The 84194-nt window shown below is 68.9% G+C and carries 70 protein-coding genes and 1 rRNA gene (1 of these 71 cut by a window edge); 44 read left to right on the forward strand and 27 right to left on the reverse strand.

The genetic code is table 11. The features are described 5' to 3' along the window. Nucleotides 1-619 carry the 3' portion of an ABC transporter permease gene (locus BEP68_RS16995; RefSeq protein ID WP_171821947.1) on the forward strand. The gene continues 416 nt to the left of window position 1, outside the view, so 619 of the gene's 1035 nt are visible here — the last part of the coding sequence; its start codon lies beyond the left edge, outside the window; the stop codon is at nt 617-619. A gap of 49 nt (nt 620-668) precedes the next feature. Then, a complete protein-coding gene (locus BEP68_RS17000; RefSeq protein ID WP_056280540.1) occupies nt 669-1667 on the forward strand; it encodes an ABC transporter substrate-binding protein in 999 nt (332 codons plus the stop codon). Between the two features lie 82 nt (nt 1668-1749). Here BEP68_RS17000 and BEP68_RS17005 read toward each other — a convergent pair whose 3' ends face one another. The 8 genes from BEP68_RS17005 to BEP68_RS17040 all read right to left on the reverse strand — a co-directional run bounded on the left by BEP68_RS17005 (nt 1750) and on the right by BEP68_RS17040 (nt 8846). After that, a complete protein-coding gene (locus BEP68_RS17005; protein WP_053097943.1) occupies nt 1750-2046 on the reverse strand; it encodes a putative quinol monooxygenase in 297 nt (98 codons plus the stop codon). Nucleotides 2047-2118: 72 nt separating this feature from the next. Next, a complete protein-coding gene (locus BEP68_RS17010; RefSeq protein ID WP_053097941.1) occupies nt 2119-3087 on the reverse strand; it encodes a phosphotriesterase in 969 nt (322 codons plus the stop codon). Further along, complete coding sequence (locus tag BEP68_RS17015; protein WP_187250662.1) at nt 3087-4040, reverse strand: shikimate dehydrogenase family protein; 954 nt, start codon at nt 4038-4040, stop codon at nt 3087-3089. Before BEP68_RS17015 ends, BEP68_RS17010 begins: the two co-directional genes overlap by 1 nt. 11 nt (nt 4041-4051) lie before the next feature. After that, a complete protein-coding gene (locus tag BEP68_RS17020; protein WP_187250663.1) occupies nt 4052-5008 on the reverse strand; it encodes a phosphoglycerate dehydrogenase in 957 nt (318 codons plus the stop codon). Next, complete coding sequence (xylB, locus tag BEP68_RS17025; protein ID WP_187250664.1) at nt 5008-6510, reverse strand: xylulokinase; 1503 nt, start codon at nt 6508-6510, stop codon at nt 5008-5010. Before xylB ends, BEP68_RS17020 begins: the two co-directional genes overlap by 1 nt. A 9-nt stretch (nt 6511-6519) precedes the next feature. Beyond that, complete coding sequence (locus BEP68_RS17030; RefSeq protein WP_187250665.1) at nt 6520-7110, reverse strand: glucose-6-phosphate isomerase family protein; 591 nt, start codon at nt 7108-7110, stop codon at nt 6520-6522. 172 nt (nt 7111-7282) lie between these two features. Continuing rightward, entirely contained in the window at nt 7283-8269 is a 987-nt protein-coding gene (locus BEP68_RS17035; protein WP_187250666.1) for an acetylxylan esterase, read from the reverse strand. Nucleotides 8270-8309: 40 nt separating this feature from the next. Continuing rightward, entirely contained in the window at nt 8310-8846 is a 537-nt protein-coding gene (locus BEP68_RS17040; RefSeq protein WP_053097930.1) for a CGNR zinc finger domain-containing protein, read from the reverse strand. 39 nt (nt 8847-8885) lie between these two features. On the opposite strand from BEP68_RS17040, the gene BEP68_RS17045 reads away from it, so the two are divergent. From BEP68_RS17045 to BEP68_RS17065, 5 genes are all read left to right on the forward strand, one after another. Next, on the forward strand, nt 8886-9866 hold the full coding sequence (locus tag BEP68_RS17045) for an EamA family transporter (RefSeq protein ID WP_072591977.1): 981 nt from the start codon (nt 8886-8888) through the stop codon (nt 9864-9866). Between the two features lie 73 nt (nt 9867-9939). After that, entirely contained in the window at nt 9940-10608 is a 669-nt protein-coding gene (locus BEP68_RS17050) for a GntR family transcriptional regulator (RefSeq protein WP_056280558.1), read from the forward strand. Further along, complete coding sequence (locus BEP68_RS17055; RefSeq protein ID WP_187250667.1) at nt 10605-12131, forward strand: MmgE/PrpD family protein; 1527 nt, start codon at nt 10605-10607, stop codon at nt 12129-12131. The genes BEP68_RS17050 and BEP68_RS17055 overlap by 4 nt, the downstream gene beginning before the upstream one ends. Continuing rightward, a complete protein-coding gene (gene prpB, locus BEP68_RS17060; protein WP_187250668.1) occupies nt 12131-13033 on the forward strand; it encodes a methylisocitrate lyase in 903 nt (300 codons plus the stop codon). The genes BEP68_RS17055 and prpB overlap by 1 nt, the downstream gene beginning before the upstream one ends. A gap of 2 nt (nt 13034-13035) precedes the next feature. Next, entirely contained in the window at nt 13036-14169 is a 1134-nt protein-coding gene (locus tag BEP68_RS17065) for a bifunctional 2-methylcitrate synthase/citrate synthase (protein WP_187250669.1), read from the forward strand. 71 nt (nt 14170-14240) lie between these two features. Here BEP68_RS17065 and BEP68_RS17070 read toward each other — a convergent pair whose 3' ends face one another. Then, complete coding sequence (locus BEP68_RS17070; RefSeq protein ID WP_187250670.1) at nt 14241-14672, reverse strand: META domain-containing protein; 432 nt, start codon at nt 14670-14672, stop codon at nt 14241-14243. Between the two features lie 305 nt (nt 14673-14977). On the opposite strand from BEP68_RS17070, the gene BEP68_RS17075 reads away from it, so the two are divergent. Continuing rightward, nucleotides 14978-17140, forward strand: a complete 2163-nt coding sequence (locus BEP68_RS17075) for an LPXTG cell wall anchor domain-containing protein (protein WP_187250671.1) — start codon at nt 14978-14980, stop codon at nt 17138-17140. A 191-nt stretch (nt 17141-17331) separates the two neighbouring features. Here the strand turns inward: BEP68_RS17075 and BEP68_RS17080 are convergent, their stop codons facing one another. From BEP68_RS17080 to BEP68_RS17100, 5 genes are all read right to left on the reverse strand, one after another. Continuing rightward, entirely contained in the window at nt 17332-18855 is a 1524-nt protein-coding gene (locus tag BEP68_RS17080; protein ID WP_187250672.1) for an alpha-N-arabinofuranosidase, read from the reverse strand. A gap of 38 nt (nt 18856-18893) precedes the next feature. Then, entirely contained in the window at nt 18894-19799 is a 906-nt protein-coding gene (locus BEP68_RS17085) for a carbohydrate ABC transporter permease (RefSeq protein WP_053097912.1), read from the reverse strand. Continuing rightward, the gene (locus tag BEP68_RS17090) at nt 19799-20749 is read right to left on the reverse strand and encodes a carbohydrate ABC transporter permease (RefSeq protein WP_053097910.1); all 951 of its coding nucleotides are present in this window, start codon (nt 20747-20749) and stop codon (nt 19799-19801) included. Before BEP68_RS17090 ends, BEP68_RS17085 begins: the two co-directional genes overlap by 1 nt. Further along, nucleotides 20746-22083, reverse strand: coding sequence for an extracellular solute-binding protein (locus tag BEP68_RS17095; RefSeq protein WP_053099262.1), 1338 nt, complete (start codon nt 22081-22083; stop codon nt 20746-20748). Before BEP68_RS17095 ends, BEP68_RS17090 begins: the two co-directional genes overlap by 4 nt. Nucleotides 22084-22176: 93 nt before the next feature. After that, complete coding sequence (locus BEP68_RS17100; protein ID WP_187250673.1) at nt 22177-23223, reverse strand: LacI family DNA-binding transcriptional regulator; 1047 nt, start codon at nt 23221-23223, stop codon at nt 22177-22179. Between the two features lie 79 nt (nt 23224-23302). Here BEP68_RS17100 and BEP68_RS17105 point away from each other — a divergent pair, with 79 nt between their 5' ends. From BEP68_RS17105 to BEP68_RS17155, 11 genes are all read left to right on the forward strand, one after another. Beyond that, nucleotides 23303-24562, forward strand: a complete 1260-nt coding sequence (locus tag BEP68_RS17105; RefSeq protein ID WP_187250674.1) for a D-arabinono-1,4-lactone oxidase — start codon at nt 23303-23305, stop codon at nt 24560-24562. 83 nt (nt 24563-24645) lie between these two features. Next, a complete protein-coding gene (locus tag BEP68_RS17110) occupies nt 24646-25665 on the forward strand; it encodes a LacI family DNA-binding transcriptional regulator (protein WP_053097905.1) in 1020 nt (339 codons plus the stop codon). Then, on the forward strand, nt 25662-27209 hold the full coding sequence (locus BEP68_RS17115) for a sugar ABC transporter ATP-binding protein (RefSeq protein WP_187250675.1): 1548 nt from the start codon (nt 25662-25664) through the stop codon (nt 27207-27209). Before BEP68_RS17110 ends, BEP68_RS17115 begins: the two co-directional genes overlap by 4 nt. 180 nt (nt 27210-27389) lie before the next feature. Next, nucleotides 27390-28385: a substrate-binding domain-containing protein gene (locus BEP68_RS17120; RefSeq protein ID WP_053097901.1), complete on the forward strand. Its 996-nt coding sequence runs from the start codon at nt 27390-27392 to the stop codon at nt 28383-28385. 86 nt (nt 28386-28471) lie between these two features. Further along, nucleotides 28472-30079 (forward strand): sugar ABC transporter ATP-binding protein, encoded by a 1608-nt coding sequence (locus tag BEP68_RS17125; protein ID WP_187250676.1) that lies wholly within the window; start codon nt 28472-28474, stop codon nt 30077-30079. Continuing rightward, nucleotides 30076-31143: an ABC transporter permease gene (locus BEP68_RS17130; protein WP_053097897.1), complete on the forward strand. Its 1068-nt coding sequence runs from the start codon at nt 30076-30078 to the stop codon at nt 31141-31143. Before BEP68_RS17125 ends, BEP68_RS17130 begins: the two co-directional genes overlap by 4 nt. Beyond that, nucleotides 31140-32177: an ABC transporter permease gene (locus BEP68_RS17135; protein WP_072591968.1), complete on the forward strand. Its 1038-nt coding sequence runs from the start codon at nt 31140-31142 to the stop codon at nt 32175-32177. The genes BEP68_RS17130 and BEP68_RS17135 overlap by 4 nt, the downstream gene beginning before the upstream one ends. Nucleotides 32178-32343: 166 nt before the next feature. Then, a complete protein-coding gene (locus BEP68_RS17140) occupies nt 32344-32634 on the forward strand; it encodes a type VII secretion target (protein WP_187250677.1) in 291 nt (96 codons plus the stop codon). Continuing rightward, the gene (locus BEP68_RS17145) at nt 32634-33947 is read left to right on the forward strand and encodes a putative T7SS-secreted protein (protein WP_187250678.1); all 1314 of its coding nucleotides are present in this window, start codon (nt 32634-32636) and stop codon (nt 33945-33947) included. Before BEP68_RS17140 ends, BEP68_RS17145 begins: the two co-directional genes overlap by 1 nt. Then, a complete protein-coding gene (locus BEP68_RS17150; RefSeq protein ID WP_187250679.1) occupies nt 33944-34444 on the forward strand; it encodes a hypothetical protein in 501 nt (166 codons plus the stop codon). The genes BEP68_RS17145 and BEP68_RS17150 overlap by 4 nt, the downstream gene beginning before the upstream one ends. Then, entirely contained in the window at nt 34444-34728 is a 285-nt protein-coding gene (locus tag BEP68_RS17155; protein ID WP_187250680.1) for a WXG100 family type VII secretion target, read from the forward strand. Before BEP68_RS17150 ends, BEP68_RS17155 begins: the two co-directional genes overlap by 1 nt. Nucleotide 34729: 1 nt before the next feature. Here BEP68_RS17155 and BEP68_RS17160 read toward each other — a convergent pair whose 3' ends face one another. From BEP68_RS17160 to BEP68_RS17175, 4 genes are all read right to left on the reverse strand, one after another. Continuing rightward, complete coding sequence (locus BEP68_RS17160; RefSeq protein ID WP_187250681.1) at nt 34730-36595, reverse strand: beta-L-arabinofuranosidase domain-containing protein; 1866 nt, start codon at nt 36593-36595, stop codon at nt 34730-34732. Then, a complete protein-coding gene (locus tag BEP68_RS17165; protein ID WP_082297903.1) occupies nt 36592-37482 on the reverse strand; it encodes a carbohydrate ABC transporter permease in 891 nt (296 codons plus the stop codon). The genes BEP68_RS17160 and BEP68_RS17165 overlap by 4 nt, the downstream gene beginning before the upstream one ends. Nucleotides 37483-37487: 5 nt before the next feature. Continuing rightward, complete coding sequence (locus tag BEP68_RS17170) at nt 37488-38393, reverse strand: carbohydrate ABC transporter permease (RefSeq protein ID WP_187250682.1); 906 nt, start codon at nt 38391-38393, stop codon at nt 37488-37490. A 70-nt stretch (nt 38394-38463) separates the two neighbouring features. Further along, on the reverse strand, nt 38464-39762 hold the full coding sequence (locus tag BEP68_RS17175; RefSeq protein ID WP_187250683.1) for an ABC transporter substrate-binding protein: 1299 nt from the start codon (nt 39760-39762) through the stop codon (nt 38464-38466). A gap of 192 nt (nt 39763-39954) precedes the next feature. On the opposite strand from BEP68_RS17175, the gene BEP68_RS17180 reads away from it, so the two are divergent. Beyond that, nucleotides 39955-40977 carry a LacI family DNA-binding transcriptional regulator gene (locus tag BEP68_RS17180; RefSeq protein ID WP_053097877.1) on the forward strand — a complete coding sequence of 341 codons (1023 nt, stop codon included), beginning with the start codon at nt 39955-39957 and terminating at the stop codon, nt 40975-40977. A gap of 49 nt (nt 40978-41026) precedes the next feature. Here BEP68_RS17180 and BEP68_RS17185 read toward each other — a convergent pair whose 3' ends face one another. Further along, entirely contained in the window at nt 41027-41764 is a 738-nt protein-coding gene (locus BEP68_RS17185) for a hypothetical protein (RefSeq protein ID WP_187250684.1), read from the reverse strand. A 466-nt stretch (nt 41765-42230) separates the two neighbouring features. Then, the gene (locus BEP68_RS17190; protein ID WP_187250685.1) at nt 42231-43076 is read right to left on the reverse strand and encodes an NAD-dependent epimerase/dehydratase family protein; all 846 of its coding nucleotides are present in this window, start codon (nt 43074-43076) and stop codon (nt 42231-42233) included. 57 nt (nt 43077-43133) lie between these two features. Here BEP68_RS17190 and BEP68_RS17195 point away from each other — a divergent pair, with 57 nt between their 5' ends. The 5 genes from BEP68_RS17195 (at nt 43134) to BEP68_RS17215 (ending at nt 49211) form a co-directional block, all read left to right on the forward strand. Next, entirely contained in the window at nt 43134-44147 is a 1014-nt protein-coding gene (locus BEP68_RS17195) for a LacI family DNA-binding transcriptional regulator (protein ID WP_187250686.1), read from the forward strand. Between the two features lie 245 nt (nt 44148-44392). Further along, complete coding sequence (locus tag BEP68_RS17200; protein ID WP_187250687.1) at nt 44393-45112, forward strand: L-ribulose-5-phosphate 4-epimerase; 720 nt, start codon at nt 44393-44395, stop codon at nt 45110-45112. Further along, nucleotides 45109-46710 carry a xylulokinase gene (locus BEP68_RS17205; protein WP_187250688.1) on the forward strand — a complete coding sequence of 534 codons (1602 nt, stop codon included), beginning with the start codon at nt 45109-45111 and terminating at the stop codon, nt 46708-46710. The genes BEP68_RS17200 and BEP68_RS17205 overlap by 4 nt, the downstream gene beginning before the upstream one ends. Nucleotides 46711-46758: 48 nt before the next feature. Beyond that, complete coding sequence (gene araA / locus BEP68_RS17210) at nt 46759-48282, forward strand: L-arabinose isomerase (RefSeq protein ID WP_187250689.1); 1524 nt, start codon at nt 46759-46761, stop codon at nt 48280-48282. Then, nucleotides 48282-49211 carry an aldose 1-epimerase family protein gene (locus BEP68_RS17215; RefSeq protein ID WP_187250690.1) on the forward strand — a complete coding sequence of 310 codons (930 nt, stop codon included), beginning with the start codon at nt 48282-48284 and terminating at the stop codon, nt 49209-49211. Before araA ends, BEP68_RS17215 begins: the two co-directional genes overlap by 1 nt. A 211-nt stretch (nt 49212-49422) precedes the next feature. Here the strand turns inward: BEP68_RS17215 and BEP68_RS17220 are convergent, their stop codons facing one another. After that, nucleotides 49423-50088, reverse strand: coding sequence for a type 1 glutamine amidotransferase domain-containing protein (locus tag BEP68_RS17220; RefSeq protein ID WP_056280614.1), 666 nt, complete (start codon nt 50086-50088; stop codon nt 49423-49425). Between the two features lie 93 nt (nt 50089-50181). Between BEP68_RS17220 and BEP68_RS17225 the strand changes: the two genes are divergently transcribed. Continuing rightward, nucleotides 50182-51081 carry a LysR family transcriptional regulator gene (locus BEP68_RS17225; protein ID WP_187250691.1) on the forward strand — a complete coding sequence of 300 codons (900 nt, stop codon included), beginning with the start codon at nt 50182-50184 and terminating at the stop codon, nt 51079-51081. A gap of 435 nt (nt 51082-51516) precedes the next feature. Here the strand turns inward: BEP68_RS17225 and BEP68_RS17230 are convergent, their stop codons facing one another. Beyond that, a complete protein-coding gene (locus BEP68_RS17230; protein WP_053097861.1) occupies nt 51517-52104 on the reverse strand; it encodes an antibiotic biosynthesis monooxygenase in 588 nt (195 codons plus the stop codon). Between the two features lie 358 nt (nt 52105-52462). On the opposite strand from BEP68_RS17230, the gene BEP68_RS17235 reads away from it, so the two are divergent. Further along, nucleotides 52463-53647 (forward strand): thiolase family protein, encoded by a 1185-nt coding sequence (locus BEP68_RS17235; RefSeq protein ID WP_187250692.1) that lies wholly within the window; start codon nt 52463-52465, stop codon nt 53645-53647. 428 nt (nt 53648-54075) lie between these two features. After that, nucleotides 54076-60108: a pullulanase-type alpha-1,6-glucosidase gene (pulA, locus tag BEP68_RS17240; protein WP_187250693.1), complete on the forward strand. Its 6033-nt coding sequence runs from the start codon at nt 54076-54078 to the stop codon at nt 60106-60108. Between the two features lie 69 nt (nt 60109-60177). On the opposite strand, the gene BEP68_RS17245 is transcribed toward pulA, so the two are convergent. Continuing rightward, entirely contained in the window at nt 60178-62217 is a 2040-nt protein-coding gene (locus tag BEP68_RS17245) for a beta-galactosidase (RefSeq protein WP_187250694.1), read from the reverse strand. A 169-nt stretch (nt 62218-62386) separates the two neighbouring features. On the opposite strand from BEP68_RS17245, the gene BEP68_RS17250 reads away from it, so the two are divergent. From BEP68_RS17250 to BEP68_RS17265, 4 genes are read left to right on the forward strand one after another with little or no spacing between them, the layout of a single operon-like run. After that, the gene (locus BEP68_RS17250; RefSeq protein ID WP_187250695.1) at nt 62387-63889 is read left to right on the forward strand and encodes a CoA-acylating methylmalonate-semialdehyde dehydrogenase; all 1503 of its coding nucleotides are present in this window, start codon (nt 62387-62389) and stop codon (nt 63887-63889) included. Nucleotides 63890-63915: 26 nt separating this feature from the next. Next, entirely contained in the window at nt 63916-65097 is a 1182-nt protein-coding gene (locus tag BEP68_RS17255) for an acyl-CoA dehydrogenase family protein (RefSeq protein WP_072591951.1), read from the forward strand. Continuing rightward, entirely contained in the window at nt 65094-65996 is a 903-nt protein-coding gene (gene mmsB, locus BEP68_RS17260; protein ID WP_187250696.1) for a 3-hydroxyisobutyrate dehydrogenase, read from the forward strand. The genes BEP68_RS17255 and mmsB overlap by 4 nt, the downstream gene beginning before the upstream one ends. 44 nt (nt 65997-66040) lie before the next feature. Continuing rightward, nucleotides 66041-66817 carry an enoyl-CoA hydratase-related protein gene (locus BEP68_RS17265; protein ID WP_187250697.1) on the forward strand — a complete coding sequence of 259 codons (777 nt, stop codon included), beginning with the start codon at nt 66041-66043 and terminating at the stop codon, nt 66815-66817. 121 nt (nt 66818-66938) lie between these two features. Here BEP68_RS17265 and BEP68_RS17270 read toward each other — a convergent pair whose 3' ends face one another. Genes BEP68_RS17270 through BEP68_RS17280 form a run of 3 tightly spaced genes read right to left on the reverse strand, consistent with a single transcriptional unit; the run spans nt 66939 to nt 68387 of the window. After that, on the reverse strand, nt 66939-67382 hold the full coding sequence (locus tag BEP68_RS17270) for a YdeI/OmpD-associated family protein (protein WP_053097846.1): 444 nt from the start codon (nt 67380-67382) through the stop codon (nt 66939-66941). Then, on the reverse strand, nt 67379-67849 hold the full coding sequence (locus tag BEP68_RS17275; RefSeq protein ID WP_187250698.1) for an SRPBCC family protein: 471 nt from the start codon (nt 67847-67849) through the stop codon (nt 67379-67381). Before BEP68_RS17275 ends, BEP68_RS17270 begins: the two co-directional genes overlap by 4 nt. A gap of 1 nt (nt 67850) precedes the next feature. Beyond that, on the reverse strand, nt 67851-68387 hold the full coding sequence (locus tag BEP68_RS17280) for a MarR family winged helix-turn-helix transcriptional regulator (RefSeq protein ID WP_053099260.1): 537 nt from the start codon (nt 68385-68387) through the stop codon (nt 67851-67853). Nucleotides 68388-68520: 133 nt separating this feature from the next. On the opposite strand from BEP68_RS17280, the gene BEP68_RS17285 reads away from it, so the two are divergent. From BEP68_RS17285 to BEP68_RS17295, 3 genes are read left to right on the forward strand one after another with little or no spacing between them, the layout of a single operon-like run. Next, nucleotides 68521-69297 carry an electron transfer flavoprotein subunit beta/FixA family protein gene (locus BEP68_RS17285; RefSeq protein ID WP_187250699.1) on the forward strand — a complete coding sequence of 259 codons (777 nt, stop codon included), beginning with the start codon at nt 68521-68523 and terminating at the stop codon, nt 69295-69297. 1 nt (nt 69298) lies between these two features. Then, nucleotides 69299-70270 carry an electron transfer flavoprotein subunit alpha/FixB family protein gene (locus BEP68_RS17290; RefSeq protein WP_187250700.1) on the forward strand — a complete coding sequence of 324 codons (972 nt, stop codon included), beginning with the start codon at nt 69299-69301 and terminating at the stop codon, nt 70268-70270. Between the two features lie 2 nt (nt 70271-70272). Then, nucleotides 70273-71982, forward strand: a complete 1710-nt coding sequence (locus tag BEP68_RS17295; protein ID WP_187250701.1) for a cytochrome b/b6 domain-containing protein — start codon at nt 70273-70275, stop codon at nt 71980-71982. A 110-nt stretch (nt 71983-72092) separates the two neighbouring features. Here the strand turns inward: BEP68_RS17295 and BEP68_RS17300 are convergent, their stop codons facing one another. Continuing rightward, the gene (locus BEP68_RS17300) at nt 72093-72599 is read right to left on the reverse strand and encodes a GNAT family N-acetyltransferase (RefSeq protein WP_187250702.1); all 507 of its coding nucleotides are present in this window, start codon (nt 72597-72599) and stop codon (nt 72093-72095) included. Nucleotides 72600-72729: 130 nt separating this feature from the next. Between BEP68_RS17300 and BEP68_RS17305 the strand changes: the two genes are divergently transcribed. From BEP68_RS17305 to BEP68_RS17345, 9 genes are all read left to right on the forward strand, one after another. Then, complete coding sequence (locus BEP68_RS17305; RefSeq protein WP_053099259.1) at nt 72730-73290, forward strand: acyl-CoA thioesterase; 561 nt, start codon at nt 72730-72732, stop codon at nt 73288-73290. A 4-nt stretch (nt 73291-73294) separates the two neighbouring features. Next, nucleotides 73295-74119 carry a hypothetical protein gene (locus BEP68_RS17310; RefSeq protein WP_315985327.1) on the forward strand — a complete coding sequence of 275 codons (825 nt, stop codon included), beginning with the start codon at nt 73295-73297 and terminating at the stop codon, nt 74117-74119. 130 nt (nt 74120-74249) lie between these two features. After that, a complete protein-coding gene (locus BEP68_RS17315) occupies nt 74250-77951 on the forward strand; it encodes a proline dehydrogenase family protein (RefSeq protein WP_187250703.1) in 3702 nt (1233 codons plus the stop codon). Between the two features lie 90 nt (nt 77952-78041). Beyond that, a complete protein-coding gene (locus tag BEP68_RS17320; RefSeq protein ID WP_187250704.1) occupies nt 78042-78476 on the forward strand; it encodes a hypothetical protein in 435 nt (144 codons plus the stop codon). Continuing rightward, nucleotides 78476-78706 (forward strand): helix-turn-helix transcriptional regulator, encoded by a 231-nt coding sequence (locus BEP68_RS17325; RefSeq protein WP_053097831.1) that lies wholly within the window; start codon nt 78476-78478, stop codon nt 78704-78706. Before BEP68_RS17320 ends, BEP68_RS17325 begins: the two co-directional genes overlap by 1 nt. A gap of 1 nt (nt 78707) precedes the next feature. Next, nucleotides 78708-79724, forward strand: a complete 1017-nt coding sequence (locus BEP68_RS17330; protein ID WP_187250705.1) for an NAD(P)-dependent alcohol dehydrogenase — start codon at nt 78708-78710, stop codon at nt 79722-79724. Between the two features lie 165 nt (nt 79725-79889). Next, nucleotides 79890-80777 (forward strand): dimethylargininase, encoded by an 888-nt coding sequence (gene ddaH / locus BEP68_RS17335; protein ID WP_053097827.1) that lies wholly within the window; start codon nt 79890-79892, stop codon nt 80775-80777. After that, a complete protein-coding gene (gene rocD, locus BEP68_RS17340) occupies nt 80774-81985 on the forward strand; it encodes an ornithine--oxo-acid transaminase (RefSeq protein ID WP_187250706.1) in 1212 nt (403 codons plus the stop codon). The genes ddaH and rocD overlap by 4 nt, the downstream gene beginning before the upstream one ends. Before the next feature lie 595 nt (nt 81986-82580). Further along, nucleotides 82581-84105 (forward strand): 16S ribosomal RNA (locus BEP68_RS17345). Nucleotides 84106-84194 lie beyond the last annotated feature (89 nt).

Below are 84194 nucleotides of genomic sequence, written 5' to 3' on the forward strand. Positions count from 1 at the left end.
CACCTTCCTCCGGCTGCCGCCGTTCATCGCGACCCTCGCGATGATGATGATCGCCGGCGGACTCGCCCTCGTCATCTCGAACGTCTCGCCGATCTACTTCTCGACCTCGGCCCCCGACTTCAAGAAGATCGCGCTCGGCGTGATCATCCCCGGCATCCCGAATGCCGTGCTGATCACCGCCGTGGCCGCGATCATCGCGTGGCTCGTGCTGTCGAAGACGCTCCTCGGCCGCTACACGTTCGCGATCGGCTCGAACGAGGAGGCCACCCGGCTGTCGGGCGTGAACACCCGCCGCTGGACGATCCTCATCTACATGTTCGCGGGCGCCTTCACCGGCATCGCGGGCATCGTGATCGCGGCCCGTCTCGACTCGGCGCAGCCGCAGATCGGCACCGGCTACGAGCTGCAGGCGATCGCCGCCGTCATCATCGGCGGAACGTCGCTGCTCGGCGGACGAGGCTCGATCCTCGGCACCGTGATCGGTGCGCTCATCATGAGCGTGCTCGTCAACGGCCTGCGCATCATGTCGATCCAGTCGGAGTGGCAGAACATCGTCGTCGGCATCGTCGTGCTGCTGGCCGTCTTCCTCGACTCGCTGCGCAACCGCCAGCGCACCTGACCCACAGATCTACACCCCCCACCACCACACAGAGAACAATGGAGTTTCCATGAAATTCGGCAAGAAGACCGCATTCGCGGCACTCGTGGCCGCATCCGCCCTCGTCTTCGCGGGTTGCGCAGGCGGCGGTGACGTCATCGAAGAAGGCAGCGGCGACGGAGGCAGCGGCGACGGCGAGATGTACATCGCGCTCGTCTCGAAGGGCTTCCAGCACCAGTTCTGGCAGGCCGTCAAGACCGGTGCTCAGGAGAAGGCGGACGAGCTCGGCGTGAAGATCACGTTCGAGGGCCCGGCCGCCGAGACCGAGATCGCCCAGCAGCTCGAGATGCTCACCACCGCGATCGACAAGAACCCGGATGCCATCGCCTACGCCGCCCTCGACCCCGAGGCGTGCGTCGCCCCGCTCGAGCAGGCGAAGGCCAAGGACATCCCCGTCGTGTACTTCGACGCTCCGTGCGACGGCGACGTCGGACTCAGCCTGTCGGCGACCGACAGCAAGGTCGCCGGTGCGCTCGCCGCAGAGCACATGGCCGAGCTGATCGGCGGCGAGGGCGAAGTCGCCATCGTCGGCCACTCGAACATCAACTCGACCGGTGTCGAGCGTCGTGACGGATTCGTCGAGAAGATCGAGGCGGACTTCCCCGACATCAAGATCGTCGACATCCAGTACGGTGACGGCGACCACCTGAAGTCGGCTGACATCGCGAAGACGCTGATCGCCGCTCACCCCGACCTCAAGGGCATCTACGGCACCAACGAGGGCTCGGCCATCGGCGTCGTGAACGCCGTGAACGAGCTCGGCCTCGAGAAGGGCAAGATCACGATCGTCGGCTTCGACTCGGGAGCTGCCCAGATCAACGCGATCAAGGACGGCACGATGGCCGGCGCCATCACGCAGGACCCGATCGGCATCGGCGCGCAGGTCGTCCAGGCGGCATACGACGCGGCCAACGGCGAGGACGTCGAGGAGTTCTACGACACGGGTTCGTACTGGTACGACAGCACGAACCTCGAGGACGAGGACATCGCAGCGGTCCTCTACGAGTGACCCGCTGAGAAAGAAGCCCCTCACCTTCGGGTGGGGGGCTTCTTGCGTGCCGGGGGTGCGGGGGGGCGCGTGGCGGGGTGCGTCAGATGCGTCGGAGGAAGGTCAGCACGGATGCCGGCTCGACGATCAGCTGCTGCAGCGCCTCATTGAACGGGACGCCGGCCGGGGCCGAGATGTGCGCCTGGAAGGCCGCCTCGTCGCGGTAGACCTCGTAGACGAAGAAGCGGTCGGGGTCGTCGACGAGCCGCGTCGCATCGAACACGACGTTGCCCTCTTCGGCGCGCACCACCGCGGCGAAGTCGCGCAGCAGCGCCGCGACTTCGTCGCCCTTCTCGGGGCGTGCGGTGAACACGGCATGCAGGATGGTCGGCTCGGTCATGCGGGCTCCTCGGGTGTGGGCTGGCGGGGCGGGACGGTGCGGTCAGGCAGCGGTGTGGTCAGGCTGACAGGGTCAGGTCGACAGGGTGAGCAGGCGCGCGGGGTTGGCGACCAGCATCCGCTCGACCACGTCGTCGCCCACCGCGGAGCGCAGCCGCGGCAGGTAGCGCTCGCCGAGATAGGCGAGACCCGGCATGCCGCCGTACGCGAGGTAGCGGGTGCGGCGGGCGACATCGCCGCCGAGAAGGATGCGGTCTCCGCATCCGAGGGCGACGGCCTTCTCGGTCAGGGCGAGCAGCTCGGCATCCGACCTCGTGCGCGGACGCGCGAAGCCGTCGTAGCCCAGGTAGGCGCCGCGCTCGGCGAGCGACGCGTGCAGCCCGGCATCCGGATCGCGGTCGGCATGCGCGAGCACGACGCGATCGGATGCCACGCCTTCGCCCTCGAGCAGATCGAGGACCTCGTGCGCGGCGGTGCAGAACTCCAGGTGCACCATGACCGGCGCGCCGGTCGCTCGGTGCGCCGCTGCGACCGCGAGCAGGGTCGTGTGCTCGAAGGCGGTGATGCTCCAGTAGCCGACGCCAGCTTTCAGCATCCCGGCGCGTACCGGTGATCCCTCGGGCGCAGCCGCCCGGGGCACGTCGGGGGTCTCGAACACCAGCGCATCGTCGACGAGCATCCCGCGCATCACCTCGGCGATGAACAGCTCGGCCAGGCGCTCGACATCCCACACCTGCATCGGATGGTCCTCGCCGTAGTGCGCCTCGCGGTGGCGCCCTGTCGTGGCGACGATGTGCAGTCCGGTGCCGGCGCTGATGCGTGCGACCCCCTCGGGATCGCGCCCGAGCCCGAACGGCGTCGCATCGACCATCGCCGCGAAGCCGCTGGCCCGCAGCAGGGCGGCCTCCTGGCCGGAGAGCTCCTCATCGTCGAGCTCATCGCCGACCAGCAGCGGCGAGATCTGGAACAGGTGCTCGTGATAGTCCGTCGCCCCGAGACGCGTCGGGTCGATGTCGCCGAGCACCGTCCGCACGACGGGCATCAGCGCACCGATTCGGCGGCCTGGGCGAGCCGCTCGACGATCTCCGGCGTGAGGTCGATCTCGAACACGTCGGCGACGACCTGCGACCACCCGTGGATGAAGTAGCGCCAGCCGTCGACCACGTGCAGACCGCGCGCGCCCTCCTGCGCACGCGCCTGATGCAGGAACTCGAGCGAGCCGCGGTAGTTGAACTCCCACACCCACGCGTCCTCGGGGAACGCGACGTCGTCGGGCAGCGGCGAGCCCGGGCGGTCCTTGCCGAGGCCGGTGGCGTTCACGATCAGCGAGCCCGCGGGAGCGCCTGCGACGATGGCCGCGGCATCCTGCACCGTGTCGGTGCGCACGTACGTGATCAGCCCGTCGGGGGTGCCGTGCTGGTGGTGCACCTCGCGCAGGTGGTCGAGCTTGTCGTCGTCGCGAGCGGTCACGGTGATCTTCGCCGGAGCATCCGCCCTCTCCGCCAGCGCCCAGCTGAGCGCGGTGCCCGAGCCGCCGGCGCCGAGGATCACGACCTCCGCCCCGGTACGGGCGAAGTGGTCGGCCGGCAGGAAGTCCTTGAGTGCGAGATCGACGGTGAGGGGGTCTTTGGCGCGGCCGATCAGGCGGTCGCCCCGCTTCGAGATGCTCGAGATCTCGGAGCACGAGACGGCGAACGGGTCGAGCTCGTCGAACAGGTCGGATGCCGCGGCGAACACGTTCATCTTGTGGGTCGTGACCAGTGCGCCCCGGTGCTGCGGGTCGTCGCGGATCTGCTCGACCATGGCGACGTACTGCTCGGGCGTCGCATCCATCGGAAGGTCGTGTCCGATGAGGTTCTCGGTGGGGAGGCCCAGCACCTCGGCCCACTTCGGGAACACCTTCATGATCGACGACGAGCCGGTGCTCACGCCGACGAAGCCCATGTAGCCGCCGGTCGTGGTCGCGGGGGTCGCGGTGTTCTCGGTGATGGTCATCGCTGGGTCCTTCAGGGTCGGGAAGAGACGGGGTGGGCGGGCGCGGTGCCCGCGAGAACCGCGAGCACATCGTCGAGGGACATCGAGCCCATGTTGTCGACGGCCTGGGTCGTCTGCGCGCCGAGATGCGGGGTCACGGTGACACGGTCGGCGAGGTCGTCGGCGAGCAGCGGACTCGCGCTCGCCGCGGTGTCGCCGGTCAGGGTGTCGGCGGCGTATCCGCCGAGGCGTCCGTCACGCAGGGCGGCGGCGAGTGCCGCCTCGTCGACGAGATCGGGGCGGGCGGTGTTCACCAGGATCGTGCCGGGGCGGAGGCCGTCGAGTCGCGCCGCATCGACGAGCGTCTGCCCGCCCGGGGCGTGCAGGGTGATGACGTCGGCGGTGCGGAACAGCTCGTCGAGGTCGACCGGTTCGGCGCCGCGCTCGGCGATCACGTCGGCCGGCAGAAAGGGATCGGCCGCGAGCACGCGTGCGCCGAAACCGCTCAGACGTCGGGCGACGCCCTGGCCGATGCGGCCGAAGCCCACGATGCCGACCGTGGCGGCTCCGAGCTCGCGACCGCGCCGCACGGCCCAGTCGCCAGCCCGCACGCGGCGATCGCCGTCGGGGATGAACCGGAGCGCCGCAAGCATGAGGCCGACGGCGTGGTCGGCGACGGCATCCGCGTTCGCCCCCGGGGTGTTCGTCACCGGGATGCCGCGCCGCAGCGCCGCGTCGAGATCGACCGCCTCGGTGCCGACGCCGTAGCGGGCCACGACCCTGAGGTTCGGCGCGGCGGCCAGGTGGTCGTCGGTCACCGGACCCGTGCCCGCGATCCACCCCTCGGCGGCAGCGAGCAGGGGTGCGAGCTCGGTGAGCGCGTGGTGGGCGGGGCCCCGGACGATCTCGTGGCCGGCGGCCCTGGCTCGCCCGACGAGGTCGAGGTCTCCGTCCGAGAACGACCGGCTGGTCGCGAGGATGACTCCCATCAGGCGCCTCGGGTGGCGGGGGCCTGGGCGAACCACGGCTCGAGCGCGGCGTAGGCGCCGACGAAGCGCGAATGCCGCTGCGCGTGCACGGCGTGCCGGCCGGCATCCGGAGTGAACTCCGCCGTGACCTCGCTGAGCGCCCGCGCCGCCGAGAAGTCGGCGAGGCCGAGGCCGACGGCACCGGTGACAGCGGCGCCGAGGCTGTTGGCCTCTTCGACGATCGTGCGCCGTCGGATCGGCACACCCCAGACGTCGGCGAGGATGCCGAGCCAGGCGTCGCTCTGTGCTCCGCCGCCCACCGCGTCGATGCGGTCGATCGACGCACCGGATTCGCGGAACGCCTGGATGCAAGTGAGCAGGTTGTACGCGACACCCTCGAGCACGGCTCGGGTGAGGTGCGCGCGGGTGTGATGCCGGGCGAGGCCGACGAAGGCTCCGCGGGCGTGCGGGTCCCACAGCGGGGATCGTTCGCCGAGCAGATAGGGGAGGAAGTAGAGGTCCTCGGTGTCGAGGTCGCCCCCGGCCTCCGTGGTGAGCCGGGCGGTGTCGGGGCGCGCGGGGTCGGGGGAGAGGGCTTCGGCGATCCACTGCACCGAGGCGCCGCCGGCCTGCATGGTCGCGGTCGGCACGAAGGATCCGGGCACGACGTTGTCGAACGTCATGGTGCGCATCTGCGGGTCGTGCAGCGGTGTGAGGCTCGCGAACGAGATCCACGACGAGGTGCCCAGGCACACGTACGCGCCGTCGTCGGGCGCGACGATGGCCGAACCGACGGCGGCCAAGGGGCCGTCTCCGCCGCCCATGACGACGCGGACGGATGCCGGAAGCCCGAGGTCGGTGGCCGATTCGGCGGTGAGGGACCCGGCGATCGTCGTCGATTCGAGGATCTCGGGGAAGAGAGCGGGGTCGAGTCCCGCGGCGGCGAGCACATCGGCCGACCACTCGCCGCGCACCTGGTCGTAGGCGTTGGTGCCCGAGGCGTCAGAGCGCTCGGTGGCGAGGCGCCCGGTGAGACGGTAGACGATGTAGTCCTTCGCGACGCAGAAGTGCCGCACCCGCGCCCAGACATCCGGCTCGTTGTCGCGCACCCACATGATCTTCTCGACCGAGTAGGTGGGGTTCAGTCGATGGCCGAGCACGCGGTAGGCGTCCTGTGCGCCGAGACGCTCTTCGAGCTCACGGGTCTGCGCGCCCGAGCGGGTGTCGGCCCAGATGATCGCGGGGCGCACCGGCTCGCCGTGTGCGTCGAGCAGCACCGTGCCCATCATCTGGCCGCTGACGACGAGTCCGCCGACGGTCGACGGGTCGACGCCCGCACGGTCGATCAGCTGTCGGGTCGCCGAGACGACGGCATCCCACCAGTCCGCCGGATCCTGCTCGGCGATGCCGCCGGCGGCGAAGTGCGCGGGGTACGGCACCGTGACCGAGGTGACGAGGCGTCCGTCGTCATGGTGCAGGGAGGCCTTGTCGCCGGTGGTCCCCAGATCGTGCGCGATCAGCATGGCCGGAGCCTATTCCGCGGAGGGGGACGCGGAATAGGGGCGCAGGTCCACGCCCTCGGTGGCGCGATAGGCCCGAGAGCCGATCCCGTGCTCGAGGACCCAGCCGTAGTCGTGGCCGGCGCCGCCCGGGTACACCGCGAGGAACGAGTAGGGCTCGTCGCCCGTGTTGACCGAGCGGTGCGCCCAGCCCGGCGGGATGTAGCCGATCGTGCCGGGCAGCATGTCGAGCCATTCGGTGCGCTCGCCGTCGAACATGAGCAGCCCGCCGCGGCCCTTCAGCGCGAGGTAGATCTCGCCCTGGTGGTTCGGATGCTGGTGGCCCTTGGTCATCCAGAGCTCTCCCGAGGTGTCGCCGGGCATGATCGTGGTGATCGACTGCGGCAGCTCGCGGTCGACCTCGGGCACGGGAGAGCTGACCACGGTGTAGACGACGGGGTTGTCGCCGCCGGCCGCGGCAGCCCAGGCGTCGGCGTCGAGGAAGAGGCCCTCGAGGTCGGACATGCGCCGCGTCAGAGTGGGTCCCTCCGGGGAGAGCGTGAGCTTCTCGGCGTCGAAGGCGATCGCCATCGGCGAGATCGGGGGAGTGTGGAACTGGGGCATCGGTGCTCCTCATGCGGATGCTGCGGCGCTGCGCAACCTGTAATGACAAGTTGAGTGTACCTGTGATGACAAGTGGCGTCCAGTGCTCGGATGCGCAGGCCGGGGAGCGCGGGTGTGCGCTGCTCCTGGCTCGCCCGGACCCGTCGGGCTCGCCATGCGAGTTTCTCCGGAGTCATGGAGCGGAGGCGGCGCGCAGTGCGCGCGCGAGGTGGGCGCGGCCGCCTCTGACGGACTCGGCTGTCACCTCGTCGGCCCCTGGATAGTCGGCATGGCCGGCGGGAAGGACGGCGAGTTCGAGCATCCGCGCCGCGTTCGCGACGCCGAACTGTCCGGGCGGCGGCACGTACGGGTCCCACAGTGCCGCCTCCACGCGCACCGGAACGCGGGCGAAGCCGAGGGCTGACGAGGCGTCGAACCAGCGCAGCGCCTCGCGCGCGTCGGGATGCGCGGCGACGTGATCGCGCACGGTCTCCCCGCTGCCGAGGCAGTGAACGGCGAGGCGCTCGTCGTACTGCCCGAAGCTCGGGACGATGAGGGTCGCCCCGATATACCGGTCGTCCCACGGCAGGGCGAGCGCTCCGATGCCGCCGCCGAAGCTCTCGCCGACGTAGTAGAGCGGCACGCGTCCGACGAGCGCGGTCAGGGCATCCGCCGCGAGCCAGAGGTCGCGGGCGCAGAGTCCCAGCACGTAGTCGTCGGGGTTCTCGATCCCGGCCAGCACATGCTCGGCCTGGATCTCGGGGGCGCCGATGCCCGTGTTCAGCGTGGGCAGCCCGCGGGCGACAGGGAAGATCGCCGCTGCATCCTCGGGAATACGAGCGAGGTCGATCGCATCCCGCCCGCCGTATCCGTGGCTGTGCACGACGCCCACCCGCGCGGGCGGCGAGACGGGCTCGACGAGCCAGGCACGCAGTCGGATGCCGTCGACTCCGGCGTGCTCGATGATCGACACCCGCCGGCCGTGGATGCTCTCGGTGGACAGCACGGCGGGTGCGGCATCCACCGTCTTCGCCTGTGCGCGCCACGCCTGCCATCGCGCGGTGAAGCCGTCCGGCGCTGGAACCGGTGCGATCTCGCGGAGCGTGGTGAGCGTGTGTCCGTAAGCGGCGTCGAACTCGGCGTCGGGGAACCAGGTGTCGTAGGGAGGGGGGAAGGTCATGACGAGACGACGCTACCGAACGTCCTCCGGATGCCGCGGCTCAGGCGCTCGCGCGCCGCGCACGATACGCCGCCACCGCGTTGCGATTCGTGCAGGTCGTCGAGCAGTAGCGCTTCGACCGGTTGCGGGACAGGTCGAGAGCGAGCGCCTCGCACGTGTCGTCGGCGCAGATCGAGATGCGGGATCCCTCGTCGGTGCGGATGACGTCGATCAGCGCCATCGCGGTCTCGATCAGCACGCGCTCGGCGAGGGGGCGCTCGTCGGCGACGGCGTGCAGGTGCCAGTCCACGCCGTCATGGCGCACGAGTCGCGGCGCGAGAGACGCTTCGGCCAGCGCGGCGTTGACGTGCTCGGCCATCTCGTCTCGTGGCGCGATGAGCATGGAGCGCAGGCGCGGACGGATCGCACGCAGCGAGGAGAGCTCGGCGTCGTCGCGGTCGAGGCGGCCGGAGTAGGGGAAGTCCGCGAGAAAGGCGTCGTAGTCGGCGAGCGTCTCGAGGGTCTCGGGCTCTTCCGCCGAGTTCACGAGCCGGATGGCTGCGCGGAGCGCCTCTTCCGTGTCATCGGTGAAGTTCATGTTGACACCTTACAACGTGCACGAGTAGCGTCACCTGTCATGAGCAAAGTTGCGAATGACATCTCGATGCGCGGCGTGCGTCTCGGTCTGCCTCTGGCGATCGGCGCGGCCTTCGCGTTCGGGATGTCCGGCGCCTGGGCTCGCGGGCTCATCGATGCAGGGTGGACGCCCGGTGCTGCCGTGACCGCGCGTGTCTGGGTCGCCGCACTCGTGCTGCTCGTGCCGACGGTCCTGTCGCTGCGCGGGCGGTGGGCAGTGCTCCGCAAGAACGCCGGGATGGTCGCCGCCTACGGACTGCTCGCCGTCACCGCCACGCAGCTCTGCTACTTCCAGGCCGTCGCCGTGATGGACGTCGGTCTCGCACTGCTCATCGAATACACCGCGCCGATCGCCGTCATCCTCTGGCTGTGGCTCCGCCGGGGCGAGCGGCCGAGTCGGCGCAGCGTGATCGGCGCGGCCATCGCCTTCGTCGGACTCGTGCTGATGCTCGACATCATCACCGGCGCCGAGGTCGATGTCGCCGGCATCCTCTGGGCACTCGCCGCGATGGTGGGTGCGGCGACGTACTTCCTGCTCTCGGCCAAGGCCGACACCGGACTGCCTCCGATCGCGCTCGCCGGGGGTGGGCTGCTGCTCGGCGCGATCGCGCTGACGGTCGCCGGACTCGCCGGCATCCTGCCCATCGCCTGGACGACCGACGACATCACCTATCGCTTCGGCACCGTGCCGTGGTTCGTGCCGGTGCTCGCGATCGGCCTGGTCGCGACGGCACTCGCCTATGTGCTCGGCATCGCGTCGACGCGGATGCTCGGCTCCCGCCTCGCATCCTTCGTCGCGCTCTCCGAGGTGGTCGCCGCGCTGCTCTTCGGCTGGCTGCTGCTCGGACAGCTGCCCGATCTGCTGCAGGCCCTCGGCGGGGCGCTGGTGCTGGTCGGCGTCGTCGTGGTGAAGCTCGGCGAGCCGCGTCCCGCCGAGTTCGTCGAGCCGGTGCCGGATGCCGTGGAGCGGCCGCAGCGGTAGCGCAATGTATACGCGAAGCACCAGATAACCGCGCCCCTGATCATCGAAACGTATTTGTGTATACACTGAGGGCATGAGCTCCGTCGCCGATCGCATCACCGCCGGCGATCGAGCCCACGCCGCACTGCTCGAGGAGATCCAGTCCGGCGCCCTCCCCGCGGGGTTCGTGCTCGGCGAGGTCGAGCAGGCCGCCCGCCTCGGCATCAGCCGCACCCCGATGCGCGAAGCGCTGCGCCGCCTCGCCGCCGACGGCCTCGTCGTGCAGCAGTCGCCGCGCGTGACGGTGGTCGCCGACCTGGATGCCGACGACATCCGCGCGCTGTTCGAGATCCGCCGCGCGCTCGAAGAGACCTCCGCCCGACTCGCGGCCCAGCGGGGTGACGCCGCCCTCTTCGCCGCCCTCGCCGACGAGTTCGCGCACGTCGACCTCACCGCCGTCGAGGGCCGCGACGCGTACTACGCCCTGATCGCCCGCTTCGATGCCGCTCTCGACGGTGCGGTCGACAACGACTACATCGCCTCGGCCCTGCGCACCGTGCGCACCCACCTCGTGCGAGTCCGCCGCATGGCCCGCGACAAGCCGGCCCGCCTCGCAGCCTCAGCCGCCGAGCACCGAACGATCGCGCAGGCCCTCGCCGCCCGAGACGGCGACCTCGCCGCCCACGCCACGCACGTGCATCTGCACAATGCGCTGACCGGCATCCTCGACTCCCTGACCGCCAACCCAGAAGGTGTGAAATGACCGTCACCCACCACGTCCGCGTCCACCGCAGCGATGAGAACCTCGCCCGCGAAGACCAGCTCGCCTGGAAGATCGCCGAGGTCGCCGCCGACCCGGTCGAGGTCGAGCAGGACGTCACCGACATGATCATCAACCGCATCATCGACAACGCGTCGGTGGCCGCGGCATCCCTCACCCGCGGGCCCATCAACGCGGCTCGCACCCAGGCGTTCAGCCACCCCGTCTCGACCGGCGGCATCGGCGCCACGGTCTTCGGCGCGGCGCTCGACAACCGCACCAGCCCCGAGTGGGCGGCGTGGGCCAACGGCGTGGCCGTGCGCGAGCTCGACTATCACGACACGTTCCTCGCGGCCGAGTACTCGCACCCGGGCGACAACATCCCGCCGATCCTCGCCGTCGCCCAGCACGTGCAGGCCGACGGCCGCGCGCTGCTGCGCGGCATCGCCACCGGCTACGAGATCCAGATGGACCTCGTGCGCGCGATCTGCCTGCACAAGCACAAGATCGACCACGTCGCGCACCTCGGCCCGTCGGCCGCCGCCGGCATCGGCACGCTGCTCGGGCTCGACGTCGAGACGATCTACCAGGCCGTCGGTCAGGGCCTGCACACCACCACCGCCACGCGTCAGAGCCGCAAGGGCGAGATCTCGACCTGGAAGGCGCACGCCCCGGCCTTCGCCGGCAAGCTCGCCGTCGAGGCGGTCGACCGGGCGATGCGCGGTCAGACGAGTCCCGCGCCGATCTACGAGGGCGAAGACGGCGTGATCGCCTGGATGCTCGACGGCAAGGACGCCGCCTACGAGGTGCCGCTTCCTGCCGCGGGCGAGGCGAAGCGCGCGATCCTCGACTCGTACACGAAGGAGCACTCGGCCGAGTACCAGGCGCAGGCGTGGATCGACCTCGCCCGCAAGCTCGGCACCGAGAATCCGGCGCTGCGCGACCCCGCCAACATCGAGGCCATCGTGCTGCACACCAGCCACCACACGCACTATGTGATCGGCTCGGGTGCGAACGACCCGCAGAAGTACGACCCCACTGCATCCCGTGAGACGCTCGACCACTCGATCCCGTACATCTTCGCGGTCGCGCTGCAGGACGGCGGCTGGCACCACGTCGATTCGTACACCCCCGAGCGGGCCGGTCGCGCAGACACGGTCGCCCTGTGGCACAAGATCACCACGGCCGAGGATGCCGAGTGGACCCGCCGCTACCACTCCGAAGACCCCGACGTGAAGGCGTTCGGCGGGCGCGTCGAGTTCCGCCTCACCGACGGCACGACCGTGGTCGATGAGATCGCCGTCGCGGACGCGCACCCGCTGGGTGCTCGTCCGTTCGCCCGTGAGAACTACATCGCGAAGTTCCGCCTGCTGGCCGAGCCCGTGCTCGAGCCCGCGGAGATCGAGCGGTTCCTCGAGCTCGTGCAGCGTCTGCCCGAGCTCACGGCCGCGGAGGTCGGCGAGCTGTCGATCATCGCGAAGCCCGGCCTGCTCGAGGGCGCCGATGCCCCGAAGGGCCTGTTCTGATGCTGTATTCGCACGTCACCCCGGCCGAGAAGCGCCGTCTGTTCCGCGAACGGCTCGCGAGTGGCGAGCTGCTGCGCTTCCCCGGCGCGTTCAATCCGCTGAGCGCCCGACTGATCGAGCGAAAGGGCTTCGACGGGGTCTACATCTCGGGTGCGGTGCTCTCTGCCGACCTCGGGGTGCCCGACATCGGCCTCACCACGCTGACCGAGGTCGCCGGTCGGGCCAAGCAGATCGCGCGGATGACCGACATCCCCGCGATCGTCGACGCCGACACCGGTTTCGGCGAGCCGATGAACGTCGCCCGCACGATCCAGGAGCTCGAGGATGCCGGCCTCGCCGGCACGCACATCGAAGACCAGATCAACCCGAAGCGTTGCGGCCACCTCGACGGCAAGAGCGTCGTCGACGAGAGCACGGCGATCCGTCGCATCCGCGCCGCCGCCGACGCTCGACGCGACCCGAACTTCCTCATCATGGCGCGCACCGACATCCGCGCGGTCGAGGGACTCGAGTCCGCGATCGATCGTGCGAAGGCGCTGGTGGATGCCGGGGCGGATGCCGTCTTCCCCGAGGCGATGCGCACCCTCGGCGAGTTCGAGGCGATGGCGAATGCGCTCGACGTGCCGATCCTCGCCAACATGACCGAATTCGGCAAGAGCGATCTGTTCTCGGTCGACCAGTTGCGGGATGCCGGTGTGAACATGGTCATCTGGCCGGTGTCGCTGCTGCGCATCGCGATGGGCGCGGCGGGCGGTGCGCTCGATACGCTGAACGAGGAGGGGCACCTCACCTCGAAGCTCGGTGAGATGCAGCACCGTGCCGATCTCTACGACCTGATCGACTACGAGTCCTACAAGCAGTTCGACTCCGGCGTCGCAGGCTTCACCGTCACGAAGGAGTGAGCATGACCGAGCCGGACATCAAGAAGGGCCTCGCCGGGGTCGTCGTCGACACGACCGCGATCTCGAAGGTCAACCCCGAGACGAACAGCCTGCTCTACCGCGGTTATCCCGTGCAGGAGCTGGCGGCGACCCAGCCTTTCGAGGCGGTGGCCTACCTGCTGTGGCACGGCGAGTTGCCGACGGCCGACGAGCTGGCCGCTTTCCGCGCGGAGGAGCGCCTCCATCGCGCTCTGACCGACAGCGTGAAGACCGCGATCGACCTGGTTCCGCTCGACGCGCATCCGATGGACGAGGTGCGCACGGCGGTCAGCCTGATCGGTGCCTCCGACACGAACGCGGGCGGATCGGTGCTCGATGCCGGCGGCAGCCCGGAGGAGAACCTCGAGCGCAGCATCCGTCTGTTCGCCGCTCTCCCCGCGATCGTCGCGTACGGTCAGCGCCGCCGCCGGGGGCAGGAGACGATCGCGCCGCGCGACGACCTCGACTACTCGGCGAACTTCCTCTGGATGACGTTCGGCGAGGAGCCCGATCCTGTGGTCGTCGACGCGTTCAACCGCTCGATGATCCTGTATGCCGAGCACTCGTTCAACGCCTCGACGTTCACGGCCCGCGTGATCACCTCCACCCTCAGCGACCTCTACTCGGCGGTGGTCGGGGCGATCGGCGCGCTCAAGGGGCCGCTGCACGGCGGCGCCAATGAGGCTGTGCTGCACATCTTCGACGAGATCGGCGAGGCCTCGAACGTCGTGCCGTGGCTCGAGAAGGCGCTGGCCGAGAAGCGCAAGATCATGGGCTTCGGGCACCGCGTCTACAAGAGCGGCGACTCGCGGGTGCCGACGATGAAGGCGGCGCTCGACACCCTGGTCGAGCACTACGACAAGGCGGAGGTGGCAGAGCTGTACGACGCTCTCGAGTCGGAGTTCGTGGCGCGCAAGGGCATCTACCCGAACCTCGACTACCCGTCGGGTCCTGCCTACAACCTCATCGGCTTCGACACCCTCACCTTCACGCCGCTGTTCGTCGCGGCGCGGGTCACAGGGTGGACGGCGCACATCATCGAACAGGCCGGTGCGAACGCTCTGATCCGCCCGCTGTCGTTCTACGACGGCGTCGACGAACGCCACATCGAGAACTGATCGGCGCACCGGCCCGGGTCGACGAACCCGGGTCGGTCGCCGGATCGGATGCCGCACTCCGCGGCGCGACGTCAGCTCGCGCGCGGGAGGGTGCCCAGCTCCGTGCCGGACGCGTCCTTGATCACGAGGACGTCGCCGTCGATCTCGACCGCACGCACGCCCCGCATCCAGCCGTCCACTCCGGGGCACGCCTTCAGCGTCGAGGCGAATCGGGCGAGATCGACATGGTCGCCGTTCACCGAGTAGGTCGTCGTGATGCCGTTGCAGCCGTCACTGCCGTGCACCTCGCCGTCGGCGGTGAACTCGAGGTGCGGCTGACCGGAGGCATCCTCTCCCCACAGTCCGACGAGCTTCTCGACGACGGCGCTGTCTTCGCCGTTCGGGTCGGCGCTCGACGTCGGCGCACTGCTGGGGCCGCCGGTCGCGCAGGCTGCGCCCATCACGGCGAAGGCTCCCAGGATCGCGAGGCCGACGAGGGTGCGTGCTCTGCGGTGGGTGCTCATGGTGGCCATGGTAACCGTGTCGTCTGCGAACGCAATCCGTTGTGCGGCGGGCGGTCGTCCTGCCGTATCGCAAACGAGAGGGCCAGGTCAAGAGGCGAAATTCTGGTAAACAATTTCCCCATTCTGTGGATTTACTGGGTACGCTTCTGGAGATCCCTACTCGTCTCGACGAACAGGATCCTGCTTGTCGGGGGGCCAGCGTCGCAGTTCACGCCTCCACCGGGAGGCGAACGGTTCTGTGTGCACAGCACACTGCCGACTATGAAACTGACTGACGATCCGTGACCAGCAAGGACATACATCACATGAAGCACAGAGTGACAGGCCGCCGCCCACTGGCGCTGACGGCCGCCACCACGCTCGCCCTCTCGGGGCTCTTCCTCGGAGCGCCTGTGGCGTTCGCGGACGACTCCGCAGAAGCACCCGGACAGGACGCTCCTGCCCAGGTGCTGAACACGAAGGCGGACCTGGCCGAGGCCGACACCGACATGGTCGCGCTCGGTCAGACCGCAGGTGGCGAGAACGTCGTCGTCGTCACCGCCGACACCGGCAAGAGCGACGCCGAGATCACGCAGATCGCGAGCGACAACGGCGTCACCGACGCATCCGTCGTCAAGGTCGACACCGCACTCTCGTCCTTCGCCGAGGGCGACATCGTCGGCGGTCAGGGCTACCTCTCGGTGAGCCCCGATCTCGAGAGCTTCGTCGCCGGCGAGCCCGGGAGCAACGCCTGGTCGTGCTCCATCGGCTTCGCGGCCTTCACGCCCACCGGCGACCCGGCGCTCCTGAGTGCCGGACACTGCGCGTTCGATGAAGACGGCGAGCCGCTCCGCGACACCACGCTGACCGTTCCCAGCAGCGAAGACGCAGCCGGTGGCACCCAGACCGCGCTGCCGGCCACGATCGACCTGCTCGGTACGTTCGGCTTCGCTCAGTTCGGCGGCGGCGACGGCGGCCTCGGTTCGAACGGCGACACCACCGCGACGGACATCTCGACCATCGACATCAACGAGGCCGCAGGCTGGAACCCGGTACCGGCGGTCACCGACTGGACCACTGCCGGCGACTCGCTGAGCTCGCTCGCAGACAGCGTCATCGAGATCAAGTCCGTCGCGGCACCGACGCTCGGCGAGGTCTCGAAGAGCGGTCGCACGACCGGCTTCACCACCGGCGTCGTCGCCAGCGACGACATCCTCGACGGATGGGCCAACATCGACGGTCACTGGGTGCAGGGCTTCTCGAGCAACACGCTCGCAGGCCCCGGAGACTCCGGTGGATCGGTCATCCAGGGCAATGCGGCCGTCGGCCTCATCAGCGGTGGCACGGAAGCGACCGAGACCCAGGAGCAGTTCACCTGGGCGGCATCGCTTGTGACCGCCCTGCCGAAGACGGGTGGCTACCAGGTCGCTCTCGACCTCGACGCACCGGTCGTCACCAGCCCGACCGATGGCGCCGAGGTGCAGCCCGGAACGGCCATCACCGGAACCGCTCCCGGCGCGGAGAAGGTCACGGTCAGCGGCTTCGGCGCAGACCAGACCGTCCGCGTCGTCGACGGCGCGTTCTCGGTGGTCGGCCCGGTCGAGCTCGGCGAGCAGACCATCTCGGTCCGTGCCCGCACCGGCTTCAGCTCCTCCGAGACCGTCACGCTCGACGTGAAGGTCGTGCCGGCCCCGCTGGTCGCGCCGGTCATCACCTCGCCCGCCGACGGATCGACCGTCAACGAGACGGTCACCGCGATCAGCGGCACCGGCCTGCCGACCACCGCCATCACGGTGACCGACGCCCAGACCGATGACGTGCTCGGCACCACCGAGGTCGCCGCAGACGGTTCCTGGACCGTCGACGGACTCACCCTCGAGTACGGCTCGCACAGCGTCGTCGTGACGCAGACCCGCACGATCGACGGCGAAGACGAGGTCTCGCCTGAGGCCACCTCGTCGTTCTCGGTCATCCCCGTCTCGCCGGCCGTGACCTCGGTCGCGAACGGCGCGGAGTTCGCCCACAACGACGGTCCTTCCGGGCTCGCCGGCTCGGGCATCGACGGAGCGACCGTGACGGTGAAGCTCACCGGCGCCGAGCCGACCACGGCGAACACGGCGGCCCTCGCGGGCGCCTTCGCCGCGGCGAGCGGCACGTTCACGGCCACTGTCGAGGACGGCGCCTGGAGCGTCGACTTCGGTGCGGCTCTCGAGTCGGGCACCTACACGGTCTCGGCCACGCAGGCCATCGACGGCGTCTCGTCGGCTCCGACCGACCTGGCGTTCGCTGTTCTCGCCGCACCGGTCGCCGGCGGTGGCGGAGCCGCTCCCGCTCCCGGTGAGGGTGGCGCAGCCGCCCCGGGTGACGGCGGTCTCGCCGCGACCGGTTCCGACATGCTCGTCCCGCTGACGGCCGGAGCCATCGCGCTCGCCCTGCTCTCGGGCGGACTGCTGCTGGTCGTGCGTCGTCGCCAGCAGATTCAGAGCTGATCGCCTGATCACGATCTGACGGAGTGACCGGCCTCGGCCGTGAACCCCATCGCTGAGAAGCCCGGTATCGATCGATACCGGGCTTCTTCGCGTCTGCGGGGTGCTTCGTGGTGCAGGCGCGCGGGATGCCGGACACGCAGAAGGCCCGACATCGGAATCCGATGCCGGGCCCTCTCCTGTCGAGCCGAACCTCAGGCGAGCTCGATCACCGACCATGACAGCGGCGGCAGCGTCGCACGCACCGACCCGTCGACGACCTCGGCGGCGCCGAGCGGCACCATGTGCACGGCATCCTGCGTGGTCTCGAGGTTCGCGGTGCGACGGTCGCCGCCCTCGGGGATCGTCAGCGTCTCGGCGTTCACGACGCGGAGGCCGGTCAGGCCGCGCAGCTCGACGGTCAGGTCGCTCTCTTCGGTCAGCGAGCGGTTCGCGACGAAGACCACGACTCGTCCGGTCTCCTCGTCCCACGTGGCCGCGGCATCGACCGAGTCGACCCCGCCGTAGCGCTTCGTCTCGATCTGCGGAGCCGACACCGCGAGGCGCAGGATGCGGCCCTTGGCGAGACGGGCCATGCGCTCGAAGGGCCAGAAGCTCGTCTGACGCCAGGCCGGACCGTTCTCCTCCGAGCGGATCGGCGCGATCACGTTCACGAGCTGCGCCTGGTTCGCGATCTTCACGCGATCGCCATGACGCAGCAGGCTGTTGAGCAGCGTGCCCACGACGACGGCATCCGTCACGTTGTAGGTGTCCTCGATCAGGCGCGGGTGCTTCTTCCACCCGGCCTTCGCGATCTCGACCGACTCGACGTCGTTGAACTTCACCTGGTCCCACACGTTCCACTCGTCGAACGAGATGTCGACCTGCTTCGTGTGCTTGCCCGCCGCCTTCACCGCATCGATCGTCGCGATGACGCCGTCGATGAACGCATCCATGTCGACCGACTCCGCGAGGAACGACTCGGCGTCGCCGTCATGCTCCTGGTAATACGCGTGCATCGAGATGAAGTCGACCTCGTCGTACGCGTGAGTGAGCACCGTGTGCTCCCAGGTGCCGAACGTCGGCATCGACCGGCCGGACGAGCCGACGGCGACGAGCTCGATCGTCGGGTCGACGAGCTTCATGGCCTTGGCCGACTCCTGCGCCAGCCGCCCGTACTCCGTCGCGGTCTTGCCGCCGATCTGCCAGGGGCCGTCGAGCTCGTTGCCCAGGCACCACAGCTTGATGTCGAAGGGCTGCTCGGCACCGTTCTTGCGGCGAAGGTCCGACCAGTACGTGCCGCCCGGGTGGTTGGCGTACTCCACGAGCGACCTGGCCTCCTCGACACCCCGGGTGCCGAGGTTGATGGCCTCCATGACCTCGACGTCGGCATCCTTCGCCCAGTCCATGAACTCGTGCAGGCCGAAGGCGTTGGTCTCGATCGTGTGCCAGGCGCCGTCGATGCGCACCGGGCGGTCTTCGACCGGGCCCACCCCGTCTTCCCAGCGGTAGCCCGAGACGAAGTTGCCTCCCGGGTATCGGACCACGGTCGGACCCATCTCCTTCACCAGGGCGAGGACGTCCTGACGGAAGCCGCGCTCGTCGGCCTGCGGGTGCCCCGGTTCGTAGATGCCGGTGTACACGCAGCGCCCCATGTGCTCGACGAACGACCCGAAGAGCCTCCGGGGGACGTCGGCGATGGTGAAGTCGCGATCGATGGTGATGCGGGCCTGAGACATTGCTCTCCTTGTTTCTGGCTCTCGAGCCGGGTGGGGGACTACTGACCGCCGAAGCCGCTGGTCGCGACGCCCTTGACGATCTGCTTCTGGAAGATGATGAACACGATGATCAACGGCAGCGCCGCCAGCACGGCCTGAGCCATCACCTGGGCGTACTGCACGCCGTAGGCGCTGATCACCGTCTGGAGGCCGACCGGCAGCGTCATCAGCGTGGTGTCGTTGATGACGAGGAACGGCCAGAGGAAGTTGTTCCAGGCGCCGATGAACACGAAGATCGCGACGGATGCCAGGATCGGGCGCGACAGCGGCAGCACGATCGACCAGAAGATGCGCAGTCGGCTGGCGCCGTCGACCCGGGCGGCGTCTTCGAGCTCGATCGGGATCGCGTCGAAGAAGCGCTTCAGGATGAACACCATGGCAGGCGCCACGACCTGCGGCAGGATCAGGCCCCAGTAGGTGTCGATCATGTTGAACGCGAGCATCTCGTAGAACAGCGGGATGATGAGCACCTGCGGCGGCACGACGATCGAGGCGATGATGGCGACGAACAGCCACTTGCGACCGGTGAAGTCGAGCCGGGAGAAGGCGTAGGCGGCCAATGCCGAGATCGTGAGCGTGATCAGGGTCACGGCGATCGACGTCCACAGGCTGTTGAACGCCCAGGTGTAGACGTTGCCCTGCGACAGGATCGCGGTGAACGCCTCGATCGTCGGGCCCGAGGCGCCGATCCAGGACGGGTCGCCGCTGGCGGCATCCGTCTCGGTCTTGAACGCCGTCGCGATCGCCCAGAGGAAGGGCAGCAGCCAGCCGACCGCCAGGACGATGAGAACGACGAGTGCGCTGATGCGCAGCACGCCGAACGGCTTCTCGCCCGGCAGGTGCGGGCGACGGGCCCGCGCGGGCTTGGTCGTGGTGATGGTCTCGGTGAGAGTGGCGGTGGACATCACAGCTGCGACTCCTTCCGGCGGCGCGTGATCAGAGCCTGCGCGACGCCGATGATGACGATGAGGGCGAAGAACACATAGGAGATCGCGGCCGAGTAGCCGAATCGGTAACTGACGAAGCCGGCTTCGTAGATGTACTGGACGATCGAGCGGGTCGTGTCACTCGCGACACCGCCGAGCATCTGGTACGCCTGATCGAAGAGCTTGAGCGACGCCAGGATCTGCAGGATCAGGATCAGGACGGTCGCCGGTCCCAGCTGCGGAAGAGTGATCGACCAGAACTGGCGCCACGGCCCCGCGCCGTCGAGCGATGCCGCCTCGTACTGCTGCGGCGGGATGTTCTGCATCGCCGCGAGGTACAGCAGGAAGTTGAATCCGACCGTCCACCAGACGGTGGCGATCACGATCGACAGCATGTTGGTGTCGGGATTCTGGAGCCAGGCGAGCGGCTCGAGACCGAAGAACTCGAGGATGTTGTTCGCGGCACCGATCTGCGGGTTGAAGATCCACACCCAGATCTGCGAGATCACGGTCGAGGCGAGCAGGTACGGCATGAAGAACGACAGTCGCCACAGCCACTGACCCGGGATGCCGCGGTCGACGAGCGCCGCCATCAGCAGAGCGATCACGACGAGCGGCACAGTGGACAGCAGGGTGAACCACACCGTATTGCCCATCGACTGCCACATCTTCGGATCCGTCAGCGCCTCGGCGTAGTTCGCGAATCCGATGAAGGAGCCGCCGGCGCCCGTGAGCGATTGGTCGGTGAAGCTGAGGATGATGCCGTGCACGATCGGCCAGGCGAGGAACAGCACGAACGCGAGCAGGAACGGAGCGAGGAACGCCCAGCTGATGAGCTGCTCGCGGTTGCGGGAGCCGGCGCGACGGATCGGGATGGCGGCCTTGGAGCCGGTGACGATGGTGCGCGTGGAGTCGGTTGCCGTGGTCATGATGCGAACGTCCCCTCGGGGTCTGCCGGGTTGGGCTGACGGAGCAGGGTGTTCACCCGTGCCTCGAACCGGTCGATCGCCGCCGCGGGGTCATCGCCCGACAGCAGGACGCCCTGCACCGCGGCGCCGAACTCGCCCTGGAAGTTGGAGCCCGATCCGGTGAACCACGCGGTGGGGTCGTACACGACGTGCTGCGCGGCCTCGGCGTAGTGGGCCTGGGGGACGAGATCGGCGTACTCGGGGGACTCGGTGACCGGCAGGAAGGCGGGGATGTGCCCGGCCTCGGCCCAGCCGAACGAGCCCTTGAGCATGTCGGCGACGAACTGGTACGTCAGGTCGCGCTTCTTCTCGTCGGCGTTGGTCTGATGCGGCAGCACGAACGAGTGCGAGTCGGCGTAGACCGCCGGGGTGCCGTAGAGCGTGGGGATCATGGTCGCATCGAACGGGATCTCCGCGTTCTGCATGGTGCGGAGCTCCCAGACGCCGGTGAACAGCATGCCGCTCTTGCCGGTCGCGAACTCGGCGACGGCGCTGCCGTAGTCGGCCTGGGCGAGGGCGATCTCGCCGTCGAGCAGAGTGCGCATGAGCGAGAGGGACTCGACCGCGGCATCCTTGTCGATCACGGCCTTGCCGCCGGCGGGCAGCTCCATCGCACCGCCGTGCTGCGAGTAGAAGGTGTAGAAGAGGCGCCACATCTGCGCGCCGTCGCCGAGATATCCGTACGACAGCGCGTGGCCGTCGGCTTTGCCGCCGATCGTGCGCAGCTGCTCGACGAACTCCTCGGGAGACGACGTCTCTGCGAGGCGACCGTCGCTGTCGAGCACTCCGGCGGCATCGCAGATGTCGGTGTTGAACATCGCGACGAACGGATGCGCGTCGAGCGCGACGCTGTACATGTTCTCGCCGACGAAGCCCTTCTCCCAGATGGGCTTCGGGAACGTCGAGGCGTCGACGCCGAGGTCTGCCAGTCGGTCGAGATCCCACGGGTCGAGCAGACCGCCGGGGGCCCAGCCGACCGTGCGGGTGGCGTGCATGATCGCGACGTCGGGGGCGCGGCCACCGGCGCCCGCCATCGCGAGCTTCGTGTAGTACGGGGTGCCCCAGGCGAGCACGGTGGGGCGGATGCGGTACGCGTTCTGCGCCGCGTTCGCGGTGTCGAGCAGTTGCGACATGGTGACGCCGTCGCCACCCGAGAGCAGATGCCAGAACTGGAGGGTCGTGGTGTTCGAGCCCGGGACTGTTCCGGGGGCGCAGCCGGCGAGCAGCGCCGCGGCGGCCGTGACGGAGGCGGCAGTCAGGAACTGCCGTCTGGACATATCGAGCGGGGGCGTCATCGTCACTCCTTCGTGACAGCGGGCGGGGTCGGGGTACATCATTACATCGATGTAATCAGCGGCGCAAGAGTGAGCCGATGCTTCCGGGCCGCGTCAGGGGCGGTAGCCGCGCGGGGTGCCCCGCGTGCTGTCGCGCTCGAGCAGATGATGCGAGAGGGTGAGCGCGCGCGGGGGAGCGGAGCGGTCGTCCATGCGCGACTCGAGCAGCGTGAGGGCCGCGTCGGCGAACGCGCGACGATCGAAGGCGATCGTCGTGAGCGAGGGCGACGTGTACCGCGAGAACTCGACATCGTCGAAGCCCGTCACGATCACATCGTCCGGCACGCTCACGCCGTGATCGTGCAGCGCGTGCAGCGCTCCGAGCGCGAGCGAGTCGGTGAAGGCGATGATCGCGTCGAATGCCACACCCCGCCGGAACAGCGTGGCGACGCCATCCGCCCCACCCGTCATCGACCACGGCATCGGGTTGATCTCGAGAGCGGTGTCGCGCGGGATGCCGACCTCTCGCAGCGCGTCGTGCACGCCCTCGAGTCGCAGGCGACCTGTGGCGGTCGCGACCGCCGCGTCGTCATCGGCGCCGATCACCGCGATGCGGGTCGCCCCGCGAGACAGCACATGCCGGGTCACGTCAGCGGCGGCGCGGCGACTGTCGATCCGCACGTGGTCGGCCCTGTTCTGCTCGACCTCCCCGAGCACGACGAGCGGGGGCAGCCGGTCGGCGTACTTCAGCACGCTGTCCTCGAGGCGGATGGGGTTCAGGATCAGCCCGTCGACCAGGTGCGCGCGAGCGCGCGAGACGAGCTCCCGCTCGCGTTCGGGATCGGTCGCGGTCTCCTCGATCTGCACCGCCAGGCCCCGATCGTGCGCAGCGTCGACGATGCGATGCATCAGCTCGGCCGAGAACGCGGTGGCGAGGTCGGGCAGGGCCACGGCGATGATGCCCGAGCGGCCCTTGCGGAGCCCGCGGGCGTTGAGGTTGGGCACGAAGTCGAGCTCCACCATCGCCGACTCGACCCTGAGCCTCGTCGCCTCGCGAACGGCGACCGTGCCGGTGACGACGTTCGAGACCGTCTTGGGTGAGACGCCGGCAAGTGCGGCGACGTCCTTCATCGTCGCGCGCGGCGGCGGCATCGCAGTCATCCGGTCAGCCTATCCATGCGCATGCCGAGCGCGGTGCCTCTCCGATGGCGGGCGAGGCTGCCGTGGCTACTATGGCCCGATGACCATCGAACGCAACTGGGCCGGCAACCTCACCTATCGCGCATCCGCGATCGAGCACCCGAGCTCGATCGATGAGCTGCAGGGACTGCTCGCCCGGGGCGGGGCCGTGCGCATCCTCGGGTCGCGGCACTGCTTCAACGACATCGCCGACACCGACGGGGTGCTCATCGCGCTCGACCGGCTGCCCGTCGTGTTCGAGGTCGCCGACGCCCGTGACGCCGTGCGCGTGTCGGGCGGGCTGCGCTACGGGGACCTCGCCCCGCTGCTCGATGCCGAGGGGCTCGCGCTCGCGAACCTCGCCTCGCTGCCGCACATCTCGATCGCGGGAGCCGTCGCGACCGGAACGCACGGCTCGGGCGACGCGACGGGATCGCTGGCCTCCGCCGTGCGCGCGCTGACGATCATCACACCGGCAGGGGAGATCCGCTCGCTCGCTCGCGGAGACGACGACTTCGACGGCGCAGTCGTCAGCCTCGGCGCACTCGGAGCGGTCGTCGACGTGACGCTCGATGTCGAGCCCGCCTACGAGGTCGCCCAGCACGTGTTCGAGCATCCGTCGTGGGATGCGATCCTCGCCGACTTCGACGAGGTGACGAGCATCGGAACGAGCGTCAGCATCTTCTCGCGGTGGGAGCACACCGACGTCGCCGACCAGATCTGGGTCAAGCAGCGACAGCCCGAGGCGCGCGAGAACACCCGCGCCGATCTCTTCGACCGACTCGGAGCGGAGCCTGCGACAGCGAAGCGGCATCCGATCATCGGCGTCGACCCGGTGGCCTGCACCGAGCAGCTCGGAGTGCCGGGGCCGTGGTTCGAGCGTCTCGCGCACTTCAAGCTCGAGTTCACGCCGTCGGCGGGCGCCGAGATCCAGAGCGAGTACCTGGTGCCCCGCGCCGATGCGGTCGCCGCGATCCAGGCGGTCCGCACGCTCGCCGGCCAGATCGCGCCGCTGCTGCTCGTGAACGAGATCCGCACGGTCGCCCCCGACTACCTCTGGCTGAGCTCATCGCAGGGCACGGATGCCGTCGGCATCCACTTCACCTGGAAGCCCGACGAGGCGGCCGTTCGCGAGTTCCTGCCGACGCTCGAGGCGGCACTGCCCGAGACCGCCCGCCCGCACTGGGGAAAGGTGTTCACGCTCGATGCCGCCGAGGTGCGCTCTCGCTACTCGCGCTGGGATGACTTCGCCGACCTCGCGGCGCGGTTCGACCCGGAGCGCCGACTGGTGAACCCCTACCTGGAGCGCCTGGGCCTCTAGCGCCTGCCGCTGCCGCGGGATCCATTGCACCACCGGGGTTGTTCTCGGTAACATTCTCCGAGGCTCGGCCGACGGAGGTGTGCATGGCGAACGTCGGTTCAGACAAGCCCAACATCCGTCAGGTGGCGACCATCGCGGGCGTCTCGCACATGACGGTCTCGCGTGTTCTCAACGATCACCCGAACATCAAGCCCGACACGAAACGCCGCGTGCTCGAGGCGATCGAGGAGCTCGACTACCGCCCGAACCTCGTCGCGCGGGCTCTCGCCACGCAGCGCACCCGCCGGATCGGCGTGATCGTCGAGAGCGCGGTGGCGCACGGTCCGACCAGCATCCTGCGAGCCGTGGAGCTCTCCGCACGTGCCACCGGATACTCCGTCACGCCGATCGCTCTGCACGAGGGCGACCCGCTGTCTCCGCAGGAGGCGGTCGACAATCTCGTGACCCAGGGAGTCGATGCGCTCTGCGTCATCGCGCCCCGCTCGTCGTCCGTGGCGGCGCTGCGCCGCATCGCCATCACCGTGCCGATGCTGGTCGTCAAGGCAGACGCCGACCCGACGTTCCTCACCGTGTCGATCGACCAGCATGCGGGCACGACATCCGTGGTCGACCACCTCGTCGCACTCGGCCACCGCGACATCCTGCACCTCTCGGGTCCGCTCGACTGGCTCGACGCGAGGGCTCGGGAGCGGGCCTTCCATTCGCGGGCCAAGTCGTGGGGCATCCGCGAACGGCCCATCGTCGTCGGCGACTGGTCGGCCGACTTCGCCTACGACTTCGCGAAGGGGCTCACGCGGCTGCCCGACTACACGGCGATCTTCGCCGCGAACGACGACATGGCGATGGGGCTGATCCACGGTCTGCACGACCGGGGCTTCGAGGTGCCGCGGGATCTCAGCGTGGTCGGCTTCGACGACATCCCGCTGGCGCGGCACTTCATCCCGCCGCTCACGACGGTGCGCCAGGACTTCGGGGCGCTGGGCGTCGCGGTGGTCGAGATGCTGCGCGCGGCGATCGAAGGGCGGGACATCCCCACGCTCACCCGGATCCCGACCGAGCTCGTCGCCCGCGGCTCATCGGCCGCACCTCGGGAGGTGCGATGACCTCCGACCGTGGTCCCGCGCCGGTCGTGCGGCTTGCGGGCATCACGGTCGAGGTCCCCGGCGTGCGCGCGCTCGACGACGTCGACTTCCGGCTGTTCCCCGGCGAGGTGCATGCCGTCATGGGCGAGAACGCCGCCGGCAAGTCCACCCTGGTCGCGGTGATCACCGGCACCCTCGCGCCGGAGGAGGGCACGGTCCTCGTCGACGGCGAGCCCCGTCGGTTCTCGGGGGTCGCCGACAGTCGAGCGGCGGGGATCGCGACGGTGTTCCAGGAGACCCAGCTGAGCCCGAATCTCAGCGTCGCGGAGAACGTGATGCTCGGGCGGGAGCGCCGAGGACGGTTCGGCATCGACTGGCGGAGGACGAGAGCGGATGCCGCGGAGGCGCTGGCCAGACTCGGGCTCGACGGCCTCGATCCGAAGACGCCGCTCTCGCTGCTCACGCCTGCGCAGAAGCAGCTCGTCGCACTCGCGCGCGCGGTCGTCGACGAGCCGAGGGTGCTCGTCCTCGATGAGCCCACCTCCAGCCTCGACGTCGCCGAGGTCGCGACCCTGATGCGCGTCATCCGCGGTCTGCGGCAGCGGGGGGTCGCGATCCTGTTCATCTCGCACTTCCTCGAGCAGGCGTTCGCGATCAGCGACCGCATGACCGTGCTGCGCAACGGGCGGCGCGTGGGGGAGTATGCGACGCGAGACCTCGACCGGGCCGACCTGATCTCGAAGATGCTCGGCAAGGACATCGACAGCCTCCGAGCGCTCGGCTCTGAGCGCAAGGCCCACCACTACGCGTACGACGGAGAGCCCGCGATGCAGGCGTCCGGTGTGGGGCGACGCGGTGAGCTCGAGCAGATGGATGTCGAGATCCAACGCGGAGAGATCGTGGGCCTCGCGGGGCTGCGGGGTTCCGGGCGCACCGAGCTCGCGTCGCTGCTCAGCGGTTCGGCGCGGGCCGACAGCGGCGAGCTCTGGGTCGACGGCGAACGGGTGCAGCTGCGGAGCCCGTCGGCGGCGCTGCGACACCGGATCGCGCTGTCGGCCGAGAACCGGGGGACGCAGGGCATCATCGGCGAGCTCACGGCGCGCGAGAACATCATCCTGTCGCTGCAGGCGCTGCGCGGGTGGACTCGTCCGCTCTCGCACGCGGAGTCGCGGGGACTCGTCGAGACGTACGTCGAGGCCCTGCATCTGGATCCCGCCGACCTCGACCGCCCGGTCGGCCTGCTCTCGGGGGGAACCCAGCAGAAGGTGCTGCTGGCCCGTGCGCTGGCGGTGCGTCCGCACGTGCTGATCCTCGACGAGCCCACTCGGGGGATCGACATCGCGGCGAAGATCGATGTCCAGAGACGCATCAGCCAGCTCGCCGGTGACGGAGTGGCCGTGGTCTTCATCTCGTCCGAACTCGAAGAGGTGGTGCGGCTGAGCGATCGCATCATCGTGCTGAAGGACCGCGAGAAGATCGGCGAGCTCAGCAACGGTCCCGGTGTGACAGTCGACACCGTGGTCGAGATGATCGCCGCTGAGCTCAGTCACAGCGTCGAGCTGTGATCGGTAACAAGATCTTTCCCTTCATGCATCGTTGATTTTCGTTCGACCTCTTGTGTTCCAGAAATTGTTCCCGGTAACATCACCGCAGGACATGCGATGCAGGTGTCCTGCAATCACGATCGGACCATGACTGGTCCACCACCGCCGGAGTGACCACCGGCATCTCAACGAGGAGAAGAAATGTCCGCGAAGAAGCGCATTCGCATCGCGTTCGGCCTGGCAGCAGTCGGCGCACTCACCATCGGCCTTGCGGCCTGCTCGACCGGCGACTCGGGCGACGGGGGTGGCGACGGCGACGACGTCACCACGGTCGGCTTCGTGGCCGTCGGTCCCGAGGGTGCATGGCGCGAGGCCAACGAGCAGAACATCCAGGACACCTTCACGGAGGAAGCCGGATACGACCTCAAGTACGCACCCGCCACCAACCTCGACCAGAAGTCGCAGATCGACGCGTTCACGTCGTTCGTCGACGAGGGCGTCGATGTGATCCTGCTCTCGGCCACCGAGGCCTCGGGCTGGGAGGACTCGCTCAAGCGCGCACAGGAGGCGGAGATCCCCGTCATCCTGCTCGACCGCGGCATCGAGCCCGACGACGACAGCCTGTACGTCACCCGCATCGCTCCCGACAACGTCGAGGTCGCGAAGGAGGTCGGCACCTGGGCTGCGGCGACGTTCCCCGACGGAGGCAACTACGTCGTGCTCGAGGGCCCGGCCGGCGTCGGCGTCGTGAACGAGCGCAACACCGGCTTCGACGAGGGCCTCGGCGACTCGTCGCTCACCAAGCTCGACGCGCAGACGGCGAACTGGTCGGCGGAAGAGGGCAAGAGCGTCTTCGAGACGATGCTCAAGTCCTCGAACAACGACATCCAGCTCGTGTTCGCACAGAACGACGAGATGGGTCTCGGCGCTGCGCAGGCCGCTGAGGAAGCCGGCCTGGTGGTGGGCGAAGACGTCAAGATCGCCACGATCGACGGCACGAAGAACGCCATGCAGGCGCTCGCCGACGGCCAGCTCAGCTACGTGCACGAGTACAACCCGCTGTTCGGCGAGACGGCCCTCGAGGTCGTCGAGAAGGCTCTCGCGGGTGAAGACGTCGACTCGTACATCGTCGTCCCCAGCGAGGCGTTCGATTCCGCAGAGGCGGCACAGGCCGTGCTCGCTGACCGCAAGTACTGACCCCGCCGCCGGAGCGATCAGCCAGTGAGCCCGGGCGGTGCCGCCACAGCCGCACCGCTCGGGCTCTTCCGGAGGAGGAGACACCGATGAACGAAGCACTGCCCATCGTCGAGATGCGTGGGATCTCGATCGAGTTCCCTGGCGTGAAAGCCCTCGACAAGGTCGATTTCCGGCTGTTCCAGGGCGAGGTCCACGCGCTCATGGGCGAGAACGGCGCGGGCAAGTCGACCCTGATCAAAGCCCTGACCGGCGTCTACCGGATCGACTCCGGGTCGATCGTCGTCGCCGGGCAGGAGCGCAGCTTCGGCGGCGCCGGCGACGCGCAGGATGCCGGGATCTCGACGGTGTACCAGGAGGTCAACCTCGCCCCCAACCTCTCGATCGGCGAGAACGTGATGCTCGGTCATGAGACGCGAGGTGTGTTCGGCATCAACTGGACGGCCACCCACCGTGCTGCGACCGACGCCCTCTCCCGACTCGGCCTGGGGCACCTCGACACCCGCCGGCCGCTCTCGACCCTCTCGATCGCGCTGCAGCAGCTCGTCGCCATCAGCCGCGCGATGGCGATCAAGGCCAAGGTGCTCATCCTCGACGAGCCGACCTCCAGCCTCGACGCCGCCGAGGTCGAGGGCCTCTTCACCGTGATCCGGGCACTGCGAGACCAGGGGGTCGCGATCCTCTTCGTCTCGCACTTCCTCGATCAGGTCTACGCGATCAGCGACCGCCTGACGGTGCTGCGCAACGGACTGTACGAGGGTGAGTACCTCACCCGGGACCTCGACCGCCACGCTCTCATCTCGAAGATGATCGGCAAGGACCTCGATGCGCTCAAGTCGCTCGGAGGCAACCGCCGCCGCGCGCCACGCGAGGCCGATGAGAAGCCGCTGCTCGCGGCATCCGGAATCGCACGCCGCGGAGCGGTCGAGGCGACCGACCTCGACATCCGCCCCGGCGAGGTCATCGGCTTCGCCGGGCTGCTCGGCTCCGGGCGCACCGAGCTCGCCCGACTGCTCTACGGCGCCGACCGCACCGACGAAGGCACGATCGAGCTGCATGGACGCCGGGTCGACCTCAAGTCGCCCGCCGATGCGCTGCCTCGTCGGATCGCCTTCTCGACCGAGAACCGCCGCGACGAGGGGATCATCGGAGACCTGACCGTTCGCGAGAACATCATCCTCGCCGTGCAGGCGGAGCGCGGATGGGCGCGTCCCATGAGCCGCAAGGAGCAGGATGCGATCGTCGACCGCTACATCGCGCAGTTCAACGTCCGCCCGGCCGACCCCGACCGGATGATCAAGAACCTCTCCGGCGGCAACCAGCAGAAGGTGCTGCTCGGCCGCTGGCTCGCCACGCAGCCCGAGGTGCTGATCCTCGATGAGCCGACCCGCGGCATCGACGTGGGTGCGAAGGCCGAGATCCAGGAGGCGGTGGCCGAGCTCGCCGAAGACGGCGTCGCCGTGGTGTTCATCTCTTCCGAGCTCGAAGAGGTCGTGCGCCTCTCCGAGCGGATCGTCGTGCTGAAGGACCACCGGAAGATCGGCGAGATCCAGAACGGACCGGACGTCACCGCGCAGGTGATCGTCGATGTGATCGCCGCTCACGGAGTCGAGGCCGCTGCCGAGACGCTCGACGACACCGACGGCGCCGTGCCCGATAGCATCGCCCCCACGACCGACAAGGAGGCAGCGCGATGACCGCGTCAGCCGGCACCACCATCTGGCGGGACCTGATCCACAAGCCGTTCTTCTGGGGCATCGTGGCGATCTTCGCGCTGCTCGCCCTGAACGTGATCAAGGACCCGACGTACCTCGCGCTCTCGATCAACCCCAACAACGGCAACCTCGTCGGCAACCTCATCGACATCCTGCGCCAGGCGGCGCCGATCATGATGATCGCGATCGGGATGTCGCTCGTGATCGCCACCGGTGGCATCGACCTCTCGGTCGGATCTCTGATGGCCGTCGCCGGAGCCGTCTCGATGGAGTTCCTCAGCGCCGCAGGCGACTCCTTCGGCGCAGCGCTCGCCGCGGTAGGACTCGCGCTGGTCATCACCGGCATCCTGGGGGCGGTCAACGGCGTCCTCGTCGCCTATGTCGGCCTGCAGCCCTTCATCGCCACGCTCGTGCTCATGCTCGCCGGCCGAGGCATCGCCAAGGTGATCACCGGCGGGCAGAACACGACGGCATCCAACGATGCGTTCCGGTGGATCGCGAACGGCTTCGTGATCGGCATCCCCGTGGTGTTCATCCTCGCGGTGCTGATCGTGATCGCCGTCGGCTGGGTCGTCAGGCGCAGCGCGCTGGGCCTCATGATCGAGGCGATCGGCATCAACCCCCGGGCCAGCCGCATGGCGGGTATCAAGCCGAAGGGACTGCTGCTCACGGCCTACATCATGAGCGGCATCCTCGCCGGGATCGCGGGCATCATGTCGGTCGGCAGCGTCATGACCGTCGACATCTCCCGCACCGGCTACCAGCTCGAGCTCGACGCGATCCTCGCGGTCGTCATCGGCGGCGCATCGCTGGCGGGTGGCAAGTTCTCACTCAGCGGCGCCTTCGTCGGCGCGTTGCTCATCGCGACCCTCGACAAGACCGTGCTGTATCTCGGCGTCTCGTCGTCGGCGACCCCGGCGTTCAAGGCCATCGTGATCGTCGTGCTGTGTCTGCTGCAGTCGCAGCGCGTGCGCAGCTGGTTCCGGACGCGACGCAGAGCCCGCCCGGTCGAACAGATCATCGCGAAAGAAGAGGTGTCCGCATGAGCGTCATGACCGCCCCTCCGGCCCCTCAGGCGACGGAGAGCGTCGCCGACCGTCTGCGACGCATGATCACGGCGAACCCCTCGGTGCTGCCGACGATCGCCTCGGTGGTCATCTTCGTCGGCATGGTGATCTTCGGCGAGGTGGCCTACGGCCGCATCCTGCAGTTCAACACGCTGTCGAACCTGCTCATCAACAATGCGCACCTCATCGTGCTCGCGGTCGCGCTGACCTTCGTGATCCTCACGGGCGGCATCGACCTCTCGGTGGGATCGATCATCGCGGTCTCGTCGGTCGCCGGTGTGATGCTCTCGAACGCCGGCTGGAACGCCTTCGCCGTGATCGTCGCGATGATCGGCATCGGCGTGCTCTTCGGCATCGTCTCGGGAGTGCTGATCCGGTACTTCGACGTGCAGCCGTTCATCGCGACACTGGCGATGATGTTCCTCGGTCGGGGCCTCGCCTCGCTGCTCAGCACCAAGCCCGAGCGGCTGGGTGAGGAGTCGCCGATCCGCTGGATCGGCACCCAGCTGAAGATCATCGACGGCCCGAAGGTCAACGACCTCGTGATCACTCCCGCCGTGCTCATCGCGGTGATCGTCGTGGCCGCCGCGTTCTTCGTTCTGCACCGCACGCGCACCGGCCGCACCGTGTACGCGATCGGAGGATCGGAGAGCTCGGCGCTGCTCATGGGTCTGCCCGTGCAGCGCACCAAGGTGCTCGTCTACGTGATCAGCGGCGGTCTCGCCGGTCTCGCGGCGGTGCTCTACACCGCACGACTCGGCACCGCTCAGAACATCACCGGCATCGGGTGGGAGCTCGACGCGATCGCCGCGGCAGTGATCGGCGGCACCGTGTTGACAGGGGCTTACGGATACGTGCTCGGCTCGGTCGTCGGTGCGCTGGTGCTCGGTCTGATGAACGTGCTCATCACGCGTGACGGAGGCATCCCGCCCGAGATGACGACGATCATCACGGGCGGCATCCTGCTCGTGTTCGTGCTGCTGCAGCGGGCGGTCACCCGAAAACGGGAGTAGCTTCCGCTCCATCGCCTGAATGGCCCCATCTCGCACCGAGGTGGGGCCATTCGCATGTCTGAGCACCCTAAAGGTCCCATCTCGGAACACCGGTATTCGAGCTGCGGATGTCAGTAACGTCCTCATATGAAGACGTAACGTTGTCGTTCGTGACCGATGGCGTGCGATGACGGATGTGGATACCGACGAGCTGCGCGCCTTCGCGACGAAGGCCGCCAGTCTGCGGGGCGACTTCGGCTCGGCGGTGGTCGCGCAGTCGTCGGGGCTGGGCGCACGCTCGATCACCGCAGCGGTGGCGCGATTCGGCGACGCATGGACGACGGCACTGGGGCGCCGTCTCGCGGACGTCGACATGGTGGCGGAGAACCTGCGGCAGACAGCCGAGGTGTTCGACCGGGGCGATGAGGCGTCGAGCAGCGAACTCGACCAGATGATCTGGGCCGAGAGCGACTACTGATGTCCGAGCTGGGGATGACGAACGACCCGGTCGCGCTGATACCGGGCTCGTATGCCGCGGCGCATACGGTCGCGTCCGCGTGGCGGTCTCGGTCCGAGGCCGCCACTGCCCTTCGGGACGGGTTGCGGGGCCTCGAGGTCGATTCCGCGTGGACGGGGTACCCGTATGAGAAGTACCTCGAGCGGGCGGAATACGTGCGGTCGTCGTGGCAGAGGTGCGGCGAGTACTTGATGAGTGGCGCCGCCGCTCTGTCGGCCTATGGCGATGCTCTGCGATGGGCGCAGGACGAAGCCGCACGCGCCATCGACCTGTGGGAGCAGGCGGAAGCAGCGACGATCGCTTCACGCCAGGAGCACCAGGTGAAGGTGCGTGAGCTGGAACGCGACCTTCACCTGCGACACGTCGAACTCGACGTCCCGTTCGTCGACGGCGGCGCGGACCTGCGCGCGCAGGCGGTCGACGTCTTGACGAACGCACGGGGTGTGCTGGATCGCTACGCCGTCGACGCTGCCAACGCCATCCACGCAGCGGCGGATGCCGCGCCCCTGCAGACGCCGAAGCAGGCCGAAGCCGCGACGAACCGGGCAGTCGTCGGGGCGGTCGGCTCGATCATGTTCGAGACCGCCGTACTCAACCCGGCGATCGAGCAACTGAACTTCATCGCCTCGATGGGCAACGCGCTCATCAACCACCCCGACATCCTTCTCGAACTCCTCGGCGGAGTCGCGCTCGTGGTCGGTGGCGGCACGATGATCGGCGGCGGAGGTGCGCTCGCGATCACCGGGGTCGGCGCAGCCCCGGGTGGCGGCCTGGCGTGGGCCGGCGCGGGGGTCGTCGGGGCCGGGGTCGCGGCTGCCGGGCACGCCGGCATTCGCTGGATGAACGAGGCGACCGGGGATGATGCGGTCCGCGTCGTGGAGCGCCCGCCACCCCACCCCGAACACGGGGGCCGTGACATCAAGGGCCACTGGAACGGCGACGGGCAACGCCCTTGGGTCGATACCGAGAAGATCGGGTTGGATCGAGTCGCTGACAGACGCAGCGTCGAGGTCATCCACGACAAAGTTCGTGCGACCATCGACGGGTACCGTCACAAGCCCGACGCGACGTCAGATCAACACCGCTACTACGACGGCCTCTACGAGAATGCCGATGGGACATACACCGGCATCGAGGTCAAGGGCGGCACCGGCAGCCGTGACGCAGCCCAAAAGGGATTCGACAGCACGGTCAGTCCCGAACGCCCCGCGACCGCCACCCTCAACGGCAAGACGATACAGATCACCCGAGTGGTCCTGGAGACTGTGAAATGAGTACACCTACGCATATCGACCAGATCAATGGTGAGAGCCGTGGCCCTTTCGTCGACTACGTCCGCCCGTACCCGGAGCAACTGCGGGCGTCACTGAAGGGCATGAACGGATCCACGTTCTGGTCCTACAGTCTGTGGCGTGCGCCCGAAGGTGCGGACCTCCTCGAGGACATCCCGTTCAGTGAGGAGTACATGCAGTGCGCGGGAACCGCTGAGGCGCTGGCGCTGGAGGTGCGCCGTATCGAGGCCGACGGCACTCCCCACCAGTACGCGATCGGCAAGCCCGGTGGTCACCGCACCGGGGAGCCCACCGAGGTGATCCACTACGACGACGGTCGCCACAGCACCACGGTCTACCCGCACGAGGTCTTCACCGCCGACGAGGCGGCGGTCGTCTTCTACACGTACTTCCTCACCGACGACGTGTCTCAGCCCTACGAGCTCCGCGATCTGCACCTGAGCTGGCCGAAACCCGGCACCGAAGAGGGCGCCGGCTGATGCGCATCCGTGTCGAGCACGAACCGCTCGCCCAGTCGATCGCGACGCTGGCCGACACCGCGCAGCAGATCCGAGCGCTCCTTGACGACCTGGACGCCGAAGCAACCGGGCTGAGACAACTGTGGACCGGGGCCGCCCAAGATGCCTACTCCCGCGCTCACCGCGAATGGAACGAGTGTGCCGGCGACATGCAGACCGCTCTCACCAGCGCCGCCACCGCGGCCGCCCGCGCGCAAGCACGCACTCGCGAGGCCGAGGCTCACGTCGCCGACCTCTGGAGCTGACTCACACCGTCGGAATCCAGACCCGCATGGTCGACGGACCGCGCCGCGCCCAGTCGTGATAGGCGATCAAGGGGGCGTCGACCGTCTCGCCGGTCGAGCGGTGGCGCACCGGCAGCACCACGTGACCGTCGCGCTCGACGGGCTCCCCGGCCGCGACCGCGTCGCCGATGTCGCCACCGAGGTCGATCGACTCGAGCGCCAGCACCTCGGGGCCGCGTTCGATCGCGACGCTGCCGCGCACGGCATCCACCATCGGATGCGGTGATGTGGTCCTCGCCACGATCGGCAGGTTCAGTTCGACGATGTCGCCGACGCGGAACGCACGAGCGACTTCGACCGCACCCGGAGGTGCAGGCAGCTCCGTGACCTCATTCCCGCTGTGCACACGCACCGCTCCCGATGCCCACGACGGCACTCGCAGAGTCAGTGTGAACTCGGCATCCTCGGCGATCGTGACGCGAACATCGCCCTTCGCCGGGTAGTCCGTCGAGACATCGAACGCGACGATCCGGCCGTCCGGCAGTGTCGTGCGCACGGTCGACGGTGCGTACTGATGCAGCTGCACGCCGTCATCATCGGCCGTCGCGACATACGCGGAGAGGCTCGCGAACGTGCGCGCCACATTCGGCGGGCAGCACGACACCTCGAACCACGGCGCGCGCAGCGATGACGAGGCGCGCGGCGACGTGGCATCCGGATCCGCCGGGATCCCCGGCGTGCGCTGATGCAGGGTGTTGGCGTAGAAGAACGAGCGCCCGTCGTCACCGGGCGAGGTCGCGACGACGTTGAACAGGGTCCGCTCGATCAGGTCGGCGTACTGCGCCTCACCGGTCGCGAGCAGCAGCCGCCACGAGAACATGATCGACCCGATGCCGGCGCAGGTCTCGGAGTAGGCGCGATCCGGCGGCAGCTCCCAGTCGTCGCCGAAGGCCTCGTCCTGATGGTGCGACCCCTGGCCCCCCGTCACATAGGTGCGGCGTTCGACCGTGCGATCCCACTGCGACCGCAGGGCGTCGAGCAGCGAGTCGTCGGAGAGCTCGGCGGCGACGTCGGCTGCGGCGGAGGACAGGTAGTTCGCCCGCACGGAGTGCCCGCGAAGAGCCTCGGCGTCGCGCACCGACACGTCGTCCTGGAAGTAGCTGCGCCCCCATTCGATCTCGCCCAGCGACCCACGCCCGTGCCGCTCGACGAACAGCGCGGCCTGATCGATGTAACGCTGCTCGCCGAGCGCTCGGCCGAGCTCGGCAAGCCCCGCCTCGACCTCGGCATGCCCGCAGATCGCGTCCCGGCCGTCGACGCCGAACTCGCGGCAGACGAGATCCGCGGCGCGCCGAGCGATGTCGATCAGACCGTCGTCGGCATCCGGTCTCGTGCGCACCCGGGCGACGGCCGCCTGGAACAGGTGCCCGAGGCAGTACAGCTCGTGCCCCCACTGCAGCGCAGACCAGCGTTCGTCCTGGCCCTCGCGGCCGAACATCGTGTTGAGGTACCCGTCGGGCTCCTGCGCGGCGGCGACCCGGTCGACGACCCGGCGGAATCGCTGCTCGAGGTCGCTGTCGGCTGCGGCATCCGTCCGCCCGATCTCCCACGCGAGCGCCTCGAGGTACTTGTAGATCTCGGAGTCGGCGAACTCGCGTCCCCGACGCCCGTCCGGCAGCGTGCCGGCGGCGGCGAGGTCGAAGTTGGGCAGCCATCCCTCGGACTCGAGTCGCGACTCGATGTGGCTGAGAGTGGCAGTGCCGTTGACGGCCTGGCGGTCGGCCCAGAACCCTCCGGTGATGCGCACCTCGTCGAGGCCGAGCGGGCGCAGACGCCCGTGCGTGGGAACCACCGGGGCGGCCGGTGCAGTGGTGTCGAACATGGTCATCCCTTGAAGGCGCCGGACATGAAGCCGCGCACGTAGTGTCGTTGCAGGATCAGGAAGAGAAGGATGCAGGGGAGCGCCAGCACGACGACTCCCGCCTCGGTGGCGCCGTAGTCGACGACGCCCTGCACCTGTCCGCGGAGGTTCGCCACCGCGAGCGGCAGCGTCATACGGTTGGTGTCGTTGATGAGGATCAGCGGTGCCATGAAGTCGTTCCAGGCGGTGAGGAACGCGAACAGCCCGACGGTCACGAGCCCGGGCTTGACGGCGGGGAGCAGCACCCGCCACAGGGCGCCCCAGCTCGAGCATCCGTCGACCATCGCCGCCTCGTCCATCTCCCGCGGGATCGACTCGAACGAGATGCGCATCATGAACATCGAGAACGGCAGCTGGAACATCGTGATCACCAGCGCGACGCCGACCAGCGAGTTCTGCAGGCCGACCGCATTGAGGATCACGTAGAGCGGAATGAGCAGGGTCGCATACGGCACCATCAGGATGGCGAGGGTGAGGAGGAACAGTGCGTTCTTGCCGGGGAACGAGAAGCGCGCGAACGCGTATCCGCCCAGCAGCGAGATGAACAGGGTGAGCGCGACGGTGAGCACCGAGACGAAGAGCGAGTTGCCCAGATACACCCAGATGCCGGCCTGGTATTCGCCGAGGGCCGCGTAGTTGCCGAAGCCCCAGCCGTCGGTCTGGCTGGTGCCGGCCATCGGGCTGACCGACGAGACGCCGGTCCAGATGAGCGGATAGAGGAAGATCACGGCCAGCGCGGTCGTGAACACCCAGTACGGGATGCCGAGGACGACGCGAGCGGCCTTCGAGCGATAGCGCGGCGGGGTCGGCTGATGGTTCGGAGCGACGATCGTGCGCGTCAGCGTCTGGGACATGATTCTCAGCTCTCATCCGTGCGGCGGAACGCGCGCAGTTGGAAGACGTTGATGACGATGAGTGCGAGCAGCACGATCACCGAGAGGGCGCCGGCGATGCCGAGGCTGTTCTGCCCCTGGAATGCGACGTTGTAGATGAGCTGCACGACGGTCATGGTGCTGTTGTCGGGGCCGCCCTTGGTGAGGATGTAGAACTGCTCGAACGCGAGCAGCGACCCGGTCACGCACATCACTGTCGTGAGCGCGAAGGTCGGCTTGAGCAGCGGCACGGTGATGTCGCGGAAGGTCTGCCAGCGGTTCGCGCCGTCGATGCGGGCGGCTTCGTAGACGTCATCCGGGATTCCCTGCAGGCCCACCAGCATCAGCAGCATGTAGAAGCCCGCGTATCGCCAGACGATCAGGAAGATGGTCGACCACAGTGCGCCCTCCGGCGTGCCGAGGAACGTGATGCCCCACGACTTCATGAGGTTCGCGAACGGGCCGGCGATGGGGGAGTACAGCACGTAGAAGAGCAGTGACGCGGATGCCAGGCCGAGCGCGCTGGGGATCAGGAAGGCCGTGCGCAGGAACCCCTTCCAGCGGGTGGACTCCTGCACGAGCAGGGCCAGGCCGAGCCCGAGTCCGATCAGGATCACGGTCGTGATGACGGTGTAGAGCAGGGTGAAGCGGATCGAATCCCAGAAGAGGCGGTGCGTGACGGCATCCGCATAGTTCTCCGGGAAGTTGATTCCCTGGTTGCCGCTCAGCAGGGGCCAGTCCGAGGCCGACATCTGCAGCACCAGCACCAGCGGCACGATGAACAGCAGGGCGACGAAGATCGCCGTGGGGGCCGCGTACAGCCAGCCCTGCACCGGGCCGCCGAAGGCGGTGCGCCGTCTGCGGCGATGCAGCGAGAGTGTGGCCTGGGTCATCACGTTCTCTTTCGATGGGGGACTGACGAGGGGGGATGCGGGGGCGACGCGGTGCGCCGCCCCCGCGTGGTCACTGCGACAGGATCGCCGTGATCTCCTCGTTGTCGGCGGGCACCGAGTCGTCGCCGTTGAGCACGGCGTTGCGCACCAGGGTGAGCCACGGGCTGCCCGGGGCGTTGAACGCCTGCTGGAAGTTCAGGGCCACCGGGGTGTCGCCCTGGGCTGCGACCTCGTTGATCGTCACCAGTCGGGGATCGGCGGCCGCATACTCGTTGTCGGCCAGGTCTCCGCGGGAGACGGCGTTGCCGTCCTTCGCGAGCACCTCGACCTGGGCGTCCTCGGACATCATCCAGTTGAGGAAGTTCCAGGCCTGCGCGGCCTTCTTCGAGTCCTTCGAGATGCCGATGCCGTCGCCGCCGACGAACGTCGAGGCACCGCCGTCGACACCGGGGATGCCGGCGACTCCCGCGTCGAACTCGAGCGAGGGGAGCAGCGTCGCGGGGAACGGCATCACGCCGACCTTGCCCTCGCTGAACGCGGCGGTCCAGGTGGGGCCGGCCTCATCGGTCGAGCTCGGGAGAACCGCACCCGCCTCTTCGAGGCTCGCCCACGTGTCGTAGACGGCCTGAGCCGAGTCGCCGTCGAGCAGGGACTCGGTGCCGTCGTCGCTCATGACCTCGTCGCCCGATGCCCAGATGGAGGGGAACCAGGTGAAGACCAGGCATCCGCCGCAGTTGAGGCCGGTCGCGGTGCCGTAGGTGTCCGGCTTGTTCAGCGACTGCACGGCCATGGCCGCTTCGGCGAACTCCTCGAGCGTGGCGGGCGCCTTCTCGGGGTCGAGGCCGGCCTCGGCGAAGAGCTCCTTGTTCCAGAAGAGCATCGAGAGGTCGAGGGCGAACGGCAGCACGTACTCGGCGCCGTCGACGGTGCCGGCCGACAGGTGCCCGGGGTTGATCTCGTCCTTGAAGTCGAGGGCGTCGATCTGCTCGGACATGTCCTGGAACAGGCCCTGCTGCGCCCAGTTCGGCACGTAGACGATGTCGGCGGCGAAGAGGTCGGGCAGGCCGCTCGACCCTGCGGCGGCGCCGACCTTCGCGACGTAGTCGTCGTTGGGCACGACTGTCAGCTCGACCTGGTTCTCGTGGCTGTCGTTGTAGGCGTCGACCAGCAGCTTGGCCTGGCGCTCGATCGGCGCGCGGGTCCACAGCGTCAGGGTCGTGCCGTCGTCGGTGCCTTCGGCGGGGATGGGCTCGTCGGAGGCGGCGTCATCGCCGGCGGGCGCGCAGGCGGCGAGTCCGCCGACGAGCAGGCCGGCCGCGATGACGGCGGCTGCTGCCCGACGTGCGGCGTGGGTGCGAATGGTGTTCATGGGCGGGGGCTCCTCTGGGCTCGTCCTCGAGCGGGTGCGGTGTGGCGCTTCGGCAGTGCAGCGCCGGGAGTGGAGATGAGGGTGGAGATCAGGTTCTTCGAAAGTTACGAAAACCCTTTCGAAAAGGTATAGCGTGGTTTCGGAGGGCGCGTCAACCCTCGTTCCGATAACCTTTCAGCACGAAGGAGTGGGATGACGGATACGACTGGAGCACGAGCTGCGACCCTCAGTGACGTCGCCGCGCGCGCCGGAGTCTCGATCTCGACCGCATCCAAGGCGCTGAACGATCGGGGCGACGTATCGGTCGCCACCCGCGCCAAGGTGCGCGCGATCGCCGAGGAGCTGTCCTTCACCCCCAATGCCATGGCGCGAGGACTCCTCGCCGGGCGCACCGGCACGGTCGGCCTTCTCACCAGCGACCTCGAGGGCCGCTTCATGCTGCCGATCCTCATGGGCGCGGAGGATGCGTTCGGCGCAGGTCGCATCAACGTCTTCCTGTGCGATGCGCGAGGTGACGCGATCCGTGAGCAGCACCACCTGAAGGAGCTGCTGAGCCGCAGGGTCGACGGCATCATCGTGGTCGGTCGTCAGACGGATCCGCGCCCCTCGCTCGGGCAGGAGATCCCCGTGCCCGTGGTCTACGCGTATGCCCCCTCGGATGACCCGCGCGACCTCTCATTGACCCCCGACAACTACGCGGGCGGGCGTCTCGCGATCGAGCACCTGTTGGCCTGCGGACGTCGGCGCATCGCGCACATCTCGGGCGACCCGACCTATGCCGCAGCCCAAGACCGCCTCGCCGGCGCCAGAGCAGCACTTGGCGAGGCGGGTCTCGAACTCGTGGGCGAGCCCATGTTCTCGGAGTGGACCGAGCACTGGGGTCGGGATGCCGCGGCGATGCTGCTGCAGCGGCATCCGGACATCGACGCCGTGTTCTGCGGATCCGACCAGATCGCTCGCGGTGTGCTCGACTCGGCCCGCGATCTCGGCCGCACCGTGCCGGACGACCTCGCGGTGATCGGCTACGACAACTGGGAAGTGCTCGCGACCAACGCCCGGCCCGAGCTCACCAGCATCGACGCGAACCTGCAGCAGCTCGGTCGTCAGGCGGCGCTGCGGGTGTTCGATGCGATCGACGGCATCGACATCGGCGAAGGCGCGCACCACCTGCCGGTGCGGCTCGTGATCCGCGGATCGACCATCGCCCGGCGCTGAGGGGCGCTCGCGCGTGCCGGAGTCAGGTCAGGCGTCGTCGCGCCGTCTATCAGCCGATGACGAGCTTACGTTGCTCCTCCGTCAGACCATCCAACCGTCCTCCAGGAAGAACGTCGGTGAGTTTCCCCGCTGCCCGCGCTCCCAGAAAGGGCCAAATCTGTTCGCCAGGGTCGGACGGGTTCGTGACGATGAATCCTTGAGGGCTCAGGAGGGGCCATCGGGGTTTGCCTGCCGCCTCAGCGTCGCCTGGCTCGACTCGATATTCCTCGGATACCTGGAGCTCTTCGTCCGTCAACGCATCGTCGAGATACGCCACCACGTCGAGGTCGCGAGGCAACGCATCTGCGACCTCCTGAGGATCCAGTGATGGAGAGGTCACGGGAATGTAGACGATGTCTCCCGGTTGAAGCGGTGACCCGCCGTTCTCAGTGACCTCGATGACCTCGACTTCGGCGAGGAGTGCTGCGCCGACGGGGGTTCCGGTGGCGGTGGTGACCTTATCTCCCGCGAGCCAGCGATGCACGGTACCGGTGACCACAGCCGCGGAGCGATGGCCGAGGTCTGTCGTGTTCTGGAAGACGATCGTCGAGACGGCACTGATGTCGAGAGACAGAAGCATCTCGGCGGCGTCAGATTGTGTTGCGTCCTGCGTGACAGATGCCGCTGCCGGGTCGGTTCCGGGTGCCGTGGCACACGAGGTCAGCAGCAGAGCCAGTGCCGGCACCAGTATCAGGCTTACATGCGATCGTCGACTGCGTTGTGCGTTCATGATCGGTCCTGTCTTCATCAATGCGCAACGTTGATGTGATCAACGTGGTGCTGTGGATAGTAAAAGACTTGCGTCGATAGAGTGGAATCCATGCATCCTCCGACGCCGGTCTCGTGATAAGACCGACGGCGTGCCCAATCTCATGGCAAAGGACGTTCCGGCGTGCATTTGCCAGTTGTCCGTCGCTCCATCCCCATGTGCGTGCCTGCAGCCATGACGAACGGATATTGAATATCAGACTGGCCTGATCGCATCGCGCGACTGCCGGCATCCGCTTTGTGCAGATGTACTGACCTAATACGTTATCGGCGAGCACAACTTCACCGGTAATTCCGTTGCGAGAGAAATGCCTATACGAACGAAACTACGTTGTTTCATGGGGCGAGACTACGAGCTGACGGCCGATATGTTGGGATTCCATTATCGGCAGCGGCTCGTCAGAAGCGACCGACTTGTTGCTTGCCCAGCATCGTGTCGAACAGGGTCAGGCGTCGTCGCGCCAGGAGTGCTGCGGATCGAACCCGAGCACGCGGCGGGCCTTGTCGATCGACAGCAGCGTCTCGTTCGGGCCGAACTCGCGGGCGACCGGCACATCGGGGAAGACCTCGGCGAGCAGCTCGGCGTTCGGACGCGTCATCACCGTATCGGCCGCCGCGATGATGAAGTTGTCGAACCCGGGTGCCGCCACCTCGAGCGCACGCTCCACCGCCTGCGCACCGTCGCGGGCGTCGATGTATCCCCAGAGGTTCCACTTACGGCGCAGCGAATCGGCGTCGAAATCGGGGAACTCGGCGTAGTCCTCGGGGTTCATCACGTTCGAGAACCGCAGTGCGGTGATCGACAGGTCGGGATGCCAGCGCACGAGCTCCCTCGCGAGCTGCTCCTCGAGGGTCTTCACGAGCGAGTAGACCGACTCGGGGCGGGCGGGGTAGTCCTCGTCGACCGGCACGTAGGGCGGCGGCGCGTCGAACGGCAGGCCCAGCACGGTCTCACTCGAGGCGTAGACGACACGGCGGATGCCGAGGCGCACCGCCGCCCAGAAGACGTTGAACGTGGCGGGCATGTTGTTGTGGAAGGTGGCGACGTCGCTGCGGATGCCGGGCGCCGGGATCGCGCCGAGATGCACCACGGCGTCGATGCCGTCGTGCCGGTCGCCGACGGCCGTGAAAGCATCCACGACCTGGCCGTAGTCCGTGAGGTCGACCTGCACGAAGTCAGGGCCGCGGGTGCCTGAGACGTCCATGCCGATGACCTCGTGTCCGTGAGCGCGGAGCTCCCGCGCGACGACGCTGCCGAGCTTGCCCGATGATCCGGTGAGTGCGATGCGCATGTCACCAGAGTGGCACGAAGACGAGGCGCCGGGGCCGCTCGGCATACACTCGTCGGCGTGAGTGACACGAGCAGCGAGCCCCGCCGCACCGTCGGCGTGCGCGACGTCGCCGTGCGCGCAGGGGTGTCTCGGCAGACGGTGTCGCGCGTGCTCAACGACCACCCCGAGGTCGCCGCCGAGACTCGAGAACGCGTCATCGCCGCCATGGCGGAACTCGGCTACCGCATGAACAACGCGGCCAGAGCGCTGGGCACCCGCCGCTCCCGCACGCTCGGGGTGCTCGCCACCGACGCACTGCACTATGGCCCGTCGCGCAGCATCGCAGCGCTCGAGGCGTCGGCCCGCGAGGTCGGCTACTGGCTGAGTGCGGCCTTCGCGGATGCGGGGGACACGGATGCCGTGGTCGCCGCGGTCGACCACCTCGTCATGCAGGGAGTCGAGGGCATCGTCGTCGTCGCGCCTCACGCCCACACCCTCGACGCGCTCGACTCGGTGCGCATCGGCGTGCCCGTCGTCACCCTGCACGCAGCCGATCGCGGCGCGCGCGGCCTCTCGGTCGATCAGGAGGCCGGGGCTCGACTCGCCGTCGCGGCACTCGCCGACGCCGGGCACACACGCATCGCGCACCTCGCCGGCCCCGCCGACTGGCTCGAGGCCGAGTCCCGCGCTGAGGGGTTCCAGGTCGAGCTCGCCGCACGAGGACTCGCCGCCGGGCCGGTCATCGAGGGCGACTGGACCGCCGGCTCGGGCTATGCAGCGGCTCGCGCCGTGCGCGACTCGGGTGTGACGGCGGTATTCGCGGCGAACGACCAGATGGCCCTCGGTCTGCTCGGCGGTCTGCAGGAAGTCGGGCTCTCGGTGCCCGCAGACATCAGTGTCGTCGGGTTCGACGACACTCCGGATGCCGCCTACTACTGGCCGAAGCTCACGACCGTGCGGCAGGACTTCTCGGAATTGGCGCGTCGTGCGGTGGCGGCGGTGCTGGTGGGCAGTGCCGGAGCCGCGGCATCCGACCTCGCGCCGGTGGCGCCGGTGCTCGTGACCCGCGATTCGGTGGCGCCGCCGCGCTGAACGGCGCCAGGGTGTGTGCCGGCGCGGTGCGGGGTCAGTTCTGCATGTGCGGCGCGGTGCGGGGTCAGTTCTGCACGTGAATACGCCGTATCCGATGCGAAAGTGGCCCCGCACGAGACGGGAGATGCGAAAGTGGCCCCGAACACCGCGGCGCCGAGCGGTCGCCGGTGTCTTGACGGTCCGCCGACCTCCGTGACACACTTCTGTGACCGGTCACAGTGACCACCGCCGACCCTGAGGTATCCGTGAGCAACGAAGCCCCCGTCTTCTCCCCTGAGATCGACGCGTCCATCCAGGCCGTCCGCGAGGATGTCGCCCGTCTGCACGGCGAACTGGTCCGTTACGACCTCATCGTCTGGACCGGCGGCAACGTCTCGAGCCGCGTGCCCGGAGCCGACCTGTTCGTGATCAAGCCGTCGGGCGTCAGCTACGACGACCTCACGCCCGAGAACATGATCCTGTGCGACCTCGACGGCGCCGTGATCCCCGGCACTCCGGGCAGCGACCGCTCTCCCTCGAGCGACACTGCCGCCCACGCATACGTCTACCGCCACATGCCCGACGTCGGCGGAGTCGTGCACACGCACTCGACGTTCGCCGTCGCGTGGGCAGCCCGTGGCGAAGAGATCCCCTGCGTCATCACGGCCATGGCCGATGAGTTCGGCGGTCCGATCCCGGTCGGTCCCTTCGCGATCATCGGCGACGACTCGATCGGCCGCGGCATCGTGCAGACGCTCTCGGGTCACCGCAGCCGCGCGGTGCTCATGCAGAACCACGGTCCCTTCACCATCGGAGTCGACGCGAAGGATGCCGTGAAGGCCGCCGTCATGGTCGAAGACGTGGCCCGCACCGTGCACTACGCCCGTGAGGCCGGCCCGCTGATCCCGATTCCGCAGGAGGCCATCGACAGCCTCTTCAACCGCTACCAGAACGTCTACGGACAGAACTCGGACGCCCGACGATGAGCGACACGACCCGCACGACCGCCCGCGACGACATCCTCGCCGGCCGCACGAGCCTCGGCATCGAGCTCGGCTCCACGCGCATCAAGGCCTGTCTGATCGGACCCGACGCCACCGAGGTGCTCGCGACCGGGTCGTTCTCGTGGGAGAACCGCCTCCAGGACGGCCTCTGGACCTACGCGATCGACGAGGTGTGGACAGGCCTGCAGGCGGCATACGCCGGTCTCGTCGCCGACGCGGACGAGCGCCACGGCGTGCGCCCCGAGACGTTCGGCGCGATCGGGATCTCGGCCATGATGCACGGATACCTCGCGTTCGATGCGCAGGGCGAGCTGCTCACGCCGTTCCGCACCTGGCGCAACACCAACACGGGCGCCGCGGCGGCCGAGCTGACCGACCTGCTCGGCGTGAACATCCCGCTGCGGTGGTCGATCGCCCACCTGCACCAGGCGGTGCTCGACGGCGAGGCGCATGTGCCGCAGCTCGACTTCGTCACCACCCTCGCGGGCTATGTGCACACGAGGCTGACGGGCGAGCGCGTTCTCGGCGTCGGCGACGCCTCCGGCATGTTCCCGATCGACTCGGCCACCGGAGACTACGACGAGCGGATGCTGCAGGCCTACGACGCCCTCGCCGCCGACCGTCTTCCCGCCGCAGCCAAGGACCTGCTCCCGACCGTCCTTCCCGCCGGCGCCGCCGCCGGGACGCTCACCGCCGAGGGCGCGGCCCTGCTCGATCCGTCGGGCGCGCTGCCCCCCGGCATCCCGCTCTGCCCGCCCGAGGGCGATGCGGGCACCGGCATGGTCGCGACGAACTCGGTGTCGCCGCGCACCGGCAACGTCTCGGCCGGAACCAGCATCTTCGCGATGGTCGTGCTCGAGCGCCCGCTCGCCGAAGTGCACCATGAGCTCGACCTCGTGACGACACCCGCGGGCGACGCCGTCGCGATGGTGCACTGCAACAACGGCGCGAGCGAACTGGCCGCCTGGGCAGGGCTCTTCACCCGTTTCGCCGCCGCCGCGGGGCAGCCGCTGAGCGATGACGCCGTCTTCGACGCACTCTTCCGCGAGGCTCTCGACGGAGAGGCGGATGCCGGCGGCCTGCTGGCCTACAACCACCTCGCGGGCGAGCCGATCGCCGGCCTCACCGAGGGGCGCCCGCTGTTCGTGCGCACCCCCGACAGTGCCTTCACGCTGGCGAACTTCATGCGCTCGCAGCTGTACGGCGTGTTCGGCACGCTCGCGCTGGGGATGCAGGTGCTCGCCGCCGAAGGAGTCGAACTCGACCGCATGTTCGCGCACGGTGGCATGTTCCGCACCGCGGGGGTCGCGCAGCGTTTCCTGGCCGGAGCACTCGGCGCTCCCGTCGCGGTGGGCGAGCTCGCCTCCGAGGGCGGCGCGTGGGGTATCGCGGTGCTCGCGTCGTATCTCGCGCACTCCGAGACGGCGTCGCTGGGGGAGTACCTCGAGCGCGACGTCTTCGCCTCGGCATCCCTCGCGGTCGCCGACCCCGACCCCGCCGACGTCGCCGGCTTCACCGCCTACCTCGACCGCTACCGCGCGGGGCTCGCGATCGAAGCCGCCGCGACCACCGCTCTCTGACCCCCACGCGCACTCTTCACGCCGACACCGGAACACCCAAGGACTCTCATGCCCCGCACCCCGCTCACCACTTCGCTCGACGGCTACGAGGTCTGGTTCCTCACCGGCAGTCAGCACCTCTACGGCCCCGAGACGCTCGCGCAGGTCGCCGAGCAGTCGCAGGAGATCGCCCGCATCCTCGACGAGGCCGGCGAGGTGCCCGTGACCATCGTCTGGAAGCCGGTGCTGACGGATGCCGCAGCCATCAAGCGCACGGCCCTCGAAGCGAACGCCGACGACCGGGTCATCGGCCTGATCGCGTGGATGCACACCTTCAGCCCCGCGAAGATGTGGATCGCCGGTCTCGACGCGCTGCAGAAGCCGCTCGCGCACCTGCACACGCAGGCGAACGTCGAGCTGCCGTGGGCCGACATCGACTTCGACTTCATGAACCTGAACCAGGCGGCGCACGGCGACCGCGAGTTCGGCTACATCCAGACGCGCCTCGGCGTGCCGCGCAAGACCGTCGTCGGTCATGCGAGCGACCCGCGGGTGCGCCAGGAGATCGCGACGTGGCAGCGTGCGGCCGCCGGCCTCGCGGCATCCCGTTCGCTCAAGCTCGCCCGCTTCGGCGACAACATGCGCTTCGTCGCGGTCACCGAGGGCGACAAGACCGAGGCCGAGCTGCGCTTCGGCGTGCAGGTCAACACGTGGGGCGTGAACGACCTGGCGGATGCCGTCGCCGCGGCATCCGACTCCGAGATCGACGCCCTCGTGGCCGAGTACGAAGAGCTGTACGAGGTCGTGCCGGAGCTTCGTCGCGGTGGCGACCGCCACCAGTCGCTGCGCGACGGGGCCGCGATCGAGATCGGTCTGCGGACGTTCCTCGAAGAGGGCGGCTTCGGCGCCTTCACGACCTCGTTCGAAGACCTCGGCGCCCTGAAGCAGCTGCCGGGCCTCGCGGTGCAGCGTCTGATGGCCGAGGGATACGGCTTCGGCGCCGAGGGTGACTGGAAGACCGCGATCCTCGTGCGCGTCGCCAACGTCATGGGCGCGGGCCTGCCCGGCGGGGCGAGCCTCATGGAGGATTACACCTACGACATGACGCCCGGCGACGAGCTGATCCTCGGGGCGCACATGCTCGAGGTCTCGCCCTCGCTCACGACGGCGAAGCCGACCCTCGAGATCCACCCGCTCGGCATCGGCGGCAAGGAAGACCCGGTGCGTCTGGTCTTCACCGCCGACCCCGGCCCCGCGATCGTCGTCGCCCTCAGCGACATGCGCGACCGCTTCCGCCTCACCGCGAACGTCGTCGAGAACGTGCCCCCGCGCCAGTCGCTGCCGAAGCTGCCGGTCGGCCGCGCCGTGTGGAAGCCGCAGCCCGACTTCAACACCTCGGCCGCCGCCTGGCTGACCGCGGGTGCTGCGCACCACACGGTGATGTCGACCGCCATCGGGCTCGAGGCCTTCCGCGATTTCGCCGAGATGGCCGAGGTCGAGCTGCTCGTGATCGACGATGCGACCACCCTGCCCGAGTTCCAGAAGCAGGTCCGCTGGAACCAGGCCTACTATCGACTCGCGCAGGGGCTGTGATGACGGGAGCCGGCCGGCCGCGCTCGGGGCGTCAGCTGCGCATCACCGGGCACGGATACGACGCCGTGATCGCGAGCGTCGGCGCCTCGCTGCGACTGCTCGCATTCGAAGGACGCGACCTGGTCGTGCCCTTCGACGCCGACGAGGTGCGGCCCGGATACCGCGGCACCACCCTCGCACCGTGGCCCAATCGCATCGTCGACGGTCGCTACACGTTCAGCGGCGCCGAGCATCAGCTGGCCCTCACCGAGCCCGCCCGCGGACAGGCGCTGCACGGGCTGCTCGCCTGGGCGGAGTTCGAAGACCGACTGGTGCTCGACGACCGCGTCGTGCTCGCGGCCGTGATCGAGCCGCAGACCGGCTATCCGTTCCGCGTCGAGGTGGAGACCGAGTACCGCATCGACGGCGACGGCCTTCAGCAGACCGTCACCGCGCGCAACCTCGGGACGGATGCCGCGCCCTGGGGCACAGGGCCGCACCCGTATCTCGTCGCCGGACCCGATGGTCGGGTCGATGACTGGACGCTGACCCTGCCGGCATCCGAGGTGCTGACCGTCACCGACGACCGGCTGAGCCCGGTGGCGCTCGAGGGAGTGTCCGCGCATCCGCAGTGGGACTTCCGCGTTGCGCGCCCGATCGCCGACGTCTTCATCGACCACGCGTTCTCCGGCCTCGCCCGCGAGGGCGGAGTCGCCGAGGTGCGGGTGGTGACGGATGCCGGAAGCGGCGTCGTCATGACCTTCGACGAGCGCTGCCCGTGGGTGCAGGTGCACACGGCCGACAACCCCGGCATCGACGCGATCCATCGCATCGGCCTCGCGGTCGAGCCGATGACCTGTCCGCCGGACGCGTTCAACTCGGGGACCGACCTGGTCGTGCTCGAACCCGGCGCGACGCACGCAGCATCCTGGCGGATCGCCGCCGTCTGACGCGTGGCGGCCGGCCGAGTCGCTCGCGGCACGGTCGTGGCGCCGATGCGGGGCCAGTTCGGCATCCGGGACCCGGTGCGGGGCCAGTTCGGCATCCGAATGAGGCGTCTCCGGTGCGCAACTGGCCCCGCACGCAGGGTGCGGGTGCGGGTGCGGGTGCGGGTGCGGGTGAGGGTGCCGGATGTCGCGCCTGCGGACCGCGCCTCTCCGATCAGGCGAGTGCCGCGACCAGCGCCCGGGCTGCGGATGCCGACGACTGCGGGTTCTGGCCAGTGATGAGCAGTCCGTCGACGATGGTGTGATCGCTCCACGGGTCGGTCACGTCGATGTCGGCGCCGAGCTCGCGCAGAGAGGTCTCGAGCAGGAACGGCGCGCGGTCCGCGAGCCCTCCGAGGCGCTCCTCCTCGTCGGAGAATCCGGTGATGCGCCGTCCGGCGACGAGCGGCTCGCCCGCAGCATCGCGTGCGGGCAGCAGAGCCGCGAGCCCGTGGCACACCGCGGCCAGCGGACGTCCCGCCGCGACGGTCGCCGAGATGAGCGCCGCCGAATCGGCATCCACAGCGAGGTCCTGCATCGGTCCGTGCCCGCCGGGGTAGTAGACGGCCGCGTAGGCGGCGCCGTCGACATCGGCGAGCACCAGGGGAGTGCTGAGCCCCGGGATCTCCGCGAGCGCCGCGGCATCCCCGTCGCCGAGGCTCGACGCATCGGCGACCGGCTCGACACCGCCGGGTGTCGCGAACACCACGTCGTGCCCCGCGGCAGTGAGCAGGCGATAGGGGGCGAGCAGCTCTTCGGCCCAGTAGCCGGTGGGGTGCTCGGTGCCGTCGGACAGAGTCCAGGTGCGGGCGCCGGAGACGACGAAGAGGACGGATGACATGGATGCTCCCAAGGTTCGGACGACGGATGCCGTGCGGATGCGATATCCAGGACAACGGCCCGCCGCGACGAACAATTCCGATAGATTGCCGATATGAGCAATCGGAATTCCGATGGATTGCCCGACCTGGGGCTGTGGCGCACCTTCCTCATCGCGCACCGATCCGGGTCGGTGTCGGCGGCGGCGCGCAGGCTCGGACTCGCGCAGTCGTCGGTCACGACGCAGTTGCAGGCGCTGGAGGCGAGCGTCGGCGAGCCGCTCTTCGTCCGTCATGCCCGCGGCATCCGTCCGACGCCCCGAGCCGACGAGCTCGCCGCGCGGCTCTCTGGCCCGCTCGACGCGTTGGCGGATGCTCTCGGCACCCACCCGGCCCTCGAACCGCCGGTCATCCGCCTCGGCGGGGCGGGGGAGTTCCTGGCCGCCGTCGCCGCCCCGGCTCTCGCGAGTGCTGTGGCCGGCGGACTGCGGCTTGCGGTGACCACGGGCCTGGCCGACGACCTGCTCGATCAGCTGAGGGTCGGCAGCCTCGACCTGGTGATCTCCGCCGTGCGTCCTCGCGGACGGGCGCTGCCGAGCATGCCGCTGTTCGACGAGGAATTCGTGCTCGTGGCCTCGCCGTCGCTGAGCATCGACCCGTCTCCGGCCCTCTCGCCGGACGCTCTCGCGCACGTGCCTCTGCTGGCATACGACCGAGACGTCCCGATCGTCCGACGGTACTGGCGCCACGTGTTCGGCATCCGCCTCGACCGGGAACCTGCTCTCGTCTTCCCCGACCTGCGCGCGCTCGCCGCCGCTGCGGTTGCGGGGGCGGGCGTCACCGCCCTGCCGACCTATCTGATCGCCGACGAACTCGCCGATGGCAGACTCGTCGACCTGCGACCCACCGAGGATCCGCCGATCAACACGCTGTATCTCGTGCGGCGACCGGGTCCGTTGTCCGACGGGGTCGCGGCCGTGGAGAAGGCGCTGCGCGCCGCCGTCGCCGACCTCTGACGGCGGTGGCGGTGCGGGGTCAGTTTCGCATCTGGAGTCCGGTGCGGGGTCAGTTTCGCATCCACCATCCGGTGCGGAGTCAGTTTCGCATCGGACATCCGGTGCAGGGTCAGTTTCGCATCGGAAACGCCCGATTCGGATGCGGTAGTGGCCCCGCACAGATGCACTGCCCGGCCTCACAGATGTGCGGCCGCTCGCGCGCCGAACGCACACGACGGACGGATGCCGCACCCCACGGACGCACGCACCTCACGGACGCACGCGTCTCGCGGACGCACGCGACTCACGGATGCCGCACTTCACGGACGCATGCACCTCACGCACGCACCTCACGGACGCACGCACCTCATGCACGCACCTCACGGACGCACGACCTCACGGACGGATCGCACACGGCAGGTGCGGCAGACCCGATGCGGCAGTGGCGACCGAACCTCAGCGGTTGAGCCAGTGGCGCAGCGTGCGCGTGACCCAGGGCAGCACCCAGTAGGTCATGATCGGCGTGAGCACGACGGTCGTCGCGAGCACGCGCAGCCAGATCGGCAGCTCGTTCCAGCCGGGCACGGGGCTCAGCGCATAGGTGAAGGCGAGGTTCAGTGGGAAGAACCCGAGCCAGATCGACACGGCCTGCTTCCACCGCGGCGGAGTGCTGACCATCGCGACGGTGGTCGTCGAGCCGTCAGCGCGGGGGAGGGTGATGGTGTCGGTGGTCGGCTCGTCGAACCAGCCCTCGATGCCCGTGCGGCGGCGCACGCGCTCGCTGCGCACGAACTGCTCGCCGGTCGACTTCCACCACTCGCGCTCGCCCGACTGCTCCCACGCCACGAGCGACTTCTCGTCGGAGAAGCGGTACAACATGTGCCAGACATGCGAGTCCTCGCCGTCGCGCACCCAGCCGGATCCGAGGAACCCCGGGTATCGGTGCGCCAGATTCACGCCGGTCTGCACCCAGGCGGTGGCGGCGGCGACATGCTCGGGGTCGACCTCGCGGCGGATGGAGACAGTGATGGGTTCGCTGGACATGGTGGGGTCCTCGGAGAGAGCGGATCGCCCGGGTCACGGGCGCCTCGACGGTGGGGGATGCGCCGGGGTGCGGGCGCGTGTTCGATTGTATTTCGGATGCCGGGTGTCACCGGTCGTTTTTCGCCGCGCGCGAAGACGGCATCTCGGGGTGCATGCCCGATGCCGATGCCGATGCCGGGTGCCGGGTGCCGGGTGCCGGATACCGATGCCGGGTGCCGGGTGCTTCGGAAGGCCGAATGCGCCTGCGACGGCCGGATGCCGGGAATCCGGCCGTCGCGGGCGCGCATGGCCGAGGCTGGTGCAGGGCAGCGACGCGGCATCCGTCCCCGCACTCCGCGACAGGGTGAGAATAGGAGGCATGAGTACGCGCAGCGAAGCCGTCCTGATCGATGTCGTCCGCACTCCCGTCGGACGCGGCAAGTCGGGCGGCGCGCTCTCGGGTGTGCATCCTGTCGACCTCGCGGCGGGTGCTCTCGCCGCGATACTCGAGCGCAGCGGGCTCGAGTCGAGGCAGATCGACGACGTGCTGCTCGGTTGCGTGAGTCAGGTGGGGGACCAGTCGTCGAACATCGCGCGGCAGGCTGTGCTCGCCGCGGGTTTCGACGAGTCGATCCCCGCGACGACGATCGACCGCCAGTGCGGGTCCAGCCAGCAGGCCGTGCACTTCGCCGCCCAGGGGATCATGGCCGGCGCGTATGACGCGGTCATCGTCGGCGGCGTCGAGTCGATGAGTCGGGTGCCGCTCGGATCGTCTGCGGCCGGCGGGTCGCCGATGTCGCCTCGCCTGCGTGAGCGCTACCCCGAGGGACTCGTGAACCAGGGTGTCTCGGCCGAGCTGATCGCCCAGCGCTGGGGCATCGATCGCGCAGCGCTGGATGAGTACGCCGCCGAGTCGCACCGCCGCGCGGCCGCCGCGTGGCACGAGGGATTCTTCGACCGCACCGTCATTCCGGTCGCCGAGGCTCCGGATGCCGCGGGCGACGAGACCGTGCGCGCCGGCACGACGGCCGAGCGGCTCGGGGGACTCAGCCCCGCGTTCCGCACCGACGCTCTTGCCGCCCGATTCCCGGACGTCGACTGGCGGATCACTCCCGGCAACTCCTCGCCGCTGACCGACGGAGCATCCGCTGCGCTCGTGATGAGCGCCGAGCGTGCCGAACAGCTGGGACTCACGCCGCGGGCGAGGTTCCACGCGTTCACGGTGGTCGGCGACGATCCGCTCATGATGCTGACCGGCCCGATCCCCGCGACGCGGCGCATTCTCGAACGCACCGGACTGACGATCGATGACCTCGACGCCTACGAGGTCAATGAGGCCTTCGCGTCGGTGCCACTGGCCTGGGCCGCGGAACTCGGGGCGGATGCCGCCAAGCTCAACCCGCGCGGAGGCGCGATCGCCCTCGGGCACGCACTGGGCTCGTCGGGCACCCGCCTGCTCGGCACCCTGATCGACCACCTCGACGCGGTCGGCGGCCGCTTCGGACTGCAGACCATGTGCGAGGGCGGTGGCATGGCGAACGCCACGATCATCGAACGGCTGTAGGCCGGCATCCGGCATCCGGCATCCGGCATCCGGCAGCCGGCATCCGCTGTGCCCCTGCCGGGTCGATGCTCGCCGGACAGGACAGAGAAGACCCCCGCCGACCCGATTCGGCGGGGGTCTCTTCGGGAGCAGACGCTCACCGTATGCGCGGATGACGTGACTACCCGATCCGGTCTGAGTCTGTGTCCGCGCATCTGCAGTTGTAGTCGGCGAAAGTGTCCGGGCGGTGAACGCGGCGAGAAATCCTCCTCACCCGGGATTCGCGATCCTGGAAGCGTTTGCGACTTAAGGCCATCAGCAACATTCACATCCCTGACTTTTCGCCAGAACACTACTGCAAGCGCTTGCAGTCATAGACCCCGCCCTGCTAGCTTCACTCGCAAGCCTCCGGACACGTCGTCGTGTCCGCCGCCATCAGGGAGCATCATTTGTTCAAGTCGGCTCGGTCGAAGACGACCGCTTCACGTCCGCTCGCTCTACTCGCCGCCACCGCGCTCGTCGTCTCGGGCTTCGGCGCGGCCGGCACTCTCGGCGGCTCATCCGCCGCGGCGGCCGATCGCACCGTGGCTCTCGTGGGCTCGCTGCAGTCCGAGCTCGGCTGCGCGGCGGACTGGGCGCCCGACTGCACCGAGACCGAGCTCGAGCCCACGGGCGCCGAGGGCATCTACTCCGCCGAGTTCGAGGTCCCTGCGGGCACGTGGCAGTACAAGGTCGCGGTGAACGACGGCTGGGACGAGGCGTATGGGCTCGACGGCGGGGCCGACGACATCCCTCTGACCGTGGCCGGCCCGACGACCCTCCGCTTCACGTTCGACGACATGCTCAAGCGCGTCGGGCTCGAGGCCGCCGACCTGCGTGGCGGCTACACCTCCGACGATGAGGCGCTCATCGCGAGCCCGGCCCGACAGGCGGGTGCCGGCGAGCAGTTCTACTTCGTGATGACCGACCGCTTCGCGAACGGCGACACGGCCAACGACACCGGCGGTCTCGAGGGCGACCGGCTCACCACCGGTTTCGACCCCACGGACAAGGGCTTCTATCAGGGCGGCGACATCGCCGGAATCCGCGAGAACCTCGACTACATCGAGGGGCTCGGCACATCGGCGATCTGGCTGACGCCGAGCTTCGCCAACAAGCCGGTGCAGGGTGAGGGCGCCAACGCCTCTGCCGGCTATCACGGCTACTGGATCACCGACTTCACCCGCATCGACCCGCACCTCGGCACCAATGAGGAGCTGCAGGCGCTGATCGCCGACGCGCACGCCCGCGACATCAAGGTGTACTTCGACATCATCACCAACCACACCGCCGACGTCATCGACTACGCCGAGGGGCAGTACTCCTACATCGACCAGGCGACGAGTCCCTACACGGATGCCGCGGGTACGGCGTTCGACCCGGCCGACCACGCGGGCACCGACGGGTTCCCCGAACTCGACCCGGCGACGAGCTTCCCCTACACGCCGGTGATCGACGACAGCGAGGCCGACGTCAAGGTGCCGGCCTGGCTGAACGACCCGTCGCTCTATCACAACCGCGGAGACTCGACCTGGTCGGGGGAGTCGGTCACATACGGCGACTTCAGCGGACTCGACGACCTGATGACCGAGCACCCGACGGTGGTCAACGGCTTCGTCGAGGTCTACGACAAGTGGATCGACCTCGGCATCGACGGCTTCCGCATCGACACCGTCAAGCATGTGAACTTCGAGTTCTGGGAGAAATGGACGGCCGACGTCCTCGACTACGCGCACGAGAAGGGCAACGACGACTTCTTCATGTTCGGCGAGGTCTACGACGCCGACCCCGTGAAGCTCGCACCGTACGTGCGAGACACCGACATGAACTCGATCCTCGACTTCACGTTCCAGTCCTCCGCCGTCAGCTACGCGTCGGGCAATTCGGCCAAGGGCCTGCAGTCCCTGTTCGCGGGCGACGATCGCTACACGACACCCGACTCGTCGGCGACGGCACTGCCCACGTTCCTCGGCAACCACGACATGGGCAGGGTCGGATCCTTCCTCCAGACGACGGATGCTCCGCTCGAGCGCGACGAGCTGGCGCACGAGCTCATGTTCCTCACCCGGGGTCAGCCGGTCGTCTACTACGGCGACGAGCAGGGCTTCACCGGCCCCGGCGGCGACAAGGACGCCCGGCAGTCGCTCTTCGCCACCCAGGTCGCCGACTACGCGAATCAGAACCTCATCACCGGTGAGCAGGCCGGCTCGGTCGACCGCTATGCGACGGATGCCGCGCTCTACGAGCACATCGCCGCGCTGTCAGAGCTCCGGGAGTCGAACCCCGCGCTCAGCGAGGGCGCGCAGATCGAGCGGTACGCGGCGTCCGGTGCTGGTGTGTACGCGTTCTCCCGCGTGGATGCCGACGACAAGGTCGAATACCTGGTGGCCGTGAACAACGCCGCCACCGCGCAGACGGTCGACCTCACCACGCTGACCGCCGACGCCTCGTACGAGGTGCTCTACGGTGACGCCGCGTCCCTCGCCACGGATGCCGGTGCGGCCGCCTCGATCACGGTGCCGGCTCTGTCGGCGGTGGTCTGGAAGGCCGACTCGACCGTCACGGCGCCGTCCGAGGCGGCATCCGTCGAGGTCGTCGTGCCCGCCGCCGGAGCCGGTGTCACCGGACAGTCCGCGGTGCAGGCCGACATCGCCGATCAGTGGGCGCAGACGAGCTTCGCCTGGCGCGTCGTCGGCTCCGAGGAGTGGCAGGCGCTCGGCACCGCGGAGGACACCGACCCCCGCGTCTTCCACGACATCCGCGATCTCGCGAACGGCACGCTCGTCGAATACCGGGCCGTGACGACGGATGCCGCGGGCAACCACGCCGCAGCCTCGACGTACGCGTCGGTCGGCAACGCCGTGACGCTGGCGGCCGGCGAGGAGCCCGAGTCTCCGATCGACATGGTGACCGTGCCCGGCAGTCTCAACTCCGAGATGGGCTGTGCGGGCGACTGGGACCCTGCCTGCGAGAAGGCGAAGCTGACCCTGCGCGCCGACGGCGTATGGGAGGGGACCTTCGATCTGCCGGCCGGCGACTACGAGTACAAGGCCGCGATCAACGGCAGCTGGGCCGTCAACTACGGTGCGAACGGTGTGCCGGACGGCTCGAACGTCACGCTCACCCACGCGGGCGGGCCGATCACCTTCTACTTCGACCCGCGCACGAACATCGTGCAGTCCTCGGCCGACGGACCCATCGTGACGCTGCCGGGCTCTCTGCAGGACGAGCTCGGCTGCGCGGCGGACTGGTCTCCCGACTGCCTCGGCACCCTCATGGCCGACGGCGACCGCGACGGCGTCTACGAGTTCTCGACCGCCGACCTCCCCACCGGAGCCTACGAGCTCAAGGTGGCGCACGGCCTGAGCTGGGCTGAGAACTACGGCGCCGACGGAGTGCCGGGCGGCGCGAACATCTCGTTCAGCGCGGCCGAGGGCAGCGTGACGTCGTTCCGCTACACGCTGGCGACGCACGTCCTCGAGGTCGTGAGCGCGGACCCGCAGCTCCCCGGCGCCGGAGAGCAGCGCGCACAGTGGGTCGACGCCGAGACGATCGCCTGGCCGGCGACTCTCGGGTCTGTCGATAAGGCCGCCTATCAGCTGTACTCCTCGGCGGACGCTTCGCTCGCGGTGGCAGACGGCGACACCGCGGGTGGCGAGTCGATCGCGCTCGAGGTGATCGAGGGCGGCCTGACGAACGAGCAGCTCGCCCGGTTCCCCGCGCTCGACGGATACCTCGCCCTGCGGGTGACGGATGCCGATGCGGCGGCACTGCTGCGCACGCAGCTCGCGGTCGTCCAACGTGACGAGACGGGTGCGCCCTCCGCATTCACCGGCGTGCAGATCGCCGGGGTTCTCGACGATCTCTATGCCGCAGCCCTCGACGACGTCGACCTGGGCGTGACGTTCTCGGGCAAGAAGCCGACGTTCCGGCTGTGGGCGCCGACGGCGCAGAGCGCGACCCTTCTCACCTGGGACGAGGGCGCCGAGGGTGACCCCGCTCGGCACGAAGCCACGTGGGATGCGGCGTCCGGCGTCTGGTCGGTCGCGGGCGCCAAGGATCTCAAGGGCGACGAGTTCCTGTGGGAGGTCGTGGTCTATGCGCCGACGACCGGCGCGATCGAGACGAACCGGGTCACCGATCCCTACTCGACGGCGCTCACCCTGAACTCGCGGCGTTCGGTCGCCATCGACCTCGACGACAAGGCCTGGCAGCCGAAGCAGTGGCAGAAGGCCGAAGCGCCGGTCGTCGAGCGCGCGGTCGACCGGGCGATCTACGAGCTGCACATCCGCGACTTCTCGATCAGCGACGAGACGGTTCCGGCCGACGAGCGCGGCACGTACCTGGCGTTCACCCGCGACAGCGCGGGCACCGATCAGCTGAAGCAGCTCGCGGATGCCGGAATCAACACCGTGCACCTGCTGCCCTCCTTCGACATCGCCTCGATCGAGGAGGACCGCGCAGCGCAGGCGGTGCCCGACTGCGACCTCGCCTCGTTCGGCCCGGCCGACGCGGCACAGCAGGCGTGCATCCAGGCGGTCGCGGATGCCGACGGCTTCAACTGGGGCTACGATCCGTACCACTACTCGACGCCCGAGGGCTCGTACGCGGTCGACGCCGACGGCGGCGCCAGGGTCAGCGAGTTCCGGTCGATGGTCGGCGCTCTCCATGACATGGACCTGCAGGTCGTGCTCGATGAGGTGTTCAACCACACGGCGGCATCCGGTCAGGCCGAGAAGTCGGTGCTCGACCAGGTCGTGCCCGGCTACTACCACCGGCTGAACGCGGCCGGCGGCGTCGAGACCTCGACGTGCTGCCAGAACGTCGCGACCGAGCACCTCGCCGCGCAGAAGCTCATGGTCGACTCGATCGTGACCTGGGCGCGCGACTACAAGGTCGACGGCTTCCGCTTCGACCTCATGGGCCACCACTCGACGACGAACATGCAGGCGATCCGCGACGCGCTCGACGCCCTGACCCTCGCGAAGGACGGCGTCGACGGTTCGGCGATCCATCTGTACGGCGAGGGCTGGAACTTCGGCGAGGTGGCGGACGATGCGCTGTTCGAGCAGGCCACCCAGGGGCAGCTGGGAGGCACCGGCATCGGCACGTTCAACGACCGCCTGCGCGACGCCGTGCACGGCGGCAGCCCGGTCGACTCGTCGTCGACGTTCCGTCAGGGCTTCGGCACCGGTCTCGGCACCGACCCGAACGGCGATCCGATCAACGGCACGGTCGAGCAGGCGCTCGCCGACCTCGGCCACGAGACCGATCTCGTCAAGCTCGGGCTGGCGGGCAATCTGCGCGACTTCGAGTTCACCACGAGCGACGGCTCGGTCACGGCAGGAGAGGCGATCGACTATCGCGGCTCCGCGGCGGGCTATGCCGATCAGCCGGACGAGACGATCAACTACGTCGATGCGCACGACAACGAGACGCTCTACGACCTCTCGGTGCTCAAGCTCCCGGTCGACACGACGATGGCCGACCGCGTGCGGATGAACACGCTGGAGCTCGCGACTGTGACGCTCTCGCAGTCGCCGTCGTTCTGGCATGCAGGCACCGAGCTGTTGCGGTCGAAGTCCCTCGATCGCAACAGCTACAACTCCGGTGACTGGTTCAACCGCATCGACTGGACCGGTCAGGAGTCCACGTTCGGCTCGGGGCTGCCGACCGCGGCGGACAACGAGGAGAAGTGGCCGATCATGGCGCCGCTGCTCGCCGATCCTGCGCTCAAGCCGGCCGCGGCCGACATGGCGGCCGCAGAGGCATCCGCTCTCGATCTGCTGCGCATCCGCGACGAGGTCGATCTGCTGCGGCTCGGCTCGGCCGAGCTGATCCAGCAGAAGGTCACGTTCCCGAACGGCGGGGCGGGGGCGGCTCCGGGCGTGATCCTGATGCAGATCGACGACCTGACGGGTCCCGACGCCGACGCCGATCTCGACGGGGCGCTCGTCGCGTTCAACTCCTCTCCTGCGCCGGTCACGCAGACCGTCGCGGGCCTGGCCGGGCGTTCGTTCGCGCTGACCCCGGCTCAGGCGAACGGAGCGGATGCCGTGGTCAAGACCACGACCTGGGACGCCGCGACCGGCACCGTGACGATCCCCGCCCGGTCGGTCGCCGTGCTGGTCGACGACCAGGTGCAGCCGATCGATACGCGGGTGCGCGCCTCCTCCGACCTGCTGGTGAAGTCGGGCAAGAGCGCCACCGTGAAGGTCACCGTGGCGGCCGACGACGGCAGCGCGCCGGTGGGCACGGTGACGGTGCACGACCGCGGCAAGGTCGTCGCCACGGTCGAGCTGGCTCCCTCCGACAAGGGCAGGGTCACCGTGTCGGTGCCGAAGCTGAGCCGTGGGGTGCACCTGCTCACGGTCCGCTTCGACGGCACGGAGCCGTGGCAGGACTCCCGCAGCACGCGCAGCCTCCCGGTGATCGTCTACTGAGGTCGAGGCGAGGGGTGCGGCCGCGCGTCGCACCCCTCGACTCGCGCGACCGCGGCCGTCCTCGCGTGATCAGTCCCGCGCGTCGACCCCGCTCGTGTCGATGAACGCCCAGCCGTACGCACCGAGCTCGCGGCGCGCCGCGGTCGACCCCGTGAGCACGTCGCGGCCGGGCACATCGACCGCGAACGGCTCCGCACTGTGGTTGATGACGGTGAGGATGCCGCCTCGGCGTGCGATCTCGACGTGCTCGGGAAGGCCCTCGACCTCGGCGGTCACTCCCGCCTCGGCGGCGAGCCAGCGCAGCACGGCTGCCATGCCGGCGTCGTCCGGGATCGTCGCGAGGTAGTAGCCGTTGCCGTCTCCGAAGGCCTTGCGGGTGAACGCCGCTCGCCCGGCGGTGCGACCCTCGGTGAAGCGGCCCAGCACCTCGGCATCCTGCACGAGGAGCTCTTCCGCGAAGTACTGGCCGACGATCGTCCCCGCGGGGCCGTCCACTGGCGCCTCCGACTGGCCCGGCCCGTCGGGCACGGCGTGGCTCGCGACCTCTCCGGCCGAGTCGGCCGATCGCACCGACTCGGGTGGCACCAGCGCCCCGAAGTCCTCGAGCGCGACGCCGAGCGCGTCCCGCAGCGAGACGATGAAGCCGCCCTCGCGGAACGCGTCGTCCTGGTCGACGACATCGCTGAACGCCGAGACGAACAGGTTGCCGCCCTGCGCGACATACGCCGTGAGATTCGCGGCGCCCTCATCGCTCAGCAGATACTGCTGAGGCGCGACCACGAGTGAATAGCCGCGGAGATCGCTCGTCGTGTTCACGATGTCGACCGCGAGGTTCTGCCGATGCAGCGCCGCATGCCAGCGGTGCGAGAGCGTCAGGTAGTCGAGCACGATCGGGTGGTCGCGCCCGTCGATCGCCCACCAGTTCTCCCAGTCGAAGACGAGAGCGATCTTCGCCCCCGACGAGACGTCCGGCATCTCGGGGAGCTGCGCGAGCTGTCCGCCCAGCTCGACGACCTCCCGCCAGGTGCGGGTGTCGAGCCCGGCCTGCGGCACCATCGCCGAGTGGAACTTCTCGCTGCCGCGGCGCGACTGCCGCCACTGGAAGAACATGATCCCGTCGGCGCCTCGCCCCACCGCCTGCGCGCTGATCGCCGCCATCTGACCGGGTGCTTTCGGGGCGTTGGTGGGACGCCAGTTCAGGGCATTGGTGGACTGCTCCGTGAGGATCCAGGGCACCCCGGGCTTGAGACCGCGCATCAGCTCGCGTGCGAACGCGGCCCCGCGGAACGACTCGGGGTCGTTGGGATCGGGGTAGTTGTCGTCGCTGATCACGTCGACCTCGGCCGCCCACTTCCAGTAGTCGGCCGGCGGGAACGCGCCCATGAAGTTGGTCGTGATCGGCTGGGTCGCTCCCGCGGCGCGGATGATGTCGCGCTCCATCACGTACAGCTCGAGCAGGGTGTCGGAGGTGAACCGTTTGAAGTCCAGAACGCTGGTCGGGTTGATGCTGTACGGCGCCTTGCGCGGCGGCACGATCTGATCGAAGTCGGTGTAGCGCTGCGACCAGAAGTCCGTGCCCCAGGCGTGGTTGAGGGCGTCGATCGTCGCGTACCTGCGCTGCAACCACGCGCGGAACGCGTCGCGCGCGGCGTCGGAGTAGTCGTAGTGCAGATGGCATCCGTACTCGTTGTTGACGTGCCACAGCACGACGGCAGGATGCTGCGCGTAGCGCTCCGCGAGAGCGGTGACGAGTTCGGCCGCGAGGCGACGGTAGACGGGAGAGGAGGGCGCGAACGCCTGGCGGCTGCCGGGCCAGAACGTCGAGCCGTCGGCATCCTGCGGCAGCATCTCGGGGTAGGCGGTCGAGGCCCACGGCGGCGGGGATGCGGTGGCGGTGGCGAGGTCGACCTGGATGCCGCCCTCGTGCAGCAGCCCGATGATCTCGTCGAGCCACTCCCAGTCGAACTCGCCCTCGGCCGGCTGGATGCGCGACCACGAGAAGATCCCCAGGCTCACGAGCGTCACGCCGGCCTCGCGCATCAGCCGGACGTCGTCCGGCCACACCTCTCGCGGCCACTGCTCGGGGTTGTAGTCGGCGCCGTAGTGCATGAGTCTCCTGGGTCGGGTGTTCGGCCTGCTCTCTCGACCCTAGCGGGGAAGCGCTTTCCAGCACGGTCGTCCGGCGTGCTTCCGCAACTGCAAGGATGCCCTAGTAAATATGCGGATGCCGAAGTACCATCGTCATAGTGCCAATGACGGCGCGAAGGGACATCGCACAATGACTCGTACCATTCCCCACTTCGTAGGCGGAAAGCACCTCACCCCCGAGGGAGGGCGCTTCGCCGACGTGTTCGATCCGAGCACGGGATCCGTCCAGGCGCGCGTGCCGCTGGCCTCCGCGCACGAGGTCGCCGATGTGATCGCGAACGCCGAGGCCGCGCAGGTCGAGTGGGCGGCGACCAACCCCCAGAAGCGCGCACGGGTGCTGCTGCGCTTCCTCGATCTCGTGCAGCGCGAGATGACCGAGCTCGCCGAGCTGCTTGCGAGCGAGCACGGCAAGACGGTCGACGATGCGAAGGGCGACATCCAGCGGGGTCTCGAGGTCATCGAGTTCTCCGCGGGCGCGCCGCACCTGCTCAAAGGCGAGTACTCGACGGGTGCCGGCGCCGGCATCGACGTCTACTCGATGCGGCAGCCGCTCGGAGTGGTGGCGGCGATCACCCCGTTCAACTTCCCGGCGATGATCCCCCTGTGGAAGGCGGGCCCCGCCCTCGCCGCCGGCAACGCCGTGGTGCTCAAGCCCAGCGAGCGCGACCCCTCGGTGCCGGTGCGCATCGCCGAGCTGTTCCTCGAGGCGGGGCTGCCCGCCGGGGTCCTCAACGTCGTGCACGGTGACAAAGAGGCCGTCGACGCGCTGCTCACCGACGACCGCATCCGCGCCGTCGGCTTCGTGGGCTCGACGCCGATCGCCGAGTACATCTATTCGACGGCGGCCGCGCACGGCAAGCGCGCGCAGTGCTTCGGCGGCGCCAAGAACCACATGATCGTCATGCCCGACGCCGACCTCGACCAGGCCGTCGACGCGCTGATCGGCTCGGGATACGGATCGGCGGGCGAGCGCTGCATGGCGATCTCGGTCGCGGTGCCGGTCGGCCAGGAGACGGCGGATGCTCTCGCCGCCAAGCTCACCCAGCGCGTGGCGCAGCTGCGGATCGGCCCGTCCCTCGCCTCCGACGTCGACTACGGGCCACTCGTCACCCGGGCTGCCGTCGAGCGGGTCGAGGGGTACATCCAGCAGGGGGTCGACGAGGGCGCGACCCTCCTGGCCGACGGTCGCGGCTTCACGGTGCCCGGTCATGAGCAGGGCTTCTACCTCGGACCGACGCTGTTCGACGACGTGACCACCGACATGGCGATCTACCGCGAGGAGATCTTCGGACCGGTGCTCGTGATCGCCCGCGCCGCCGATTACGAGGAGGCGCTGCGCATGGCATCCGAGCACGAATACGGCAACGGCGTCGCGATCTTCACGCGCGACGGAGACGCGGCACGCGACTTCGCCGCACGGGTCGAGGTCGGGATGGTCGGCGTCAACGTGCCGATCCCGGTGCCGATCGCGTATTACACGTTCGGCGGCTGGAAGCGCAGCGGGTTCGGCGACCTCAACCAGCACGGCGCCGATGCCTTCCGCTTCTACACGAAGACCAAGACGGTCACGAGCCGCTGGCCGTCGGCCGGCATCCGCGACGGCGCCAGCTTCGTGATCCCCACCATGCACTGACCTCGCGACGCCCACAAGGAATCGACATGACAATGACCACCGTCACCACCACCGCCGAAGAGCGCGAGGCCATTCTCGACGCCGTCCGCGAGTTCGCCGAGACCGAGCTCGCACCCTTCTCCGCCGAGCGCGACGAGAAGCACATCTTCCCCCGCGAGTCGCTCGGCAAGGCCGGAGAGCTGGGCCTCGGCGGCATCTACGTGAGCGAGGAGTTCGGCGGCACGGGCCTCAGCCGCTCGGACACCGTGGCGATCTTCGAAGAGCTCGCGAAGGGCGATCCCGCCGTCGCCGCCTACATCTCGATCCACAACATGGTGGTGTGGATGATCGACACCTACGGCGACGATGCACAGCGCGGCCGCTGGCTGCCCGACCTCACCGCCATGCAGGAGTTCGGCGGCTACTGCCTGACCGAGCCGGGCGTCGGATCCGATGCCGCGAACGTCGCCACGAGCGCGGTGCGCGACGGGGACGACTACCTCCTCACCGGCGTGAAGCAGTTCATCTCGGGTGCCGGCGAGGCCGCCGTCTACGTGGTGATGGCCCGTACCGGCGAGCCGGGAGCCCGGGGCATCAGCGCCTTCCTCGTTCCCGGCGATGCCGAGGGACTCAGCTTCGGGGCGCCCGAGAAGAAGATGGGCTGGCACGCCCAGCCCACCCGTCAGGTGATCCTCGACGGCGTGCGCATCCCCGCATCCGGAATGCTCGGCGACGAGGGCCGTGGCTTCGCGATCGCGATGTCGGCGCTCAACGGCGGTCGCCTCAACATCGCGGCCTGCTCCATCGGAGGTGCCCAGTGGGCCCTGGATCGGGCGGTGCAGTACGTGCACGAGCGCGTGGCGTTCGGCGAGCCGCTGGCCGAGAAGCAGTCGATCCTGTTCGCGATCGCCGACATGCGCACCGACCTGCAGGCCGCTCGCCTCATGGTGACCGACGGCGCGCTGGCGGTCGACGAGCACGCCCCGGATGCCACGATGCGATGCGCGATGGCCAAGCGCTTCGCGACGGATGCCGGATTCGACGTCGCCAACCGCGCGCTGCAGCTGCACGGCGGCTACGGCTACCTGCAGGACTACGGCATCGAGAAGGTCGTGCGCGACCTGCGGGTGCACCAGATCCTCGAGGGCACGAACGAGATCATGCGCCTGATCGTCGGGCGCGAGATGCTGCGACCGGCGGGATCCGCCTCGATGCGGAGCGCATCATGAGCGAGTCGTCGAGCGTCCGGATCGCCTTCCTCGGACTCGGCCACATGGGGCTGCCGATGGCGAAGAACCTCGTCGCCGCAGGGCACGAGGTGCACGGGTTCGACCTGGTGCCCGCGGCGATCGAGGCGGCGCAGGCCGCAGGCATCCCCGTCGCGGCCAGCGGAGCGGATGCCGTCGCCGACGCCGACGTCGTCATCACGATGTTCCCGGCGGGAAGGCACGTGATCGACGCGTACCGCACCGAGCTGCTCGCCGCAGCCGGCCCCGGCACCCTGTTCATCGAGTCGTCGACGATCGCGGTCGACGAGGCCCGTGCCGCCCACGCGCTCGCGCTCGCCGCGGGGCATCGCAATGTCGACGCCCCGGTGTCCGGCGGCGTCGTCGGTGCCGAGAACGGCACGCTCGCGTTCATGGTGGGCGGCTCGGACGAGGACTTCGCCGCCGCACTGCCGGTGCTCGAGATCATGGGCACGCGCATCGTGCACTGCGGGGGGTCGGGGCTCGGCCAGGCCGCGAAGGTGTGCAACAACATGGTGCTCGCCGTCTCGCAGATCGCGGTGGCCGAGGCTTTCGTGCTCGGCGAGCGGCTCGGGCTCGAGCACCAGGCGCTGTTCGACGTGGTGTCGCAGGCGTCCGGTCAGTGCTGGTCCATCACGACCAACTGCCCCGTGCCCGGCCCCGTTCCGACGAGCCCGGCGAACCGCGACTACCAGCCGGGCTTCGCCGGTGCTCTGATGGCGAAGGATCTCGGGCTCGCGCTGCAGGCGATCGAGCAGACGTCGACCGACGCGCGGATGGGGCGGCTCGCCCAGCAGCTCTACGCCGCCTTCGCTGCGGGCGACGGCGCGACCCGCGACTTCTCCGGCATTATCACCGACATCCGCGACGGCAGCGTGTGAGCCACGCGAGATACTGAGATGACCACGACGGAGAGGCCTTCACGATGACGGAATACGAGACGATCCTGGTCGAGCAGCGCGGACGTGTGGGGTGGATCACCCTGAACCGCCCCGAGGCGCTCAACGCGTTGAACAGTCGCCTCGCCGACGAGGTCACCGCGGCCGCTGTGGCCTTCGACCTCGACGACGGGGTCGGCGCCATCGTCGTGACCGGGTCTGAGAAGGCGTTCGCCGCCGGCGCGGACATCAAGGAGATGGAGGGCATGTCTGCCTCCGAGATGCTCGAGACCGATCATCTCGGCGTCTGGCATGAGTTCGCCGCGGTGCGCACGCCCGTGATCGCCGCCGTCTCGGGGTTCGCACTCGGGGGAGGATGCGAGCTCGCGATGATGTGCGACATCATCCTCGCCGCCGACACCGCGAAGTTCGGGCAGCCCGAGATCAACCTCGGCGTCATTCCCGGCATGGGCGGCACGCAGCGGCTCATCCGCGCCGTGGGCTACTACAAGGCGGCCGAACTCGTGCTGTCCGGTCGGTTCATGGGCGCCGAGGAGGCGGAGCGCTCCGGCCTCGTGTCGCGCGTCGTGCCGGCATCCGACCTCCTCGCCGAGGCTACGAGGCTCGCCGAGACCATCGCGTCGAAATCGCTGCCGTCGGTGTTCGCCGCGAAGGCCGCGCTCGACGCGGCGATGGAGACGACGCTCGCCGATGGCCTCGCCCACGAGAAGCGGGCGTTCGCCGAGCTGTTCGACACCGCAGACCAGAAGGAAGGCATGTCCGCCTTCCGGGAGAAGCGTGCGCCCGACTTCCAGAACCGCTGAGCGCCGCTCCACAACTCCGGAGGACTGCGCCCGTTCCGTGCCGAGCACCCGCCGGCAAGCCCGAGCCCCCTCGGATCTCCGGAGTCATGGAGCAGAGCCTGCACGCAGGCGGCGGGAGACCTCAGCCGCGCAGCGCGTCGACGATCTTCGCCACGCGCCGCTCGCGGGTCGCATCCTGTTTGGCCTCCGCCACCGAGCGGGCGTGCTCTTTGCGCACGGAATAGGGGAGCGCGTCGAAGGCGGCGCGCAGCGCGGTGTCGGCGTCGAGCGCCTCCGCGAGGGCGGCGGGCACCTCGACAGTGCGCTCGGCCGCATCCAGCCGGATCACCGCATCGACCTCCTCGTCGATCTCGACGCCGAGGTCGGTGCGCACAGCCTTGCTGAAGCCGATCATGTTCGCACCTCCCATCCGGGCCAGGCGCAGACGGGCGGTGCGTCCTCCGATCGTGACCGCGACGGGGAACGCCTTCCCCGCTCCGAACGAGGCGACCTGCTCGTCGGTGAGGATGATCGCGGCGGCGGGGCCACGGCCTTCGAGGATCGTGTGCAGGCGCAGTTCGCTCATGCGGGCAGTGTACGCCCGCGTCCCTCGGCCTCGGATGCCAGGTGGGCGTTGCGCTCCTCGATCAGGCGTCGCATGTACTCGCGAAGGATCAGACGGTCGACGAGGCGTCCGATCGGACCGAACGGCGAGTGGAAGACGATCGTGTCGCGGGCCAGCGTTCCCTGCGGATGCTCCTCGAACACGTGCTCGTGCTCGAACGCTCCGAACGGCCCGGAGAGCTGCCGATCGCGGAACCCGCGCGGCGGGTCGACGTCGTACACGACCGTCCGCAGCCGGAACGGGATGCCGAAGTGCCGTGCCCGCCATGTGACGGTCGACCCCTCCGTGAACACGCCGCCGGCGGGAGCCTCGATCATGGTCTCCCGGTATCGCGCCATCGACCGCAGGTGCATCCCGGGGTCGAGGGCGACCGCGAACACCGTCTCACGCGGTGCGGCGATGACCGTCTCGAGCACGAACTCGGCCATGTCAGAGCGGCTCGGGCTGCGGCCTGGGGTCGGTGAAGTCGCCGGCGGCCTTGCGCATGCGGGCGACGATCGCGACGAGCTCGGCGGCATCCTCGCGGCTCATCCCCGGGTCGGCGAAGACGTCGGCGTTCAGGGCGTCCGTGGCGCGAGCCACGAGTTCTCGGCCCGACTCGGTCAGGGCGAGCAGTGCCGCACGGCCGTCGTGCGGGTGCGGTTCGCGCACGATGAGTCCGTCGCGCACGAGGCGCTCCGCGGTGCTCGTGACGGTCGTCGCGTGCACCTGCAGTCGGGCGACGACGCTCGACAGCGGCAGTCGGCCCGACCGGCTGAACGCCAGCAGACGCAGCATCTCGTATCGGGCGAAGCTGAGCGCGAAGGGCTTGAGCGTCGCGTCGACCCGCGCGAGCAGCAGCTGCTGCGCGCGCATGACGGAGGTGACGACGGTCATGCCGTCGGCGGCATCGGTCCATCCGTGCGCGAGCCACTGCCGCTTCGCCTCGGCGAGCGGATCGACGGGCAGCGGACGCGGTCGGTTCACGGTTCTACGGTAGGCCATCGCGTCGCCGCAGCCGGGACCCGGCACCCGGGAGACGACTGGTGGTCCTCAGTCGCTCGTCGGGTGGAACTCAGTATCAAGGGACTAGAATCGACGCAGTCGTGAGGAGCAATCGATGAAGATCTTCGTCCTGGTCAAAGAGGTGCCGGACACCTATGGCGACCGCAAGCTGAACCTCGAGACCGGCCTCGCCGACAGAGGCGCCGGCGACGTGGTGCTCGATGAGATCACGGAGCGCGCGCTCGAGGTCGCGCTGAGTCATGCCGACAAGAACGAGGGCACCGAGGTGGTCGCGGTCGCGATGGCTCCTGGCGGCTCGACCGCATCGGTGCGCCGAGCGCTCGCGATCGGCGCAGGCTCCGCAGTGCACATCGCCGACGAGCAGCTCGCGGGGGCCGACCTCTGCCTCACTGCCGAGACGCTGGCCGCGGCGATCCGTCGCGGCGAACCCGACCTGGTGATCACCGGCAACCTGTCGACCGACGGCTCGGGCGGCGTCATGGCGGCGATGCTCGCCGAGCACCTGGGGTGGGCGCAGGCGACGGCGCTGACCTCGGTCGAGATCTCCTCGGACGGCATCACCGGAACCCGAGGGGCGGATGCCGGAGCGCAGCCGATCTCGGCATCCCTCCCGGCGGTGATCTCGATCACCGAGGCACTGCCCGACGCGCGCTTCCCCAACTTCAAGGGCATCATGGCGGCGAAGAAGAAGCCGCTCGAGGTGCTCACCCTCGACGACCTCGGTGTCTCCGCGGACCCGGCGGCCGCACCCCGCACCATCATGACGTCGGTCGCCGAGAAGCCGCCGCGCGCGGCCGGCGTGAAGATCGTCGATGAGGGCGATGCCGCCGAGAAGCTGGTCGAGTACCTCGTGCAGAACAGGCTGGTGTGACATGACCTACCCCGAGAACCCCATCCTCGTCCTCGTCGACCTCGACCCCGCGGGCAATCCCGCCAGCAGCACGGCGGCACTGATCGGCGCGGCCTCGACCGTCGGCGCTCCGGTCGCGCTCGTCGTCGGAGGGTCCGCAGACGCGGCGGCTCAGGTCGCCGCGGCCGGAGCGTCGGTCGTGCTCACGGCCGACGGCGACCCGTCAGTGCTCACCGTGCCGATCGTCGATGCACTGCACGCGGCCTTCGAGCAGGTGCGGCCCGATGCTGTGCTGATCTCGAACTCGATCAGCGGACGCGATGTCGCCGGGAGGTTCGCCGTGCGCGCGAAGCTGGCGCTGTCGGTCGACGCCGTCGGCGTCTCGAGGGATGACGAGGGCATCGTCGCCCACCACTCCGTCTACGGAGGCGCGTACCTCACCGACTCGGCTCCCACGTTCGGCGCACCGGTCATCACGGTGCGTCAGGGCGCGGTCGACGCGCGAGCCGAGGCGGTGGAGTCGCCGACGATCGACGCGCTCTCCGTGTCGGCATCCGGCACCGTCGGGGCGACCGTCGGCGCGGTCGAGGCCGTCGAGTCCACGTCGACGCGGCCTGAGCTGCGCGGCGCCACGCGGGTCGTCTCGGGTGGTCGCGGCCTCGCCTCGAAGGAGAAGTTCGTGCTCGTCGAAGAGCTCGCCGACGCTCTCGGCGCAGCGGTCGGCGCCTCGCGCGCGGCGGTCGACGCCGGCTATATCCCCCAGTCGCATCAGGTCGGTCAGACGGGCGTCTCGGTCTCGCCGCAGCTGTATGTCGCCCTCGGCATCTCGGGTGCGATCCAGCATCGCGCGGGCATGCAGACGGCGAAGAACATCGTCGCGATCAACAAGGACGGCGAGGCGCCGATCTTCGACGTCGCCGACTTCGGCATCGTCGGCGATCTGTTCACGATCGTCCCGCAGGTGATCGCGGCCCTCGAGGCGCGGAAGAAGTAGCCATGGCGACGCGGATGCTCAGGCGCGGGCTCCCGCGCGTTCCCGGCGGCGAGCCGTGGCCTCCCGGCGACATCGCCGTTGAGGCGCCTGCGGATGCCGAGTACGCATCGCCGCTCTCGGCGCCGTCGACCTCGCTCGATGAGTCGGAGGAGGCCGCCCCGGCGGCTGCTGCTCCGGTGGCTGCCGTTCCCGAGACTGCCGTGCCGGAGCCCGAGTCCTCGGTCATCGAGCACGCGGTGCCGTCTGCGGCGAGTGGCGCGTCCCTTCGCCGAGGCCTTCCGCGCTCGCCGGGCGGCGAACCGTGGCCTCCCGCGAGCGTGGCGGCTGTCGCAGGCGCAGGCGCTGCCGCGGCGCGGACATCGTCTTCGACGCCGGAGCCGGCGGATGCTGCCACCGACGCCGCGGCAGACGTGCCGACCCGGTCCGCCTCGCCGTCCACGCTCGACGAGCCGACGCCTGAGTCGGCCCCGGTCGTCGCGCAGACGGGATCCGTGCGTCGCGGTCTGCCGCGAGTCGCCGGCGGAGATCCGTGGCCCCCGGCGGATACCGTTCCGCTGATCGCAGTCGCCTCGGACGCGGCCTCCTCCATCGCCGTCGATGCCCCGGCTGCCGCGGATGCCCCGGCCTCCGCGGATGCAGCCCCCGAGGTCGCGGCATCCGCACCGGCCGCCGCTCCGGCATCCGCACCCACCACGGCCGTCGCCACCGCCGCCGCGTTCGCGCTCGGGGATCCTTCGATCCCGCTGCCCGCTCCCCGCACCGTCTGGAACGGCAGTGCGCCTCGGCACGTCACAGCGACCGCTCCGGCATCCGACCGACCTCGGCCGACCTGGACCCAGGCGATCGCCGTCCTTCTCGGCGCCGCGGCGCTCGGCATCCTGGCGGCCGCTGCCGTGGCGTTCGTGCGGGCGCTGCTGAGCTTCCCGTTCATGCAGGACTTCCTCGCCGCGTTCCCCGGCGAATACGAGCCGGCCGTCGCCGTCGAACCGGGGTTCGCCCCGTGGACCAACTGGGCGCACTTCTTCAACGTGTTCCTGATGGTGCTCATCATCCGGTCGGGCCTCCGCATCCGCAACGAGAAGCGCCCGACCGCGTTCTGGACCCCGCGCAACGATCCCAAGGGCAAGGTCAGCCTGACGATCTGGTTCCACCAGGCGCTCGACATCCTCTGGCTCGTGAACGGCGTGATCTTCGTGGTGCTGCTGTTCGTCACCGGGCACTGGGCGCGCATCGTGCCGACGAGCTGGGAGGTCATCCCCAACGCGCTGTCGGCCGCGCTGCAGTACGTGTCGTTCGACTGGCCGACCGAACACGGCTGGGTGAACTACAACAGCCTGCAGCAGCTGGCCTACTTCGTCACGGTGTTCATCGCGGCTCCCTTGGCGGCGGCGACCGGGTTCCGCATGTCGGGGATGTGGCCGAAGAAGGCCGAACGTCTCTCGAAGGCCTACCCGATCGAGTGGGCCCGCGCGCTGCACTTCCCGATCATGATCTACTTCGTGGTGTTCATCATCGGCCACGTCGCGCTGGTGTTCCTCACCGGGTTCCTGCGCAACCTCAACCACATGTACGCCTCCTCGGACGCCGTCGGCTGGACCGGATTCTGGGTCTTCGCGGCATCCCTCGTGGTGATCGCCCTCGGCTGGGTCGCCGCACGGCCGCTCGTCATCGCCCCGATCGCGAAGCTGTTCGGCACCGTCTCCGGACGTTGACGCGTCCACGATTCAGCCCAGACTGCTTCCGACGCAGCGAAACGGCCCCCTGCCTGAGGCAGGGGGCCGTTCATGCGAAAACGTGAGCGCGAGGGCCACGAGGCGCGGGCTCAGCGCACGAAGCGCACCTCGGTCAGCGTCTCGCCGAGGAACGGCTCGGTGTGGCTGGCGCCGTCGAGCGTGAATCCGTTGCGCGTGTAGAAGCGGTGGGCGCGGGCGTTGTCCTCCGCGACCCACAGGTAGAGAGGTTCGTCCTTCTCGACGGCGGCGTCGAACAGCTTCTGGCCGATGCCCGTGGAGTGGTACGCGTCGAGCAGGTAGATGAAGTACAGCTCGCGGAACGCCGGGGCGTCCTTGTCGCGGGCGGGGCCGGAGCCGACGAACCCGACGATCTCTCCGTCGACGAGCGCGGCGCGCATGGTGAACTCGGGGCCCTGCGAGGCCCAGTGCGTCCACAGCTCGGCCATGCGGCGGGGCGAGACCTTCTCGAGGGCTGCCTTGCTGATCAGGTGGTCGTAGGTCTCGTGCCAGCACTGCGCGTGCACGCGACCCAGGGCTTCCGCATCCACATCACGGACCGGACGGACGATGACTTCAGGCTGGGCTTCGGCGCTCATATCGCGACTCTACGCGCGGGGTCCGCGAAGAGGAAATCGAACGGAAGCGTTCCCACAGCAGCGATATGCCGCTGGAGACATCGCACAACGATGTTCGCGAATCGTTCGTCGCTGGCTACGATCAGTGCTCGTGAACGTGATCTGGCGCACTCTCCTCGTGATCCTCTCCGCCCGTCGCCGCGTGCGGCGAGGCAAGACCCTCGACGCGGGCTCCGTCAGCAGCATCACACTGACGACGCTCCCCACCGACATCGACATCCTGCGCCACATGAACAACGGTCGATACCTGTCGCTGTTCGACCTCGGTCGCTGGGACCTGCTGATCCGCACGGGGCTGTTCGACGCGATGAACGAGCGCGGCTGGTACGCCGTCGTGTCGAGCGAGACCGTCACCTTCCGCAAGTCCCTGCAGCTCTGGCAGCGGTTCGAGGTGCAGTCCCGGTTCATCGGACACGACGACAAGGCCGTGTTCCTCGAGCACCGAGCCGTCGTCGACGGCGAGATCTACGCGCGGGTGATCGTGCGCTCGCGGATGCTGCGCCGCACCGGAGGCACGGTCAGCAACGAAGAGCTGTTCGCCGCAGTGGGCAAGCCCGAGGGCGTGCCCGAGATCGATCCGTGGGTGCACGACTGGGCCGCGGCATCCGCTCTGCCTCCCGTGCGCACCTCCGCGCCGAGCGTGTGGAACTGACCCCGTGACCGATCCGTGGGGTCTCGAGACGCGCGCACCGGGCTCGGTGCTGCTGGTGGGATGCGGCAAACTCGGCGTGCGACTCGGCGAGCGGCTCGTCGAGCAGGGCGCGCAGGTCACGGCCATGCGCCGGAGTGCGGGGGAGCTGCCCTTCCCGACGATCGAGGCGGATCTGCGGCATCCGCTCGACCGCGACCTTCCGGCCTTCGACTCGGTCGTGGTCACGCTGCCGCCCAGCACCGAGGGCGACTCGATCTATCCACCGGCGCTGCGCGGGCTCGCGAAGGCCCTGCCGTCGATGCCGGAGCGGGCCGTGTTCGTGTCATCGACGCGCGTGTTCGAGGGGCGTCCTGGCGAGACACCGCTGACCGAGCGCGACGCGACGCGGGTCTCGAGCGAGCGAGGCGGCGATCTGGTCGAGGGCGAGCAGCTGGCCATGGAGCTGTTCGGTGCCCGCATCGTGCGGCCCGCCGGCATCTACGGCCCGGGACGCGACTTCCTCATCCGACGGGTGCGAGAGGCGGCACCGGTCGACCACACGCGTCGCACGAACCGGATCCACGAGACGGACCTCGTGCGGCTGCTCGAGGCGATGCTGCGCGCCGACTCCGCGCCACCGCTGATCCACGCCGTCGATCGGGCGCCGGTGCTGCTCGGGGACGTGGTCGCGCATATCGCCACCCGGCTCGGCGTCGAGCCGCCGCCGCACCTCGACCCCGAGGTCGGCGGCGGGACGGTGCTCGACGGGCATCTGCTGCAGGAGTTCCTCGGCGATCTCGACTACCCGACGTTCCGCGAGGGATACGACGAGATGATCGCCGCGCTCTGAGCGGTTCCACCTCTTCCGGTCGCAGTTCGTGTCGCCCGCCCGCGCGTTCGACGGCACGAACTGCGGCCGGAACCGCGCGACGCGATCGTCGCTCAGGGCCAGGCGCTCACCGCGGTCCTAGGCTGAGCTCATGGCCGACCCGATGCCCTCCACGGATCCCGAATCCGTCTCGCTCGCGGACCGTGCGGTCGAGCTCGCCCGCCGCTGGGTGATCGAGGCCGCGGCCGCCGATGTCGATCCGGCGGCCGAGCGCCTGGCCGGTGTGCTGCAGGATGCCAACGGGCTGCCGTTCACGCTCGGATTCGTCGACGGGGTCATGCGCCCCGAGAGCCTCAGCGCCGCGGCATCCCAGCTGCACCGCATCGCCCCGATCGTGCCCGACTTCCTGCCGTGGTACCTGCGGTCGGCCGTGCGCATCGGCGGCGGAGTCGCACAGATGCTGCCGAGCCCCGTGGTGCCCATCGCCCGCCGGGTGCTGCGCGAGATGGTCGGTCACCTCGTGGTCGACGCCCGACCGGCGAAGCTCGGCCCTGCGATCGCGAAGATCCGCGAATCGGGCGCACGACTCAACCTCAATCTGCTGGGAGAGGCCGTGCTCGGCGAGGCCGAGGCGCAGCGGCGGCTCGACGGCATCCATGAGCTGATCCGTCGTCCCGATGTCGACTACGTCTCGGTGAAGGTGTCGGCGATCGTCAGTCACATCTCGATGTGGGCGTTCGACGAGGTCGTGCAGTCGGTCGTCGAGCGTCTCCTTCCGCTGTATCTGACCGCCGCGTCGGATCGCACCTTCATCAACCTCGACATGGAGGAGTATCGCGACCTCGATCTGACGATCGCGGTGTTCACGCGCATCCTCGAGGATCCGCGGCTCGAAGGTCTCGAGGCCGGCATCGTGCTGCAGGCCTATCTGCCCGACGCCCTGCCGGCGCTGCAGCAGCTCACCGCCTGGGCTCGCGAGCGCGTCGACCACGGCGGCGCCCCCATCAAGGTGCGGCTCGTCAAGGGAGCCAACCTCGCGATGGAGCGGGTCGAGGCGCGGATGCACGGATGGACGCAGGCGACGTACGACACGAAGCTCGACACCGACGCCAACTATCTGCGCTGCCTCGACTGGGCGCTGCGCCCCGAGAACGTCGCCGCCGTGCGTCTGGGGATCGCGGGTCACAACCTGTTCGGCATCGCCTATGCGTGGCTGCTCGCGGGGGAACGGGGCGTCCGCGCTCTCGACCCGGGATCGGCGACCGCCGCCAACTCGCAGCCGCCGATCGAATTCGAGATGCTCCTCGGCATGGCGCAGGGGCAGGTGCAGGCCGTCTCGCGCGAGGTCGGCGAGGTGCTTCTCTATGTCCCGGTCGTGAAGCCGAGCGAGTTCGACGTCGCCATCAGCTACCTGGTGCGCCGGCTCGAAGAGAACGCGTCGAGCGACAACTTCCTGTCCGCAGCATTCCGCCTCGGTGACGACGAGGCGCTGTTCGTGCGTGAGCGCGACAGGTTCCTCGATGCGGTCGACCGCTCGGCGTCCCCGACGCTGCAGGTGGGGGCGCTGCGCAGCCAGGACCGACTCGCACCCGTGCACGAGTCCATGCGGCCCGTGCCCGTGGCGCCTGCGCCCGAGGAGGGGCTGACCCAGGCGGTGCTCGGAATCTCGCGCGGATCGGATGACCCGACCGGGCCGTTCCTGGAGACCGCGGTCTACGCCCCACGCGAGATCGATGAGGCGACCGGCGGCGCGCCGGGCTTCGCGAACACGCCCGACAGCGACCCGTCGCTTCCGGCCAACCGGGACTGGGCCCGCGAGATCACCGCCCGGATCGACGACTCCACCCTCGGCGTCTCGACGATCGAGGCCGCCCGGATCGACGATGCGGACACGCTCGAGGCCACGATCGCGGGCGTGCACGACGCCGCGGCGCTCTGGGGTGCTCGCCCCGCCGCCGAGCGGGCCGAAGTGCTGCTGCGCGCGGCCGCCGCTCTGGAAGGGCGCCGCGGAGACCTGATCGAGGTCGCCGCCTCCGAGACCGGCAAGGTCTTCGCCGAGGCCGACGTCGAGGTCAGCGAGGCCGTGGACTTCGCGCGCTACTACGCCGCGAAGGCGCGGGAGTTGGATGCCGTCGCCGGCGCCACGTTCGACCCGGCGCGCGTGACGGTCGTCACCCCACCGTGGAACTTCCCTCTCGCGATCCCCGCGGGCGGCGTGCTCGCCGCGCTCGCCGCGGGTTCCGGAGTCGTCTTCAAGCCGGCTCCGCAGGCTCGCCGCTGCGCGGCGGTCATCGCCGAGACGCTCTGGGAGGTCGGCGTTCCCCGCGACGTGCTCGCCCTCGTCGACATCGAAGAGGGCGATCTCGGCCGCGAGCTGATCTCGCACGAGTCCGTCGATCGGGTCATCCTCACCGGTTCGTGGGAGACGGCGGCGCTGTTCCGCTCGTGGCGCCCCGAACTGCCGCTGCTCGCCGAGACCAGCGGCAAGAACGCGATGATCATCACCCCCTCGGCTGATCTCGATCTCGCGGTCGCCGATCTGGTGCGCAGCGCCTTCGGGCACGCGGGGCAGAAGTGCTCGGCGGCCTCCCTCGCGATCCTCGTCGGACCCGTCGGACGCTCCCAGCGCTTCGCCCGTCAATTGGCCGATGCCACTCGGTCGCTGCATGTCGGCTGGCCCACCGATCCGCTCGCCGAGGTCGGACCCGTGATCGAGCGACCCGAGGGCAAGCTCGCGTGGGGGCTCACCGAGCTCGAAGGCGACGAGCAGTGGCTCATCGAGCCCGCCGTCTCGACCGACGACCCCACGGGGCGCCTCTGGCGACCCGGCATCCGTGTGGGAGTGCAGCCGGGTTCGCGGTTCCACACCGAGGAGTTCTTCGGCCCGGTGCTCGGCGTCATGCACGCGCCGACGCTGGAGCGGGCGATCGATCTGCAGAATGCGGTCGAGTACGGTCTGACCGCCGGACTGCACACGCAGGACCCGGCTGAGCTCGCGCTCTGGCTCGACCGCGTGCAGGCCGGCAACCTCTACGTGAACCGGGGCATCACCGGTGCGATCGTGCAGCGCCAGCCGTTCGGCGGGTGGAAGCGCTCGTCGGTGGGCCCCGGCGCCAAGGCCGGCGGCCCGAACTACCTCATCGGACTCGGATCTTGGCGGTCGAGCGGGTCCGGCACCGTCTCGAGCACTCTCCATCTGCGCGGGCTGGACTCGCGCATCACCGACCTCATCGAGTCGGCGCAGCCGTCGCTCGACTTCGAGGCCTTCGAGTGGCTGCGTCGTTCTGCGCTCTCGGATGCGCTCGCCTGGGACCGCGAGTTCGGGCAGGTGCGCGACGTGTCGCACCTCGGGATCGAGCGCAACCTGTTCCGCTACCGCCCGGTTCCGGTCGCGATCAGAGCCACCGCGGATGCCGGCTGGCAGGAGCTGCTGCGCGTCGTCGTCGCCGCGGTGCGCGCCGGCGCCCGGTTCGTGCTGTCGACGCCCGTCGGTCTTCCGGCGCCGGTTCGCCGCGCTCTCGGCGAGCTCGGCGCCGTCGTCCACATGGAGAGCGACGACGAGTGGATCGAGCGGATGCGGCGGCGCGGCGAGCAGCCGTCCGCGACGCTCGAATCCCTCGACGACGAATTGCGACCGAGCCGGGTGCGACTGGTCGGGCCCCGCGACTCCGTGGCAGCGCTGCACCGCGCACTGGCGACAGCCGTCGGCGGCGATCCCGACCTCGCGGTGTACGACGGCGAGGTCACCTCCGCCGGGCGCATCGAGCTGCTGCCCTTCGTGCACGAGCAGGCCATCGCGATCACCGCGCACCGCTACGGCAACCCCGACGCCTGGAGTGCTTCCGTCATCTGACGCCGCGCGAGCGCTGTGTAAAGAATTCTTGACACAGACGATGCCGCAGGCGTAACCTCGTGTCAAGAATCTTTTACACGGGAGGGTGTCATGGTCTACGAGGAGCGCAATGTCTGGGTCGGTCTCGTCGTCAGCCTGATCGCCATCACGGCGTACGTCGTTGCGGTGCTGCAGCAGGCGGCCGGCGGTCCCGTGACCGAGGTCGACTGGCCGCCGCTGATGCTGTGGATGATCGGCGGCGGAATCGTCGTGACCATCGCGATCAGCATCAGCTGGGGCATGATCGCCGGCGCACGCGACCCCGACGGCGTGGGCAGGTCCGACATCCGCGATCGGGACATCGGTCGCATGGGGAGTCGTGTCGAGCAGGCGTTCGTGGCCATCGCGGGCGCCGGCGTGATCCTGCTCTGCGCGATGAACGCGGACGTCTTCTGGATCGCCCACGCCATGTTCGCGGGCTTCGCGATCGCGACGATCGTGGGCGGGATCGCTCGGGTCGTGGCCTATCGCCGGGGTCTCGTCTGATGGTCAAGCCGACGCTCGTCTCCAACCGCATCCGTGCGCATCGGGAGGCCGCCGGTCTGACCCAGGCCGAGCTCGCCCGCCGCGTCGGCGTGACTCGCCAGACGCTGATCGCGATCGAGCAGGAGAAGTACTCGCCGACCCTCGAACTGGCCTTTCAGATCGCCCGGGCATTCGGCGTCGGCATCGACGACCTGTTCCAGTACCCCGAGCCCACGACCACGGAGGTGTGAGATGACCGAGACGATGTCTGCCTGGGTGCGTGAGACGTACGGCCCGTCCGACGGAGTGCACCTCGAGCAGATCCCCGTTCCGATCCCGCGTCCGGGCGAGGTGGTGCTGCGCGTCGAGGCGACCGCCCTCAACGCCGGTGATATCCGCCTCATGCTCGGAGACCCCCTGCTCGTGCGTCCGGTCTTCGGCCTGACGCGTCCGAAGCATCCGGTGCGGGGAATGGAGGTGGCCGGCACCGTCGTCGCCGTCGGATCCCAGGAGATCGGCGCCGAGGTCGGCGAGCGCGTGGTGGGCGAGCTCGTCGGAGGAGGGGGACTCGCATCGCATGTCGCTGTGCCCGCGACGCGCCTCGTCCCGATCCCGCCGGATGTGACCTCCGAGACTGCGGCCTGCCTGCCGATCGCCGCAGGCACCGCATGGCAGGCACTCGACCACGCGGGCATCGGCTTCCGCTCCGTCAAGCACACTGCGGCGGGCCATGTCCCTCGAGTCCTGGTGCTCGGCGCCTCCGGGGGAGTGGGCACCTTCGTGGTGCAGCTCGCGGCGCTGCGCGGTGCCGAGGTCTGGGCGACGTGCGGCGAACGCAACGCGCGCCTCGTCGAGCACCTCGGCGCCGTGCGCACCCTCGACCACCGTCGCTCGCCGCTGACGGAGCTGCCCGCAGCCCACTTCGACGCGGTGATCGACATCGCCGGAGGGATGCCGCTGCGCGACCTGCAGCGCCTCGTGATCTCCGGCGGACGGGTGGTGCTCGTGACGGGTGACGGCGGCCCCGTGCTGGGCCCGATCCCGCGGATGGTGAAGGCGGCGTTCCTGTCGATCGGTTCGAGCCGCCGCATCCGCCCGCTGGCGGCGAGCCCTCGTTCGGAGATCCTGGCGAAGCTGCTCGAGCTCACCGCCGAGGGGCGGATCACACCCGTGATCGAGCGCGAATTCGGATTCGACGAGGCCCGCGCGGCCCTCGCGCATCTCGAAGCCGGTCATACGGTCGGCAAGGTCGTCGTCCGCGGAGCCTGAGCGAGAAGCGCCTGCGCTCTGGCGGCGTCCAGGGGGCGGGTGACAGAATGGATGCTGGCGTGCCCGAGTCGCATCTTCCCCGGGCGCCGGCTCTCATCGAGCGGCGCGGGTCGAAGGACCGCCGGGCCCCTGGACAGCGTCCGCCGCATCCGTTCGAGGAGCCCCATGTCTGTCGAAACCACTGCGCCGGCATCCGAGACCGCAGCCCCGGTCCGCACCGCACACCACCGTCACTACCTGATGTGCACGCCGTCGCACTTCACGGTGAACTACTCGATCAACCCGTGGATGGAGCCCTCGAAGCCGACCGACACGGCCAGGGCGGTCGAGCAGTGGCAGAAGCTGCACGACCTGTACCTCGAGCTCGGCCATGAGGTCGAGCTGATCGAGCCTCTCGCCGGGTTCCCCGACATGGTCTACACGGCGAACGGCGGGTTCCTGATCGACGGCCGCGCCTACGTGCCGAAGTTCCGCTTCGTCGAGCGCCAGGGCGAGGCGCCCGCGTTCGCCGACTGGTTCCGCGCCGCGGGCTACGACACCGTGATCCCCGAAGAGGTCAACGAGGGCGAGGGCGACTTCCTGCTCGTCGGCGACGTGATCCTCGCCGGCACGGGGTTCCGCTCGACCGGCGACAGCCACCGCGAGGTCGGCGACGTCTTCGGCCGTGAGGTCGTGTCGCTCAACCTGGTCGACCCGCGCTTCTACCACCTGGACACCGCGATCGCGGTGCTCGACCCCGTGCAGGGCGTAGAGAACGGCGGCCCCGAGCGCGCGAACATCGCGTATCTGCCCGGCGCGTTCGATGACGAGAGCCGGGCGATCCTCGAGGAGCGCTTCCCCGAGGCGATCCTCGTGTCCGACGAGGACGGATCCGTCTTCGGTCTCAACTCCGCGAGCGACGGCTACAACGTGATCATCTCGCCGCGCGCGAAGGGCTTTGAGAAGCAGCTGCGCGAGCGCGGCTACAACCCGATCATGATCGACCTGTCCGAGCTGCTGCTCGGCGGCGGCGGCATCAAGTGCTGCACCCTCGAACTGCGCGGTGCGGTGTGACCGCCGTCGACCCGGGCGTGAGCACCGAGGTGACGGCGGAGCCGCACGTCGCCCACAACTACCACCCGCTGCCGGTCAACATCGCCCGGGGTGAGGGTGCGTGGGTGACGGATGTCGAGGGCAAGCGGTACCTCGATCTGCTCGCCGCCTATTCGGCGGTGAACTTCGGGCACCGGCATCCGGCTCTCGTGGCGGCCCTGACCGAGCAGCTCGGTCGCGTCACCCTTACGAGCCGCGCCTTCATGAGCGATCGGCTCGAGCCGTTCGCCGCCGCGCTGTCGACTCTCGCCGGCAAAGACATGGTGCTGCCGATGAACACCGGCGCCGAAGCGGTCGAGACCGGCATCAAGGTCGCTCGCGCATGGGGGTATCGCGTCAAGGGCATCGCGGACGACCAGGCGCGCATCATCGTCGCGGCCGGCAACTTCCACGGCCGCACCACGACCATCGTCAGCTTCAGCGACGACCCCGAGGCGCGGACGGACTTCGGACCGTACACGCCGGGATTCGACGTGGTTCCCTATGGGGACGCGGATGCCGTCGCAGCGGCCATCACCGAGAACACCGCCGCCGTGCTGATCGAGCCGATCCAGGGCGAGGGCGGAGTGGTGATCCCCCCGGAGGGCTACCTGCGCCGCATCCGCGAGATCTGCGACGAGAAGAACGTGCTGTTCATCGCCGATGAGATCCAGTCGGGTCTCGGCCGGGTCGGCGAGACCTTCGCCTGCGATCGGGAGGGCGTCGTGCCCGACCTGTATCTCCTGGGCAAGGCGCTGGGCGGCGGGATCCTTCCGGTGTCGGCGGTCGTCGGCGACGCGGATGTGCTCGGAGTCATCCGCCCGGGTGAACACGGTTCGACGTTCGGGGGCAACCCGCTCGCCGCGGCCGTCGGCCTGCGGGTCGTCGAGATGCTCGAGTCCGGGGAGTTCCAGGAGCGCGCTCGCGCACTCGGCGCCCACCTCGCCGCCGGCCTCGAGCCGCTGATCGGGCACGGGGTGACCGAGGTGCGCATCGCCGGGCTGTGGGCCGGCGTCGACATCGACCCCGCCAAGGGCACCGGCCGCGAGATCGCGGAGAAGCTTCTCGACCGGGGCGTGCTCGTCAAGGACACCCACGGTCAGACGATCCGCATCGCCCCTCCGCTGGTGATCCGCGCGACCGAACTCGACTGGGCGGTCGAGCAGCTGAAGCTGGTTCTCGGGGCGTGACGCCCTGTCCGCCGGGCGACACGCCCGGCGGACAGCCCGGATTTGCCGGAACCCCGGAACCCACGTAACTTATTACTTGTTCGCCCCACAGGGAAGCGGAGAGGCCGAGAGCCTTACCCCCCTCAAGCGGAGAACCACCTCCACTCGATCAGCTCCTCGGAGCAGATCGCAGACACACTTCTGTCTGACCTGGAGCTTCCACTTCGGAGAAGCGGTCGATTTGACAGCGAATCCGGAACGGATAAGCTAGTGAAGTTGCCTCGGCGGCCTTGAGCCCCGAGCTGCAGATCTGGTTCTGAGCCTCACGGCGTGTCGATTTGACAGGCCGAATGGCAAAGATAAGATAGAGAAGTTGCCCTTCGGGCCTGGTTGTGATGACTGGGTCGTGGGAGCATCCGATCCTTGAGAACTCAACAGCGTGCACTTGTCAAATGCCAAATAACCTCGATTCAGCTTCGGCTGGATGAGATTCCTTTGGATCAAAGACCAACCTCCTTGTGGGGTTGGCAACGGATAAAGTCAGCAATGATTTGTCTCTTTGGTCAGCATCAAACTCGCTGCGTCACCGTTTTCCCGGTGTCGTATGCATTTCTTTTTTACGGAGAGTTTGATCCTGGCTCAGGATGAACGCTGGCGGCGTGCTTAACACATGCAAGTCGAACGGTGAACACGGAGCTTGCTCTGTGGGATCAGTGGCGAACGGGTGAGTAACACGTGAGCAACCTGCCCCTGACTCTGGGATAAGCGCTGGAAACGGCGTCTAATACTGGATACGAGTAGCGACCGCATGGTCAGTTACTGGAAAGATTTATTGGTTGGGGATGGGCTCGCGGCCTATCAGCTTGTTGGTGAGGTAATGGCTCACCAAGGCGTCGACGGGTAGCCGGCCTGAGAGGGTGACCGGCCACACTGGGACTGAGACACGGCCCAGACTCCTACGGGAGGCAGCAGTGGGGAATATTGCACAATGGGCGCAAGCCTGATGCAGCAACGCCGCGTGAGGGATGACGGCCTTCGGGTTGTAAACCTCTTTTAGCAGGGAAGAAGCGAAAGTGACGGTACCTGCAGAAAAAGCGCCGGCTAACTACGTGCCAGCAGCCGCGGTAATACGTAGGGCGCAAGCGTTATCCGGAATTATTGGGCGTAAAGAGCTCGTAGGCGGTTTGTCGCGTCTGCTGTGAAATCCGGAGGCTCAACCTCCGGCCTGCAGTGGGTACGGGCAGACTAGAGTGCGGTAGGGGAGATTGGAATTCCTGGTGTAGCGGTGGAATGCGCAGATATCAGGAGGAACACCGATGGCGAAGGCAGATCTCTGGGCCGTAACTGACGCTGAGGAGCGAAAGGGTGGGGAGCAAACAGGCTTAGATACCCTGGTAGTCCACCCCGTAAACGTTGGGAACTAGTTGTGGGGTCCATTCCACGGATTCCGTGACGCAGCTAACGCATTAAGTTCCCCGCCTGGGGAGTACGGCCGCAAGGCTAAAACTCAAAGGAATTGACGGGGACCCGCACAAGCGGCGGAGCATGCGGATTAATTCGATGCAACGCGAAGAACCTTACCAAGGCTTGACATATACGAGAACGGGCCAGAAATGGTCAACTCTTTGGACACTCGTAAACAGGTGGTGCATGGTTGTCGTCAGCTCGTGTCGTGAGATGTTGGGTTAAGTCCCGCAACGAGCGCAACCCTCGTTCTATGTTGCCAGCACGTAATGGTGGGAACTCATGGGATACTGCCGGGGTCAACTCGGAGGAAGGTGGGGATGACGTCAAATCATCATGCCCCTTATGTCTTGGGCTTCACGCATGCTACAATGGCCGGTACAAAGGGCTGCAATACCGCGAGGTGGAGCGAATCCCAAAAAGCCGGTCCCAGTTCGGATTGAGGTCTGCAACTCGACCTCATGAAGTCGGAGTCGCTAGTAATCGCAGATCAGCAACGCTGCGGTGAATACGTTCCCGGGTCTTGTACACACCGCCCGTCAAGTCATGAAAGTCGGTAACACCTGAAGCCGGTGGCCTAACCCTTGTGGAGGGAGCCGTCGAAGGTGGGATCGGTAATTAGGACTAAGTCGTAACAAGGTAGCCGTACCGGAAGGTGCGGCTGGATCACCTCCTTTCTAAGGAGCATCTGACTCTTCGGAGTCCAGAACCCAGATCGAAGACGTTCGTTCTTCGCTGGGAGCTCATGGGTGGAACATTTGACATG

The organism is Microbacterium sp. 4-7 (genome assembly GCF_014332665.1).
Classification (GTDB): domain Bacteria; phylum Actinomycetota; class Actinomycetes; order Actinomycetales; family Microbacteriaceae; genus Microbacterium.

Excerpts from the sequence above, each read along its gene's own strand:
- BEP68_RS17000 (WP_056280540.1), top strand. The coding sequence starts at position 669 with ATGAAATTCGGCAAGAAGACCGCATTCGCGGCACTCGTGGCCGCATCC.
- BEP68_RS17005 (WP_053097943.1), bottom strand. The coding sequence starts at position 2,046 with ATGACCGAGCCGACCATCCTGCATGCCGTGTTCACCGCACGCCCCGAG.
- BEP68_RS17010 (WP_053097941.1), bottom strand. The coding sequence starts at position 3,087 with ATGCCCGTCGTGCGGACGGTGCTCGGCGACATCGACCCGACGCGTCTC.
- BEP68_RS17015 (WP_187250662.1), bottom strand. The coding sequence starts at position 4,040 with ATGACCATCACCGAGAACACCGCGACCCCCGCGACCACGACCGGCGGC.
- BEP68_RS17020 (WP_187250663.1), bottom strand. The coding sequence starts at position 5,008 with ATGGGAGTCATCCTCGCGACCAGCCGGTCGTTCTCGGACGGAGACCTC.
- xylB (WP_187250664.1), bottom strand. The coding sequence starts at position 6,510 with ATGCTGATCGCGCACGATCTGGGGACCACCGGCGACAAGGCCTCCCTG.
- BEP68_RS17030 (WP_187250665.1), bottom strand. The coding sequence starts at position 7,110 with ATGCCCCAGTTCCACACTCCCCCGATCTCGCCGATGGCGATCGCCTTC.
- BEP68_RS17035 (WP_187250666.1), bottom strand. The coding sequence starts at position 8,269 with ATGACCTTCCCCCCTCCCTACGACACCTGGTTCCCCGACGCCGAGTTC.
- BEP68_RS17040 (WP_053097930.1), bottom strand. The coding sequence starts at position 8,846 with ATGAACTTCACCGATGACACGGAAGAGGCGCTCCGCGCAGCCATCCGG.
- BEP68_RS17045 (WP_072591977.1), top strand. The coding sequence starts at position 8,886 with ATGAGCAAAGTTGCGAATGACATCTCGATGCGCGGCGTGCGTCTCGGT.
- BEP68_RS17050 (WP_056280558.1), top strand. The coding sequence starts at position 9,940 with ATGAGCTCCGTCGCCGATCGCATCACCGCCGGCGATCGAGCCCACGCC.
- BEP68_RS17055 (WP_187250667.1), top strand. The coding sequence starts at position 10,605 with ATGACCGTCACCCACCACGTCCGCGTCCACCGCAGCGATGAGAACCTC.
- prpB (WP_187250668.1), top strand. The coding sequence starts at position 12,131 with ATGCTGTATTCGCACGTCACCCCGGCCGAGAAGCGCCGTCTGTTCCGC.
- BEP68_RS17065 (WP_187250669.1), top strand. The coding sequence starts at position 13,036 with ATGACCGAGCCGGACATCAAGAAGGGCCTCGCCGGGGTCGTCGTCGAC.
- BEP68_RS17070 (WP_187250670.1), bottom strand. The coding sequence starts at position 14,672 with ATGAGCACCCACCGCAGAGCACGCACCCTCGTCGGCCTCGCGATCCTG.
- BEP68_RS17075 (WP_187250671.1), top strand. The coding sequence starts at position 14,978 with ATGAAGCACAGAGTGACAGGCCGCCGCCCACTGGCGCTGACGGCCGCC.
- BEP68_RS17080 (WP_187250672.1), bottom strand. The coding sequence starts at position 18,855 with ATGTCTCAGGCCCGCATCACCATCGATCGCGACTTCACCATCGCCGAC.
- BEP68_RS17085 (WP_053097912.1), bottom strand. The coding sequence starts at position 19,799 with ATGTCCACCGCCACTCTCACCGAGACCATCACCACGACCAAGCCCGCG.
- BEP68_RS17090 (WP_053097910.1), bottom strand. The coding sequence starts at position 20,749 with ATGACCACGGCAACCGACTCCACGCGCACCATCGTCACCGGCTCCAAG.
- BEP68_RS17095 (WP_053099262.1), bottom strand. The coding sequence starts at position 22,083 with ATGACGCCCCCGCTCGATATGTCCAGACGGCAGTTCCTGACTGCCGCC.
- BEP68_RS17100 (WP_187250673.1), bottom strand. The coding sequence starts at position 23,223 with ATGACTGCGATGCCGCCGCCGCGCGCGACGATGAAGGACGTCGCCGCA.
- BEP68_RS17105 (WP_187250674.1), top strand. The coding sequence starts at position 23,303 with ATGACCATCGAACGCAACTGGGCCGGCAACCTCACCTATCGCGCATCC.
- BEP68_RS17110 (WP_053097905.1), top strand. The coding sequence starts at position 24,646 with ATGGCGAACGTCGGTTCAGACAAGCCCAACATCCGTCAGGTGGCGACC.
- BEP68_RS17115 (WP_187250675.1), top strand. The coding sequence starts at position 25,662 with ATGACCTCCGACCGTGGTCCCGCGCCGGTCGTGCGGCTTGCGGGCATC.
- BEP68_RS17120 (WP_053097901.1), top strand. The coding sequence starts at position 27,390 with ATGTCCGCGAAGAAGCGCATTCGCATCGCGTTCGGCCTGGCAGCAGTC.
- BEP68_RS17125 (WP_187250676.1), top strand. The coding sequence starts at position 28,472 with ATGAACGAAGCACTGCCCATCGTCGAGATGCGTGGGATCTCGATCGAG.
- BEP68_RS17130 (WP_053097897.1), top strand. The coding sequence starts at position 30,076 with ATGACCGCGTCAGCCGGCACCACCATCTGGCGGGACCTGATCCACAAG.
- BEP68_RS17135 (WP_072591968.1), top strand. The coding sequence starts at position 31,140 with ATGAGCGTCATGACCGCCCCTCCGGCCCCTCAGGCGACGGAGAGCGTC.
- BEP68_RS17140 (WP_187250677.1), top strand. The coding sequence starts at position 32,344 with ATGACGGATGTGGATACCGACGAGCTGCGCGCCTTCGCGACGAAGGCC.
- BEP68_RS17145 (WP_187250678.1), top strand. The coding sequence starts at position 32,634 with ATGTCCGAGCTGGGGATGACGAACGACCCGGTCGCGCTGATACCGGGC.
- BEP68_RS17150 (WP_187250679.1), top strand. The coding sequence starts at position 33,944 with ATGAGTACACCTACGCATATCGACCAGATCAATGGTGAGAGCCGTGGC.
- BEP68_RS17155 (WP_187250680.1), top strand. The coding sequence starts at position 34,444 with ATGCGCATCCGTGTCGAGCACGAACCGCTCGCCCAGTCGATCGCGACG.
- BEP68_RS17160 (WP_187250681.1), bottom strand. The coding sequence starts at position 36,595 with ATGACCATGTTCGACACCACTGCACCGGCCGCCCCGGTGGTTCCCACG.
- BEP68_RS17165 (WP_082297903.1), bottom strand. The coding sequence starts at position 37,482 with ATGTCCCAGACGCTGACGCGCACGATCGTCGCTCCGAACCATCAGCCG.
- BEP68_RS17170 (WP_187250682.1), bottom strand. The coding sequence starts at position 38,393 with ATGACCCAGGCCACACTCTCGCTGCATCGCCGCAGACGGCGCACCGCC.
- BEP68_RS17175 (WP_187250683.1), bottom strand. The coding sequence starts at position 39,762 with ATGAACACCATTCGCACCCACGCCGCACGTCGGGCAGCAGCCGCCGTC.
- BEP68_RS17180 (WP_053097877.1), top strand. The coding sequence starts at position 39,955 with ATGACGGATACGACTGGAGCACGAGCTGCGACCCTCAGTGACGTCGCC.
- BEP68_RS17185 (WP_187250684.1), bottom strand. The coding sequence starts at position 41,764 with ATGAAGACAGGACCGATCATGAACGCACAACGCAGTCGACGATCGCAT.
- BEP68_RS17190 (WP_187250685.1), bottom strand. The coding sequence starts at position 43,076 with ATGCGCATCGCACTCACCGGATCATCGGGCAAGCTCGGCAGCGTCGTC.
- BEP68_RS17205 (WP_187250688.1), top strand. The coding sequence starts at position 45,109 with ATGAGCGACACGACCCGCACGACCGCCCGCGACGACATCCTCGCCGGC.
- araA (WP_187250689.1), top strand. The coding sequence starts at position 46,759 with ATGCCCCGCACCCCGCTCACCACTTCGCTCGACGGCTACGAGGTCTGG.
- BEP68_RS17215 (WP_187250690.1), top strand. The coding sequence starts at position 48,282 with ATGACGGGAGCCGGCCGGCCGCGCTCGGGGCGTCAGCTGCGCATCACC.
- BEP68_RS17220 (WP_056280614.1), bottom strand. The coding sequence starts at position 50,088 with ATGTCATCCGTCCTCTTCGTCGTCTCCGGCGCCCGCACCTGGACTCTG.
- BEP68_RS17225 (WP_187250691.1), top strand. The coding sequence starts at position 50,182 with ATGAGCAATCGGAATTCCGATGGATTGCCCGACCTGGGGCTGTGGCGC.
- BEP68_RS17230 (WP_053097861.1), bottom strand. The coding sequence starts at position 52,104 with ATGTCCAGCGAACCCATCACTGTCTCCATCCGCCGCGAGGTCGACCCC.
- BEP68_RS17235 (WP_187250692.1), top strand. The coding sequence starts at position 52,463 with ATGAGTACGCGCAGCGAAGCCGTCCTGATCGATGTCGTCCGCACTCCC.
- BEP68_RS17245 (WP_187250694.1), bottom strand. The coding sequence starts at position 62,217 with ATGCACTACGGCGCCGACTACAACCCCGAGCAGTGGCCGCGAGAGGTG.
- BEP68_RS17250 (WP_187250695.1), top strand. The coding sequence starts at position 62,387 with ATGACTCGTACCATTCCCCACTTCGTAGGCGGAAAGCACCTCACCCCC.
- BEP68_RS17255 (WP_072591951.1), top strand. The coding sequence starts at position 63,916 with ATGACAATGACCACCGTCACCACCACCGCCGAAGAGCGCGAGGCCATT.
- mmsB (WP_187250696.1), top strand. The coding sequence starts at position 65,094 with ATGAGCGAGTCGTCGAGCGTCCGGATCGCCTTCCTCGGACTCGGCCAC.
- BEP68_RS17265 (WP_187250697.1), top strand. The coding sequence starts at position 66,041 with ATGACGGAATACGAGACGATCCTGGTCGAGCAGCGCGGACGTGTGGGG.
- BEP68_RS17270 (WP_053097846.1), bottom strand. The coding sequence starts at position 67,382 with ATGAGCGAACTGCGCCTGCACACGATCCTCGAAGGCCGTGGCCCCGCC.
- BEP68_RS17275 (WP_187250698.1), bottom strand. The coding sequence starts at position 67,849 with ATGGCCGAGTTCGTGCTCGAGACGGTCATCGCCGCACCGCGTGAGACG.
- BEP68_RS17285 (WP_187250699.1), top strand. The coding sequence starts at position 68,521 with ATGAAGATCTTCGTCCTGGTCAAAGAGGTGCCGGACACCTATGGCGAC.
- BEP68_RS17290 (WP_187250700.1), top strand. The coding sequence starts at position 69,299 with ATGACCTACCCCGAGAACCCCATCCTCGTCCTCGTCGACCTCGACCCC.
- BEP68_RS17295 (WP_187250701.1), top strand. The coding sequence starts at position 70,273 with ATGGCGACGCGGATGCTCAGGCGCGGGCTCCCGCGCGTTCCCGGCGGC.
- BEP68_RS17300 (WP_187250702.1), bottom strand. The coding sequence starts at position 72,599 with ATGAGCGCCGAAGCCCAGCCTGAAGTCATCGTCCGTCCGGTCCGTGAT.
- BEP68_RS17315 (WP_187250703.1), top strand. The coding sequence starts at position 74,250 with ATGGCCGACCCGATGCCCTCCACGGATCCCGAATCCGTCTCGCTCGCG.
- BEP68_RS17320 (WP_187250704.1), top strand. The coding sequence starts at position 78,042 with ATGGTCTACGAGGAGCGCAATGTCTGGGTCGGTCTCGTCGTCAGCCTG.
- BEP68_RS17325 (WP_053097831.1), top strand. The coding sequence starts at position 78,476 with ATGGTCAAGCCGACGCTCGTCTCCAACCGCATCCGTGCGCATCGGGAG.
- BEP68_RS17330 (WP_187250705.1), top strand. The coding sequence starts at position 78,708 with ATGACCGAGACGATGTCTGCCTGGGTGCGTGAGACGTACGGCCCGTCC.
- ddaH (WP_053097827.1), top strand. The coding sequence starts at position 79,890 with ATGTCTGTCGAAACCACTGCGCCGGCATCCGAGACCGCAGCCCCGGTC.